Here is a 102,161-nt window from a genome sequence, read left to right on the forward strand (position 1 = left end):
GATTGACGACCGGTTCGTCCATGATCAGGACCTTCGGCTGACGGACCACGGCCCGGGCCAGGGCGATCGTCTGGCGTTGCAGAGCCGAAAGATCGCCGGGCACGGCATCGAGGATGTCGCGCAGTCCGATCTTCGCGGTCACGGACTCGACGCGCTCACGGATCTCCTCGGCGGGGAGGCCATCGACGCGCAGGGCGAAGCCGAGGTTGTCGCGCACGCTCATATGCGGATAGAGGGCGTAGCTTTCAAGGGCAAGGGTGACATCGCGATCGTTGACCGCGGCATGGGTGACATCGTTGCCGTCGATGAGGATCGTGCCCGACTTGGGGGCCTCGAGACCGTGGAGCATTCGCAGGATGGTCGACTTGCCGGAACCGGACGGGCCGTAGAGGACGACGAACTCGCCGTCGTCGATGAAGAGATTGAACGGATGCACTGAAGCGGACACGGTGTTCTCGTAGGCATGACTGAGGCCATTCAACGACACTGTTGACATGTTTCCTCCTAAAGTCTTCGTGAGCAGCCGGTCGTCTGTGACCTGGCGGGGATGCTCAGTTATGTTCATCCTAAGCCGTTGAATGCGCTCGGTGACAGTCTATTCGACAAAGCGTAGAGTGATTCTCAGCACTGTGCCAGCGCACGCCCGCACGCCTGGGCGGACGCTGTGCGAGAAACTGCGGATCATGCGATTGTTCAACACATCGTCGCACGCTGACCTTGACATCAGCATCGGGAGCGGAGTCGACACCGGCCCAAGCTGCTCGACCCCCGTGCTGCCCGCCCCTGAGCAGGCTGACCCCGATAGACTTCCCGGTATGAAGGTCAAGCTAGACGATGTCGCCGCCCGGGCGGGTGTGTCCCTGGCGACCGTCTCCCGCGTTCTCGGCAGGCGTGGTGCGGTGGCCGATGAGACTCGGATCAGAGTGCTCGATGCGATGGAATCGCTGGGCTACTCTCGTTCCACCCTCCTACATGAGACGCCGAGGCGGCTGGTCGCTGTCAGCGCGCCTGGAAACCCCGAATACTGGCAGGTCCAAGTCTGCACTCGCGTGGCCGCTGCACTGCAGGAACACGGTCTGCTCATCACCCGACCGTCCGTCGAAACCGAGACCAGCCCGCTTGAGGTCGCCGTCGACGCCGGTGCCGTTGCCCTGGTGACTCCGACCCTGACGAGTCTGCACACGGATATTCCGTGCATCCGCGTCGACGAACAGTCGGCGGTGGACTCCGACGATGCCAGCGGAGACATCATCGCCGCCCGCCTCGACCTCGGAGGGGGGATGACGACGGCCTTCGAGCACCTTCAGGCCATCGGTCACCGGCGCATCGGTCTGATCTGCAATGACAGCGGCGAGCTGGCGGTGCAGCTGATCAGACGCTTCCGCGCGGAGCACCCTGCACGCAATTTCGGGGTCAGGCTCGATGACTGGATCTCGCAGGTCCCGAAGTCCTTCTCCGGCGGTTCGCGTGCCGCACTCGACCTCAAAGATGCGACCTGCACCGCGGTGATCGTGCAATCGGCCCTGCAGCTGCACGGAGCTCTGCACGGTCTGCGCAACCGGCACCTGCAAGTCCCGCGTGACATGTCGATCGTGGGCTTCGGAGACTCACCGACGATGAAGTTCACCGGCCCACCGGCCACTGTGCTCGGCATCGACGTCGAGGGACTCTCAAAGGCACTCGTGGCTGCGACTCTGTCGACGCTGAAGATCTCCGGCGAGGAGCTCCAATCGGTTCCGCCGGTGTTCCGTCCCCGGCTCTTGGCCCGTGCCTCGACGACGGCGGCGAGACAATGAGCCCGACAGCTGACTCGAGTTCGGGTCCCGGCACGCCGACTGCACCTGAGCCCGGTGAACACAAACATGTCGGTCTCGGCGCCATCGCAGGTGCGGCTGGGGTATCGAAGGCGACGGCGTCGCGGGCTCTGCGCGACCCCGAATCGGTGTCTCCGGGCTCACTGGCCAAGGTCAGGCGGGCGCTGGCGATCCTCGGCGTGGACTCGGGCAGCCGAAACACACCCTCCAGGCAGATGGTGGCCCTGGTGCGGCCAGCCGTGCCGGCAGGCAACGTCGATCCCTATACGCGTCTGTTCGACCTTCTGACCAGCAAGATCTTTGCTCAGGGGATCGCGGCAGTGCACGTGGAGGCGGCCGCTTACCGGGCCGATGCCCTGGCCGAGTCGCTGCTCGGCTCTGAGGGAGGCGAGCCTCATGTTCAGGGCGCGATCGTCCTCGGCGGGGGAGCGGCCGGCGAGCTCGCCGCAAAGCTGGCCGAACGCAATCTGCCGCAGATCAGGGTCTCCAACGCCCGGCACTCCGACGGGATCGCACGCATTGTCCTCGATGCCACTGACGGCATCGCGACAGCGGTCCAGCACCTCGTGCATCTGGGGCATCGTCGCATCGGGCTGGCCGTGCTCCGCGACTCTGCCGCGGCCGGTCGCATCGCCGGGTTCCGCAAGTCCATGGCCCGGGTCCTTCACATACCCGCCACCCGTGATCAGGCGCCCGTGGTCGAAGCCGCGGGAGGCACCATGGCTGGGGTCGCCGCGGCCGAAGAGCTGCTCCACCTGCAGTGTTCGGCCGTCATCGCCTGTGCGCCGTCGCTGTCGTTCGGCATTCTCGAGGCCGCCGCCCGCGCTCGCCTCGACGTGCCGCGGGATCTCTCCCTGCTCACGGTCGGTGACATGCCCGATGCCGATGTGATCGCCCCGCCCCTGTCTCAGGTCAGCTACGACTGGGAGGCGATCGCCGTGTCCGCGCTGGGCGAGGTGAGGACGATGATGGCCAATCCCGCCGAGGCGGTGGCCATCGATTATTCGGTGACCCCGGATCTCGTCCTGCGGGCCAGTGCGGTCCCGCCGCAGCGACGCTGACGCAGCTGACCCAGCGGAGCCGAGGGTGCACGCGGCCCCAGCGATGCTGACTCAGCCTCCGCGGAGGCGCCTCAGGGGCGGGGCTGGTGTGCGCGGCGTTCGTTCACGATTCGGGTGAGGAGTTCGGCGACCGCGTTGGGGTCCGTGATCCGCCAGGGTGCGCGGGTCGGGGCCGGTCCGACCTTGATGCTCAGGCTCGTGCTCAGATCTTCGAGTTCGGCGAAGGCATCTTCGTCGGTGACATCGTCGCCGAGGTAGAGGACGGCTGTCGGTGATCCGACGGCGATGAGGGCCCGCAGGCCGTCGCCCTTCGTTGCCGTCTTGACCGCGAGTTCGGTGATGTCGTGGCCTTCGATGACCCGGATTCCGGGGTATTCGGTCTGTACAGCGATGACATGAGCATGCAGAGCGGACGCGAACTCCGCGTCGAGGCCGCGCGTATGCACAGTGCGAGAGAAAGGTTTGTATTCGACCCTGACCTCGGTGTCGGTGTCGGTGTCGGTGTCGGTGTCGGGGGCTGAGCCTGAGCCCGATGACAGGTCGAGTTCGAAGGATTCGATGTGGGCGTCTATCGCCGTGAGCATCTGCTGTTCCTCGGCGCTCACCTCGGGCTGCGTCACCGTCACCTCAGGTGATTGTGAGCCCAGGTCCACCTCGGCGCCGTGCGAACCGACCAGCCACACGTTAGGGGGTGGGTCGACCAGACGGCGCAGAGTTGCGACGTCGCGCCCGGAGACCAGGGCCACGCGAGTCGCGGGCAGGAGGCTGAGGGCGATGATCGCCTGTGCTGACTCCGGGAGCATCCGGGACAACTCGGGATTGTCCTGCAGCGGAGCGAGCACGCCGTCGAAGTCGAGGGCGATGAGGACCGACTCCGCCTTAGTGGCCTGTTCGAGGTCGAGGGCAGCTGCGGACGTGTAGCCGGGAGTCGAGCGTGGTGTCGGCACCACCTCAGATGACGGCGCCTGTTCAGGTTCGGTCCGCCCAGGCGGATTCTGCTCTGGGTGGGACTGTCCTGGACGGGTCTGGGAAGGCGGCATGGCATCCGGATCCGATGTCACTGACGATCCTCGTCGACGGTGGAGGTGATGCGATCGGACGCCGTTGTCGGCCGCTCGGGGAGGGCTGCGGGACGGTCGGGGATGATCGCCTCGGGGTTCTTATGGATGGCCTCGAGCTCGGCGAGGAACTTCTTCGACCAGATGCTCACCGTGTCCGTGGAGATCTTCTTGCGCATCTGCTTCATTCGTCGGGCCCGGGTCTTCTCATCCATCTGCACAGCGTCGAGGATGCCGGCCTTGAGATTGCCGATGTCGTGCGGATTGACCATCACTGCCGCCTTGAGCTGATCGGCGGCCCCGGTGAACTCGGAGAGCACGAGGGCACCGTCATCTCTTCTGCGGCAGGCCACGTACTCCTTGGCCACCAGGTTCATGCCATCACGCAAAGCGGTCACGAGCATGACGTCGGCGGCGAGGAAGAACGCGGTCATCTCATCGCGGGGGTAGGAATGGTGAAGGTAGTGCACGGCGATGGATCCGACTTCGGCCTGCTCGCCGTTGATCCGCCCGACGGCCAGTTCCACGTCGTGGCGGATGATCTTGTACTGCTCCAGGCGCTCCCTCGACGGGGTCGCGATCTGGATCAGGACGACATCCTCGACGTCGAGCTTCCCTTCGGCCAACAGCTCCCCGAAGGCCTTGAGGCGGTGCCGGATGCCCTTCGTGTAGTCCATCCGGTCCACACCGAGCATGACGACCTTCGGGTTGCCGATCTCTTCGCGGATCTGACGCGCGCGCTCGATGATCTGAGGATCACGCGCCAGCTCCTCAAGGTAGGGGGTGTCGATGGAGATGGGGAACGCTTCGGCCCGCACAGTGTGCGCCGACAGCAGCTCACCGTCGGGGACGGCGACCGTTGACCCCTTCGTCGTGAAGTTGAGGCGCCCGCGCACCGCACGTCGGAAGTTCGCGGCATCGGCCGGTCGCTGGAATCCGATGAGATCCGCGCCGAGGAGTCCGCGCAGAATCTCGTCGCGCCATGGCAGCTGGGCGAAGAGTTCGAACGGTGGGAACGGGATGTGATTGAAGAACCCGATCGCCAGGTCCGGTCGCATCCGGCGCACCAGCTGCGGGACCAACTGAAGCTGATAGTCATGGACCCAGACGGTGGCACCCTTGGCAGCCACCTCGGCGACCTTGGCCGCGAAGCGCTCATTGACCTGCACATACGAGTCCCACCAGGTGCGGTGGAACTCGGGCGGGACGATCACATCGTGGTAGAGGGGCCACAGAGTTGCGTTGGAGAATCCTTCATAATATCTGAGGACATCCTCACTGGTTAGGGTGACGGGAACCAGATGCATCCCGTCGATCGTGAAGGGGTCGAAATCGACGTCGGGAACCCCGGTCCAGCCGATCCATGCACCTTCTTGAGCCTTCATCACCGGCGCCACCGCAGTGACCAAACCCCCAGGTGAGGTACGCCATCCTTGGCTTTCCTCGGCAGGGTCCCGGTCCACGGGCAGACGGTTGGCAACGACAACGAAATCGCTGTCACCATACGTGGATGGGGTGGTCGTTTCGGCAGAGTTGACGGTGTTCATCTGCGCCTCCTCCTGAGTCGGTCCTTGGAACGAACTGTACTCGCTCGACTACGCTTGGCAGGGTGATGGGTCAGGATCTGGGAGGCTACCGCCTCATCGAGGAGCTCGGTGCGGGCGGTATGGGTGTTGTCTATCTCGGTGTCGACGGCGGAAACAACCCTGTCGCCGTGAAGGTTCTGCACCCGCACATCGCCAATGACGAGACCGCCCGAAAACGTCTCGGGCGCGAGGTCAGGACCCTGCGAAGGATCAAACATCCCCGAATCGCCGAGGTGCTCGACGCCGAACTCGAATCCGCACAGCCCTTCATCATCACCGAGTTCGTCGACGGCCAGACCCTGTCCGATGACGTGCGAGAGAATGGCCCCTTCGCCGAAGACGAACTCGTCCATTTCGGCCACGCTCTCCTCGACGCCCTCAACGCGGTCCACGAATCCGGTGTCATCCACCGTGACCTCAAACCCGCGAACGTCATGATCATGGACGGCGAACCGATGGTCATCGACTTCGGCATCGCCCAGGTCGCCGACGAGGTGCGGGTGACCGCGACCGGCCTCGTGATGGGTACACCCGGATACCTGTCTCCGGAGATCGCCGACGGCAAGACCTCGAGCGAGAAGACCGACTGGTGGGGATGGGCCGCGACCATGGCCTACGCCGCCACCGGCCGCAACCCCTACGGCTCCGGTCCTCTCGAAGCGGTGCTGGGGCGCGTGGCCATGGGTAAGTTCGACCTGGAGAACGCTCCCCGCAACTTCGTTCCCCTGATCGCAGCCTGCCTCGACCCGAAACCCGAGCGCAGGCCGAGTGGCCAGATGATCCTCGACGCTCTCGTCGACATCGAGTCCGGGCGTGCGCCGCAGCTGGGCTCCGGACCGGCCGCAGGCAGCTGGAACCAGGCCTCGCCGACCGGGACCGCGCGGATGCCCGCGGTCGACGGCAACGGGTCAGGCTACGGTGGGCCCGCGGCCCTCGGTGCTGCTGCAGGCGGTGCCGCGGCCTATGAAGGAGCCGGTGGTTATGGCGGAGCTGGCGGATACGATGTCTCGGGCTATGGCGCGACCGGACACGGATCGCCGCGCGGTGGCGCCCCAGGCTCGGCGCTGAACCCGAACGCTTCCACCCCCGGAGCTGCAGGCCCCGGTGGGACGAATCCGCAAGCATACCCACGGCAGGGCTTCTCCCCGCACGGCCAGATGCCAGGCAGGCAGGGAAGCCCGGCCGTGACGAACCGGGGCACCGCACCACCTGTGCGCAATCCCAACGGAAGCATCCAATCAGGTCCGGGCTCAGCGATGGCCGGGACCAACCTCGGCGGGTCAGGATATGGAGTTGCCGGACCTCCAGCCGGACGGGGTGGATCTCTGGCCGGTCCGGGCACCGCCCGACCCGATCACAATGGCACCGGAGTCCCACAGGGGCAGCCAGGCCAACTGCGCCAGCCCGGTCAACAGGGGCAGCCAGGTCAACCCGACTACGGGTGGGGGCCGATGACCTACCGGACGATCCGGACCGGAGGATGGGTGGTCTTCGCCCTCATCCTGTTGGCCATCACGATCATGCCGCTGGGTCCCCTGCTCGTCACATTCTTCGTGTTCCTGTGGTCGATACTGGCGCGAACCGGCACCCGATTGGACCGCAAGGCACAGAAGCATCGGTTCGAACGCGGAACGAACGGCCGCGGATTCCTGCGTTCGCTCGCCTCGGCGCCGGGTGCGATCTTGGCCTCGGTGTTGACCTCGATCACAACACTCATCCTGCCGGCCATCGCGGGGGTCGCAATGCTCGTGCTCACCCGACTCGACATTGCCGAAATCGTGCCCAGCGGATACTCCGAACAGTGGTCGGTGTGGGCGGCCGGTGCTGCCGGTGGCCTCGTGCTGTGGCTGGGGCCCGGCGCGGGCAGTCTGCGACACGGGTCGCGGCTTATGGTCTCCGGGGTGACCCGTAACCGGCTGGGCAGGCTGATCGCACTGTCGGCGATCGCGCTCCTCATCATCGTTGCGATCATGGTCATCCAGTCGGACGCCGGCATGACCTGGTGGCCCCTGTCGACCAACCCATTCACCTATCTGCCGGGCCCGGTCTAGGAAGTTGCCGTGTCCGGCGCAGGCAGCTGACCGAACCCGGTGCCGGCGTCCGCGGGACCCGGCGCAGGCATCTGCTGGAGCCGGTGTCGGTGATCCTTGAATTTCACTGGGAGTCGGGGCACTACCCGTTTGGGTAAGGTGGGACGGTCGGGACACGTATATCGACCCGATTCCCCACGGTCCGAGGCTGGGCCGACGTCAGACAATCGCAACGTGAGGAACCATGGCGAAGAACAACTCCGGTGACAAGTCCGGTGACAATCGGCGGAACCAGGCCCGTGAGAACGCGCGCCGGATCGCGGAGGCTCAGAACAAGAAGGAGAGGACTGCCAAGACCATCCTCTATGTGGGGATCGGCGTTGTGGTGGTCGTCGTGGCCGCGATCGTCGGTGTTCTCATCTTCCAGCAGAGCAAGCCGGGGATCACGCCAGCCAACGTCGTCGCCGGCGGTGTCAGCATGGCCAAGGACGGCGAAGTGGTGCAGCCGAAGCAGATGCCCAAGGGCGAAGAGTCGGATCTGCCGAGCCCTGCCGACGCGGGCGTCAAGAAAGATGCCGCCACAGTGACCGTCTACCTCGACTTCCAGTGCCCCGGATGCAAGGCGTTCGAGGACGCCAACGCGCCGACGCTGGAGAAGCTCGCAGACGAAGGCTCGATCGTACTCGAATACAAACCGGTATCGATCCTCGACCGCATGTCCACCGGCAACGAGTACTCGACTAGATCTGCCAACCTGGCGGCCTGCGTCATCGACTCCCAGCCCGAAACCATCAGGGAATTCTTCCCCGCGATGTATGCTCAGCAGCCCGAAGAACAGGGCAACGGCCGCACCGATGAGCAGCTGCTCAAGGTCGCCGAGGATGCTGGTGTCGACACGTCGAAGAAGCTCAAGTCCGATCCCGAGCAGACCGTCAAGAGCTGCGTCACGGACCAGACGTTCAAGGACTACGTCAAGAAGACCTCCTCGGAGGCTCTGGACAACGGCGTGGAAGCCACTCCGTGGGTGCTCATCAACGGCAAGCACACCGACAAGACCAGCGATCCGCAGGCTCTGACCTTGGAGATCCTCAAGGCCACCGGCGAGATCAAGGGCTGACCGACTTCACGAGCAGCGGTCGACCAGCGCCGAGGTGGTGGTCGACCGCTGCGCGATCGTGGCGTCCGTCCACCATCCGTTTTGTCGCGGCGAAGGTGAATGGACTACTATCGTGTAGGCGCAGACGGCATCGTTTCGCCGCCACGCCTCCCTAGCTCAGTTGGTAGAGCACCGCTCTTGTAAAGCGAAGGTCATCGGTTCGAGTCCGATGGGGGGCTCCACTTGACCGGGTCAGACAGTAAACTGTCTGGCCCGGTTCTTTTGCGCCATCTTGCGGGCCAGGGTGCGGCAGACACTGTCAGAGCCGGCGTCGAAGCATCGTCGCGAGGAATTGTGGCAGATCCGCTACACAGTGTGCTGTGATCGTCACCTGCTTCCGGGGTCGCCGACTATAGAGTCTTTCCTTGTCAGGGCCAATGAGTCGTCAATCGCACAGCTCATGCAGCGCCCATCATTTCGAAAGGGACACCGATGAACCGCACCGGACGACACTCAGCCCGATTCCTCACCCAGTCTTCAGCCCTGGCCATTGCCGCCGTACTGGCATTGTCGGCCTGTGGCACTGACGACTCGGCCGTGGATGAAGCCCCCAGCGATGCAGCGCCCGGTCAAGGGCAGGAAGAAGCTCTCGAAGCAGGAGAGGAAGCAGAGCAGACGCCGGAGGAGACAGCGGAATCGGACAGCGCTGAGGATGCCAGCGACAAGGCTGAGGGCGCTGAGGTCAAGGTTGGTGCGGAGTTCACCGATAAGGAGACCGGAGACGTTGTCACCGTCGTGTCTGCGGTCCGCGACAACCCCACTGAGTACTACGAAGCGACCGACAACCCAGATGGGGAAATGGTCTATATCGAAGTGAAGGTCGTGCCGGGGAAGAGCTATGGCGGCACCATCAGCGCTGCGGACTTCTACCTCGACAGTGCAGGCGAAGAGGCCAACTACGCGTCGAGCGCGAAAGACGAACTCGAAGAGGCAGGTTATGAGTACTTCGACCGCGCGCCACGCCGCGATGGAGACCACACGGGCTACATTCCGATCTACGTGAGTGAAACAGCTGACGAGCTCAAGGGGTCCTACATTCGTCCAGAGGCCAAGGTGCTCGGAGAGGACAAGAAGATACCGGAATTCACATCCGAGTTCGGAGTCCCCGCCTCCTAGGCTGTGAGACCGCGAGCGGTTCTAACCGTCGACACCGCGTTTGAACACGAGCATGAGTGAGCGCATGCTCAGGACGAAGCCGCCGAACAGCAGGACGAAGCCGAAGAACGCGTAGAGGTGGATGCCCTCGGTGAGCAGGGGCCCCTCTTCGCTGGTGATGAGCATGATCGATCCGAGCACGGCGGCTCCGGCCAGGACAGCGACGATGAGCTGTTGGAACAGGCTGGTGAGGAACCGCCTATCGGAGGTGTTTTCGAGCACTCGCATGTTCATCGAGAAGCGCCCCTGCTCAAGGTCCTCGGTGATCTTGTTGATCCGCCGAGGCATGCGGTCGATCATCGGCAGGATCTGCATAGCACGTCGCTGCAACTCCTCGGTGATCTTCGTGGACTTCAGCTTGCTGCGCATGAGCCGGTTGCCCTCGTCGCGGGCGACGGCGACGACGTCGAAGCTCGGATCAATGACGAGGAGCGCACCCTCGACGGATGCCAGGGCCCGGAAGGCCGCGCTGATCGGGGCCGGGACGGAGAACCGGTGGGCCAGGACCAGGTTGAACAGATCGTCGAAGAGCTTCTGCCCGTTATAGGAGTGATTCCCGCCGCCGTAGCGGGTGAGCAGCTCACCGACCGCACGTTCCACGGCCCGATCATCGAGGCTCTCCGGTCGCCCAAGCAGTTCGATGAGGGAGTCCGTGGCTCCGGCGCTGTCGTTCTGGTCGATGGAGTAGAGCATGAGTCCCAGGGTCGTCTGCGTTCCGGGGTCGAGTCGGCCGACCGCACCGAAGTCCAGCAGCCCCAGGCCGCCGTCGGGCATGATGAAGATGTTGCCGGAGTGCAGGTCCGCGTGGAAGACGCCATCGGTGATGATCTGTTCGAGTGTCGCGCCGAGAAGTGTGGTGGCTAGGGCCTTGCGCTCCTTGTCTGACAGCTCGGCGAGGAGCTTGCCCGCCGAGGACACCGGGCGCCCCGGGAGTTTGTCCATGATGAGGAGGCGTTCGCTCGAGAGCTCCGGATAGCCGTGGGGCACTGTTACGGAGAACTTGCCTGAGCGTCTCAGGGTGTCCTCGATGGTGCGCATATTGCCGAGTTCGATCCGATAGTCCAGCTCCTCCTCAAGAGAAGCGGCGAACCCCTTGGCCAGATTCTCGATACCCAAGTCCTGGCCCCACACTGTTGTCTTGTTCAGCCAGCTGGCCAGACGCAGGATGATGTCGAGGTCCTGATTGACCTGGGTGAGAGCCTTCGGCCGCTGAACCTTGACGATGACATCGGTGCCGTCGAGGAGGGTGGCCTCATGGACCTGTGCCACGGAGGCCGCGGCCAGCGGTGTTGCGTCGATGCGGGAGAACACTTCGTTCAGAGGCCTGCCCATGCGCTCGACGATCGCCGGTTCGATGACCGACCATGATTCGGGGGAGACCTGCGATTGCAGCATCTCCAGCTCGTGGACGTAGGCGGGCGGCAGCACATCGCGACGCGTCGAGAGCATCTGGCCGAGCTTGACGAAGGTGACACCAGCCTCGGACAGTGAGTTCTTCAGTGCGCGGGCCGTCTTCGCCTCACGTCCCGGGGCCGCACCGCGACCGAAGCCGCGGATCTGTGAACCCAGGCCGTGACGGACGGCGATGGAGACGACCTCGGCGTAGCGTCGACCGCGTCGCCTGCGTGCCTTCCACCCGAAGAACAGGGACTGCGGGCCGGGCACCGATCCTGTCGGGAAGGCGGCCTCGATGACGACGAGAGCGCCGACTCCCAGCGCGAAGATCCACCCGGTGGCCAGGAGCAGGAGCATGAGTGCGACCCCTGGGGCCACATCTAGCCCACCCGGGTTCTGTCCCGTTCCGGCGCGGTAGAGGTACTGCACGGTCAGCGCCATGACGGCGCTCATCACCAGGCCCACTCCGATGGTCCGCGGCCACCCTGTCGGGACGCCGACGACGCGTCGCACAACGGTCGCAGCCAGCCAGGATTGGAGGAAGAGGAACAGCAGGGCGGCAATGCTCAGCAGCACGAAGGCTCCGAAATCAAGGGCGGCCATGTCCACCCCTCCTTCCAAGTGTCCAAATGTTCCCAGTGCCTGGGACCGTTCATCACCAGCCTAAACGGTGTGCTCGTGTTCGAAGGGCACAGATCGGTAGGCGCAGATCGGCGTGGCCGCGATCAACGGCGACGTCGGCTGGGCAGGCCGATCTTCTGGGACCAGATGAGCGCCCACACCGCACCGAGTACGGCGAAGAGTCCCGGGAAGAGGATCCCGACCCGCAGCGAGGTGACGGTGATGACTAAGGAGATGAGGGTCGGGCCCGCCAGTTTGCCGCCGTTGGAGAAGATCGCCCAGATCCCTAAGAAGCGGGCGCGTCCGATCGCCGGTGACAGGTCTGCGCCGATCGTCATGTTCACACCAGCTCCCAGCCCGTTGCCCAATGCCATGACCGAGGCCGCAGTGATCATTCCGATCAGGTCCGGACGCAGCACCATGACGATGAAGCCGGAGCCGAAGATCGTCAGGCAGGCCACCAGCGTCGTCGTCCGGCCAAGGTGATCCTTGATGTAGGCACCAAGGAACATGAAGCCCAGCTCGAGTCCGGCACCGAAGGCGATGAGCAGGGAGATCGAGGATTCGTGCATCCCGATCTCAACACCCCAGAGCTGAATCACCACGGGCTGAGCCGACCGGGCCACGGTGAGGGCGATGATCGAGATCCCGATGAGGACCACGGCCTTCCACCTCACCTCCAGCGGAGGACGAGGGGGCTTGCGTGCGCTCGGTCGGGCCGCCTCGGCGAGGGTGGGATCCGTCGACGCAACAGCCGTCGCACCGGAACCGGCAGTCGCCCCGGAACGAGCAGCCCCGCGGTCCGAGTAGCCGGGGATGTGGGCGATGGGCAGGGCCATGACGAGCATGGCGGCCATGGACGCGGCACCGGCGAAGACGAAGACCGACCACAGCGGGAAGACGAGCATGAGGCCGGCGCCGACGATGGGTCCGATGAGGTTGCCCACCCGCTGCGTGCCGCCCAGCGCGGTCATCGCCTTGGCCAGGTCCTTCGCCGGCATCACCTCGGCGACGACGGCCTGCCTGGCCAGGTTCCACACATCGGCGACCGGGGCGAAGAGCATGAGCGCGATCGTGTAGACGATCAGGGAGGCCGAGGAATCCCAGATGAATGCCGCGACGATGCCGGCGAGGACGATGATCGCTGTGATCGTGGCCACGAGCATCGCCCGGAAATCGCCGAGGCGGTCGATGAGGATTCCCGCTGGCACCGTTGCCACCAGAGATACCGCACCCATGATGCCGACGACGGCGGCAGCATACGAGGAAGTCGACCCCAGGTCGAGCGCGCCGAGGACCACGATCGGAAGAATCGAGCCCAAACCCACGGCGAAGAGGAGTGAGGGCGCGAGGATCGGCCACAGGATCGGTTTGAGCACCTGACCAGTCTAGACGTGTGAGATGGCAGGGGTGGTTGCTGTCCGGCGTCTACACTGTCCCCAGCGAAAGTCCTCGGCCTCGTCCCGACTACGCTCCCAATCCCGCCCAACTCAGCCCCTATGCGAAAGTGATCGACATGACCAGTGCGGCGGCGCTTCCGTCCAGATTCCGTCTCGTCCCGATGCGGCCCCGTGACCCCGGTGAAGAAGGCCGTGCAGCGAGTTCGCTCGAACTCTTCTTCGACCTCGTGTTCGTTATCGCGGTGTCCATCGCCGCGTCTCACCTGCATGACACGGTCACGGCCGGCCACCTCGGCGAGGGCCTGGCTAAGTATCTGATGATCTTCTTCGCGATCTGGTGGGCGTGGATGAATTTCACGTGGTTCGCGACCTCGTTCGACACCGACGACTGGCTCTACCGGGTGATGACGATCGTGCAGATGGGCGGCGTGCTCATTCTGGCGGCCGGCATCGGGCCGGTCTTCGCCGACGAGAACTTCCTCATCCTGATCATCGGCTACATCCTCATGCGAGTGGTCATGATTGCGCAGTGGCTGCGGGCTTCACTGCATGCGGGTCGTGCCCGTCGCGCGACCGTTATCTACGCGTGCGGAATCGGCATCGTGCAGGTGCTGTGGGTGGCCTGGATGATCATCGACGATCGCATGATGTCGACGCTGGTCTTTCTCATTCTCGTCCTCGCTGAGGTGGCCATCCCCGTCATCGCGGAAGCGCGGGGAACGACGTCCTGGCATCCGGAGCACATCACCGAACGCTATGGCTGCTTCACGATCATCGTCCTCGGCGAATCCATGCTGGCCTCGGCGAACGCGGTCTTCGGGGCCTTCGAGGACAGTGAGGACATCGTTTCACTGGTGTCTCTGGGCGTGCTCAGCCTCATCGTCACCGCGGCCATGTGGTGGATCTACTTCTGGCCGCCTCACCACCGGGCCATCGGCGGTCTCGGCGGTTCGGCTACGGCCACTACGCCATCTTTGCCGCTGCAGGAGCATTCTCCGCTGGCGTCGGCATCGAGGTCGACTCGCAGTTGGGCAACAGTGCCATCGATCCGGACCTCGCCACCTTCATGGTGTCTGTGCCGATCGCGGTCTTCGTCCTCGGCGTGTGGATGCTGGCGATCAGGCCCAGCGCCGGTGGGGTCGTGAATGCGATCGTGCCGATCTGTGCGGTCCTCGTGCTGTGCGATCCGCTCATCCCGATCCCGACGTTCCTCACGACCTTCTTCATGGTCATCATCGTCATCACGCTTGTTGTGGCGTCGCCCAAGGGGGACAAATCATCCACCGGCGCCGAGGTGAGGGCGTGAGTCCGGGAGTCTGAGCTCAGTACGGGAAACCAATGAAGTGCTTCATGTCGTGAGCCTTCGCGTCATCGACTCTGCGGGCGATCTCGTCGGCGCGGGCTGCTGTGGCGCTCGCCGTTCCAGCCGAGGGGTGGAGGGCATGCCTGCGGCCGAGGTTGATCAGCCACGCGCCGAGGCGGACCAGAGCGCGGTCGATTCCGTGGATGGGGTCATCGGAGACTTGTGACTGCGACTGCGTCTGGACCTGTGCGGGAGTCGGGTCGTCAAGGAAGATCTCGCGGGTGATGGTCGTCGTGCGTTCGACGATCCTGCCGGGCCCTCGCTGGAAGTCCGGTGGTCGGATCGGGGTGATGAGGGTGCTCATGATGGTGTTTCCTCTCCATCGGTCAAGGGGAAGGCGTTGAACTGGATCTGCACGGGACGGGATCCGGGATCGTTGCGGCCGCGGTACTTGTCGATGACCGTTGCGACCATGCGGTAGAACTCGTCGGTGATCTCCTTCAGCTGATCGGGCGTCAGACGCACATTGCTCGTGTGCACCTGCGAGACGTCAGCCCATTCGTCGCTCAGCTGATCATCCGTGGTGAGGACTTCGACGAAGTCCTCAAGCGTGCGGGTGCCGTTTCGAGCCCATTCGCGCAGAATGAAGCCAGCCGAGGCGCTCGCCGCCGGGTCTTCCTTCGACGATCGGCGCTGGATGTCGATGGCGCCAGGGGAGCGTTCCCACCACTTCTCGCGTCCGCCGGAGGAACTTTCGACCTGGCGGATCAGGTTGTGGCGGGCGAGCTGACGCAGGTGATAGCTGGTCGATCCCGTCGATTCGCCGAGCCTTTGTGCCAGACTCGTCGCGGTCTGCTTGCCGTGTTTCGTCAGTGCCTCATAGATCTCCACGCGCAGCGGATGGGCGAGCCCCTTGAGTGCTGCGGTTCCCAGGGTCCGAGGATTTGCTCCGGTGTTGATCTCGTTGCTCATAATGCAAAGATACACTTGCAAAGAAAGCTTTGCAAGGAAAAGTTTGCATGAATTTCTCATTCGATGCACGGGCGGAGGTGGCACCCTGGTCATATGAGTCTTCGACATGTCATTCCGCCCTACCTGCTCGATGCGATCGCCGAACGCGGAGGCGAGAAATTCCCTCGAGCCGCCCGTGCCGCACGCAGTTGTCAGGTTTCCGACGAGTCGTGTCGCAGCCTGCGCGCCGAGGGGCTGCGCTATACGCCGGTGGCCAAGCTCGGTGAGGGAGCGCAGGGCTCCCAGGGTACGATGCACTCTCAGGTCATCGGTGCCGGCGCTGGAGTCAACCGACTCGTCCACGACGCGCAGGGCACCGAGACCCTGCCCGGAGTCCTCGTTCGCAGCGAGGGGGAGGGGGCGGTGTCCGACGAGGCAGTCAATGAGGCCTATGACGGGCTCGGAGCCTCCTATTCCCTCTTCGCTGAGGCCTTTGAGCGCAACTCACTCGACGGCAAGGGGATGCCCCTCATCGCCAGCGTCCACTACGGCCAGGACTACGACAATGCCTTCTTCGACGGACGCCTCATGGTCTTCGGCGACGGCGACGACGAGGTCTTCACCGGGTTTACCGGGTCGCTGTCGATCATCGGCCACGAACTCAGCCACGGCGTCATCAGCCACACCGCCGACCTCGAATACCGCGGGCAGCCCGGCGCGCTCAACGAGCACTGCGCCGATGTGTTCGGGGCGTTGACCGAACAACACGATTCCGGGCAGAACGCCGAGGATGCCACCTGGCTCATCGGTGCCGGCATCTTCACCCCCGAGGTCACCGGTAAGGCACTGCGTTCGATGCTCGAGCCCGGCACGGCCTACGACGACGATGTCCTCGGAAGGGATCCGCAGCCTGATCACATGGACCGTTACGTCACCACGGAGTCCGACAACGGCGGAGTCCACCTCAATTCCGGCATCCCCAACCGCGCCTTTGCGCTCGCCGCCACTGCCCTCGGTGGTCCAGCCTGGGAGACCGTGGGGCAGGTGTGGTTCGCAGTGTTGACCGGTCCCGATATCACCACCCGCACCGATTTCGCGGGCTTCGCAGCCCTGACCATCGCCGAGGCGGTTGCGGCCTTCGGCGAGGGTTCCGATGTTCACGACGCGCTCGTCCAAAGCTGGGGCGCGGTCGGGGTCACGCGGGGCGCGAATCGAGGAAACGTGGGGAGCAGCTGGTGAACGAGGACGGCTTGAGCGGCAGCAGCCAGCGTGGTGGTGATGGCGGGTACGGTCACCTCCTCGTCGAACGCAGCGGTGGAATCGGTGGACTCCTGCTCGTGTGGGATCTCGATATCGACTCAAGCGAGCACCGGGACCGGATCGGACCGCAGGTGGCAGAACTTCCGTGGCAGGGTGACTCGAGCTCACAGTCGGCGGCTGCGGGCGCGGAAGCCGGGTCCGGGGCGAGTCCTTCTAGTCAGGCCGACCGGTATGTCTATGCGATCGAAAGTCGCTTCGGCCTGGTGCGCTTCGGCGAGGCCGAGATGCCGGGGGAGTTCAAGAGCCTCGTCGAGCAGGTGCGCGAGATCGCCGCTCCCGAACGGCGCCGGCCCGGAGCAGATTGATGTTGCAGGTTAAGTCCGTTCGGACGAATAATGCAATAAGATGATCGTCATGACTCATGATGACTCCACTGCTGCCAAGAACGAACGGGATCTTGAAGAGGGGATCCATACGGACCTGCGGTCGACGATGACCTACAGCTCCTACCTCAGCCTCGACCGCCTGCTGAGCTCCCAGCACCCCGTAAGCGAACCTGTCCACCACGACGAGCTGCTGTTCATCATTCAGCACCAGACCACGGAGCTGTGGTTCAAGCTCGTCATCCACGAACTCCTCGATGCCCGCAGGCTCATTGCCAACGATCAGCTGCAGTCGGCGCTGAAGCGCATCGCACGGGTCAAACACATTCAGAAGACCCTGACGGAGCAGTGGTCGGTTCTCGCGACTCTGACGCCGAGCGAATACGTCGGCTTCCGCGATGAACTCGGCCAATCGTCGGGTTTCCAGTCCTGGCAGTACCGGGCCGTGGAATTCCTCCTCGGCAACAAGAACGCCGGCATGCTCCAGGTCTTCGATGGTGAGCCCGAGGCCCGGGCGCAGCTCGAGACATATCTGCACGAGCCGAGCGTCTACGACGAGTTCCTGCGTGCACTCGCCCGCCGCGGTCTCCCGGTTCCGCAGCGGCTGCTCGACCGAGACGTGTCCGTGGCGCACACCTTCGACGAAGAGCTCCTCGATACCTTCCGGATCATCTACGAGAATCCGCAGGACTACTGGTTGGAATATGAGAGCTGTGAAGAGCTCGTGGACCTGGAGGAGAACTTCCAGTTCTGGCGCTACCGACACATGCGCACGGTGCTGCGGATCATCGGAATGAAGCGAGGCACCGGGGGATCGAGCGGTGTCGGGTTCCTGCAGAAGGCCCTCGACCTCACTTTCTTCCCCGAGCTCTTCGACATCCGCACCGGTATCGAGAACGGCCCCGGGACCGCGAATGGATCAGGAGCCGCGAATGGCTGTCCGGGGCTCTGAGTCCGATCGTCGTTCTCGATCACACTCCCGGCAACCCCACTTCTCTGCTGCGGACCTTCGTCGGACTCCACCTGCGTGACCTGGGCGGGTGGATCCGGGTTGGTGCTCTGCTTGAGCTCCTCGCCACCGCAGAGGTCTCGAACTCCTCTGTCCGCAGTGCCGTGTCGAGGCTCAAGGGCAAGGGCCTGCTCCTTCCCGAGAAGCGGGGAACCGTGGCCGGCTATCGTTTGGACCCTGCCGCCGTGACTGACCTGGAGCGCGGCGATCGGCGCATCTTCACCTACCGCGGTCAGAGAGATGACGAACCCTGGTGCCTCGTGTCCTACTCCCTGCCCGAGGTGGATCGGCCCAAACGAGTTCAGCTGCGCCGAGAACTCACCGGCCTGGGCTTCGGAGCGGTCACCGACGGGCTGTGGATCGCGCCCGGACATCTGCAACCTGAGGCTGAGGACGCCCTGGAGACCCTCGGCGTCCGAGAACGAGCGACGATCTTCATCACGCAGACACCGCTGACGGCCGAACCCTTCGCCCAAGCGGCCGCTAAATGGTGGGAACTGGACACCTTGGCCGCTCGACACGAAGAATTCCTCGACCGCTACGACCGCTACGACCGCTACGACCGCTACGACGGCTACGACGGCTACGACGGCTACGACGGCTACGACGGCTCAGCACGGCAGTCGGCCTGCGGACCTTGGGAGGCGTTCGTCCTGTGGCTGCGCTGCGTCGATGACTGGAAGACGATCCCCTATGTCGATCCGGGCCTTCCGCCCAGCGCCCTACCCGCAGACTGGCCCGGCATGCGAAGCGTTGCACTCTTCGGACGTCTGCGTGCCGCGTACTCAGAACCTGCACGCGCTCACGTCAGGAATGTCGCCGCCGGCACCTGATGCGCACAGACCAGCTCAGCCCAACAGCGTCTCGACAACCAGCGGGAAGTAAGACGATTCGGGGTCGACGAGGTCCGCATGATCGGCGCCCTCGGCAACGGTGACGCGCGCCGGGAACGTCCGTGAGAATTTGATGTCAACCGTCTCATCCAGGTCCCCGTGGACGATGAGCAGATCCGCCCGAGAGGGAATGAGCAGCACCCGTGAGCGCGGGTCCTCACGCAGATACGGTGCCAGATCCGTCTCCGGCGGCGCACCCATGTAGTCGAGCACCGCGCCGTCACCCAAGCCGTGCGCAACCTCCCGGAACAGATCGGTGATCGGTGCCAGGGGCCGCAGCCGGAATTCGGGGCCGTCTTCGTTCAGATGGCTCGCCCAGGCCAGCACCAGGCAGCCACCGGCGGAGTGGCCGGTCACGACGAGATTGCTCCGTGCCGCAGCGTTCACGCCCCACTCCTTCAGCGAGCCGCAGGCGAAGGAAATGGCGGCGGTGACGTCGTTAAGACAGTTGGGCTGCCCACCCGAGCGCCGGTATTCGATGAGCACGCACAGCACACCCGCCTCGGCGAGGGCAACGGCCATGGGCCGGGCATGGGCGAGATCGGTGCGCTCACGGAAGTATCCTCCGTGGATGAGGATCACCGTCGCCGAGGCGGTGCTCGGGTTGCCGTGGACCTCAAGGAACTGATCGGGCTCGGGTCCGTAGTCATGCCGGTTGGCGGTCCGCTTCGAACCCAGCTCGGCACCGGCTGCACCGAGAGCTGCGAAGCGTTCGTCCTGACTCATTCGGGTTTGCGCACGGGCGTCAGATCGGGAAGCTTCGCGTCGAGCTGGTCTCCAGAGGACTGACCGCGCAGGCGTCGACCCACCCAGGGGGCGAAGTGCTCACGAGCCCATTTCGACTCCTCGCTGACTGCGCTCCGGATCGGACGCGTCGGTCTCGCCGGCATCGCAAACCCTGTCACGGGCAGGGAGTGTCCGCTTTCCAGGGTGGCCAATGCCTGCTCGGCGACGAGGTCGTGGCCCTCGGGGGAGAGATGGATCCGGTCATCGGCCCAATTGTCGCCCGCGTAGAGCGGGCGCAGACCCCAGACGTCTATCATGTGGCAGCCGTGACGCTGCGCAATCGACCACAGGTGGGAGTTGTAGATACCCACGCGTGGACGCACCGCGCGGATCAGAGGTGAGCTGATCTCCGTGTCGAAGCCGTTGCACATGAGCACCTCGATGCCGGCTTCGCGGAAGGCGACGACGGCGCGTTCGAACTGATCGGCCAGATCATCGATATCGGCCGTCGGGCGCAGACAGTCGTTGCCGCCGGCGCAGAAGCTGACCAAGTCGGGTTTGAGATCGAGGGCCATGGGCACCTGCTCATCGATGATCCGATCGAGGAGTCGGCCGCGAATGGCAAGGTTGGCGTAGGTGAGCTCGGGGCTGCCGATAGGGGAGTCGACGAGTTTGCCGGCAAGACGATCAGCCCAACCCAAGTACCGGTTCTCTTGGTTGGGATCATGGTCCATCAGCCCTTCACTGAACGAATCGCCGATCGCGACATATGACGTGATGGTCTCGAGCATCGGTGTCCCTCTCTCATTGATTCTCTGACTCCGAACTATACTGAACCGGCCTCGTCGAGCTCAGGTGGGACCGCAGCAGATGTGGGCGGCCCTGCGTCGTGACCAGTGCTGATCGCCTGGCGTAGACTCGCATCGAGACGGATCTCGTCCTTGAAGGTCACTGCAAGAGGAGCACAATGTATCGTTCGGTTCCGGTTCCCGAGATCACCGATTTCGCTATCACCAATGCTCGGATTCTGCCCATCGCAGATGCCGACGGCAGACGTGTCGAACCGATCGAATCCGGTACGATCCTGGTCTCGAACGGCACGATCACCTCGGTGGCATCCGGCAACGATACAGCACAGAATCTGCCCACCGGAACGAAGATCATTGATGCTGAGGGACGCTGGGTGCTGCCCGGATTCATCGAAGCCCACGGCCACCTCGGCGTTCATGAAGATGGCGAAGGCTGGTCCGGTGACGACACGAACGAGATGACGAATCCCAACGGTGCCGGCGTGCGTGCCCTCGACGGCATCGACCCGAGCGACCTCGGCTTCAAGGACGCGCTGCGTGGAGGTGTCACCTCGGCGCTCATCAAGCCCGGATCTGGCAATCCGATCGGCGGACGCACCGCCTTCGTCAAAACCTGGGGGCGGATCGTCGACGAGATGCTCGTGACGCAGGACCTGTCCGTGAAGTCCGCACTGGGAGAGAACCCGAAGCGCGTCTACGGCGAGAAGAACGTCACCCCCTCCACACGCATGGGCACCGCGAAGATCTTCCGCGATGCCTTCGTCGATGCACAGAACTACCAGGCGAAACGGGCCCACGCCGAAGCCGAAGGCACACCCTTCGAACGTGACCTCGTGAAAGAGACCCTGGCGGATGTCCTCGACGGCAAGCTCGCCTTCGACCAGCACTGCCACCGCGCCGATGACATCGCCACAGCCATCCGCCTGTCCGAGGAGTTCGGCTACCGCCTTGTCATCAACCATGGCACCGAGGGCCACAAGATCGCTGACTACATTGCCGATAAGGGCATCGACGTCATCCTCGGGCCCCTCATGACCAGCCGGTCGAAGGTCGAGCTGCGCGACCGCACCCTGGCGACCGCGGGTGCACTGGCCAAGGCCGGGGTGCGCATCGCCCTGACCACCGACCACCCCGTCATCCCGATCAACTTCCTCATCCACGAAGCCTCCCTGGCAGTCAAGGAAGGCCTCGACCCTGTCATCGCGCTTGAGGCGCTGACCATCAACCCGGCCGCGATCTTCGGACTCGATGACCGTGTGGGCTCACTCGCCCCGGGCCGCGATGCCGACCTCGTCATCTGGTCCGGTGACCCACTGGACCTGAACTCCCGCGCCGATCAGGTGTTCGTATCCGGCCGCAAGGTCTTTGAATTCGACGCCGCAGCCGGTACTGCCGATGTGGCGGACCCATTCGGCCCGACTCTCATCAGTGAGCCGTGACGGACGACAACACAGAAGAAGCACCCACCGCCGAGGTACCGGTCGACGCCCAGTCGTCGTCCGGACCTGAGCATGGCTCGAACAAGCCAGAAGCCGGATCCGCGGCGCTGCAGGAACTGCTCGAACTCTCCCGTCAGCAGCGGCTCGAAGAGCTGCGTGAAGCACCGACAGGGGCGCTGCCGTCCGAGGGCCTCAGCCCCGCGGGCCCGAAGTCACCGAAGACGACGACGGCCAAGTCGAAGCCGAAGGCCGACCATAAGGGTGCCTCTCAGCGGGTTGCTCAGCGCGTAGCCAGACGCACCGTGGGCCGGCTCGTCTCGGGCACCTCGGTCAACACCCAGCCGGTGCCGATCGTCACGGCGCTCAAAGGCAGTCCGTACAAGGCGCCGGTGCAGGCCAGCGAACCTGGTGAGGAAGAGGCCAGGATGGTCCTCGACCTCGCGGCCGACATCGCTGCGATCATGATGCGCGCCGGCGCGGGCACCTCCGATATCGAGGTCTCCGTCATCGCGGCCTGTGCCGCGTTCGGGCTCACGACCGCCCAGGTGGACCTGACCTCGAACACTCTGACCGTGCACTATTCGACCTCCGATGGCCGTCTCATGACCGTCATGCGCGTCAATCGGGGCGAGTCCATCCACTTCGCGAAACTGGGTTCCGTGCACAAGCTCGTCACCGATCTGGTTGCAGGGAACCTGGGATTCAACGAGGCCAGGAGCCGTCTGGATGCCATCAGGTTCCAGCGTCGGCCCTATCAGGAATGGGTCGTCACCGGCGCCTGGGGAATGATGGTCGGCAGTCTCGTCGTGCTGTTGGGCGGTGGACCGATCGCCGCGGGCCTCGGAATCATCATGTCGATCATGATCAGTCAGGTCGGCAGACTCATCGGCCGCACCGCGTTGCCCAGCTTCTTCATCACCGCACTGCAGGCGGCGATCGCGACACTGGTGGCGATGGTGGCCGGTAACTTCGGCATCATCCAATCACCCCAATTTCTGGTCGCCGCCGGCATCGTCCTGCTCCTGCCCACACAATCCCTGTATTCCTCGGTTCAAGATGCCCTGACGAACTTCCCGCTCACCGCGGCCGGGCGCATGGTGGGCGTGGTCCTGACCCTGGCCGGCATTGTCTCGGGGCTGGCCTTGGGGGTTGTCACCGGCGAGGCGATCGGGCTCGACCCGATCGAAGTTCTGGTGCCGAAGACGAATGTCCACGTCATCTCAGCGATCGTGTCGATGGTGGCCGCGGCTGTCGTAGCCATGGCCGGCGTCATCGCCATGCAGTCGACGAGGCGGTTCATCCTCCCCGCCGCATTCGTCGGTCTCGCCTCCTACATCACGATGACGGCGCTGACGATCATCGCCATCGACAACGTTCTGGCCAGCCTGCTGGCCTCGACCGTGACAGGCTTCCTGGCGCGGCCGCTGTCGCTGCGCTTGGGTGCGCCCGCCATCGTGCTCATGATTCCCGCGATCTACACGCTGCTGCAGGGTCTCTCGATCTTCACCGCCGTCTATCAGATCGTCGCCGAATCGGCGACGACTTCCTTCGCGGTGGGACTGTCCGTGCTGTTCACTGCGATCCTGGCCAATGCGGCACTGGCCGTCGGCGCTGTGCTCGGCAGCTACCTGGCCCGGCCGCTGAAGAACCTCAAGGCAGATGCCGTAGAGAAGAAAGCCGAATCCGCGCGCTCGAACGAATCGACGATTGCCTTGGACACGGTCGAACCCCGCGACTGAGGCATCAGTTCTGGGGCGGGAGGCTCCAGTCGATGGGCGTCAGGCCCTTCTGTTCGAGCAGTTCGTTCGTGCGGGAGAACGGCCGGGATCCGAAGAAGCCTCTGCTGGCTGACAGCGGTGAGGGGTGTGCGGATTCGATGATCGCGACCTCGGCGCGACCTGCTTGCAGCATCGGGGCCAGACTCCTCGCGTCTCGACCCCAGAGAATCGCAACGACCGGCTGATCTCGGTCGACCAGTGCGGCAATCGCCTGTTCGGTGATGGCCTCCCAGCCGCGCTTGCGATGGGAGGCGGCTTCGCCCGGAGCGACGGTGAGCACCCTGTTGAGCAGCATGACTCCCTGCCTCGACCAGGCCTGCAGATCGCCATGGGAGGCTGGAGCGATGCCCAAGTCGGTGTTGAGTTCTTTGAAGATGTTCGTCAGAGACCGGGGGAGCGGACGCACCTCGGGATCGACGGCGAAGGACAAACCGATCGCATGTCCCGGGGTCGGATACGGATCCTGACCGACGATGAGCACCTTCACCTCGGCGAGGGGATCAGCAAAGGCACGGAACACCTTGTCTCCGCTGGGCAGATAACTGCGCCCGGCGGCGACCTCTTCCCGTAGGAAATCGCCCATGGCGTGGATCCGATCGGCCTGGCCGGACAGCGCCTCGGCCCAATCGGGGGACATGATCTTCGTCAGTTCAGCGGTGGACGTCATGGCCGCGATTCTACCGACGAGCGGTGCTTACCACGATCGATGCTTACCACGATCGATGGGCAGTGGCCGCCACGATCGATGGTTGGTGGCTGCCACGATGAGTGGTCGGTCAGGTGCCGATGTGCACATAACGCAGATGAGGTGTGCATCATCGCCTACCGTCCCGACGTTCTGTTCGGACGGGGGCAGGCGATATGCTCGATCAAAGGAGTTCATCGCAGAACTGAGTAGGTGAAAGGATCACAATGTCGCAATTTCCCGAGGCCACGAACTGGAAGATGTTCATCGGCGGAGAATGGGTCGAAGCTGCCGACGGTGACAGGAAAGACGTCATCACCCCCATTGATCGCAACGTTGTGATCGCCACTGTGGCCAATGGCAAGGAAGAAGATGCCGATCGGGCCGTCAAAGCCGCCCGAAAAGCATTCCCCGAATGGGCTGCGCTGCCGTTCAAGGAACGCCAGAAGATGCTCATCCGCTGCGCGGACGCACTGGACGCCGCCTCCGAGGAACTGGCCCAGCTGACCGCGATCGACACCGGCAACGCCATCCGTACCCAAGCGCGACCGGAGACGGTCATCCTGGCCGACCTGTTCCGCTACATGGGCGGAGTCGCCGGTGAGGTAAAGGGCAACACGCTGCCAGCCGGAGACGGACAGCTGCAGTACACGAAGCGTGTGCCGCTGGGCGTCGTCGCGGGAATCCTGCCGTGGAACTCACCGCTGATGATCGCCGCCTTCAAGACCCCGGCCGCGCTGGCCGCCGGCAACACGATCGTCCTCAAATGCGCCGAAGATGCACCGCTGACGATTCTGAAGATGGCCGAACTGCTCGCTGACATCCTTCCAGCGGGCGTCCTCAACGTCGTCACCGGCAAGGGTTCGGTCATCGGCGAGGCCCTCAACGTCCACCCCGACGTCGACAAGGTCTCGTTCACCGGCTCGACGAACGTCGGCCGTCACGTCGCTGAACTGGCAGGCGGCCGCCTCGCCCATTCTTCGATGGAACTCGGCGGCAAGAGCCCGAACATCGTCTTCCCCGACTCCAACGACGACGATACCCTCCAACAGGTGCTGCTCTCGACCCGTTTCGCACGCCAAGGCCAGTCCTGCACGATGGGCTCACGCCTGTTCCTGCACGAGGACATCTACGACGACTTCTTGTCCAAGCTCGTCAATGCTGTATCGAAGATGAAGGTCGGAGACCCTCGCAACGAAGACTCCGACATCGGCTGCATCATCAACGAGAAGCAGTTCAACCAGGTGTCTGACTACATCGAGATGGGCAAGTCGATGGACGGCGTTGAGATCGCCTACGACGGAACTGACTCACTCGAAGTCGGCGAACCCGGTTTCTACCACGCACCCGTCATCTTCTCCAAGGCCAAGAACGAATGGCAGACCAGCCAGGAAGAGATCTTCGGCCCCGTCCTCTCGGTCATTCCATGGAAGGACGTCGACGAGGTCATCGACATGGCCAACGACAGCGAATTCGGCCTCGCCGCGTTCGTCTTCACGAAGAACGTCGATGCCGCACTGACCATGGCCAACCGGATCGAATCCGGCTGGGTCCAGGTCAACCAGGGCGGCGGCCAGCTGGCCGGACAGTCCTACGGTGGGATGAAGACCTCCGGCTTCGGTCGTGAGGCCTCGCTCGAGGGCATGCTCGAAGGCTTTACCCAGATCAAGCAGGTCAACATCCGCATCCGCTGATCAGATCAGATTTGACAGGTGGTCCGCTGAGGACCGCCAGTCGGCACAGCTGACCCACTCTGCGATGGGTGGCTCACCCATTGGGGGAGAGCCACCTTCAGCAGAGTGGGTCAACTGGTTTCCTGCCGGAGTCGGGGGTCGGAGTTGCCAGTTGGGCCACGGATCGGAGTTGCCAGTTGGGCCGCGGATCGGTGCCGTCGGCCGGAGCCACGATCGACAACACCGGCAGTGGCTTTGTGTCGTGTTGTTAGAAGCGAGGAGCCTTGTCGGAAGAGGCAAGACGGCGCGCCGGGAATTTCAGTCCTGTCCTCCGGGCGATAATATAGAGGCAACGATTCTTTTCGAAGGAGCACAACCCCTATGCCGCAGAACCCAGGCACCCCCGAACTGAGCGAGCTCGAGGTGTCCGTTTTGGAGTTCGAGCGGCGGTGGTGGAAATACGGTGGAGCCAAGGACCATGCGATTCGCGAACGGTTCGACATGTCTGCCACCAGCTACTTCCAGATCCTCAATTCCCTGCTCGACAACCCTGCCGCCCTTGCCAGTGACCCGATGCTGGTCAAACGCTTGCGTCGCATCCGCACCACGCGCCAGAGTGAGCGTGCACAAGCCCGCGTCTCGAGGTAGACATGACTGACGAATTCGACGAGATCGAAACAGGCCGGCGCAGCGGAGCCCATCGACTGGACTCCTCAGCGCAGTCGAATGTCGGTGCTATCGCACTGGTCATCATCCTCGCCCTTGTTGCCGTTCTGCTGGTCGTTGCGGCCATCAACATCATCACTTCGTCGATGAAGGACCCCGAGTCAAACGTCGGCGAATCCGGATCCGATAAGACCGCCTCGGCGAGTCCATCGCCAAGCGAGAGCGAAGTCAGCGTCGCCGATTCCTCATTGAAGGTCGATGTCCTCAACGGTTCCGGAGTCTCCGGAGTCGCGAAGAAGTTCTCCGAGGCAGTGGAGGAGAAGGGGTGGGGCATTGGCCAGGTCGGCAACTACTCGACCGGTTTGAACGTGTCCACGGTCTACTATTCGGACGAAGCGAACAAGGCTCAGGCGAAGATGGTCGCCGATGCGCTCGGCATCGAGGCCACGGAAGCGTCGACGGACTTCGATGCTGACATCACCGTCGTCATCTGCTCGGACATCGCTGAGCGCGGGCCCGAACCCAGCAAGAGCGGTTCGGGCGAAGGCGGCTCGGACGAGGACGGCGAAGAATCCGGCACAGCCGGTGTCACCGACAACAACTGATGCGGTCAGGCAACAGCTGAAGTGGTGGGGCCGGAATCAGCTCTCCTTGATAGCCGAGCGCTTTTCGCACGGCTTCGCGCCGGCCGTCGAAGCGCGGATTCGCGCGGAAGTGAACTCTTCCACGGCAGCTGTATAACGAATCGATAACAGTGTTGAGTGCTCGGGGGACCTGTCCGCCCCTGGGGTAGAGTTGCATCAGCTAGGCAAGCACTGCCCTTGTGTTCTATTCGTACTTCACCGAGATCATTCTCTAGAGGTCAATGAGAGAAATCGCGGGGTCGGTTGAGTTTTACTAGCTTCCGTTGTCCGCAGCGCGGCCAGACCGGTCGCAATGGGGTGACGGAATGTCAATGACACTGCACTGTATGGAGAAGTAATGGCACAAGGTACCGTCAAATGGTTCAACGCCGAAAAGGGCTATGGATTCATCACCCTGGAAGGTAACAACCAGGACGTGTTCGTTCACTGGAGCGCAATCCAGATGGACGGCTACCGCGCTCTCGAAGAGGGCCAGCAGGTTGAGTTCGAAGTTGGAGAAGGACAAAAGGGTCCTCAGGCGGAATCCGTCACCCTCCTCTGAGACTCACGTACGTAAAGTCTTTTGATCCGCTTCGGCGGGATCACGGCCAAGGCCCGAATCCCTCCGAGTGGGGAAAGCGTCAAGCAGGCAACTGCTTGGCGCTTTTCAGTTGTCTGGGGCCGATTGAGGCCCGTATGAGTCAGCGCCCGGGTTGATGCCGAGAGCTCGGGGCAACGGCGAGCATTGTCTCTACCGTCTGAGTCGGATTGAGTTGGTTTGCAACCAACTCAATCCGACTCAGAGTGTGCAATTGCCAGCGGACGAAGGCGCAAACAGAAGGCGCCTCTGCGGACGACCGCTCCTCTGCGGACGACCACTTCACGGACGCCCACCACACGCCCCGGCGGTTTCGCGCTGAGCCGAAACCGCGCCGGTACAGGGATCGGGGGCGGTGAGCCACCTCGGCGAGTCCCTCAATATTTGCACTCGCATGGGGAGAGTGCTAAATCTAGTAGTGGTGAAAACCATGGGTTTCTCATCAGTCGTCTCGAGAGCGTTGTCCATATGTGGAATGGAACATGCGGGCATACTCTCTGCCGTCGCGGGCGTTGACGACTGCGCTGGATTCCCACTCCACTCCATCAGGGAGGATCTAAGCCACTATGGCAAAGATGATTGCATTCGACGAAGAAGCTCGTCGGGGACTCGAAGCGGGTCTCAACCAGCTTGCTGACGCGGTCAAGGTAACCCTTGGACCACGCGGCCGCAATGTCGTGCTCGAAAAGCAGTGGGGCGCACCCACCATCACAAACGATGGTGTCTCCATTGCCAAGGAGATCGAACTCGAGGATCCCTACGAGAAGATCGGCGCTGAGCTCGTCAAGGAAGTCGCCAAGAAGACTGACGACGTTGCAGGCGACGGCACCACCACCGCTACCGTTCTGGCTCAGGCTCTCGTTCGCGAAGGCCTGCGCAACGTGGCAGCCGGTGCTGATCCGCTCAGCCTCAAGCGTGGCATCGAGAAGGCTGTTGAAGCCGTCACCGGTGTCCTGCTCGAGAACGCCATCGACATCGAGACCAAGGAACAGATCGCCGCTACCGCCGGTATCTCCGCTGGAGATCCTGCTATCGGTGAACTGATCGCCGAGGCCATCGACAAGGTCGGCAAGGAAGGCGTCGTCACCGTCGAGGAGTCCAACACATTCGGACTCGAGCTCGAACTGACCGAGGGTATGCGCTTCGACAAGGGCTACATCTCCGGTTACTTCGTGACCGACACTGATCGCCAGGAAGCTGTCCTTGAGGATCCTTACATCCTCATCGTCAACTCCAAGATCTCGAACGTGAAGGATCTGCTGCCCGTCCTCGAGAAGGTTCAGCAGTCCAACAAGCCGCTGTTCATCATCGCCGAAGACGTTGAGGGCGAAGCTCTCGCGGTTCTCGTGCTGAACAAGATCCGTGGCACCTTCAAGTCCGTGGCCGTCAAGGCTCCTGGCTTCGGAGACCGCCGCAAGGCTCAGCTGGCCGACATCGCCATCCTCACCGGAGGTCAGGTCGTGTCCGAGGAAGTCGGGCTCAAGCTCGACAACGTGACAACCGAACTGCTGGGCACCGCCCGCAAGGTCGTCATCACCAAGGACGAGACCACCATCGTCGAAGGTGCCGGAGACGCCGAGGAGATTGCAGGCCGGGTCGCACAGATCCGTGCCGAGATCGAGAACTCGGATTCGGACTACGACCGTGAGAAGCTGCAGGAACGTCTGGCCAAACTGGCCGGCGGTGTTGCAGTCATCAAGGCCGGTGCTGCGACCGAGGTCGAGCTCAAGGAAACCAAGCACCGCATCGAAGATGCAGTGCGCAACGCCAAGGCTGCTGTAGAAGAGGGAATCGTCGCCGGTGGCGGCGTCTCGCTCATCCAGGCGGGCAAGACCGCCTTCGCCAACCTCTCACTCGAGGGTGACGAAGCAACCGGTGCCAACATCGTCAAGGTTGCCATCGAAGCTCCGCTGAAGCAGATCGCCACCAACGCCGGCCTCGAAGCCGGTGTGGTTGCCGATAAGGTCGCCAACCTCGAAGCCGGATTCGGCCTCAACGCCGCAACCGGTGAGTACGAGGACCTGTTGGCCGCTGGCATCAACGACCCGGTCAAGGTGACCCGCTCTGCCCTGCAGAACGCCGCCTCGATCGCCGGTCTGTTCCTGACCACCGAGTCGGTTGTCGCCGACAAGCCTGAGAAGGCTGCACCAGGTGCTGACGCAGCTGCTGCCGGTATGGACGGAATGGGCGGCATGGGCTTCTGATCAGCCCTTTTCGCTCGAAGAGCCGTGCCGGTGCCCGAAAGGGTGCCGGCACGGTTCTTTTATGTCCAGCGTCCTTCCCGTAGCCTGAGTGCCATGACATTCACCGGCACAGAGTCCTGCGCGAACAGTCCCAAGAACATGTTCGTGGCCCGGTTCGAAGAGAACCTGTTCATAGGCGATGAGTCGGCCCTCGCCGAGGTGGTCGCCGAGGACTGCGTACTCCAGATCGTCGGCAGCGGGGGAGTCGAGACCAGCACCGGCCGTGACGAGGTCGTCGCAGCACTGCTGGGTCTCTGCGCCTCGAACCCAGTGGCCGGTCATCTGGAGGCGGCCATCACTCACGGCAAGGCTGGTGCTGCCTGGGGGCAGTGGGAGTATTCGAGTGATGGGGAGGACATCGGCTACTTCTCGGATACGTTCTGGTTCCGAAACAACAAGGCAGAGGAATTCGCTCAGATTCGGACCTTCCGGCTCTGACGGCTCTGACGGTTCGTTCCTCGCGAATGGTTACGACCGAAGCGATTCGGTTCTGTCAGTCCCAGGGGTTTCTGCGTCGACGTCGGCGTTCATCCCGACGCCTGCGCATTTCATCGCGCGTCGACTCATGCCCCGGTGAAAATGGGGGAGCCAATGGGTGCGGAGGCTGCAATCCGTTGCCGAATGTGTCTCCGAAGTCCTCATCCTCGTCCTCCAAGCCCGTCTTATGCGCCTCAAGTTCACGTTTGGCCTCAGCATCACCCAAGTGAGCTCGAGCCCGCTTGGTCAGCTCGCGCTTGCGTTTGCGGATGAGGCTCTGCTTGTTGGAGATCTGCGAGATCGCGCCGAAGAGCATCGGAAGAATGACGAAGATCGGCCAGAAGAAGATCAGCCTCCCCTGGGCGAATGAGGTGGCGGCCCAGATCGCCAGCGTCACGCCTGCAGGTCCCGCGAACATTCCAAGGAGCGCGGCCCGCACACGGTCCTTGTAATATTTCTGTGCGGCCGCATCGATCTGTTCGGGAGTGATCGGGACACGATCAGCGTTCAACCGGGCCAGAGCTTGGGCACGAGCGGAATCGTCGAGTTCCCCCGGGTCGAGCTCGCCAGCCTCGGCGATGATGAGATCCTGCACGAGATCGGGGACCTCTCCCAAGGTCTTCATGTGATTGGCAGCCTCGCTGCGCTCATCGAACTCCTCTGCATCGATCTGGCCCAAGGCATACGCCTCGGACAGCACATCGGTCACGACAGCGCGATCGGCATCGGAGGCGCGCACCTGCCCATGCGCACGCGGATCCGCGCTGAATCGTGACCACAGAGGGGAACTGTTCATGACTCTTACTGTAACCCCGCCCGGATGAGCGGTCTGAACTAGACTTGAGCAAATGGAACCCGTCGTCGTGCTCATCTTGTTCGCGGTGTTCGTGGGCGCAGTTTCGCAGCGGGTGACCGGAATGGGATTCGGCCTGGTCAGCGGCCCATTCCTCGTGCTTCTGCTCGACCCGTTCTCCGGTGTGGTGCTCGTCAACATCTGCGGCATCGTGGCCAGCGGTACCGTCTTCGCCCGCACCTGGCGAGAGGCCGATTGGGGAGCCTTCTGGAAGCTGACGCTGGGGACCGTCATCGGCACGATTCCCGGAGCTCTCCTGGCCGCGGCACTCCCGGCGCCACCACTGCAGATACTCATCGGCGCGCTCATTATCGCCTCCCTCATCAGCTCCATGGTCATCGGTCGGACAGGCAAGACGATGCCCGCGAACTTCGGCACTAAATTCACCACCGGTCTCCTCTCCGGCACGATGTCGGCGGCTGCGGGAACGGGCGGTCCTGCCGTCAGCGCCTATGCCGTCCTGACCAGGTGGGATCAGCGGACATTCGCCGCAACCCTGCAGCCGTTCCTCGTCGTCGGGACAACCTCGGCGGTCATCTTCAAAGCCGTATTCGACGAGAGTGCATGGCCGCAGCTGGCGGCACCCGTGTGGATCGGGATCGCTGCGGTCCTCATCGCCGGACTTGTCAGCGGAGACTGGCTGTCGAAGAAGGTCGAAGCCTCGACCGCTCGGATTGCCATGATCATCCTCGCTCTCGGCGGAGGAACCGCAACCCTCGTCAAGGGGCTGAGCCACCTGAGCTGAAAGCAGTCCTGACTCATCGTGAAGTGGTTGCCGGATCCTGCCGCGAATGAGCTGAACTCTTCATCGGAGAGTGGTGTCGGACCTTGAGAACTGAGCCGACACAAGGGTTCGGTTCAGTCGCTTGTCAGATTCGTCCGGCATACTAAATGGTGACTCATTCTGCTGGGAGGCATAGATCGTGGGACCAGTATTCCTGATAGTACTCGTGGTGCTCGGCACCATTTTCTTCGTCAGTTACCGCAAGGAAAAACAACGTAAGAAGGAACTCGCAGCCTCCGAGCTCCAGCAGGTGACGAAGACCGCCGGAGAAGACGTGACGTCCTTTGGCGAAGAAGTCGCCGAACTGGATGTCCTCACCGCTGGAGTCGAACTCGACACCGGTGGCTCGCAGGATTACAAACAGGCACTTGACTCCTATGACGTTGCGAAGGAGACGCTCGACAATGTCGCCGAACCCTCCGATATCCGCAGTGTCACCGAGGCTCTCGAAGACGGCCGCTATGCCGCCAAGTGCGTGCGCGCTCGTGTCGACGGCAAGCCGCTGCCCGTGCGCCGTCCTCCATGCTTCTTCAACCCGCAGCACGGACCCTCGTCCGAAGACATCGACTGGGCGCCAGCCGGTGGTCAGTTGCGACCCGTCCCTGTCTGCGCTGCCGACGCCGAGCGCGTCGCGGTGGGTGCGGATCCTGCGGTGCGCAAGGTCGTGACCGCTGACGGACACACTCGCCGCGCCTACTGGGAAGCAGGTCCTGCCTACGCCGAATACAACCGCGGATACTTCAACTCCTACGCAGGTTCCGGGCTTCTGCCCGGTGTGCTGATGGGGTCGATGATGTTCGGCGGTATGGGCGGCGGTGGCTGGGATGGCGACGGCGGCGGTGACATGGCTGGCGGTGACGCCGGAGGTGGCGATGCTGGTGGTGACGGCGGCGGATTCTTCGGCGGAGATGGCGGCGATGGCGGAGGTCTCTTCGGAGGCGACGGATTCGATCTGGGAGACATATTCTGATGGAGACAATTGAGATCCGCGGCGAGTCGATCAAACTTGGTCAGCTGCTCAAACTCCATGGCGTCGCCGAACATGGCGCGATGGCCAAGGACATGATCGCCGACGGCGAAGTCGTGGTCAATGGTGAGGTCGAAACTCGCCGAGGTGCCACAATTCGGCCCGGAGACACTGTCGAAGCTCTGGGTGAGGTCATCGAGGTCGCGACCGAATAGGACTCACGAACCAGCGTCGCATCGGTCGCTGAACCGCTGCAGGCAACACAGCTGAACTGATACGAACTGATACAGACAGACATTGCAGAAGGGACGTCCCCGCGGGGACGTCCCTTCTTCGTATCAGGTTTCTTGGGCGCTCAGCGCTCAGCGCTCAACGCTCAACGCTCAGTGTTCTTCGTTCGACTGGGGGGAGTCATTGAGCCCCGGTGCATCCCACAGCGCCGACCACCGTGAAGTGTCATCCTCGAACGGCAGTTCGTTGGCCAGCACACCGCGCACCTGAATCTCAAGAGGATTGTCTCGCTGCTTGGCACCCGACTGTGCGAACGGATAGAACGTGCCGCGTTTGTACTGGTAGACCAGTGCCAGGCGGCGCCCATCCGGGTTGGCAAAGTAGACGGTCGAGCACAGCAGCATGGTATCGAAGCCCTGGCTGACCAGGGCCGAATTCACAGCGTGCAGATTAGTCACGAGATTGACCACCTCGGCGTCGGTGTCGGAGACGACCTGCCAGGTGTATCCGAAGCCATCGTTGCGCTGTGACACGTTCGCGGCCGGGTCGGAGCTGATGAGGGCAATGCTCTCGGACTCAGCGGACTGGAACGCCGCGCCCTCGACTTGTCGGAACGCCACTGCTCCGACACCGGTGGGCTTGAAGCCTGTTGCAGCTTCGAGCGTCAGCGCGGCTGGAGGAAGTGCGAAGAGGTCGTCGAGGTTGGCCCGTTTCGGTTTGGAACGGCCCAACAGCGCGTCGAAGAAACCCATGAAACTCCTAGTGGATGTCGGTCGGTGCGATTGCGGTCAGCTCAGTGATCGTCACTGCTGCTGTGAAAGCTGCCCGGAGATCCTCGCCAGTTGTGCCAGCCGCTTGTCCAGCGAGGGGTGAGTGGAGAAGAGCTGTCCGAGGGCTGCCTTGCCGCTGACTGCGGGAATGAGAGCCAGGTGGTTGGCCGAGGCTGAAGAACGTAGGTCCTTCTCCGGGATCTTGCTCATGTCCCCGCTGAGCTTCGTCAGTGCCGAAGCCAGCGTCGAGGGCGCGCCGGTGAGGATGGCTGCTGCCCTGTCTGCGGCAAGCTCGCGGTAGCGCGAGAGGCTGCGGATGAGGAGGAACGAGAGACCGTAGACGACGGCCCCGACGAGGAGGAACACCAGCTGGATGGGAACACCGCCGTTGTTGTTGTTCGACCGTCCGAAGCTCATGTAGTAGCCGGCGCGCATCATCAGTGCGGCCAGGACTCCGGTGACCCCGGCGACGGTCATGACAGTGACATCACGGTGGGCGACGTGGGAGAGTTCGTGCGCCAGCACGACCTCGACCTCATCACGGTCGAGTTTTTCAAGCAGTCCGCGAGTCACACACACGACCGATCGTTCCGGCGAACGGCCGGTGGCGAAGGCGTTGGGTATTGCCGAGTTCGAGACCGCGACGCGAGGCTTGGTCGAATCGGCGAGCTGGCAGAGCCGGTCGACCATCGTGTGCAGTTCGGAGGCCTCTTCGGGGGAGACCTCCCGTGCTCCCATGGCCTTCATCGCGATCTTGTCGGAGAAGTACCATTGGAAGAAGAACGCGCCCGCGCTGATGAGCACAGCGAAGATGACCCCGGGGATACTCTGTCCGAAGATCCACCAGATGGCCAGAATGAGGACCACATAGATGAGTCCGTTGAGGAAGATCGTCCACCCCATGCGCATGGTGAGCCCGTTGTCCTTGACGAAGCGATTCTTCATCGTGGTTCCTCTCTGGGTCTGGCAGTTCCGGCCCACAGCCTTGGGTGAAGGCAATGGGCCGGAGCCTTCGATATCAAGATGTGTTGGTCAAGCAGTGCGGATCAGGCTGTGCGGATCACGCTGGATCCGGGATGAAGCCTTCACCGGTGAGGAGCTCCGTGATCTCCTGCAGGGTCGCATCGACGAACGGTATAACGGCCTCACTCGAACCCAGGTAGTCGTTGTCGACAGCCTTGCCGTTTGTGACGACATAGTCGTGGAGGGCGTGCAGAGCGTTCCTGGCGGCTTCTTCATTGCCGACGTTGACGGCGTCTTCGACCTGGTTGTCGTATTTCTGCATCAGGTTCTGGTCGACGTCGGCGACATCGTACTGGCCCTCGCCCATGATGCGGATAATCATTGCTGCTCCTCGCCTTCAAGCGACTGCTGCTGCTTGTTCGACGAGGCTGGCAGCGAATCACGCATCCGGTTGAGTTCCATCTCGACATCGTTTTCGCTGGAGAGCGCATCGAGCTGTGAACTGATGTCATCCTTCGAAGACCCGGTGACATCTTCGAGTGCGCCCGAAGCGATCAGTTCGTCGACGGCACCAGCCCGTGCCTGGAGCGAAGCCGTCTTGTCCTCGGCGCGCTGGACGGCGAGGCCGACGTCACCAAGCTCTTCGGAGATGCCTGAGAAGGCTTCGCCGATCTTCGACTGTGCCTCCGCCGCGTTGTATGTGGCCTTGATCGTTTCCTTCCGCGTGCGGAAGGCGTCGACCTTGGCCTGCAGCCGCTGTGATGCCAGTGTCAGCTTCTGCTCTTCGCCCTGGAGGCCCTCGTGCTGTCCCTGCAGATCGGTGATCTGCTGGTCAAGACCGGACTTCCGGGTCAGTGCCTCACGAGCGAGGTCCTCGCGGCCCATCTCCATGGCCTTCTGGGCCTGACCGCTGAGCTTGGACTGCTGCTGTTCGAGCTGAGTGATCTGCAGTTCGAGGCGCTTGCGGCTGGTGGCGACATCGGCAACACCGCGGCGTACCTTCTGCAGCAGCTCAAGCTGCTTCTGATATGAATAATCGAGGGTTTCATTGGGGTTCTCGGCTTTGTCCAGTGCCTTGTTAGCCTTGGCGCCAAAGATCGCCGCGATCCTTTGGAAGATGCTCATCCGTAGTCGACTCCTGCATTGGTCTTGACCCGACGCTACAGACCGATCGTCTCCGTACCTGGAGAAACCCTGTCAGCACCGCCGCGAACTATCGCTATCAGCCTACTAACAAAGGCTGACAATTTGCCAGACGTGGACACAGAACTCGAACAGATAATCGAGGCGAGAATCGGCGACGACAGCATGCCGTGGCATGCTGTCGGGGGCTTGGCGCTCAGGGGGCGAAGAGCCGGGAATTCGCGGCTTCGACCTCAGAGTACTGAGCGGCCGCTGTGTTGAGCGCCCCGTGGATCGAGGTCAGCGATTCGAACAGCTGTTTCTGTGCGCCCTCCCACTCATTGATGACTGTCTGGAAGTTCTGTGCAGCGCTTCCCTTCCAACACTCCTGCAAGGTGAGAAGATTCCTCAGCATCGTGTTGGACTCCGCAACAAGTGTGCGCGCGGTTCCTGCTGTGGAAGCGGCTGCAGATGAGACGCGTTCGGCGTCGACTTCGAAACTCATGACTTCTCCTGACGGTGGGCACCGGAACTCGGTACGAGGGACCGGGACTCTCATCAGCATCACCGCTCGCTCGCGCTGGAAGAAGCCCAGAGAAAGAGGGTGTGGATAGCGCTTGGCTGTCCACACCCTCAACGCACATGAGTCAGATCGCCATCCACAGCGATCTGCACTCAAGTGGTGCTACTTCAGTACCAGCGTTGTCTTCAACGTCTGTTCCTGTCCGCCGCGGATCACCGTGAAATCGACGGGAGAGTTCGTCGGCTGTGCGCGGACGAGCGCACGCAGCGCAATCGCGTTGTTGACTTTTGTCCCGGACACGGACACGATGTCGTCGCCGTCTTTGAAGCCTGCCTTCGCTGCTGGTGATCCGGACTGCACCGACTGCACCTTGGCGCTGCCGCGAGTGGTGCCGCCGCTGTTGATCTGTCCGTCCGTGAGCGTGATCCCGAGGAACGGGTGCAGCGCCTTGCCGTTGGCGATGAGCTGGTCGGCGATCATCACAGCCTGTGAAGAGGGGATGGCGAACCCGATGCCGATCGATCCCGACTGGCCGTCCTCACCTGCCTGGCTCAATGAGGCGGCAGCGGAGTTGACGCCGATGAAGTTGCCATCGCCGTCCACGAGCGGGCCGCCGGAGTTGCCGGGGTTGATCGCCGCATCCGTCTGGATGGCGTTCGTGATCGTCATCTCCTTCTCCTGCGAAGTCGCGTCCTCGCCGATGTTCTCCGTCGACACAGGACGGTCGAGGGCTGAGACGATGCCGGTGGTGACCGAGTCAGCGAGGCCGAGGGGGTTGCCCAATGCCATCACCGGGTCTCCGACCTTCATCTTCTTCGAGTCGCCGACGGGCAGAGGATCGACGTCCTTGGGAACCTGGTCGAGTTTGATGACCGCGATATCGGTCGACGGATCGCGCCCGACGATTTTGGCCTTCATCGTCTCACCGCTCTTCATCGTCACCGCGATCTCACCGGAGGGCGTGTCTGCCGGGGCCACCACGTGGTTGTTCGTGATGACGTGCCCCTGGTCGTCGTAGAGCGAGCCCGAACCCAGAGCCTGGACCTTGCCATCGGTGCCGACCTGAATCGACACGACACTCTGGGACGTCTGCTTCGCGACCTCGGTCCAGTCCGGGGTTTCAATCGTCTGACCGGCGACCTTGCGCGGTTCATCCCCTCCGAGGGCACTGACCGCGTAGCTCCCGCCGAAGGCAGCACCTCCGCCCAGCAGGGCGGCGATCAACGCGATGGCGATGGTCGCACCCCAGCCCGGTCCCCGCTTCTCTCGCCGAGGTGGTGCTTCGCTTCCGTACGGCCCGGGGCCTCCCGGTCCTCCTGGGCCTCCTGGCGCGCCGGGCCCACCCGGACCCCCTGGCCCGGACTGGAATCCCGCGGAACCGGAAGCGGGGTACCCGCCCTGGTTCGGCTGATTGCCGTAATGACCGTGGGCATTTGCGCCTGTGCCGGCAGCGGCGCCTGCACCCGCTCCCGCAGCGACTCCGACTCCTGCACCAAGTGCAGGCTGTCCGGCACCCTGAGAATACGGAGTGCCGTATGGGGCATTGGCATCAGTGGGGGAGTTGGGGCCGGCCTGCGCTGGTCCGTTGGGTGTGGTGGCTCTGGCATAGGGGTAGCCGTTGTGACTGCTGGTGCCATTGTCTGGGCTGCGGTCAAAGCGCTGGCTGCTGCCGTAGTTCTGGCTCGGTCCCTGGCCTGGCTGTCCGGGCTGGCCGGTCTGGCCTCTCGAACCATCAACAGGGGGCTGAGCGCGAGTCGGCTGTCCCTGCGGGGGATTCTGATCCTGGTTGTGATCGAACCTCTGGCCCTGCCTGGGGTCCTGTCCTTGCCATGGAGCCTGGCCTTGACCAGCATTGCCGCCTTGGCCCTGGTCCTGCTCCGGGCTGTCCGGACCGTTCTGCCTGTTCTGGCTGTTCGGGCCGGTCGGTCGGGCCGAGGGCGCGACGGGTGGGCTGACGCGGGCCGGGCCGTTCGAACCGTTGGCGCTGTTCGACCCGTTCGGGAAGGTGCGTGGGATCTCTGCCGAACGGCGGGACCCGTCTGTGGGTCTTTGAGGTCCTGCAGTCGAGTTGCGGGGGACGTCTGAGGAGTCGCGTGAGCCATCTGCATCTGTGGGGAACGTGCGGTGGTCCTGATCCCCGTGCCGTCCCCGGTTGTTGGAGTTGTAGCCCTGATTGTTAGGGTCGTTGCTGCTCATCGCTCGTCCTTTCGTGCGTCCGGAGCGCTGTCTTCAGTTTCTGAGATGGGCAGATCGATGCGGAACGTTGCACCGCCGCCCGGTGTCTGGTGCACTGTGATCGAGCCGTGGTGGTTCTCCACGATCGCTTTGACGATGGAGAGTCCGAGGCCGGACCCGCCGGTGTCGCGAGTCCTGGAGACGTCGAGGCGGTAGAACCGTTCGAAGATCCGAGGAACGACCTCGGGGTCGATCCCGTCGCCGTGGTCGCGCACCTCGATCCTGACTCGCCCGTTGGGGAAACCGCGCAGCGATTCGTCGACGGTGATGGACCCCGCTGCTGTCATGTCCGGCACGATGCCGGTCGGTGTCTGAGCGTCGCTCTGATCATTGCCGGTGGAGTCGCCTCGGCGGAAGATGCGTACACCGCCGGTGACGAATCCGCGCTCGCGGGACTTGTCCTTCGCCGCTGACTTGTTCGCGTTCGCCACCACCTTGTTCGAACCGGTCTTGGTGCCGGTACCTTGGCCATTTGCAGACTCTGCTGAGTCCGCAGCAGCCTCGGTGCTGCCTCCGACAACGCCGACGGCGAATTCGATGGCCGTGTGCTCTGGCGTGTGTCGGACAGCGTTGCCGGCGAGGTTGATGATGACCTGACGGATCTTCGACTCCGATCCGCGGATCATCGGCACAGGCTGCGCGTCCTCTCCATCGAGTCCGATGAAGCTGATGTCGCGGTCGGGAGCCTGGGCAGCCGCGTCGGCGGCGGCGTCGCGGGCGATTCGATGGAGGTCGATGGGCCCGATCTCGGCAGGTCGCTGTTCATCGAGACGGGCGAGGACGACGAGGTCGTCGACGAGTACGCCCATCCGCTTGGCTTCGGACTCCATGCGTTCCATGGCGTTGCCGATGTCATCTGACTTCGTAATCGCACCCTGCCGATAGAGCTCGGCATAGCCGCGAATGGTGACCAACGGTGTGCGCAGCTCGTGCGAGGCGTCGGAGACGAACTGGCGGATGCGCTTCTCCGATCGCGTCTGTCCGTCGAAGGAATCCTCGATGCGGCCCAACATCGTGTTCAGCGCACCCGAGAGGCGGCCGAGCTCGGTGTTGCGAGGGAACGTCGGCACCCTCTGACTCAGGTCACCGGCTGCGATCCGTGAAGCAGTCTTCTCAATGTCACGCAGCGGCCGGAACGTGTTGTTGATCGCCCAGTATCCGACGCCTGCGACCAAGGCCAGAGCCAACAGTCCGATGCCGATCATCGTGTTGCGGGCACGTTCGTTGATGTTGTCGATTTCGCGATCGAAGGGCACCGCGATCGAGACGAGCACATCGGTGTTCTGGACCTTCATCGCTCGCGCTCGCCACTTCGAGTTGGTCCCCGTGACGGTGAATGGTTCACCGCCGCGTGAGTAGACCTGGGACTCGTTGATCCTCGGCAGGATCGGGCGGTTGCCCGACTCCGGAGCCACAGGGTCGCTGATCGGTTTGCCGCTCGTGTCATAGAACTGAACGTAGAATCCCTCGGGCATCAGGCTCTTGAGCTCATCCCACGAGCTCGAATCGATCGTGGTGGGAGTCTCGGTCGAAGAATCCGACCCGTGGCTGTCCTTACCCGAATCCGGTGTCTGATGCTTACTCGACTGTGTCGCTTGCAGCTGGGCAGGCTGGAACACATCCTGATAGGCCTGCTTCGCAAGGGTCTCCGAGGCATTGATGAGTCTCTCATCGGTGCGCTCGACGAGGCTGTCGCGGAGATTTTCGAGCACCCAAGCACTCGTTCCGGAGAGAACGAGCAGCATGAGCAACATCATGATGGCCAGCAGCTTGGTGGTCAGCGACCATTCTTCCCAGAAGCCGGGGCGGGTGGGACGGGATTCTTTTGCCACGTGATTAATCTAGCGCCTGAGCTTGTCCGACTACTTGGATTCCGGTGTGCGCAGCATGTAGCCCACACCGCGCTTGGTCTGAATCATCGGTGTCCACTCCATCTCCACAGGGTGTCCTGCGGCGTCTGTCTCGGGCGTAACATCGATCTTGCGTCGCAGGTAGGAGATGTAGGACTCGACGATTCCGGTGTCGCCGCCGAAGTCGTATTCCCAGACATGGTCGAGGATCTGAGACTTCGAGAGCACCCGATTGGTGTTGAGCATGAGGTAGCGCAGCAGCTTGAACTCGGTGGGGGAGAGATCGATGAGGATTCCCGAGCGACGCACCTCATGAGTGTCGTCATCGAGTTCGAGATCGCCGGCCATGATGACGGCGTTCTCTTCGTCTTCGAGGCTGCGGGTCCGACGCAGCACGGCGCGGATGCGGGCGACGACCTCTTCGAGGCTGAAGGGCTTCGTGACATAGTCGTCGCCGCCGACGGTGAGGCCGGTGATCTTGTCCGAAGTGTCATCACGGGCGGTGAGGAACACGACAGGAGCATTCATGCCGATCTGGCGCAGGCGACGGGTGACTGTGAAGCCGTCCATGTCCGGCAGCATCACGTCGAGGACGAGGAGATCAGGGTTGGTCTGCTCGGCCAGACGAAGAGCTTCAGCACCATTGGCGGCCGAGACGACGTCGAAGCCGGCGAAGCGCAGACTGGTCGAGAGGAGTTCGCGGATATTGGGCTCATCGTCGACAACGAGGAGTGTGGCTTCGATGTCGGTATCGTTTGCTGTAGTCATGCATCCAGTCTGAATATCAATTCTGAGAGTCGCTTGACAGTTACCTGAATGCGATTGTGAGCCAGGTCACTGAAAAACTCTCGGGAAAGTCCTGTGAGCCCCGAAGCGCCGCATGCGCTCTCAGGAATGGTGTGACGAATTGAGCAATATTTGCGCTCGCGCACAGCCTGCACACAGAGAAGGCAGGCTCGACCTCACGAGCCTGCCTGGCGGGCCCGGAAGGCGGCCACGTGCGTGCGGTTGGCGCAGTTGCCGGTGTCGCAGAAGCGCTTCGAGCGGTTGCGGCTGAAGTCGGCCAGATAGGCTCCGCAGTCTTCCGCCGCACAGCGTCCCAGTCGGTCTAGGTCCCCGCTGCGGATGAGGTCGATGAGTACAAGGGCGACGTCGGCCGCCACGCGATCGGCAAGACTCGCCGCCTGCCCCACTGCGTGCAGGTGCCAATCCCAGCTTCCATGCTTGACCAGCTGTGGCAGCGCGCCGGTCTCGCGGAGCGTGATATTCACCTCATTGACGACGCCTTCTTCGCCCGCTTCGACCTCAGCATCGGTCTGGGCATCGATGCTCGAGTCGAGCACGACGGCAAATCGTTCACGCAGCTCACGAGTCTCCTCGACGTCGGGCTTCGTGGCCTGGAAGGGGCCGGAGAAGTCGTGTCGGGCAGCGAATCCGTGGAGTCCGGCAGTCGTCGTCAGCTCATCTCCCGCCTCGGCGATGGTGCCGGAGGTGTTGAGGAGATCGACGAGCATGGTGAGATTCGAGCGAATGTCGTAGGCGAAAGTCATTGTGAATGACATTCTGCCACACCATGTAAGGGTCAAAGTGTATTTGACTCATTTCATGGTGGTGGGAAATACTGGTCAAGGCGGACAACGCTGTCGCATCATCACGCGCCGCATCGCACATATCGGCCGCGAGCAGCATCGTGACTGCACTGCACCACATGTACGTCCGCAGTTCACATCCACTCATCACAACCACCTCGGCGAGGGAAAGAGTCCTACGTCGAGTCCGCGCGCATCTCAGGAGGTCAAGAATGAATCGCACCGTCGTCATGGGGTTTCTGCTGACTCTGGCCTCCGCGTTCTTCTTCGCGGTCTCAGGCCCGATCGCGAAGACGATGTATGCGATCGGGTGGACTCCTGGCTCCGTCGTCCTCATTCGCCTCGCGGGCTCGGCCATTCTGCTGCTCATCCCCAGCCTCATCGCTCTGCGTGGACGTTGGGATGAGGTGCGCCGGCACTGGAAGACCGTGCTCACTTACGGGCTGGTGTCGATGGCAGGTGTGCAGGGCTTCTACTTCGTCGCCGTCGAGCACCTCACCGTCGCTGTTGCGCTGTTGCTGGAGATGACGGCACCGATGCTCATCGTGTTCTGGATCTGGGCACGTACCCGGGCCCGTCCCGCGACCGTGACCTTCATCGGGGTGGTGATCTCGATGTTCGGGCTGGTGCTTGTCCTCAACCTCCGCGACTCCGACATCAGCATCTTCGGCGTCATCATGGCACTTGCCGCGGCAGTCTGCCTGGCCAGTTACTTCCTGGTCTCGGCGAAGGACTCCATCAATGTTCCACCGGTCGCGCTGACCGGCTTGGGCATGGGCGTGGGCGCATTGGCCATGTCCATCATCGTGTTCTCGGGAGTTATGCCTGCCGGCATCGTCACCGCCGACGTCGACTTCGGCGGATACGCGGTTTCCTGGATCCTGCCCATGGCGATGATCGTCGTCTTCACAGTGGGCGCCTACATCACGGGCATCCTGGGACTGCGCTACATCGGGGCCACGGTCGGCTCCTTCGTCAACCTCATCGAGGTTCCATTCTCCGTCATCGTGGCTTGGCTGATCCTGTTTGAGATGCCAGCGCCCATCCAACTCTTCGGCGGTGTGTTCATCGTCGGCGGCGTCGGCTTCATCAAATGGGGCGAGGCGCGCCTGGCCCGCCGAGTGGCCTCCCGCGAGGTCATCGTCCGGGCCGAGGAGCTCGCTGCGGTCTGAGGCTGACCTCCATTACGAGTGGGCGTAGGCGAGGAGGCGCACTTGTGGGCGCACTCGATGACGCACGCTCAAGTATGCGCATGAGGGTGAGCGGCCCGGGGTTGCTTTAGGCGACTTCGCTTTCGGGCTTCAGTATTCCAGCGCGACAAGTCACGATGATCCCGGCCAGTAGAATCAGCAGACTCCCGCCCGCTTGCCACCATCCGTTCCACCACCCGCTGATGCTGTCTCCGCGAATGGGGGATTCGTCTGCCTATCGGCCACCGTCCGGGCGCCGAGCAACGTTTAGTGGGATTGACCAGCGCCCGGAAGATGGTTGAGCGGTGTGGCAGCCTTCGCTAAACCTCCCTGACGTCACTAATTGCGCCCGGCGCCGGGGCGGTTTAGTGACGTCGGAGTGGTTTAGCGGCGTGGTCCCCTCAGCGGACCTCGATGTCGTAGCTGTAGCCCTGCTCGGTGAGAAAGCGGCGACGCTGGGCCGCGAAGTGCTCGTCGACTGTGTCGGCGGCGACGACGGTATAGAACGTCGCGGAGCCCGAATCTTCCTTCGGTCGCAGGATCCGACCCAGTCGCTGAGCTTCCTCCTGCCGGGAGCCGAAGGCACCGGAGACCTGGATTGCCACCGAGGCGGCCGGCAGGTCGACGGAGAAGTTCGCGACCTTCGACACCACGAGCACAGGGATCTGTCCCGAACGGAATTCGCGGAAGAGTTCCTGGCGCTGCGATTCCGGAGTCTGCCCGGTCAGCACGGGGGCGTCGAGGCCGGCCCCGATCTCCTCGAGCTGATCGAGGTACTGCCCGATGACGAGGATCTGTGCATTGGGATGGTCGGCGACGAGCTCGCGCACGATCGGCAGCTTCGCATCCGAGGTGGCCGCGAGCCGGTACCGATCCTCACCGTCGGCACGTGCATAGGCCGTGCGTGTCCCGCCGTCGAGACGGACCCGAATCTCATGACAGGACGCGGTGGCGATGTAGCCCATGCGTTCGAGTTCCTTCCACGGAACCTCGTACTGCTTGGGGCCGATGAGGGAGAACACCTCATCCTCACGTCCGTCCTCGCGCACCAGTGTGGCGGTGAGACCGAGGCGTCGCCGGGCCTGCAGGCTCGCGGTGAGACGGAAGATCGGTGCGGGCAGGAGGTGGACCTCGTCATAGATGACCAGCCCCCAGTCCTTGGCGTCGAGGAGCTCCAGGTGCAGGTAGGAGCCTTTGCGGCGGGTCGTCAGCACCTGATAGGTGGCGATGGTGATCGGTCGGATCTCCTTCGTCGACCCCGAGTACTCACCGACCTCATCCTCGGTCAGCGAGGTGCGGGCGAGGATCTCGTCCTTCCACTGCCGGGCGGCCACCGAGTTCGTCACAAGGATCAGCGTCGTCGTCTGCACCCGCGACATCGTGGCCACGCCGACGATGGTCTTGCCGGCACCGCAGGGCAGAACCACGACACCGGACTCACCGCTGAGGGAATGGTCGATCGCTTCCTTCTGATAGTCACGCAGATGCCACTGACCACCATGGGCGTCATCGGACAAGGCGATCTCGTGGGCCTCGCCGTCGACATAACCGGCATGGTCGGAGACAGGATGGCCCAGTTGCAGCAGCGCATGCTTGAGCTCACCGCGTTCCGAAGGATGGACGAGGACGGATTCGGCGTCGAGGGATTTGCCGAACTTGCCCACCAGGTCCGGCTGCTCGATGAGAGAGGCGAGCAGCTCGGTGTCCGTTGAGGTCAGGGTCAGTCCATGGATCGGATTCTCGATGAGGGTGAGGACTCCGAACCGGTCCATGATGTCGACGATGTCGACGAGCAGCTCATGGGGCACCGGGTATTTCGCGAACTCGAGGAGGACGTCGACGACGGACTCCGCATCATGTCCGCTGGCGCGGGCGTTCCACAGCCCCAAGGGGGTGATCGTGTACGTGTGAATGTACTCCGGCGTCCGCGAGAGCTGAGCGAACGGCGCGATCGCCACGGCCGCCTCGACGGCCAGGGTGTGCCCCGATTCCAGCAGCACAGTCCGGTCGGACTGCACGATCAACGGACCGTTCATGTAAGTTCCTGCTTCTTTCCACGCCGAGGTGACTTCCGAGGGCCTAACGTCTGTGGCCTCAGGATTGTTCCTCCACCCCGTCGGACCTACCGGACCCGTCAGACCGGTCGCTGGACTCGTCGCCGACCACATCGACGCTGACGATGCGTGCGATCGACAGAGACGCCTCGGCGCCGGTGGTCTTCACCTTGCCGCGCACACGTCCACCGTTGACGGTGGCCGGGAGCATTTCGATGACGCGTTCCTTCCCATGCGAGTCGGCGAGCGTGATCGTGACCTGCTGACTGGCCGCGGCGGCCTCCCGGAGGCGATCCATGTGTCCCAGCGGCTCATCCGTGCTCGTGGCCGGTGCCGCGCGAGCTCCGGGGGAGCGGAGGATGCGGATGTAATCATCAAGGTGGGCATCGTCGACCCGTGCACGTTTGCGCAGGTGCACCTCGGGATCGGCCTGGGTGATGACCTTGCGTTTGCGCACCGGCCCGGACGGCGAGTGCAGCATGGCATGGTGCTCGGCGGACTCGAGCAGATGCATGGTGCGTTCTGGGCCCAGCTGCCCGACCGCCACTGTCGGTGCCAGACGTTCCAGACCGGCCGGCAGCATGGCCTGGTCGGAGAGGATGACGTCGAGGTCGACGGGATCGTCGACGACGAGGACGGCACGGGCTCCGGCAACCTGGACGCGGCGCAGTTTCGACGCCGTGTTCTCGACGAGGAAGTTCAGTGTCGAGGGCAGGGGCTCGGCGCTGATCTCGGCGAGCTGGGCCAAGGCATCCTCGGCATTGATGCCGGTCTGCATGCTCGCTTCGATCGTGTCGGCATCGATGCGGTACACGGTTCCCTGCCCGCGCGCTTCGACGACGGCGAACTTACGCAGAATGTGGTGGACACGGGGTTCGATGGGCCCGGTCGCCACGGCCGTGAGATCTGACTGGATGAGCACGGTCTCGACCTCATCGACGAGCCCGAGGCGGACCGCGTCGACGACGTCGCTGGGCACGTCGAGGCCCTCGAGGCTGAAGTTCACCGGTGCGATCGAGGGATCCTGGGCGGCCTGGTTACTCATCGCAGACCGAAGGCCCGCTGCGAGGAGAACACCGAACCTGCTGGGCCCGAAATGCTCGGAATTCTGCAGCGGGGTCGTCGCCAGGCCGAAGGCACCAGCGGTGTGCAGGATCGCCTCTGTCATCGCGAATTCGTGGGCTGGGATGAGTGGACGCCTGTCCAGCACTTGCGCGTGGATCCACTCGGCCGATCGTGAGGACCCCTGACCGATGTCGGCGAGGATCTCCAGGATGGTGAAGCGCAGCAGCGGCATCGTCGGCTGCGACTGGCTGAAGCCCTTGAACAGGGACTTCTTCGGCGAGGCGAGGACGGTGAGGCGTTCGTTGGCGCTGGCCCCAGCCGCCAACTGGGTGACGTCGAGGGTTTCGCGCAGCCACGAGGTCATGAGTGCAGCCCACAGTTCTGCCCTGTCGCCTTCGAGGACATCGGCCGCGTCGTCGCTGGCCGTCCACTGCGGATCCAGTGGGTCATCGAGCACGCCGATGAGGTTCAGTGACTTCGCTGCCAGGAGCAGTGTGATCGTCTGCTCGAGGCTCAGATCGATGGTCTTCCCGATCCGGGTGACGTCTCGTTTGGAGATGCCGCCGCTGGTCAGGCGCGAGATCGGCGAGCTCGCCAGCTCATCGACGAGACCGCGCAGGGAGGAGATGACCTCCGCCACGGCGGCTCGTTCGCTGTTGTGGATGAGTGCCGTCGGGATCGTCTCGGTGCTCGAGTCGATCCCGGACGTGTCCGCCTGCCACGGATGTGCCCGGGCGGATTCGGCCGCCGAGGTGGGCAGAAGTGTGATGGCCTCCGACTGGATCCGCCAGGTGGACTCAGACGGCGATGCCGCCTCGGTGGGGGAGGACGAGGGCCAGGCCAGGCCCAGGTCGCGCAGTCGGGGGAGGACCACCTCGGCGAGGGCAGCGTCGATATGACGATTCTCACCCACGTTGATGTCGGCCGTGGTGCGTGCGGCCTTGGCCAAGTCGATGAAGACGTCGAGCTGTGCCGAAGTCAGCGCTTCGATGCCCCGGGAGACGCCGATGCGCGAGGAAGCGGCCGCGGCCAGCGAAGGAATCGTCGGGGACTCGGGTTGGAGGAGATCGCGACGAGTCCGGACGAAGGACTCGAAGTCGGTATCGGAACTGTGGGACAGCCACTGGCTGAAGGTCATTGACATCGCTGTTCAGTTTAGCCCGAGGGTTACAATAGATGGGCAGAAGAGCTTCTCGGATCTCGGAAAGGACGAGCATTGTCAGCCAAACGTGTCGACACCACCATCGTCGTCGTAGCCGTTGCCGCCGCCCTTGTCGGTGCGCTGGCGCTGATCGGTGTGCTGGGTCAGGCCTGGATGGGCTACGCGCCCTCGCACCTGCTGACATACCTGCCGATGATCCTCCTCCCGATCGCATTCGCCTTGGTCGCGGTGACCCTGGTCAGAGCAGCACTGAGACGCAGACAGACAGAGGTGGGCCAGAGCTGAAACTCGGCCGCTGGTGCTGTCAGCGACACAGTCACTTGGGCTGAGTTGATCGCCTCTCCGCGGGACGATCGCGCAGACAGCGTCGGGCACCCACCTCCACAGACGGCCTTGAGCCGAGGTTGGCCGCAGTCCACGCCCGCATCCGGGCGATCCGGGCAGCCGAGAGTGACAGCGCAGCGCTTCAGCAGATATTCGATCGCTGAGTTCGACTGATGAGAAGATGCGCGAGCACACTGCCGGATCGGATTCGGGAACAGCGCAGAGCCAGGGCCGCGCTGTCGCAGTCAGACGAAACTGCTGGTGACCGAAGCGATCGTGGCCGATCCTGAGGCCAGGCACCGCCGAGCACTTCCACCACTGAGCTTCACCACGTACGAGCACCACCCATTACGAGCTACACCAACTACGAGCATCACCAGGAAAGGACATCATGCCAACCGGACGCGTGAAATGGTTCGACGTCGATAAGGGCTTCGGCTTCGTCACCGCCGAGGACGGCTCTCAGGCCTTCCTCCACTCCTCAGTTCTGCCCGAGGGCGCCGAGGTCACCAAGGGCACCCGCCTCGACTACGATGTGGTCGATTCCCGTCGCGGAGCCCAGGTCCTCAAGGCCCGCCTGCTCTCCGGCCCCGCCAAGGTTGCGAAGGTCCGCAGGCGTCCGGCCGAAGACATGGCAGTTATGGTTGAAGATGTCATCAAAGTACTCGATGACCTCAACAACGGACTGCAGCACGGCCGCTACCCCGACTCTTCCCACGGGAACAAGGTAGCCTCACTGTTGCGGGCAATTGCCGACGATTTGGAGTCCTGATGTCATCACTCTTCAGTGATTGGATGGCCGGCCGGAGTGCCGAGCCGACGAACGACCCTGCGCCCGCTCAGGCGGCGTCGGCTGCGAAGACCCCAAACAATGCGGAGACCGCAGCGGTTGCTGAGACCGCTGCTCCGGCCCAGACTGAGGCGGCAGGGATCGCTGCACCGGCACAGGCTGAGGCTGCTGCGCCGGCGAAGCCGGCCAAGGCCCCGCGGGCGAGTTCGGAGAAGATCGTTCTGGACACACAACTGGCCGCAGCCATCGACACGGCACGTTCCGCCATCGCCGAGGTGGCCGGTAGTTCCGTGATCGGTGACCACCTGGGCACTCTGGCTGAGGGTACCCGCCTGGTCACCCACTATTTCGCGTGCACCGATCCGATCTATCGCGGTTGGCGCTGGGTCGCCGTCCTCGCCCGTGCTCCTCGGGCCAAGAAGGTCACGGTCTGCGAGACGGCCCTTCTGCCTGGCCCCGATTCCCTCGTCGCACCCGAATGGGTCCCCTGGGACCAGCGGGTCGAGCCCGGCGATCTGACCCCTCGCGACACTCTGCCGAAGGTGGAGGACGATCCGAACCTGCAGCAGGGCTTCGAACAGCTCGAAGAGACCTCGGACGGTAATCTGGACGAGATCCCGAATTTTGAGTTCGGACTCGGCCGCCGCCGGGTCCTCTCACCTGAAGGGATCTCAGCTGCCGCGACCAGGTGGGCCGAGTCGGAGACCGGCGGGGAATCCGATTTCGCTGCAAAAGCCTCGGCGCACTGTTCCAGCTGCGGGTACTTCCTGCCGATCGCGGGATCACTGAGACAGAAGTTCGGGGTCTGTGCGAACGGGTGGTCACCGGCCGACGGTAAGGTCGTCGCGCTCGACTTCGGTTGCGGAGCCCACTCTGAGACCGACGTCAGTCGGCAGAGCAACGAGCCTGCCGAAGCCGTCGTCGATGACTACTCCGCCGGCGAACTCGAGTTCCAGGAGGGCTGAGACACTCGATGGCGCACACGTTCCGGTCACTGGCAGAGCCGAACTACCGACATTGGTTCGCTGGTGCCCTGATCTCGAACACCGGAACGTGGATGCAGAGGACGGCCCAGGACTGGATCGTCCTCACCTACCTGACACACAACAACGCCTCGGCCCTGGGCATCACAATGGCGCTGCAGATGGGCCCGCAGCTCATCATGTTCCCCTTTGCCGGAGCGATTGCCGACAGGTTCTCCAAACGCAGGTTGCTCATGGTCACCCAGACCCTGCTGGGCACTGTGGGGCTGCTGCTGTTCGTCCTCGTCATCACCGACACCATTCAGCTCTGGCACGTCTACATGACGGCCTTGGCTCTGGGCATCCTGGCCACCCTCGACAATCCCTCCCGACAGGCCTTCGTCTCTGAGCTCGTCGGTGAGAAACTGCTTCCCAATGCCGTGAGTCTCAACTCCGCATCATTCAACGGTGCACGCATGATCGGTCCCGCCGTCGCCGGAGTCCTCACAGCAGTCATTGGTGCCGGACCGGTGTTCCTCATCAGCGGGCTCGGGTTCGCTGCGACCCTGACTGTGCTCATCCGTTTGGATCAGACCCGGCTGCATCCCACGAGGCGCCGTGGCACCGGCGGGATTCTGGGCGGGTTCAGGTACCTGAGACAACGCCCCGATGTGACGATCGTGCTGATCGTCCTCTTCATCGTCGCGACCTTCGGATTCAACTTCAACATCTATACGGCCACCATGGCCAAGATCGAATTCGACAAGGACGCCTCCGGCTTCGGCCTGCTCAACTCCGTCATGGCGATCGGATCCGTCACTGGGGCACTTGCCTCGGCGAAACGAGAGAAGCCGAGGCTGCGGTTCATCTTCGGAGCTGCAGGAGGCTTCGGCCTCGCGGTGGGAACCGCCTCCCTGATACCCAACTACTATGTCTTCGCGGCGTCGCTGATATTCGTCGGCTTCGCATCGCTGACGATGATGACCTCAGCCAACGCCTATGTGCAGACGACGACTCCGCCGCACTATCGCGGTCGGGTGATGGCCATCTACGCCGCCGTCGTCATGGGTGGCACGCCTATCGGTGCCCCGCTGGCCGGCTGGGTCGCTGACCTGTACGGGCCTCGGATGGCGATGGGTGTCGGAGCCGCCTCGGGCATCATCGCCTTCGCCGTCGGGCTGGTGTGGATGATCGTGGCGAAGAACCTGCGACTGCATTATGACCCCAAGTCTCGGATCCGTCTCCACGTCAGCTACCTCGGTCGCCCCTGAGATCCGGGGTGGCGGTATTGGTCTCTGAACTCTCCCTGAGCCACTCGCGGATCTGCATCGCCTAAGATCGGGGACGCTCGTATGTAACTGAGCGGCTAGGGAACTAGGCAACAAACAACTGAGCAGCACAGCAACAGATCGGACAGACAGTGAACGCGGACATTCTCACCTCGGTGCTGGTCGGGTTGGCTATCCTGGTCGGCTGCCTCGGCATCATCCTTCCCGTCCTGCCGGGATCCATCCTCATCGCCATCGGCGTGCTGGTGTGGGCGATCGTCATCGGGGGACCGATGGCCTGGATCATCTTCGCCGTCGTCGCAGTGTTCGTCGCCGGCGGGATGAGCGCTTCCCTGGTGCTCACGGGCAGAAAACTCAAGGAGATGGCCGTCCCCAACCGGTCCGTGCTGTTGGCCGGTGTCCTCGGCATCATCGGATTCTTCGTGATTCCCGTCGTGGGACTGCCGATCGGCTTCATCGCCGGGCTCTACCTCGCCGAACACACCCGGCTTCACGATGCCAAGGAAGCGTGGGCCTCCAGCTGGGGATCACTCAAGGCGATCGGCATCGGCACCGCCATCGAGTTCGTGCTCGCCTTGCTGGCCGCCATCACCTTCGGAATCGGAAACCTCATCCACTTCCTCGGCTGAGGACACTCAGACGCGTGCCGCACCGCGCCACGCACCGGTGCTCGCAAGTCCTCCAGTTAGCTGCTTTGCCGACAGGCAGTTGAGCACCCCGCACCGTCCGTGCCGAAGACAACCCGGGCAACAGGTCGTTTCGGTGCTGACGGTGCGGGGTGCTCGATGTACTGGCTCAGAACGTCGTTAGCCGACAATGTCGTTAGCCCAGAAGGTCGCTGGCCCAGAGCCTCGCCGGCCGAGAAGACTCCTCGGCCGGCGTCAGTGACGCGACTTCAGGCCAGGGCGTCGATGACGAAGTCGATGCTGGCCAGCAGCGCCTTGACGTCCTCGGGATCGACAGAGACGAACGTAGCGATGCGCAGCTGGTTGCGGCCCAGCTTGCGGTAGGGCTCGACGTCGACGATGCCGTTGTTGCGCAGCACCGAGGCGACGAGGGCCGCGTCGACCGAATCGTCGAAGTCGATGGTGGTCACGACCGACGAGCGATCCTCAGGGTTCTCAACGTAGGGATGAGCCACCTCGGCGGCATGGGCCCAGTCGTAGACGTAACCGGAGGTCTCACGGGTCCGGGCAGTAGCCCACTCGAGACCACCATTGCCGTTGATCCATTCGATCTGCTCGGCCAGGAGCACCAAGGTCGCCACCGCAGGAGTGTTGTAGGTCTGGTCCTTACGCGAATTCTCGATCGCGGTCACGAGATCCAACGACGCGGGAATCCAGCGGCCGGAGTCCTTGATCTCCTGCGCGCGGGCGATGGCCTTGGGCGACATGATCGCCACCCATAGGCCGCCGTCGGAGCCCATGTTCTTCTGCGGTGCGAAGTAGTAGACGTCGGTCGCGGTGATCTCGACGGGCAGGCCGCCGGCACCGGATGTGGCGTCGATGACGACGAGCGCGTCATTGTCGATGCCTTCGGGGCGGGCGATCGTGGTGGCGACGCCGGTTGAGGTTTCGTTGTGCGGCCAGGCATAGACATCGGCCGCGACATCCGAATTTCCGGTCGCCTCGGCGAGGGACGCGGGGGAGGGGACGGCCGATGTGCCCGGTTCGGCCTTGACGATGAGGGAATCCTGCAGGTGAGGGGCCTCATCGGTGGCCTTCGCGAACTTCTGGCCGAACTCGCCGAAGGTGGCGTGTGCGGCCCGCTCGCGCACGAGTCCGAAGGTGGCGACGTCCCAGAAAGCGGTGGATCCGCCGTTGCCCAGGACAACCTCGTAGCCGGAGGGCAGGTTGAAGAGTTCGGCCAGGCCGGTGCGGATGCGACCGACCAGCTTCTTCACGGGTGCTTGGCGGTGGCTGGTGCCCAGCACATCGGTGGCGGAGGAGTTAAGCGCCTCGATCTGGGCTTTGCGGATGCGGGCCGGACCGGCTCCGAATCGTCCGTCGGCGGGCAGGAGTTCGTCTGGGATCGTTATATTCGTGGCAGTCACGCTCGACATTCTACGGCGCACCCATGTGTGATCGACGACCGGCATCGTCATGTTGAGACTTGTCACGCTCGGATCGAGTCGTGTTGGGCGGTCACGCGGGTGTGACTTGTGGGTTCATGGCCTGACGAGTGGCACCGGCTCGCCGTAGAGTGAAGGTATGAGTGAGCCAGTCGACCGATTGCCGCAGACCCGGAAGTCCTACGAGTCCCCGACCTTCGACCATCCGGAGGTCTCGCCGCTCGCGCTGTTTCGACAGTGGTACGACGAGGCCGCGGAGCATGTCCGCGAACCGAACGCGATGACGGTCTCCACCCTCGACGAATGGGGTCCGTCCTCGCGGATCGTCCTGCTCAAAGGCATCGACGAGTCCGGGTTCATGTTCTTCACCGACTACGACTCCGCCAAGGGGCGTCAGCTGCGTGCCGATCCCCGAGTGGCCGTGAACTTCCCCTGGCAGGACATGGAACGTCAGGTCAGGATCCGGGGCCTCGCCGAGGTGGCCGCCACCGAGGACTCGGACGCGTACTTCGCTGTCCGTCCCCATGGATCCCAGATCGCGGCCAGTGTCTCGAAGCAGTCCCAGATCGTCGGCAGCCGCGAACAGATGCAGGCAGAATACGATGCTGCCGTTGCAGAGTACGCGGACAAGGATGTGCCCCGGCCTGAGCATTGGGGCGGGTTCCGAGTTCGTGTCTTCGAGATCGAGTTCTGGCAGGGACAGAAGAACCGCTTCCACGACCGCTGGGCATTCCGACGTGCCGATGGCAGCCACGAACCTGCCGATCTGTCGCAGGCGACCGAGTGGAACCCTGTTCGTCTTTACCCATGATCTGAACGGCCCCTGGGCTGGTACACCTTGGAGAAATATTCGGTTCACTGCCAGTGTTGAGCGGGACAGGCAAAGGTATGATCGATGGGCCGACCGGGGAGTTCGCCGAGCATGAGCCGACGGGCAACAGACGTCGACGTCGCTTGAAGGCACGAGATCGGCTGTACGCGAGATAGGATTGATGCTGAGAACGCCTGAAATGGTCGAATGGGCCTGAAGACGAAGAGTGGAGTGGCTGGTCTTAAGTGAACGACCTCATTGATACAACTGAGATGTACCTCAAGTCGATCATCGAGCTTGAGGAGCAGTCGATCGTGCCGCTGCGCGCCCGGATCGCCGAACGTTTGGATCACTCCGGTCCCACCGTTTCACAGACCGTGGCGAGAATGGAGCGCGACGGACTTCTGCATGTGAGCAACGACCGTCACCTGGAGCTGACAGCCGAGGGTCGTCGGATCGCCACCGAAGTGATGCGCAAACACCGTCTGGCCGAACGGCTCCTCGCCGATGTCGTCGGACTCGAATGGGAACTCGTCCACGACGAAGCATGCCGCTGGGAGCATGTGATGAGCGAGCAGGTCGAACGCAAACTCATCGCTCTGCTTCCAGAGACGGCCTCAGGCCCGTACGGCAACCCGATCCCCGGTCTCGACGTGATCGGCGGAAAGCTGGCGCCAGGCACCGAGGTTGTCGATCTGGCGACCGCTGTGGCTCGCGACGGGGCGAAGGAGCTGCGGATCGCTTGGCTGGCAGAACCCCTGCAAGTCGACATCCACCTCCTGCAGCAGTTCCAGGTCGCTGGTGTCCTGCCCGACAGTGATGTCGAGATCTCACGCAACGGCGAGTACATCACGGTTCAGGTCCCCGGGGCACAGGACGTGCTCGATCTGCCATTGGACACAGCCTCACACGTGTTCGCCTATAAGAAGTAAAAGAAGTAAAAGAAGTAAGCCTTCAAGGAATAGTCCTGCTCTGACGGGCGGGGCGTCTTTGAGGAGCGAGTCGCATCTGCATGATCTCTGCGAAGACAGTCCCGTCACCACCGAAGACAGTCCGGTCACGACCGAAGGTCTCGAACAGGATCGATTTGTTATAAACCGTTTGGTGGGCACGGCCCAGGGAGTGGAATTTCACCCCCTGGGCCGTGTCGTATTACGAGCAAATGTTACGAATATTTCCATCCCTATAGGGGGTCTGACCTGGAGTGTTATGGAAAACCTCAGGGATGACCTCCGTGGTTCGTGACAGAAACGTGACAATCGGTGACCGATTGGTTACAGTTGTGGAGGTCGTTCACGAAAGTGACGACTTTGCATCGAGAGCCGAACGCCACGCTCGATGCAAAATCTCTGAGGACCGAGAGTGGCGGTTGGGATTCTTCCAATAGGTGACGAGAGGGAAACGTGGCAATTAAGCAGCATGGCCGCCGCGCCGCTGAAGCCAAGGTCAAGACCCCATTGACCGAACTGACCGAAATCCTGAATGCCAACTCCGCCGTCTTCGGACGCCGTGCAGCCGTTGTTGCTGCCAGCGGTGGCCTGCTCACCGCAGCAGTCCTTCCAGCAGCAGGACAGGGAGCCGACGACAACGTCGCAGTCTCCGCCGAGTCAGAAGCTCACACGCAGGTTGAATACCAGAACCAGACGGCCACCGTCAATGCTGCTGACGAGTCCAAGGACAAGGACAAGAAGCAGGATTCCTCCTTCAACGCCGACGTCCAGACCGTCACCGCCAAGGCTGCTCCGAAACCAGCGCCTAAGCCAAAACCCGTTGAGGCCGCCGAAGACACTTCAGGCGACTCATCCGATTCCGCAACAGCCGGTTCCTCAGATTCCGGTGACAAGAGCAAAGACTCCGGCTCCGATGATGCCGGCTCGATCGACGGCTCCAAGGCCGAGCAGGTCATGGGCTGGGCAGCCAAAGGCGTCGGAACCCCATACGTCTACGGTGGAACCTCGCAGAGCGGCTGGGACTGCTCCGGTTACACCGCCTGGGTCTACAGCAAGGTCGGTGTGAACCTGCCTCGCAGCTCAGGTGCACAGAAGGCTGCCGGCAAGGTCGTCTCGCAGTCTGAAGCCAAGCCCGGTGACCTCATCTGGCACCCCGGCCACGTCGGCATCTACGCCGGTGGCGGACAGATGTACGATGCCGGTTCCCCAGGTTCAGGCACCTCGAAGCGCAGCTACAGCTGGATGGGCAACGTCACCTTCATCCGCGTTCTCTGATTTAGTTCACACCAAAACTCCCCGCCTGACTCGACGGTCCTCGAATCAGGCGGGGAGTTTTTGCGTCTCTTGCTTGTCTGAAGTTCCCATCTCCTGTTTTGCGGTGCTCCCCTTCGCAGATTGGGTGGACGTTCCTTCCCGGAGGGCAGGAAGCGGTGTCCACCGCCCGCTCAGGTGAACGGCGAGGAAAGAATCCGTGACGCGAGCGATATGAATTCGGTCACAGGGGAGGGTTGGCGTTAGTCTTATAAAGATTGAGTTGGCGTAAGTGATGGGAAATCAGATGGGCCACAGTCGCATAGGACGAATATCCGCTCCAGTTACTGGCGCGGAGTACATATCTGTGTCTGTCCCTTCTTTCAAGGCGTTGTGCTGCGGCACGGCGCCTTTTGCGTTTCCCGGGTCCGTGTCGATCGACCGGGTCCGCACTCACATGAAGATGAGGGGCGGGATATGAAGACTCTCGTGCTGAATGCCGGATATGAACCACTGTCGATCGTTCCGTTCACCAGGGCAGTGGTCCTAGTGCTCACGGGGAAGGCGACGGTCCTGGCCGCTGAGGATGTTCCGGTGAGATCTGAGCACCTGAACCTCGACCAGCCATCGGTCATTCTGCTCACCCGCTATGTCAGGCCGCCCCACAACCGCCGGGTCTCGCTCTCTCGGCGGGGCGTGCTGCGCCGGGATAACCACCGTTGCGCGTACTGCGCGAAGCCTGCGACGACGGTCGATCATGTCGTTCCGCGTTCACGCGGTGGGGTCAACAGTTGGGAGAACCTCGTTGCCTGCTGCCGTGAGTGCAACAACCGCAAGGGAAACAGGACGCTGGCCGAGATCGGGTGGAAGCTCAGCTTCCAGCCCAGGGAGCCGCGGACCGGGCAGTTCTGGATGCGCGGGGTTGAGAAACCGGTCGAACAATGGCGCCCATTTCTGGAACTCTCCCAGGCTGCCTGAAGCGACACCCTTCCAGGCCACCGGAGCAATGTCCGCACTATGGCCCATTTCCGATAACGATGTGACATAGGCGGAGGCCTTGCCCTGATTCTGATTTAGGGTGGACACGAGAGTAGTTCGCTTCAAGATGAGGAGCTTGCGATGAACGAGCAAGACCGAACCCCGAACGCCGATGCAGCACCTGCGGGGGAGCCTGACGCTGTTGTCGTCGGCATCGACGGTTCGCCACCCAGCCGCAATGCTCTGGCGTGGGCAATCCAGGAAGCGAGGTCGCTGAGCAAGCCGATCCGTCTGGTCGGGGCCTACACGATCCCCAGCGTGGCTGCAGCCGCGATCGACGTCTCCTACGTTCCGATCGATGACACGTCGATCCGGGCGGCAGTGACGAATACCCTCAAAGAAGCCGCCGCCGAGGTGAAGGCGGCCGGCGTGCCGGTCGAAGCCGTGATCGAAATCGGCGACGCCGCCGGTGTCCTCATCGACGAATCGAAGTCGGGAAGCCTGGCCGTTGTCGGTTCCCGCGGTCGAGGCGGATTCGCTGGGCGTCTGCTCGGCACTGTGTCCAGCGCCCTCCCGGCTCACTCCGCGTGCCCAACTGTCGTCGTGCCCGCCTCGTGGCAGTCTGATGTGGAGAAGACCGCGCACCCCACATCCTCACGACCGATCCGACAGGACGGCATCGTCGTCGAAGAGCCTGACCCCAATGTTGAAGCCATCGAAGGGCTGCGCTTCGACGGCAAGGTCGTCGTCGGTGTCGATTCCCTCGGCGCAGAGTCTCCGGCATTGTGGAAGGCAGCTCGACTGGCCGTGCGCCGAGGGTCGCCGTTGCACATCGTTGCCGTCATCACGACGACCGTGATCGGCCCCGAATGGCTGCCAAGCACCGCCGACCTCGAGCGGCTTGTCAACGAAGGCGCCGATAAGCTCGTCGTGGCCAAACAGCACCTGCAGGCCGAGTTCCCGAACCTCGATGTCACCTGGACTCTGTTCGACGGCCAGCCCGCCGAGGTGCTCGTCCGTGCCTCTGACACCGCCGAGGTGCTTGTCATCGGTTCTCGTGGCCGTGGAGGCTTCGCAGGGTTGCTTCTCGGTTCGACCTCGCAGTCTGTGCTCCCGTACTCACAGTGCCCGACCATGGTCGTTCGTGTCACTCGCGACCACAACAAGCGTCGACACGACGGGGATACTCCCGAACCAGGGCTGTGACGTGGGTGGCGGCGTCGGATCAGCGATACTTGCTCAAGTCGGTCTGTGGATGTCGCGTAGGTCGGTTCGGGACCGTCCGTTGAGCTGCTAGTCGGCGACGGCCTCGATGACGACATTGTCAGCTGAACGACCGGAGGCGCGCTGCAGACAGGTGAGGATGACGAGGCGGCCAGGTTCATCGGCCCACACGCGATCATCTCCGGAGATGTCCGTCTTGGACACAGTGTAGGAGTCGGTCACCGTGTAGTCGCGGTCTTGGAGAGTGACCGACTCGCCCGTTTCGACAGCCGCCGTGCCTGCATCGACATCGATGAGTGTGTTCCCTGGCAGCTCGGCACCTTGCACGGAGTGAATGGCAACGTAGGTGGTGCCGCGTTCGGGGTGGTCAGGGGTGCCGTGATTGCGCACCACATAGCCGTTGTGAAGCCCCGGGGGATTGATCGCGCCATTGACTTCGGTCATGGATTCCAGCCCGGTATCCAGACCCACCGACGGGACCTGGAAGTCTCCGTCGAGGGCTTCGATCTGCATATCCTCTACCTCGGCCTCGTCTGGGGGCTCTTCCAGCTGGATCCGAGCGTCGTCCTCGACGGTGCTCTGTTCATCAGAGAGTCCCTGGACGAGCATCCATGCCCCTGCGCAGATAAGTGCGATGATGACGACAGTGACCGGGAAGGACCACCAGCTGCGCAGTATGCGTGGCGTCATGCTTTCCTTTCATATGCCGGTGGCGGCCACTGCAGCAGTGACCGCCACCGAGTCATGACCTAATCCTCGAGTCTTGACTGATTCCTCGAATCATGACTGAAACTTCAGCCCCTCGTCGTGCGACGGCGCAGTGCACCAATGATGAGCGCACCCGCAGCGGTCAACAGTCCGATGCCGCCGACAAGGTTCCAATTGGGACCACCGTCGGCCGAATCAACGTAGGCCCCCGTCTTCACGACTGGATGATCGTCTGGCTTCTCAGCCTCGGGGATGGTGATTGCCACGGTCTCCGAGGGCACACCGTACTCATGTGAGAAGGCCTCGTTTGAACCGGAGGCAGGAGCCGAGGCCACGAATGTCACCGACTTCTCCTTGCCGGGTTCCACGAAGTCAGCATCGAGTGCGAGCTTCTCGGTCTCGAAGTCGGCGGTGCCGTCTTCACCGCAAGTGACGTCGGGAGTGAAGGTCTCGAGCAGTTCAGCGTCCTCGGGGACGGACTTGGACTGAGCGATGGTGCCGTCTTCGGCATACACATCGACCTTGGCATCGTCGATGGTTTCGCCCGGTGCACAGTGGTCCAGGCGAACCTTGTCAGTGACCGTGGCTGGAAGGTCGGTGATTTCGTTGACCGAGACCTGCGAAGACACCTCCGGCGTGTAGAGGCCCTGGTAGGAATCGGATGCCTCGGCCGTAGTCTCCTGACCCTCAATGACACCCTGCAGGCTTGTGCGATCATAATCATCGGCGTCGAAGTCTTTGGGATCCCACTGGGTCACTGAACCGGTGGGCAGGCCCGAGAACGTCACGGACACAGATGCGTCGGGGACGTCGTCGGCGAAGTCGAGGGGCACCTCGACCGGTTCTTCCCCGGAGGTGATGTCCGTGGTTTCAGCCTCGGCACCGTCGACAGAGAGCTCACCCTCAAATCCGGGAACCTCGACACCTTCGGAGTTGACCAGCGAGACGGTTGCCGTCGACGAGTCCGCATCGATGCTGACTTCGGCTTCGTAGGTGCCGTTGCCCGCATACTTTGCGGCTTCGTCACCCATGAGTGCCGAGAGGTCGTAGGCATCGGGAAGCACATCATCGGAGAACTTCTCAGCGCCGATGTCCTTGAGATTCTGAGAGTCCTCGTTCCACCCGATTCCATCGGTGACTTCTTCGAGACTGCGGTCGTCGAGAATATCACGGTGGTCGATTTCCTCAGAGCTGTGCACATGCTCGCTGATGGCCATGTCATGGGCCATCTGACTGGCCTGGTCGCTGCGGGGTTCGTCCCATTTGGCGAGGATATAGGCCAGCTCTGGAGCCTCGACGGAGGATTTGCCACCCTCGTCGTAGCCGTTGCCCATGGGTTGGGTCAGGCCTCGATCGATGCACCAGACCCGATTGCCGGAGAGAACGCCGGACGAGGGGATATAGGCCCCGTACATGGTGGCGTTGTCGATGCCGCCCTGGTTGTCCGTCTCAGGGTTGGTGGTGACTCCGGTGAAATCCGGTTCTCCCTCGTACGCGCTGAGCTGGGGACCGAGTTCAGGTGCAGCCGTTGCTGGTGAGGCAAGGAGAGTGCTCCCGGCGATCAATGCAATCGTTGTGCCGACTACGGGCAGTCGTCTGCGGAGGTGCCGCATATTGTGGTTCCTTCCTGGGTGCGTTCCGTGGTGTCGGCCGTCGACTCCACGAACGTAGATACAGAGGAGATGCCCTCTCTCGCTCCCACCAGGTCAGTATAGGGAAAACAAGGATAGTTGTCTCATTTTGCGGCAAGGGAGTATGCTTCAGGGTTCAGCTGTGGGCGTCTTACCAGTGAAAATACCGTCGGGCGCGGCTCGTTGTCCTGGGAAGAGGCTCGATGAGAGTGAGGTCAATCGTGCGAACAGACCTCAAAGGTGAGGGGGCGGGGGAGTCGAAAAGGAACTGGCGAGCGGGGGTTGCAAGCCGGTATTCACCATTGCGCTGGGTGATTCCGTTGCGCCTGAATGGGCTCTGGTCAATGTCTGCTGTGGCGCCCCCGGGCAGATTCGAACTGCCGGCACCCGCTTTAGGAGAGCGGTGCTCTATCCCCTGAGCTACGGGGGCGGTGTGGTCTTCTTCAGCCACGACCACCCAGTGTAGCGTAGAAGAAACCTAGATGTTTCACGGTGTGCCAGCACCTATTATGTGAAGTTTCTCGTTAGGGTCGAATTGTGCCAGATTCCGTTGTTGACGATCAGTTCCCAGAACTCGACGATGTCTACGTCGAGTGGAAACAGCAGGCTGCCCACCTGGGTGGTCGCGACACCATGCTCCATTTCCGGGATTCGCGTGATGGCAGCATTGATCTTTCCGGAGCTCACCCGTCTGGTCTAGCCCAGCTTCTGGCCGGTCGGGCCACCCGGCTCTCCAGCCTGGTCCGCGACCATGAGGTCCTCGCCGACGCACGCCGTCGTGCGAAATCGATCCGGTCGAAGGCAGAGCAGCTCGACAATGAACGCGGAATTCAGGCTGCGCACTTGGCGATCGGCTTCGCCTCGTGGACGGAAAAAGACTCCAAGTACAAGTTCAACGCCCCCGTCGTGATGCGCCATGTCACGCTTGTTCCCCGCGGCTCCCGCGTCGAGGACTTCGAGATCGTGCTGGGCGACGGGATCATGATCAACCCTGCCCTGGTCCAGCACCTGTCCGAGGTCTATGACCTCGATGTTCCCGTCGACGAATGGGTCGACGCGACAGGCGGACCGCACGGCTTCGATCCGGGGCCAGCTCTCGACCGTCTCCGCGACCTCGCACAGTCGGTGCCCGGATTGCGCATCAACCATCGCTTCGTCGTATCAACGTTCGCGAACATTGCGAGCCCATTCACCACTGACTACCTGCCCACACAGCACCCGATCCTCAGAGCTCTCGCCGGAGACGAAGACGTCCGGCGTGTGCTCGGCGGCCCTTCCTACTCTCCGGCTCCGCGGCAGCCCGCGCGCCAGGAAGACGCATCTGGTGCCGATGGGCAGGTTTCTGATAAGCAGGCTGCCGACGAACTGAACAGCTCTGAGCTGAACGCCGATGTTGACGGCGACGAGTTCTCTCAGCCGACGGTGCCGATCACCGACGGCTCACTGCCCGGGGACTCCAAGCCCCTGCCCGACGACTCCGCAGAAGAGACCTCAGTAGGCGGTGCTGCCAGCGATAGCAGCGCGCAGTCGGATCAGAACACCGACGACGCTGCCACCATCGGCAAAGAGAAGACCACGTCGGGTGCCGCTGACGGCAAGGAATCAGACTCCGTAACGTCAGACACCACATCGTCAGCGGCAGAGGCTGACGCTCCTGCCTCCAAGGCCCCAGAATTTCAGAGTTCAGAGTCCGCAGCGGACACGGACAGCTCCGCAGACCCGGAAGCTGTCGACTCCGACGAAGACGATGTCGTTCCTGCCGCGCTCAAGGAACCCGTCACCCCTCTCCCTGATCGCAAACCTCAGGAAGAGTTCCTCGTCATCGATGTTGACGGTGACCAGCAGGCCGTCGTCGACGCGACCGTGTCAGGGCAATCCGTCGTCGTCGACACCCCTCCCGGCACTGGTGCCACCCAGGTCGCCGTCGCTGTGGCCACAACCCTGGCCCACACAGGCAAGAGCGTGCTTTTCCTGGCACAGACCGCTGACGCGCTCGACGACTTCTCCTCCCGCCTCGGCGAGGTTGGACTCTCGGAATTCGCAGTCGACACTCGCCAGGGCACCGGCGGGATTCGGGACCAGCTCGTCGGTCTCATCGGTTCGGCTGAAAAGGCTGAACGGCCCGACCTGACCGGGCTGCTCAACGAACTCAACGAACAGCGCGAGATTCTGAACGAACATGTCTCCTCACTGCACCGTCGGCGTGAACCCTGGGACGTTTCCGTCTACGAGACGATGCAGCACCTGGCGGAGCTGACCTCCGGCGACGATTCTCCGCAGACACCTGTGCGATTCGGTGAAGATCTCCTCGAATCCAGCGACGACCGTCGCGAGGCACTGCGTGGAAAGCTCAGCGAGCTGGCCTCGTTGGGAGCCTTCACCCTCGACGTAGAGGACACCGTCTGGTTCGGAGCGGACCTCAAATCCGTCGAAGAGGCCGAGGCCGCACGAACCGTCGCCGAACGTCTTGGTCGAACCATCCCTGATCTGGTCAAGGCCGTCGAACCGGTCCTGTCCAAAGCCAAGCTGAACCCCCGCCGCAACCTCAACGACTGGTCGCGTGCGATCAAGGTGCTGCTACGGGTGCGCACGACCCTCGACAACTTCGCCCCTGACATCTACGACCACCGACTCGACGATCTCATTGCCGCGACGGGAACCGCAGAATACCGTTCCGAGGTCGGCGTTGAGATGGGCATGCTTCAGCGCAAGCGCCAGAAGAAGTCTGCAAACGAGTTCCTGCGTCCCGGCGCCAATGTCACGGACCTGCACTCGTCGCTGATCGATGTCCGGTCCCAGCGCATCGTGCTCCAGGACCTCGCCGGTCATGACGGTCGTCCGCAGATCCCACGCGGTGTCCTCGAAGCTGATGAGATCTTGCAAGAGGTTGAGGCCGACATTGCCAAGATCGCACCTATTCTCGAGACCACCCCCGATGGCGGCGAACTGGGCTCAATGCTCATCGAAGAGCTGCAGGCACGGACCGAAGCCATGGGACGTGACTCGGAGAACCTCGCCGAACTACCCGAGCGCTCTCGTATTCAGCGCGAGCTGACTGACGAGGGCCTGTCTGATCTGCTCACCGATCTGCGTCGTCGCAAGGTCGACACCACGCTCGTAGGACCGGAGTTCGACCTGGCCTACTGGGCATCGGTCCTGCAGCGGATGGCCAGCGAGGATCCACAGGTGGGCCGTCACGATGGTGCCGCACTGCACCAAGTGGCCGAAGGCTTCGCCGAAAACGACCGTGCCTTCGTCGCTGCCGGCGCAGGTCGACTGCGATACAACCATGCGCAGGCTTGGAAGCGTGGCATCGACAACGACCCGATCTCCGCCGGAGTCATCAAGCAGGAACTGCTCTCCCCGCACACCTCTGTGCAGACCATGTCCACGCGTGCTCCCGAGCTGCTGACGACCCTTGCCCCGGTCTGGATGGCCAGTCCGTACACGGTGCCGGAACTGTTCTCGGCTCTGCCGCTCTTCGACGCTGTCGTCATCGCCGATGCGGGCCGTCTTTCGGTCCCTGACGTGGTTCCAGCCATCACCCGTGCCAGGCAGGTCGTCTCGCTTGGAGATTCCCGACTGCTCGGTCCACGACCTTTCTCGATCGCCGTCGATCGTTGGGGAATGGATGATGGGAATCATCCGAGCTCAGTCCAGGAGCACCTCGGCGAGTTCCTGCCTCGAATGGAACTGTCGAACTCCTACCGCCAGTCACCGGTCGGGCTCATCGATCTGGCGAATCGGCACTTCTACGATTCGACGATCACGACGATGCCGACCGCACACACCGGCGAAGGCACCGGACTCGAGTTCTCCTACGTGGCAGACGGCAGAGGCCCGACGGACATCGGCACGGGTCGTGTCGAGAGTCCTGACGCTGAGGTCAAACGGGTCGTCGAACTCGTACTCAGGCACGCACGAAACCGTTCGCGGGAGTCCTTGGCCGTCGTTGCACTCACCGCGCATCACGCTCAGCGCGTCGCCACTGCGATCGGACGGGCGATGAAGGATCTGCCCTATGTTGCAGCATTCTTCAACGATTCGAGCAAGGAACCCTTCGTGGTCACCGATGCCGAACGTGTGCAGGGGATGTCCCGCGATGCCGTGATCTTCACCTTCGGTTTCGGCCGGACCGTCCACGGTCGAGTCATCCACGACTTCGGCGCGCTGTCCGGTCCCGACGGGGAGCGGATCCTCGCGGCCACAATGACACGGGCGCGCAAACGACTCACCGTGGTCTCGAGCATCGAATCCGATGACTTCGACACGAACAAGCTCTCCGGGGGAGCGGTCCTGCTCCCACGCCTGCTCGACGAAGTGGCCACCGGTGGTGTCCGACAGCCGGGCCCACACGGTGAGATCTACGATCCGCTCTTCAACGACATCGCCGATCGTCTGCTGCAGCTCGGCGTCGTCGCTCACGAACATTACAACGGCATCGATCTGGCCGTGGCGAACTCGACCGAGGACGAGCATGGAATGATCATCGCCGTCGCCGGAGACGGACCCGAATACGCTTCGGTGCGCAGCCTGCGCCAGCGTGACCGCGTCGTGCCCGAACAGTTGGCTCGTCGCGGGTGGAAGTTCATGCGCATGTGGTCCACCGATGCCTTCGTCGATCCTCAGTCAGAGACCGAGAAGATCTTCGATGCGTGGAAGTCCACGGTCGAGAAGATGAGCCCGCAGGCCGTCCTCAACGCGGCTCGTGCCGCCTCGGTCGTCGTCGGCCGCACCGGCAGCCGGCCCAAGCTGGTGCCGGGGCTGCCCATGCACAAATACTCGGACTCGGGTCTTGACGCAATGATCGACTGGGTTCAGTCCGATGCTGTCGTGCGCGGGGATGGCGAGATCAAGGATCTGCTCCGCACGGCACTGGCCCAGAAGGGCAGCTCCGGTCGCGGAGACTCCCAGCTGCAGGCGGCCGTGGACCGTTATCGTCAACGGCATGCACAGGCCAAACGCGTCACCGGCGCCGAGGTTCTGGTTCCCGAAGCAGATCAGCACAGCCCCATGGAGGACGAGGTCGTACCCACGTTCGACACGGGAAAGATCAGGGCTGACGAGCTGCGTCAGGCGGGTCTGATCGAGACCGCGAGCAATGACCAGGTGCCCAGCTCGGATGAACCGGAGACACCTGACGCGGCACGGGCGGACCAGGCCGGAACGTCCGAGCCCACCAGGGTTGTGCAGGATACGGTTTCCGCTGAGCAGGAAACGGCCTCAGGTGAGCAGGAGACAGTCGCCAGCGAGCAGGAGGCCGCGACGAAACGCCCGAGCGCGGCCGATGTCGAGCCCCGCACGGATCCACTGCACAGCGATGAGTGAAGACAGCCTCGGCGAACAACCGCCCGAGGGCGAGCACGCACATGACCCAGAACCCGCTGAAGGTGCAGCCGGTCAGGTGCCTGCTGAAGAGCATGAGACGGACCAGCAGAAGAAGGCGCGTCTGGACACGGCACTGCGGAAGTACCGGGCCACGCTGCGCAATGAGGCAGAGACCGGCAAAGGAGGCTTCAGCGCGGACTACTACAGATCGCAGAAGCCCCCGCACTGGTGACCGGTACTCAATGACTCGTCAGTTGTAGAGGTAGTGAGCGACTGAACCGAACGCTCACCAACAGAGCTGAACGCTTACCGACTAGGCCGAACGCCCACCGACTGAACCCGAGCGATACCGGTTGAGCTTGAGAACGACGAAGGCCCGCTTCCCCAAAGTGGAAACGGGCCTTTGCCGCACTCGCGCTAATCAGTGGCGTGGGGGCTCCGTCGGTTCGGTGTCGTCGAATGGACCGGCCGTGCTGGCTGGACCTTCGGCAGGACCACCAGCGGTGGTGGCCGCCTGTGTCCGGAGGATTTCGCGGATATCGCCGAGCAGATCCTCGGTGGTCGGAGGAACTTCTTCCTCCGGGGCTCCGCGCTTGCGCAGCTCGTTGAGCTTGTTCATCGGGACGATGATGATGAAGTAGACGACGGCGGCGACGATCAGGAAGTTGATCGCGGCCGTGAGCACAGCGCCCAGATCAATTGTCGTCTCTTCGACGCCCGCCTTAACCCTGAAGGCCAGTGCCGGCCCTTCTGCGCCACCGACGGCGGCGATCAGCGGGTTGATGACCTTATCGGAGAAAGCCGTAACGATCCCTGTGAAGGCGCCGCCGATGATGACTGCGGTTGCGAGTTCGACGACATTCCCCTGGAGAATGAAGTCTCTGAAACCTTTAAGCATTAGAGGCACCCTTTCGGCGTATATGAAAACAATAATGCGGAGTGAACCACTTCTATTACGATGACATGATACACACGGGTAACTCGTCTACACGCGGTAGACATGCGATCTTTCTGCCACGAAGAAATCCCGGTTCGCCGGGTCTGAGTCGCGTGGTGAAGACCGCCGCTGAGTCAGCATGCAGCCCACGTGAGGGCCGCGCGGCGTGGTTGGTGATCCAGCGCTGATTCAGCGGGGCAGGATTGCGAAGCTGATCGGCATCCCTGCGAATTCTGCGATCCGTTCAGCATCGCTCGATGACAATATCACCGAGACAAGCTGCCCTGATTCAGCAGAAATGCCGTCACTCTGGTCGACCAATCGGGCTATTGTCACTTCCTTCACCACTACGTCAGAACCCCCATCGGGGAGTGAGCTGAACAGGCGGATTCGCTGCCCCGGCTCCAGGAGCGCTGCCGAAGAGTCATCGGCCAAGCGCACGGGCATGAGGAGATCGGTACTGTCCTCTGGCAACGCCTGCTGGTCGAGGACCGCCGACTGAGTCACGGGTGACCCCTTGGACAAGCCTGCAGAGGTGCGCTTGTGATCGGCGTCCGAGATCGAAGTGAAGGCCTTGTCAGGGACGAGCCGCGTCGGAAATTCGACAACGGTCAGGTCCTGCGAGCGCAGCTCAGACCCCGGAGGCAGATTCCTGTTGGCGACGACGACGGCGGTTCCGCCCTGATCCGGGGTGAGGATCCAGACGACGAGCGCACATGCACACGCGAAGCAGACGGCGGCGACGACCCGCTGTGGTTTGATCCGTGAGGACCTCGACCACGTCGAGACTCGGTCTTTGATGCGGCGCATGATTCCCATGCCTATGAGCGTGCTGGTGCTCAGAGGCTGGGATCAAGGGAACAGACAAGGCCTGTGGACAGCTGATCTGTGTCCACAGGCGAAACGCACATGAGTGGGCGGTCAATCCACACGACCTCCGGCGAGACCGGAGGCGACCTGGACGGTGGAATCAGTTGGCGGAAGCGCTGCTGGCCGCCGGGGCACTCTTGGCCGGTGAGCTGGACGTCGACGAGGACGAATCCGATGAGCTCGACGATTCCTTTGCCGAACTGGATGAGCCTGATGAGTCCGAAGAGCTGGACGAACTCGACGAATCGGAATTCGAGGAAGAGGAGACTGTGCTCGAATTGCTCGCGCGGGAGTCAGTGGCGTAGAAGCCGGAACCCTTGAAGCTGATCCCCACCGTGCCGAAGACCTTCTTCAGGCGTCCCTGGCACTCGGGGCAGATCGTGAGCGAGTCATCGCTGAAGTCTTGGTGAATATCAAAAGCATGACCACAGCTCTTGCAGGCGTAGGCGTAAACGGGCATTCGAGACCTTTCTTCGACGAGAAGATTATAGTCCACCGCGCTCACCCGCGAGTAACGCATGGGGTGAGGAGCCCAAGCGACCGGAATCTTGTCCACAGGCTCGTACACGCAAGTGGGCATCTGCGGCCCACACTCCAGCGTCTGCGGACCCCCACACCTGCGTCTCGGTTCAGTCGAAGGAGTGGACGCCATGATCGGTCACGGCACTGGTGATCTGCAGGTCCCAGGCTTCAACGGCAAGTCCGGGCAGACCGAGCTCGGTCGAGAAGCAGACCCCGAAGACCCAGCCCATGCGGTCTTCCCTCTCCATAGGCACCTCGCCGTGCGGGCCGAACGTGCGGTCATAGAAACCGCCGCCATTTCCCAAACGTGCGCCCTCGGGGCCGAACCCGAGGGCGGGGACGAACATAATGTCGGGGGCCACCTCGGCGAGGAGGTCAACGGCGGACAACGCGGGTGAGGGTTCACGAATTCCCCATTTCCCACGAGGCTCGAGGGTTGCCATGGATTCGGTGACAGCACCGAACATGAGTGGCTGACCGACGGTGGTGACAACGGGAAGGTAGACGGTTCCGCCATGGGCGAGGAACCGGTCGACAACCGGATCCATATCGGGTTCGCCGGCCAATGCGGCATAGGCGAGCATCGAACGTCCGTTGAGATCCAGATCTGGCCACAGGCTCTCGACCAGTGCCCAGGCGGACTCGGCCACCGAGGGCTCAGCCTCAACGCCTCGCGACTCGGGGGCCGTCGCGGCCCGAGCGGCGCGTTCGTAACGTATGCGTGCACGCAATTGCGCCTTTGAAGTTTCTGCATCCACGCCCATAAGCCTAATCGGAATCACTTCCAGTGGTTAAGATGAACGACATGAGTGATGAAACGCAGCGCACAGTGCGCAAGGCCGTGATCCCCGTGGCCGGTCTGGGCACCCGCTTCCTCCCCGCCACCAAGGCAACTCCCAAGGAGATGCTGCCCGTCGTTGACAAACCGGCCATCCAATACGTCGTCGAAGAAGCCGCCGATGCCGGGCTCCAGGACCTCCTCATGATCACCGGGCGCAACAAGCGACCCCTGGAGGACCACTTCGACCGTGTCGACGGGCTTGAAGCCGCACTGGCGAAGAAAGGCGATGACAAGAAGCTCGCCGCGGTTCGTCACGCCTCCGAGCTTGCCGACATCCACTATGTGCGCCAAGGTGATCCGAAGGGCCTGGGCCACGCGGTGCTCAAGGGCCGCCAGCATGTGGGCCAGGAGCCGTTCGCGGTTCTGCTCGGTGATGACCTCATCGACGAACGCAGCCCGATTCTGCCGAAGATGATCGAGGTTGCGGAGAAGACCGGCGGCAGCGTCGTCGCGCTCATGGAAGTCCCGCCCGAGGCGATCCACCTCTACGGCTGCGCAGCCGTCGAGCCCACCTCCGATGACGAGGTCGTCAAAGTCACCGGTCTGGTCGAGAAGCCAGAACAGGGTGAAGCCCCATCGAATCTGGCCATCATCGGCCGTTATGTCCTCGCGCCGGAGATCTTCGACGTCCTGGAGACCACCGAACCGGGCCGGGGCAACGAAATCCAGCTCACCGACGCCCTCCAGGTCCTCGCTGAACAGGATGGCGGCAATGGGGTCTACGGAGTCGTGTTCAAGGGCGCCCGCTATGACACGGGTGACAAGCTCGATTACCTCAAAGCTGTCGTGCAGATCGCCAGCGCCCGCGAGGATCTGGGCGCTGACCTCAACAGCTGGCTCAAGGAATACGTGGCAACGCTTCCCTGATCGCCCGTGGCAATGCCCCAGCCGTTGGCATCACCGCACCAGATGACATTCCTGATTGAGCACTCGAGAGCGGAGGCCGCCCTTTGTGGCCAGTCATACTGACTGATCAGCAGTCCGACATCGTGCTGCGTCCGCTGCACCGGCACGACGAGAGCCAGTGGCGAGAGGTGCGTCGGTACAACCAGGATTGGCTCCGCCCCTGGGACGCGACGCTGCCGATTCCCGGCCAGCAGCTCCCGGGCTTTCGGGCCATGGTCCGCATGTATGACAAGCAGGCAAAGCGGGGGCAGTCGGTGCCGCTGGCGATCGAGGTCGGCGGTGAATTCCGAGGTCAGCTCACCGTTTCGAGCATCAGCTGGGGGTCCATCCTCAGCGGACAGATCGGCTATTGGATCGATTCGCGAGTCGCCGGCCGCGGCATCACTCCCATCGCTGTCGCCATGGCCGCCGACCACTGCCTCTTCGCGCTGGGGCTGCACCGCATCGAGATCAACATCCGGCCCGAGAACACTGCCAGCCTGCGCGTGGTCGAGAAGCTGGGTCTGCGGGATGAGGGGCTGCGCGAGAAGTACATGCACATCGACGGCAGATGGTGTGACCATCGCACTTTCGCCCTGGTCGCCGAGGAGGTTCCGCAGGGAATCCTCGCCGCCTACCGTCACAGCCTGAGAAAGATGTGAACTTAGCACCTGTTTGACCGACACACCACAGCCCTTCACGTCGTTGCTGATCCGGGCGCTCTAGGGTTGCAGTTGTGGACACCAGCATCATCGTCGTTATCGCCATCATCGTGGTCTTCGTCGTTGTTGTGCCCACAATGATCCGCAAATCAGCGACGGAGCTCTCCCGCGTCGAGATCGACACAGTCCCGGCAGAGGCACAGGTCATCGCCGCTGACCCTCAGATACCGGGCCACGATCACTCCGAACGGGCGAGAGTCTTCCACTCCTCAGCCACCATCGAACCGACCGTCCCGCGCCCCGACGTCGCCCCGATGGCCAGCGCCCCGACGCTCAGCCTCTCAGCGCGGACACCGGAGTTCGCCGTCATCGACGGGCATGCCGACACGAGTTCGACCGCGGACACGAATTCCACCATCGCCGAGGCGGATGAGCAGCACCAGCGCAGCTCCCTTCCCGTGGCCGTTGGTGAATCCCACTCCACTTATCTCGACAGCCTCAGTCACAGTGCACATGAGGCAGCCACCTCGGCGAGGACCGACAACATTCGGCTGGTGCACCCGGCAGTCCAGGCCGTGTTCAACCAGTCGCAGTCAGGCTCGAACGGCCACGGTTCGAACGGCCAGGGCTCGTCGAACGGCCGAGGTTCGGCAAGCACCAGCCACCTCGGCGAGCATTCCGGGACGATTCCGATCCGGCCGGGACAGGCTCATCCGCGATCGCGGCACAGCCGATCCGGTGAAGCCATCACCGCAGACACAGCAAAGACAAACAGGCGAGGTACACAGATTCCCAATCCGACTTTCGGAGCCGATGAGGACCATTCGATGACTGAGAAAGCAACGACACTGCGCGAGTCGATGAAATCACTGGGTGCGATGACGCGAGGATTCGCACTGGTATTCCTCGCCTCTGCCTTGGGCGTATTTGTAACAGGCGTGCTCGCGATGTTCTCGGTCGTCCATATCGCTCTGACCGGAGTGTTCCTCGGACTCGCGATCGTCTCCCTGGCCATCGTGCGCACACTCAACCTGCGCAAACGCGAGATCAAGGCTCGTCTCCGTGATCTCGACGCTCGGGCTGCGAAGGGTGCGAACACTGCATCGAAGACCACGACTGCAAAGACCACGAGCACCGCACCGACACCCGCCGCTTCGACGGCCACGGGTGCGAAGACTGCGGCTGCGAAGACAAGCGAGACACGTTCGGCAGGATCGACGAAGGCAGCCCGGGCGCGTGCCGTCATGCAGCGCAACGTGAGCGCAAAGCACATCAAGGGAGAAGCCGACACCGGCGAGATTCCGCTCGTGCGCATCCGCAACGAAGCTGCAGAGGGACACACCACTCGCCAGGTGCTGCTCACCGGACCGATCCCCATCGTTGAAGAAGCGGCGTCCGAGGACTCGCAATCACACGCTGCAGCCACGGACTCGGCTGAGACAGATCGCGTGGAGAATGACACCGCGGCCGAATCGACTCCGGGTGTGGACTCGGCCGCAGAAGTCGAGACGGCACCACAGGCCGAGGCTGAGACCGAGAATGTCGCTGCACCGGAAGAAGACGTCGTGGCGACCGCCTCGACTGTCGACACCGTCAAGGTCAATGATCCGTTCATGCAGCGACTGCAGGCACGTGGTGCCTGGTCACCGACACCACTGCCGGTGCCCAGCTATGTAGATGCCCCACAGGTCGAGCACCCGGTCTCTGAGTCGAAGGCGGCCGATGCCTCGTCTTATGAAACTCAGGCTCGCAGCCGTGAGGACATCGCGGCTCAGTTCGCCGCTGAACTCGGCTACCGCCCCGAACTCAGCGACTCCGCCCGTGACGACAGCCCCCTGGAACACGGTCGTAATGCGATTCGAACCAACAAAGCACCCGAGATGGGCGCCATCGACGACGTTCTGGCCCGCCGCCGCGCCTGACGTTTCAAGCTTGCAAGCTTGCAAGCTTTCAAGCTTCAAACCTCAAGGCGTCAAGCCTTCAGGACTGCGTCGCCGGCGATTCGGTTCAGTCGGTGCCGAAGACGAACCAGCAGATAGAGTCGCGTCGTCGCTGATCTAACAGGACCAGCTGGCGGACCTGGTTGGGCAGCTGGGATCTCTGCCAGTCGCGCTCAGTGCGTGCGGCCGCAGCGACCTCGGGGTGTGCACTGCGGGCGGCTTTGATGGCGTAGGCCGCTGCACCAAGATCGTGTTCGGCCACGTGAGCGACGCAGGCAGCCTGCCCGGCCGCATAGGCCGCGAACCTAGCTGCGCCCCGTAACGGACGGGCCGCACCCATGGCATGGCCCCCGGCGGCACGCGCCTGCATCATCGGCATGGTCCCTTCCGCCCAGGCACGTGCGGCAGTCACAGCATCACGTACTCGCATGTCCTCGGGAACCTGGACTTCGAAGAGGTGCAGGACGTGCTCGGCACAGTCTGCCGCCCATAGCGCCAGCAGTCGGTGATCGTCATCGCGCAGCGTTCCACCGTGCCTAATCGTCACCATCGACGGGTCGCGAACCTCAGGCAGAATCATGGCTGCTCGGTTGCCGCAGTCGGCTGCACGCGAAGCCGTGCATTTGGCTGGCAATCTATGCTCATGGTGCCCGATTGTAGCTGCGAAGCTCTCAACGCCGGTCCCAGCAGACTTCCACACGCAGAAGATGCGTATGCCATGCACTCATGCACGGCATACGCATCTTCTGTTGGTCTGTGGCGACGAGCCTGATGAGCAGGTTCAGGGCGAAATCAGGCGCGGGGCAGAGCCACGTACTTGACCTCGAGGAACTCTTCGATGCCCACGCTTCCGCCTTCGCGACCGAGTCCGGACTTCTTCACGCCACCGAAGGGTGCTGCGGGGTTGGAGACCAGGCCGGTGTTGAGGCCGACCATTCCGACCTGCATCTTGTCGGCCAGGTTCAGTGCACGCTCGACGTTCTCGCTGAACAGGTAGCCGGCCAGACCGAATTCGGTCTCATTGGCCAAGGCGATGCCCTCGTCGTCTGTGTCGAAGGTGACGATGGGGGCGACAGGTCCGAAGATCTCGGTGGTCCGGATCTCGGAGTCAAGAGGCACATCGGTAATGACGGTCGGATTGTAGAAGAAGCCCTTGCCTTCGATCGTTGACCCGCCGGTGAGGACCTTCGCACCCTTGGACACGGCGTCATCGACGAGGGCAGCGACCTTGTCCAGGGAGTCCTGATCGACCAGCGGCCCCACCTCTGTGCCCTCATCTAGACCGTTGCCGACCTTCATCGAGCCGATGCGCTCGGTCAGCTTCGCCGAGAACTCCTCAGCAACGGAGGAGTGGACGAACAGACGGTTCGCCGAGGTGCAGGCCTCACCGCCGTTGCGCATCTTCGCCTGGACCGCGCCGGTGACGGCCTTGTCGATGTCGGCGTCCTCGCAGACGACGAATGGAGCATTGCCGCCGAGCTCCATCGACGTCTTCATGACATTGTCGGCGGCCTGCTTGAGCAGGCCCACGCCAACCTCGGTGGATCCGGTGAAGGTCACCTTGCGGGCAATCCCGGACTCCATCCACGGGGTGACCACGCGGCGAGCGGATTCGGAGGTGACGACGTTGAGGACGCCATCGGGCAGACCGGCCTCGATGAGCACGTCGACGAGCATCAGAGAGGTCAGCGGGGTCAGCTTCGCTGGCTTGAAGACCATTGTGCAGCCGGCGGCGATGGCCGGGCCGATCTTGCGGGTGCCCATGGCCAGTGGGAAGTTCCACGGGGTGATGAGGATGCAGGGCCCGACCGGCTCACGGGAGACCATGACGCGGGTCTTGCCATCGGTGGACTGCGTGTATTCGCCGCCGACGCGCACGGCTTCCTCGGAGAACCAGCGGAAGAATTCGGCCCCATAGGTGACCTCGCCCTTGGACTCGGCGAAGGGCTTGCCCATCTCGGCGGTCATGACTGCTGCAATGTCATCGGAGCGTTCGATGAGAAGTTCGAAGGCACGGCGGAGGATCTCGGCGCGTTCGCGTGGCGGGGTAGCGGCCCATGATTCTTGGGTGTCACCGGCGACCTTGATGGCTTCCTCGGCATCGGCTGCAGACCCGTCGGCGACCGTGGTGATGAAGTCACCAGTTGCGGGGTTCATGACGTCAACCGTCTTTCCACCCTCGGCATCGCGCCACTGGCCATTGATGAATAGTCCGGTGTTGAGCTTGTCGATGATCGGCGTGATGTCCACGACTGATCCTTCCTTGGTTGTCGATAAGGCATAACTGCAGGTGGCCGATAGGCACGAAAGCGAGCAGTAGTGAACAGTGTAGTGGCGATATTCGATGCATGTAATACGAATTTCGTTGTCTGAAGCTAGCTGGACTGCGAGCTTCGAGGCATTGCCGATAGGCAAGCATGGACGAGAGCACTCGTCGCGACGAGTAGTCGGTTGTGCAAGGTGATGCCCCGAACCACCTCGATACAGATCTGGTCCCTGCTCAGGTCATCAGTGATCGGGGTGGTGTTCCTGCTGGCGGCCTCGGTCAGAGCCTGGATGTGGCGCATGATTGTGTCTCGTCCGACGGGATAGCCTGAGGTGCTCAACTCCTCGAGCACGCCTGCCATCGATGCCACTGCGGTCGGTGAGATGTCCGGCCAGCCCAGTTCCTGCAGAACGTCACGGATATCGTTCTCGATAGTTTTCGGTGCCGGTGCCGGTGCCGGTGCCGGTTCCGCTGCTGCCGTTGCCGTTGCAGGTTCAGGCTCGGAATGCGAGGATGAGCCGGCTGCGGACTTCGGGACATTGCTCGCCTCCAGTGCAAGTCTCTGGCAGATGCCCATCAGCTCGATGTTCTCCAGGGACTCGTCATCGATGGCCCGAGTCAGTGTGGCGATGGAGTCAATCGGCGAGCCGAGTTCTCGTCGCAGCCAGGTGATGAGCCCGAGGCGGTCGAGGTGAGCCTGGGAGTAATCCGCCGTGGTCGCATTGCGTTTGTGGCCAGGGCGCAGGATTCCGACGTGGATGTAGTACTTGATGCTGGCGGTCGAGACTCCGGATTCCTGGGCCAAGGCGCTGAGCTTCATTCGGGTCTCCAATCGGCTGAGATGGCAGTGCGGATGGCAACGTGAATAGCAGCTGACTTGGATAGCATTTCCTGTTCTGCTATCTTCGTTGCCGCAATTGGTTAGTGGAACTATCTTAGGTCTATGACAACGATGTTCATAGCAATCCACGCTCTGGCTGCCTCTGGTGTAGTGCTCCTGGCCCCGGTTCAGATCATCCGGCGGACCAAGGACCGCAGGCACAGGTGGATCGGGCGGTCATGGGTCATCCTCATGTATCTCGTGTGCGTGAGCGGCATGTTCATCTACACCCTCAGCGGTAGCTTCACGGTCTTCCATGCACTCGCGATCTTCACCTTCGGCACCACAACCGTCGGAGTCATTGCAATCCGGCGTGGAAACATCCGCAGGCACATCGCGATGATGGTCGGATCATGGCTCGGCGCGCTGACGGCGGGCACCTTCGCCGCGATCATTCCGGGCAGGGAGATACCGCAGCTGGCGATTGTCGATCCGACTCTGCTGTGGGGCGCCGTCGCGGCAATCGTCATCGCCGCCACGGTCTGGGTCGGCTACGTTCTCAAATTCGTGCCGACTCAGGCACGCAGCTCGTCGAACTCCGGATTCTTGCGGAAGAATTCCATGACATAAGAACACGTGGTGCGGAACTTCAGGTCCGCCTCGGCGCTGGTCTCGAGGGCGAAACGCACCAGGTGAGCGGCAAGGCCGCGACCACCAAAGGCGGGGGACACCTCGGTGTGGGTGAACGTGCGCACGGTGGACTCTGAGGTGTCGTCCGGGCTGGCCTCGCGGTCGACGTAGTCGACGTGACCGATGCGCTTGCCGTCATGGCTCACTGTGAAGCGAGAAGCCGCTGAGTCCTGGGCGAAGGTGTAGGTCTCGTCCGAGATCTCGAGGTCCATGAACGCTCCTTAGAGGCGAAGGTGTCGGTCGGTTCCAGGCCGACACGTAGCTGAGTCAATTCTGCTACATGAAACTATAGTTGTGTTCGCCGCCTAGCGACTAACCTGTTGAGCAACCCGTTCTTTCGGCCGTTCCTGTCGACGGTCAGACATCCTCAAGGAGCCGACCCATGCCCTCATACGCACCCGCCACCATGGTCGATGCTCACATGCTGATCCTGCACGAATCAGGTTTCGAGGTCAGCGAACTCGGCCTCGACGACATCGACGACTATGTTGAGCTCGTCGCTTCCGCCTACCGGGGTGAGCCCTCGAAGCGGGGGTGGACGACGGAGGCGGATCTGCTCAGCGGTCAGCGACTCGATGCCGACATGGCCCGCGAGATGCTCGCAGAGACCGATTCGTCGATGATATTGGTCCGGTCCGCCGAAGGGCATGCTGTCGGCAGCGTCTACCTGCGCGAACCCGTCGACGGGATCGCCTACCTCGGTGTGCTGGCGGTCTCTCCGCTCGGACAGGGCCAGGGTGTGGGCTCGGCACTGATGAACCTCGCCGAGGCGTGGGCGGTCGAACGCTGGAACGCTCACTCGCTGAAAATGAGCGTCATCAACAAGCGCGCCGAACTCATCGCCTACTATGAGCGCCGCGGCTACGAGCGCACGGGAGAGATCGAGCCCTTCCCCTACGGCGACGATCGATTCGGTGTGCCCCTGGTCGATGACCTCGAGTTCGTCGTACTGGTCAAACCGCTGGATTGAGTTCCGGCAGCGGGTCGAACCGAATGAAGTGACACAGACGCACATGGTGCCCAGCGATTTTCGCTGGGCACCATGTGCGTCTTGGAGGCGGGCGTCCCAATGGGTCCGGACGCCAGATGCCTCAGAAGAACATGGCAGGGATGACGAGACCGCCGACGAGCACGATGGGCCCGATGATGACCATCGACATGCCGAACTTCACGAGAATGCGCGTCAGTCGCGCCTTATGATCCTGTGGAGCCGTGGCCACGACCGTGGCACCCAGCGTCGAGAACGGCGAGACGTCGACGACGGCCGAGCACACGCCCAGCGCCGCAATCAGTGCCCAGCCGGGTACTCCGCCAGCGGCGATGAGGGGCAGCGCGAGAGGCACGAGCGCGGCGAGGATGCCGGTCGTGGACGCGAACGCGGACACCAGTCCGCCGACCACGCAGAGAACGAAGGCAGCGATGAGCGGCGATCCGATCGCCTCGGCGCCCTCACCCAGGAGATCGACGGCGCCCATGTTCTGCAGCACTCCGACGAAAGTAATGATGCCGCCCACGAGCAGGACGGTCGACCAGTCGATCTTGGGCAGCGCGGCCTTGCCGGTCTTAGGATCGGCGAGCGAAAGAATCGCACCGAACAGAAAGCACAGCAGGCCGATGTCGGGCTCCTTGCCGAATGCTGCCAGAGCGACGACCGAGCCGATGAGTCCGACCATGAGGACCACGGTGAGCATCTGCACGAATGTGAAGGGGCCCGACTCGGCGCTCGCCGAGGTGCTTGAAGAGTCGAAGAGCGCTTCGTCCTCTTCATCCTCACCGAAGGCCACCTTGGTCGCCGAGGCCGATCCACGGGAGATCGTGGAACCGGCACCTTCGCCGGTGGTTCCGAACCCGTTCGTCTCGCTGACGTAGGAACCGGAGTGCGCGGTACCAGCCGCGGCCATGGCGGACTTGCGTCCGAAGAGTGTGCGACCGTACATGAAGTAGGCGACGACGAGCATGACGAGATAGACGACGACGGCGATGCCGAAGAGCAGGAACGGCGACAGGTCGATTCCCGCATCATGGGCGGTGCTGTACGTGACGATGCCGTAGAGGCTGGTCGGAGCGAACCCGCCGGCACCGATGGCGAAGCAGATCGCCAAGCCCATCAGCGCATAGTCGACCCCGTACTTGCGGGCCACCTGCATGCCCACCGGCATCATCACGAGACCGGCAAGAGGCGCCCCCATGGAGGCAATGCCGGCTGTGATGATGAAGAAGACGATGGGGAGGAGGACGGCAGAGGACCCGACCTTCTCCAGCGCCCAGTCGATGATCTTGTCGACGGTCCCGTTCTCCTGCGCAATGGCGAAGAAGTAGGTGACCCCGGCCAGCAGGATCATGATCGAGAGCGGGAACTCCGCGATGATGTCATCGACATTCATATCCGCCAGGAACAGACCGGTGCCGGCTGCGCCGACGAGCATGAGTATGCCGATCTGCACACCGCGGATCGCGCCGATTGCGAACAGGGCGATGAAGATCAACAATGCAATGATTTGAAGGAGCATGATTTCCCCATTTAGGCTGGAATTTCGCTGAACGAAACTGGATGGCTCGCTGAGCGACATTACCAGTTCGGCAAGGACAGTAGCGGTAATCGCAGCCCGAATGGTCGGTAATTCCCAAATAACGGCACGTGAGTGTGCCCAGCTGAGATCAGCCCATGACGTTTCCGCTTGTCCCTGCCGGAGACCGCAGCCGCGAGAAGGTACCCAGGTTCAGCTCCCCGCCCGTGTATCCGAGTGAGATCTGGAGGGGATCACGGTCGTGGTCATGACCGTGCTCGACGGCGTCGATGAGTTCCGCCATGAGCTCGCCGACCATCGGCGCATTCTTGAATTGGTTGCCGCTGGTGCCGACCGCCTGATAGAAGCCATTTGCCTCGGAGCGGTCGTAGATCGGAGTCCAGTCGGTAGAGGCATCGTAGACGCCGACGACTCCTCGGGCCCGGTTCGGGATCGTGATGTCGTTGAAGCGTTTGGCCGCTCGCAGCGCCTGCGACTCGAACTGTTCGGGACGAACGCTCATCGATACGGTGTCAGGGTCCTCGACCCATTCCAGCTCATCGCATTCGGGTTCTGTGCCTCCGATGAGCAGCTGGCCGCCCACCTCGGCGCGCATATAGGTGCCGATACCGGCATCGAGCACGGCCGGGATGCGGGAGCCATCGGCGCGGATGACGGTCGATTCCGCCGGCAGAGTGTGGACCTCCTGGCGTAGGGGAGTCAGCGAGATTCCGTGGTCGGATCCGACCCCGGCGAGCTCGTTGAGTCGGGCTGACCAGGGTCCGGCCGCGTTGACCACGACGTCGGCATCGAGGACTCGGCCATCGGCGAGGTTGATCGACCAGGTGGAATCGGCGTGGTGGAGGCCGATGACCTCGGTGTTGTAGAGGAACCGGGCGCCATGTCGTTTGGCGGCGCGGGCGAAGTTCTCCGTGGCCAGGACCGGGTCAGAGATATACCCGCCGTCGGGTGTGTACAGTGCTGTGGCGGGCTCGACACTGTCGTCGAGGAAGGCTGGATCTTCCGGGCGCGTCGGTGGAAAGTGGTTCGAGGGGTCGACACCGGGCAGCTCCCGGGCAAGATCGGCTGCGTCCCACTCGGCATAGGGGATCTCGAGGGCCTCGAAGTCTGTGCGGACTGTGGCCGGGATCAGCCCGGGTATGTCGAAGACGGCCATGCCGGTGCGCATGAAGTCCGCGACCGGTTCCGATTCCGGTGCCTGAACATGGTCCCGCAGGTTCTCCCACAGGTGCTTGGACTCCCAGGCCAGGGCGATGGAGTCCCGCAGGGAATAGGTGAAGCGAACGATCGCACTGGTCGCCCCCGTCGAACCCTGCGCCGGTCCCGCCTTCTTGTCGACGACGGTGACGAAGTATCCACGTTTGGCCAAGGAAAACGCGATGGACGCTCCCATCACGCCGCTGCCGACGACTATCGCGTTCGCACTCATTGCCGCATCCTTCTCGACTGGATCATGGTTCGACTTCGCCATCATCGTAGCCAGGACGGGCAGCCTGCAGAAGGTGCTTCCAGCATGTGTGCGCTCAGGAGCTCAGATCAGGACCAAGGTGAGAGCCTCAGACCAGTACCGCGCTCATTACCTCAGGTCAGGAGGACGGCGCCGCCGAGGCTGATCACCGCGACGATGAGAGTCGTCACCGCGGCTAGGCCGATCGGACCTGCGCCGAGGTTGCGCAGTGAACGCCACTGGACTCCGCGCCCCAGGGCGAACATCGCCATGGCCAGGCACACGGTCTGGATCCAGCCCAGGCCGGAGACCGCAACGTCAGGCAGCAGGCCGAAGGTGCGCAGGCCCGCCATGAGGAGGAATCCGAGAACGAAGAGGGGAATGATGGGCGGGCGCTTCGCCGCAGGTGCAGCGGGCAGGCCACCCGAAGGCGACTGGGCATCCGAGGATGACTCAGCGTCCGACGAGGACTGCGAGGCCACCTCGGCGGGGGAAGTCACCAGAGCCCGCTCCCGGCTCTCGTTGCGGCGCATCACCAAGCTGAACACGGCGACGGTCGGGGCGAGCATGATGACGCGGGAGAGCTTGACGAGGACGGCGACTTGCAGAGCCGCGGGGCCGATGATGCCGCCGATCGCGACGACCTGCGCGACCTCGTGGGTGGACGCCCCGCCCCACATGCCGGCGGTGTCCTGGGCCAGACCGAAGGCGGCGCTCAGCGAGGGGATCACAGCGATCATCAGGGTGCCGAAGAGGACCACGAGACCGATCGCCGCGGCCACGTCCTCCTTCTTCGCCTTCAGCGTCGACTCGACCCCGGCGACCGCGGCGGCCCCGCAGATGCCGAACCCGCAGCCGATGAGCAGCGCAAGACTCGAATCGACGCGGAACGGACGTGCCAGCAGCAGTCCGGAGATGATGCCGACGGCGACGACGACCGCGGCGAGCACGAGGACCAGCCAGCCGAGGTCAAGGATGTCGCCGAGGACGACCTGTGCGCCGAGGGCGACGATGCCCAGACGCAGGAGGGGCTTGGCCGCGAAGGCGAGGCCGGGTTGGAAGGTCTGCGGCAGTTCGGGGAGGACGTTGCCGACGATGATCCCCAGGACGATGGCGACGAGGAGCGGGGAGAGAATGGGGGCCACCATTGAGATGGGCCACGCGATCGCGGTGGCGACTGCGGCGACTCCCAAGCCTGGGAGGAGGCTGACAATGCGTTTCATAAGTTCAGTCTGTCAAGCACTCAGAGGTTTCGGTAGCCGGCATTGTTCGACCGACCCATATGGCGCTGATATGGCAGTATTGGGGCATGCAGGATCTCAGCAGAATGCAGGACTGGCCCGAGCTCCCGGCGCTGGGGCTGCTGGTGACTCTGAGCGCGAGCGCCCAGTCCATTGGGCAGGCCGCCGAGGCGATGGGCCTTGCGCAGCCGAATGCCTCACGCAGCCTGCGCCACCTGGAAAGAGATCTCAAGGTGCCGCTGCTCGTGCGCTCGCCGCAGGGCACCCAGCTCACCGCCGAAGGTCATGCCGTGGCCCAATGGGCCTCGAAGGTCATCGATGCCTATGCCGATCTCAACGCCGGCACCCGCGCCATCCAGGATGCGCGGGCTGGCACTGTTCGGGTCTCCGCCTCGCTGACCGTGGCCGAATACCTTCTGCCCCGCTATCTGACGACGTTCACTTCCTCCCATCCCGATATCGACGTGGGACTGGCGGTCGAGAACTCGGCCGCGGTCATCGCTGCCGTCCGTGAGCAGCGTTGCGACCTCGGCCTCATCGAGTCTGTGTCCCTGCCCAAGGATTTCCCCGCCGAGGTGGTCGGCCATGACCGTCTTATGATCGCCGCCGCACCCGCCTTCGCCGATGCGTGGACGGCCCCGATCGCCGCTGAGGCGTTGGCCGAGGTTCCGCTGCTGGTCAGAGAGGTCGGTTCGGGAACACGGGAGGTCCTTGACTCCGCATTGGCTCGCTTCGGTGGGGCACGTGTGGCGGGCGAGTACGGGTCGAACTCGGCGCTGAAGATCGCAGCTGCCACCGGTGTCGCACCCGTTGTGCTCTCCGAGCTGGCTCTGCGCGATGACTTCCGGGCCCGACGCCTGGTGCCGCTGCCGGTGCAGTCCGGGGTCGCCCTCGACCGTGAACTGCACGCGGTGTGGTCGCCTAGGCGCCGACTCTCAACAGGAGCCAGGGCACTGCTGGAGCACATGGTGCGTGTACGCGGCTGAGGCATCAGCGGTGTGACTGAGGCCTCCGAATGACCGCTGAGGCGTCAGTCACACCACTGAGACGTCAGTGCGGAGTGGTCGGCACGCGACATATATTGGGACGATGACCTCTCCAGATTCGTCCCACGCACCAGAGACCGTCCTCGTCGAGGCGGGTCGTCCTCAACGCTCGACCGGGTCGTCGGTGAACCCTCCCATCGAACTGTCCTCGACCTTCGTCGGCAGCGGTGAGATCGATCAGTCCGCCTATGTCTACGGTCGGTTCTCGACCCCGGCGTGGACTCCGTTCGAGGAGGCATTAGCTGAACTCGAACATGCTGCGTTGCCCGGACTGGTCTTCGGCTCGGGGCTGGCCGCGATCGCCGCTGCCCTCAGCCTGGTCCCGCGCGAGGGCACTCTGCTCATGCCCCGGCACTGCTACCAGGGGTCGCTGGAGTCCGCGGGCGAAGTCGCCGAGCGCAGCGGATTCACGCTCGTCACCGTCGACATCGCCGACACCGCGGCCGTCGTGACGGCACTCGACGAGGTTGCTGCCGCCTCGGCGGTGCTGTGGATCGAATCTCCGACCAACCCGATGCTCGAAGTCGCAGACACACCCGCACTCATCTCCGCTGCGCGCGAGCGCGGCATCCTGACCATCGTGGACAACACCTTTTCGACCCCGCTGCTGCAGACGCCGCTCGATCTGGGTGCGGACGTCGTCGTCCACTCGGTCACCAAATACCTCGCCGGACACTCGGATGTCGTCCTCGGTGCAGCGCTGACCAGCAACGAAGAGCTGCACCAGCGACTTCATCGCGAACGCTCACTGCGCGGGGCAATCGCCGGGCCCTTCGAGGTCTGGTTGGCGCTGCGTGGTCTGCGCACCTTGTCGGTGCGCATGGAGCGCGCCCAGGCCAATGCCGCGGTGATCGCGAAGCGTCTGAGCTCGCACCCCAGCGTCGTCGAAACCCGCTACCCGGGTCTGCCCGAGGACCCCGGGCATGAGCGTGCGGCGGCACAGATGTCGGGATTCGGTGCGATCGTTGCCTTCTGCACCCAGACGCCGGAACAGGCCACAGCCGTCGCCGAGGCGGTCCGGGTGTGGACTCCTGCCACGTCCCTGGGCGGAGTGGAGTCCCTCATCGAACGTCGTCGGCGCAATGCCTCGGAGCCGGAATCGGTTCCCGATGGGCTGCTGCGTCTGAGCGTGGGCATCGAGCACGTCGATGATCTGTGGAGCGACCTCGACGCGGCCCTGCGCACGGCTCACAGCGCTTGATGGCTGCTCCCTTCGTTCTCGACCGTCCAGGACTTCAGGACCTGGATGAGGTCTTCGAAATCCACAGCGACCCCCGTGTCTGGACGCATTTTCCCAGCGGTCGGATGGTCAGGCGGGCGGAAGCCGAGGCGTATCTGTTAGCTTGCATCGCTGATTGGGAGATCGACGGGCTCGGTGCGTGGATTGTGCGCGAATCGGAGGATGGCCCGGTGCTGGGGACCTGCGGCTGCGGCGTGAGGCGCAGACCCATGGCCGATGAGTGGGATCCCGATCGGATCGAAGCCTATTGGAACCTCGGCTACCGCTTCCGCCCCGAAGTTCAGGGCCGCGGCTACGCCAGCGAGGTCTCACGCCTGGCCGTTGCTCGGGCCCAGGAGCTCAAGCCGGAACTGCCGGTCATCGCCTACCTGCTCGAACATAATGCGGCCTCACGGAGAGTCGCGGAGAAGGTGGGTCTGACCTTGCGGCATCGAGCACCTGATGCCGGTAACCCCGATCCGCGGGCTATGCGACTGGTCTTCGCCGACCGGGATCTGACGGGGAGTCAGCTGGCGGCCGCGCTGATCTGAGCACGCCACTGGGCTGACTGGACTGCCTGGACGGGCCGTACACCTGAACGGGCCGCTGGGTCCGGACAAGCGCCTCGGCGAGGGTGGAGATCTCCGGGTGACGAAGCGGCACAACCAGCGTACGGTGGGCCTCGAGCCAATTTTCTACGGTACGTAGAATTTGATCGAGGAGAGGGCGCGCATGCATGAGCACCAGATGAGCGGGACGATGTGGCATCCGACGCTCCCGCCGACGCTGTCACGGGTCACCGAATGGCACCCGCAGCCGATCCCCATCATCGTCATCCTCGCGACGCTCGGCCTGCTGGCGTATCTCATCTGTGTTTGGCTGCTCCATCGGCGAGGAGTGCCCTGGCCGATCTCGCGAACCATCTGGTGGACCTTGGGTATCGCCACCGTGATCCTCGTCGATGGCACAGCATTGAATGGCTATGGCATGGCGCTGTTCAGCATGCACATGATTCAGCACATGATTCTGTCGATGCTCAGTCCCATCCTGTTGGTCCTGGGTGCGCCGATCACACTGATGCTGCGTGTCCTGCCGGCCGGATCGGGGCGATGGAATGCGCGTCGAGTGATCCTCGCAATCGTCCACAGTCCTCCTCTGCGCGTACTGACCAACCCGGTCGTGACAACCGTGTTGTTCCTGATGAGCTTGTACGGTCTGTATTTCACCCCCGTCTTCGACTGGTTGATGTCGACGATGTGGGGACACAACCTGATGTTCATCCACTTCGTGGCCATCGGGATGCTCTACTTCTGGAACATCTTCGGTATCGATCCCTCACCGCGAACGAGCAGTAAGCGCCAGGTTCGCATCGATCCCACCGTCGTGCAGGTCTTCGAGATTGTGGCCACCATCCCGTTCCACGCATTCTTCGGGATTGTCGTGATGATGTCGACGACATTGCTCACGAGCTTCTACAAAATGCCGATGTGGGGCATCGATCCGTTGAAGGACCAGTTCCTCGGAGGCGGCATCGCGTGGGCGTTCACGGAGATTCCGACGTTGATCATGCTCGGCGTGCTGGTGTTCAAGTGGCAGAGATCTGATGCGCGACTAAGTCGTCGTCTCGACCGCCAAGCTGCCAGGGACGGTGACGCCCAGCTGCGGAATTACAACGCCTATTTGGCTTCGCTGTCTGAGGCAGACCAGCACAGCCGGCACCGCAGAGTGTGACCACCATGAACTGGCAGGACCACAGTGGCCCGGGGTGCAACGTGGCCCGTGGCACGGCGTGAGACCCGTGGTGCGGTGACCGCGAGCGCAGGGTGGCCCGTGGCACGGCGGCAAGTGCGCTGCTTGACGGGAAAGCGCGCCTGCTCGCTTCCAAGAGTACTTCCGAGCGGTGTGACCCAGATCAACTTAACGTACGTTAAAGTTGGATGAGAGATCAGACATCCAACGCCAACATAGAGGAGTCGCTTTGACCTCGAGTGTTCTCACCGACCTGAACGATGGGGTCGTCACTGTCACGATCAATCGCCCCGAAAGTCTCAACGCGCTGACCGAGGAGGCTATGGAGGGCATCGGGGACGCCGTCGCTGCGGCAGCCACCACAGCCCGTGTGCTCATCATCACCGGCAATGACCGGTCCTTCAGTTCAGGTGCCGATCTGCAGGGGTCTGTGCAGGGCGGAGGGCTTGGCCTCGACCGGGCCAACTCCATCATCCGATCGATCATCGATCTGCCGATACCGACCATCGCCGCGGTCTCCGGTCCCGCAGCCGGCATCGGCTGCTCCCTGGCTCTGGCCTGCGACTACACCGTGATGAGCGAAGAGTCGTACCTGATGTTGGCCTTCACTAAGATCGGGCTCATGCCCGATGGAGGGGCGACGGCACTCGTCGCAGCCTCGGCGGGTCGGCATCGAGCCATGAAGATGGCGCTGACGGCACAGAAGGTCTGGGCCAAGGAAGCACTCGATTGGGGCCTGTCCAGCGAGGTCACGCTCGCGGGCGAGCACCTGAGCCGGGCACAGGAGATCGCAGCACAATGGGCTCAGGGCGCACCCCTCGCTTTCGCCGCTTCGAAGGGAGCCATCAACGCGGCGACGCTGACTGAACTCGACGATGCATTCGACCAGGAGCTCACGGGTCAGACAGCGTTGCGGGCCAGTAATGACTTTGCCGAAGGGGTCGCGGCCTTCATCGAAAAGCGCGGACCGAACTTCACCGGCGAATAGCCGGACTGTCGCATCGGACGGGCCCGACTCGGCAAACAGGGCGGGCCCGCACCTCGGCGTCCGTTAGTTTCTAATTGGTAACGTTGCGGTGCAAATTGTGAACCGCATCACCTGCCGGGATATTCTGACGATGAAAACGACCCAGGCGTCAACGTGTTCCGACTGCACACCATGACGCGAACCGTGCAGCTTCGACAACTGCGCAAGCTCTGGGTCCCACCACGATCGCGACACCCCGGTACGACCACCATGATCAAAGGAGTCTCATGCTTACAGGCATTCCATCCACACTCGGAGACAGCTACCAGCTCAACACCACCACCCTGATCCGGCATGCCGCGACCTTCTTCGGCGAATCAGAGGTCGTCTATCGTCGGTCTGACGGGTCCTGGGGTCGCTCGAACTACGCCGACGAATACAAGCGGATGGCTCAGCTCGCCCATGGTCTGGGCGAGCTTGGAGTGGGCGCAGGCTCCATGGTCGGCGTCATCGACTGGAACTCTCGCCGCCACCTCGAGCTGTACTTCTCGGTCCCCGGCGTGGCCGCAACCATGCTCCAGCTCAACCTGCGTCTGGCTCCCGAGGACCTCGCCTACGTGGTCAGCCACTCGAAGTCCGACTGGATCTTCGTCGACGAGTCACTCCTCCACGTCGCCGAGTCGCTCGCACCGAAGCTCGACGTCAAGGGGTGGGTCATCATGACCGACAAGCCCGCCTCGGAGATCGAGACTTCCTTAGAGAACGTCGTCTTCTACGAAGATCTCATCGCCGACAAGCCGGAGACCTATGAATGGCCTGTTGTCGACGAGAAGACAGCGGCCTATGCCGGCTACACGACCGGAACTACAGGTCGACCCAAGGGTGTCTACTATTCCCACCGCTCGATCTACCTGCACACGATGGGCGGACTGGCCGCACTCAATGCGACCTTCGACGATTGCGTCATGCCTATCACCCCGATGTTCCACGTGCTCTCCTGGGGCTTCCCGCAGAACGCGGTGGCTGCTGGCGCAAAGCTCGTCCTGCCAGGTAAATTCGCCGTCGAAGAGTTCGGCGCCATCGGCCAGGCCTTCATTGAAGAGAAGGTGACGCTGGCCAACGGCGCTCCCGCGATCTTCACGCCGATGCTGGCGATGATGAAGAATATGCCGACCCCGCCCGACCTCAGCGGCGTCCGCCTGGTCTCGGGATCCTCCGAGCCGCCGCTGTCGATGATGCGCGGTTTCAAGGAGATCACCGGCGCCGAGGTGATCCACGGATACGGTGCCACCGAAACCACTCCGCTGGCGACCACGAACTGGCGCATCAAGTCCGGCATGAATCTCAGTGATGAGGAGAAATGGGACCTCAAACGCTACCAGGGCCTGCCGATCATTGGCGTCGATCTCAAGATCGTCGACCCGACCGGCCAGGAGATGCCTCGCGATGGGAAGTCCGTAGGCGAGATCGTCATGCGCGGTCCCTGGATCACGGAGTCCTACTTCCAGCTGCCCGACAACGCGGACCGGTTCATCGACGGCTGGTGGCGTTCGGGTGACGTCGGTGTCATCGATGCCTACGGCTACCTCAAGATCACCGACCGCCTCAAGGACGTCATCAAGTCCGGCGGCGAGTGGATCTCCTCGATCGATATGGAGAACGCGATCCTCGACAGCCCCAACGTCAAGGAAGCAGCCGTCATCGGAGTCCCTGATGAGAAGTGGGATGAGCGGCCGATTGCCTATGTCGTTGCCAATGACGGCGCCGAGGTGACCCGCGAGTCCATCATCGAAACTCTCAGTGAGCGCTTCGCCAAGTGGCAGATGCCAGATGAGGTCAACGTCGTCGAGGAGATGCCGCGCACCTCGGTGGGGAAGCTCGACAAGAAGCTGCTCCGCAAGAACTGGGAAGAGAAGTAGGCCCAGCAGCCTAGTCTGGTCTGCGCAGGTCTGCGCACAGTGGGCCTGGGCAGGCCTGCGCACAGTGGGCCTGGGCAGACCGCGGCCGGCTGAGCCGCCTGGCCCGGGCCGGCTCGCGGAGGTCGTGGCCGGCTCTCCCCTGTAGCTCAGGTGCTGTGCTGCTCCCCTTCCTCGAAACGCGGGTGCTCAACTGAAACTCGGTTGAGCACCCTCTGTGTCAGGCTGTTATGTGACAGTTATTGGATCAAGTCAGCGTCCTGGGTAAAGGTGGCGGGCCAGTTTCTCAGCGCGCGGCCCGTGTCTCATCCACGCTCCTGCATTTCACTCGCACTTGTATTTAGCATGCAAGCAGTAACGCATGAGCTATCTAGGTGCCGATAGATGGTGTTTCATTGTGTTTGATGGCGACTGAGGGCATAATGATGGAATGTTCCGGGTGCTGACAACCAAACAACTGTTCGAGCTCGACATGCCGCGACAGCATTTGGCTGAGGCTATCGGCTGTTGTCTGTACAAGGTGCGACGGGGTTACTTCGTCCTGAGGGGCCGATGTGATCAAGAGCATCATGCTGTGCTCGAGCCATTTTCATCTGAGCCCGGGGTCACGTTCCCGACATTTCACGGAGACATCAGAGACGAGATCGAGCGGCTGCGGCTGCAGATATCGACTCGACGTGGAAGCCTGCTGCCTGGCGATGTCTTCTCTCATGTGTCTGCGGCGCTCCTTCACGGTCTTGATCCGGTTATCACTGGGACGAAGAAAGTAGAGGTATCCAGGAACACAGTCACTCGGAACTATCCTGGCATGTTCGTGTACTCGCGAAAGCTTGAAGTTTCTGATGTCGCTGAGGGTCTCAGCTATCCGATCACCACTTTGACCCGCACGCTCGCAGACGTCGCTCTCGATCACAGTCTTGAAGTCTCGGTTCCCCTGATTTCACAGTCGATGAGAGATCGCGGGGTGAGCGCCGATGATATTCGCCGGTATCTGAAGAACGGGAGGCGTGGCCTGCGGCGGGCGCACGTGGCGTTGGAACTCTCAGGCGCTGCCTACGAAGCGCCGTCCGAGTCATTTTGTGCAGTCAAGTTCCACAGACACGGGATCACCGGGATGGTTCCCCAGGTTGATGTTCGGTCCGCCACGGGTAAGCTCATTGGGCGCAATGACTTCCAACACGATACGGTTCCAGTCGTGGTTGAGGTCCACGGAGTGGGGAAGTACTATCTCCACCCTGACGGTCCCGATGAAGCTGCAAAACAGAACCATCAGCGCAACATGAATCTTCTCAATGCCGGATACCAAGTCTTCAATCTGACATTCGGTGACCTATTCCGCCCAGGAAACTTCACCGCGATCAAAAACTGCATCGACTCATTGATGATCAAGCATCAGCGGCGGACTTTGGCTCAACGAGTCGGCTAGAACCTCCGCTCAAGCGAGGGGGCCAATGCGGGCCAAGCCAGTCGAGATCTGATGCAACGCTGCACCGCAACACGGTGCCTCTCCCCAATACCGGTTGTGCACATAGATGTCTCAGAGCGACACCCGTTTCTCGGGGAAGCAGCCGGGTGCCCGAGGCGTTTTTCGGTAAGTCGGGCGAGTGTCAGCGCGGTACCCGAGTTTCGGGGTGCGTGCGGCGGCTCAGCGAAGCTGCTTTGCTGCGGCTGGTGCACGGGCGGTCCTCCGCCGTTGTCGGGTAATTGAACGCCGCGCCAGACCCTACCCGCGCGGCTCAGGGCTGGGGGCGCAGGTGCCGGCTCAGGGCTGGGGCGCAGGTGCAGGCTCAGAATTGGTGAGGCAGGTGCAGGCTCAGGGCTGGGCGGGATGAGCTGAAGGCTGGTGAGGCGAGGGCAGGCGCCGCTCAGGGATGGTGGAGCAGGTAGGTTCCGCCCTTGAGGCAGGTGTCGAGGGCCCAGCCGTCGGCGACGAGAGCTGTCAGCGAATCGCGCAGGGCTTCCCGCCAGCGCGAAGCAAGTTCAGCGTCTTGGCCGCGCAGCGTCTCGATGTCGGAGGGGAAGTCGAGGGAGACCAGTGAAGCTTCCTTGGGCACTTCAGCCACCACAGGTTCGCCGCTATCGTCACTGCGCAGGCACTCGAAGGCGTCGTCCGCCTCGGCGAGGGTGGCCCGGGCAGGCTTGTCCAGCGGCCAGGATACGACCATGCGGTCACTGGCTTGACCGGCGTTGACGCCGTCGCGCATCTGCCCGTAGAAGTCCTCAAGGTATTCGACCATTCCAACGCCCAGACGCTGGAAGTTGAAGTAGGCGTTGCGTGCCACCAGCGGATCGAAGGTCCAGGTCATCTCCGTGATGCCGAGGTTGAGACACCACAGGCGCTGATGCAGCTTCATCGCCGAGCCCGCGCCGCGGCCGATGACCTGATGCCGCACACCGGCGATATGCGAATGCATCACGGTTCCCAGCGGTTGGCCGAAGAAGCCGATCGTCACCCCGATCATCTCGTCGGGCTCGTCGAGGCTGTAGGCGGCAGAGACATAGTTGCCCGCATGGGCGAAGGCCACGATGAGCCCGGGTTCGAGGACATTGGTGCCCGTCTCGTCGACGCTCCACACTTCGTCGAGCAGCAGGGCGGCTTCGGCAGCCTCGGCGGCGGTGTGGATCTCACGCACCTCGATCCGCGCGGCGTCTGCTGCTGCCGCGTATTCGTCCTCGGCCAGGGCAATGATCTCCGAGTCCACTGTTGTCAATCCTTCGCGCGGTGTCATGGTGACATTGTGCCACCGAACTCGGCTTCTGAATGTACTGCAACGTCGATATCTGAGGCATCGGTGCTGGTGCAGACGGGTGGAGACCGAGAGCAGCAGGCAGGTATAACCTGAAGCCATGAGCTTCAGTGTTGCTGTCATCGGGGCCGGAACAATCGGCCGTTCCTTCGCTTGGCTGTTCGCCCGATCCGGTTATCCGGTGCGGGTCTTCGACCCCAGGCCAGACCTCGCCGAGGTGGTCACCGAGTTGCAGGCCGACGTCAGTGCCGACGCTGCCGCCGAGAATATGCTCGCCTCCGAAGTCGGGTCCGTCAGCCTCGCCGAATCCGTCGAGGCAGCCGTGGCCGAGGCCTCGTTCGTGCAGGAATCGGGGCCCGAGAATCCGCAGGCCAAGCCGCAGCTGTTCGCCCAGATCGCTGCTGCCGCCCCGGACGACGCGGTCTTCGCGACCTCCTCGTCGACCATCCCCGCATCGTTGATCGCACGGCACTTACCGGCGGAAGCCGCGGCCCGGGTCATCGTCGGGCATCCGTTCAACCCGCCTCATCTCATGCCGCTCGTCGAGGTGGTCCCGGCACCGGCGACCAGTCCGGACACCGTTGAACGGACCCTCGAGTTCTACCGCAGCTGCGGACGTGAACCCGTGGCTCTGAACCGGGAAGTTCGCGGCTTCGTCGGCAACCGGCTGCAGAACGCGCTGATGAAGGAGGCGATCTCACTGGTGGAGAACGGTGTCATCTCAGCACCTGACCTGGATGCGGTGATGAAGAATTCTCTGGGCTTGCGCTGGTCCGCGGTGGGGCAGTTCGAGGCGATGCACCTCGGAGGGGGAGATGCAGGGATCCGCGGTTTCATGGACCACATCGGCACATCATTCGCTGAAATCGGCGAGCTTCCACTCGACCTCAGCGATGACGGGATGGCCGATGTCTATGCACAGGTCGAAGAAGCCTATGGCCAGACGCCGAGCCGAGCCGCCGCCGAGGCGAGGGACCGAGCTCAGCGCTCCGTGCTCGAGGCACGTCGCCAGAGTGGCACGCAGTCACAAGAGGAGTGAGACGCGCTCACTGAAGCGAGGTGGCAGTGAGGTGCCGCTACTCTCCGGAGTGAGACGGCTGGCTACACCGCGGCTTGGTAGAAGTAGGTGGTGCGTTCGGCGATGAGGCCCTCGGTGTCGAAGAGGAAGAAGTCGGCGAAGCCCACGGAGGTCTGCGTGCCGTCCTTGAGACGGCCGGTGAAGACGCCGCGGCTGGAAGCGCGGTCGCCGTCGACGAGGATCTCAGCCAGCGAATGCGCGCCCGACTCGATGACGCGCTCACCGTGGTAGAAGTCGGTGATCTGCGTTCCGATCATGGTCGGGTATCCGGGCCGATCGTAGTGACCTTCGGCCGCGAAGAGGGCTGAGGTGGCACCCGCATCTCCGGCGTCGACGGTGGAGTAGTAGCGCTTCACGAGTTCAGTCACACTGTCCATGGCAACACAGTAACAGCGATCACATTCGAGTTTGAGCTCAAGGGGTGGGATGGGGAATTGCCGCCGAGGTGATTGGGCCATAGCGTGGGAGATGAATCCATTCGTCGTCTGGTGCCTGATCGTCGGTTCCGGGCCGTTGGATTGAGGTCAATAACCCCCGCAGAAATGAGGCTCGACATGTCCACCATGTATCGCGTGACCAACCCGGCAACCGGAGAGGTCGCCGAAGAGTTCGCCACCGCCACCGACTCAGAGATCCTGGCCGCCCTTGACCGGTCCGCGACGACCTTCACCGAATGGAGTCAGACCAGCGTGGCCGATCGCGCTGCGATCCTCGTTCGAGTCTCCGAAATCTACGCGGAGCGGGCTGAAGAGCTGGCGCAGGTCATCCAGCTGGAAATGGGCAAGGCCGTCCCCGAAGGCAAGGGCGAGGTCGGACTGAGCTCCGCAATCTACCGCTACTTCGCCGACAATGCCGAAGCTTTCATGGCCGATGAGCCCCTGCGCGGACCCGAAGACGGAACCGCGATGATCCGCCGCAAGCCGGTCGGGTCACTGCTGGGAATCATGCCCTGGAACTTCCCCTACTACCAGGTCGCACGCTTCGCAGCGCCCAACTTGGCGTTGGGCAACACGATCCTGCTCAAACATGCTCCGCAGTGTCCCCGCTCGGCTCAGATCATGGAAGAGATCTTCATCGAAGCAGGTCTTCCCGAGGGCGCCTACATCAACATCTACGCCAGCAACGAGCAGGTCGCGGATCTCATCCTCCCTGACCCACGCAACCATGGAGTGTCCCTGACCGGGTCCGAACGTGCTGGTGCTGCTGTGGCCGCCGAAGCCGGTAAGAACCTCAAGAAGGTCGTCCTCGAGCTTGGTGGATCCGATCCCTACATCCTCCTCGACACTCCTGATGTGGCGAAGAGCGCGAACATCTTCTTCAAGACCCGCATGGGCAACACCGGTCAGGCCTGCAACTCGCCCAAGCGCATGATCGTCATGGATGATGTCTACGACGAGTTCCTGACTTCGATCACCGAGGCGGCCAAGAAGTTCACGCCCGAGCAGCCCGGTGATGAAGGCTCCCGCCTGTCCCCGCTGTCATCGACCGCGGCCGCCGATCGCTTCATCGAGCAGGTTCAGGACACGGTCAAGGACGGCGCCACTCTGCTCGCCGGCGGCAGACGCTACGACGGTGGCGGCGCCTATGTCGAACCCGTCGTCCTCGCCGATGTGGAGAAGGGCATGCGCGGCTACTATGAAGAGCTCTTCGGTCCCGCCGTCATCGTCTACAAGGTCAGCAGTGAGGAAGAGGCTGTCGAAATGGCCAATGACACCCCGTTCGGCCTCGGTGCGGCTGTATTCTCCACAGACCTGGAGCGGGCAGAGCGCGTCGGTTCCCAGATCGACTCCGGCATGGTCTTCCTCAACGCCCCCGAAGGCAGCCGTGAGTACCTGCCCTTCGGTGGTGTGAAGCGTTCCGGCGTCGGCCGTGAGCTGGGGCCATTGGCCATGGACGAGTTCGTCAACAAGCAGTTGGTGTTCACGAAGAACTGAGACTGAGCTCTCGACGCACCGCGTCGGCAGAGTCGTCTTTCTGCTCTCAGGGCGTTGACCGCACAAGCAGTCAACGCCCTGATTGTATGCTGAGGTCATACTCAGTCTTTTCTCAGTAGGAGGATCTCATGCCGGCATCGAAGCCGTCGACACAGGTCAACGCAGCGGCCTCAAAAGGATTCATGCGTCCGATCAACCGCTTCCTCGAACAGTGGATTCCGTCAGCGCTGACGTTCGCCATCGTTCTCACGCTCATCGTCGCCGTCCTGGCGTTCATCCTCACCGGAGCCAGCCCGGTCGAGGTCGTCACCGGCTGGGGTGAGGGACTGGCAGGACTCCTCGAGTTCATGACCCAGATGTGTCTCATCCTGCTGCTGGGCCACATCCTGGCGAACACCGGTCCCGTCCAGAAGCTGCTGACATGGCTGGCCAGGGTCCCCGGCAGCCCGGCCTTCGCCTATGTCTTCGTCTTCCTCGTGGCAGCGATCGCCAGCCTCATCACGTGGGGCCTCGGCCTCGTCGTCGGTGCACTGCTGGCGCGAGAGATAGCCGTCCAGGCGCGCAGCCGCGGCATCAAGGTCCATTTCCCGCTGCTCGTGGCCGCCGGCTACTCCGGCTTCGTTGTCTGGCACATGGGCTACTCCGGTTCGGGCCCGCTGACAGCCGCGACACCCGATTCCTTCTTGGCAGAATCCCTGGGCGGTGAGGTCGTCCCCGTCAGCGAGACCATCTTCTCCACATGGAATCTGCTCGCCATCCTCGGCGTCATTGTGGTCTGTGGTGCCCTCTTCTTTCTCATCGCGCCGAAGAAGGGCGCACCCGTCTACGAGCTGCCCGAGGCGATCACCTCGGAATCCAGATCGACCATCGACGAGGAGGTCGTGACTCCGGCCGACCGCATCGACGCCTCGCGGATCCTCACCCTCGTCGTCGGTCTGGCACTCGTGATCTACCTGATCATCCACTTCGCCCAGGGCGGGGGACTGACGCTGGACATCGTCAACTGGTCCTTCCTTGCGCTCATCTTCCTGCTCGTGAAGAACCCCTTCGAACTCATCCACCTGACGAAGGAAGCCGCCTCGAACGTCGGTGAGATCCTGCTCCAGTTCCCCCTCTACGCAGGAATTCTGGGCATCATGTCCGGCACCGGCCTTATCGCAGTGTTCTCCGACGCCCTCGTTTCGATCGCGAACCCGTCGACCTTCGGCGTCCTCGCGCTGCTCTCAGCCGGCCTCGTCAACTTCTTCGTCCCGTCGGGCGGCGGGCAGTTCGCCGTCCAGGGACCGATCATGCTCGACGCAGCCAATCAGCTGGGAGTCGATCCCTCGATTGCGATCATGGCGGTCTCCTACGGCGATCAGTGGACGAACATGCTGCAGCCCTTCTGGGCTCTGCCGGTCCTGGCCATCGCGGGACTGAAGATGCGTGACATCCTCGGCTACACCTCGGTGACCTTCCTCGGTTCCGGTGTGGTCATGGCTCTGGCTCTATTCCTCGTCTCTTTGTGAGGTGAGGCTAGGGCGATAGGACGTGAGCGAAGAGGTGCGAATAGTGATGTGATTGAGGCGGTCCGGCGTAGGGCTGGTGCCAAGGTCCCCGGCGAAGTCGCTGTCAGCCCCCTATCCGGTTACCGACGGTTACGATATGGTAGCCTACATGGTTGGCTGTCACCGGTGATTCCGGTGCGCCGAAACACGGAAATCGATGTGGGCGAGGTATCGTCCGCTGAAGGAGTGAGCAGATGACGGCCACAGTGGACAAGTCCGAAGAGAGGCCGAAGACGGGGGTGAAGGCCGTGCTGCCTCCGGTGAATAAGCCGGTTTTCATCGCGGCCGCCCTTGGCACCCTGGCCATCACTCTCTGGGCTTTCTTCGCCCCGACGAACGCCGAGGCTGTGCTCGGCGCCGTGGTCGGTTGGACCTCTGACTGGTTCGGCTGGTTCTACGTCCTCCTCGTCGCCGCTGTCCTCGTCTTCGTCATCTACTTGGCGGCCTCGAAGTACGGCAATACGAAACTCGGCCCCGAGCATTCGAAGCCCGAATACGGGCTGCTGGCGTGGGCCTCGATGCTCTTTGCCGCCGGCATCAGTACCGACCTGATGTTCTTCGCCGTCGCCGAACCGGTCACCCAGTATCTGGCACCGCCGAGCACACAGCCGGAATCCGTTGACGCGGCGCGCGAAGCTACAGTGTGGACCCTGTTCCACTACGGCATCAGCGGTTGGGGTCTCTACGCCCTCATGGGCATCGCCCTGGCCTACTTCGCGTACCGGATGAACATGCCACTGGCGATTCGGTCGGCACTTGCTCCGATCTTCGGCAAACGTGTCGAAGGAGCTCTCGGCGACACCGTCGACATTGCTGCACTGTTGGGCACCGTCTTCGGTGTGGCCACCTCGTTGGGCATCGGCGTGGTCATGGTCAATGTCGGTCTCAACACCGTCTTCGGCATCCCGATCGGTGTGGGCTCGCAGGTCGGCATCGTCGTCGTCGGTGTCGCAGTGGCCACACTCTCGGCAGTGTCAGGCGTGGACAAGGGAATTAAGTTCCTCTCGATCCTCAACGTCTTCCTCGCAGTGGCTCTGAGCCTCTGGGTCCTCATCGCAGGTAACACCCAGTTCCTGCTCAACGCGTTGGTCCTCAACGTCTTCGACTTCATCAGAATGTTCCCGAACATGGCGGGTCAGACATTCGCCTTCGAAGACACCGGAACATGGATGACGGATTGGACTCTGTTCTTCTGGGCCTGGTGGATCGCCTTCGCCTCATTCGTCGGGCTCTTCCTTGCACGAATCTCGCGCGGACGTACGATCCGCCAGTTCGTCCTCGGTACCCTGACGATTCCGTTCATCTACATCTTCATGTGGATCTCGATCTATGGAAACTCTGCTCTCGACTTGATCCGCAATGGTGATAAGGAGTTCGGTGAGAAGACGATGCTCAACCCCGAAGGTGGGTTCTATGAGCTGCTCTCGAACTACCCGGGATTCTTCGTCATCGCCGCGCTCGCAACGATCACGGCGCTGCTGTTCTACGTCACCACAGCTGACTCCGCGTCACTCGTCATGGCAAATCTCTCCTCACGTCTGCCGACGCCGCAGGACGACGGTCGTCCGGGACTGCGCATCTTCTGGGCTCTGGCCACCGGTGCGCTGACGATCGCCATGCTCATCGTCGGCGGAGTGGGTGCACTGCAGAATGCAACGGTCGTCATGGGCCTGCCCTTCGCGTTCGTCGTCATCCTCGTCATGATCGGCCTCTACAAGGCATTGCGGGTAGAAGCCCATCGTGTCGACAGCGCCGACCAGAGCCTGCCGGGATCTCTTGCCCGACGTTCTCGCTCGGGCGACAAACATGAGCCCTGGCAGCGTCAGTTGGGTCGTGTCCTGTCCTTCCCCAGCGGCAGCAAGACACGCGCGTTCGAACGCGAAGTCCTGACACCCACCTTGGAAGAGGTTGCGGCGGAGATGGCCGAACGTGGTATCACGGCCCGTTGCGGACGCGTCGACTCAGAAGGACAGTTCGTCGACGACGGCGAACTCATCCAGCTCGAAGTCGACGGTGAGGGGCGGTATCCGTTCCGCTACCAGATCTGGCCTCACAAGGTCAGTGTGCCCTCGTTCGGTGGGCGCGTCCCGCGTGGCACGGAGGACTACTACCGGATGGAGGTCTATCTCGATGGCGGAACCGGACAGGGCTACGACATCATGGGCTATTCGAAGGAACAGATCATCGATGACGTCCTCGACAAGTACGGTCGCCACGTGGAGTTCCTGCAGCTGCAGGAGAACATCCTCAACCACGACGATTGATCTAGATCGACGACTGACTTTGACCCTCGTCTGACGCAGGCGTTCGTCTGACGTCCGTATGAAACAGGCGACTGTTTCGCTGAGCCCGGTGCTTGCCTGACCACAGGCAGGTGCCGGGCTCAACGCCGTCTGAGGCCCTCCAGACAGGCCCGCAGGGTGCGAGTGACGGAGATTGCGGTGAGGCCGCTGGTTGCCGGGTTCTCCGGGCTCGGGGTCGACGAGATGGAGAACGCGAAGTCTCCTGCTTCTCCCGTCGCAGTGATCTCATGATGGGAATCCTTCTGGCGGGGATCCGCACGGATCTCCACACACGTCCGGCGCAGTGCCGTCTCCATGAGTTCGTCGTCGGCGTCCGCATCAAATCCGAGCCCCCGTGTTGCCCAGGCAAGCGCCACGGTGATGTTGACGTTGGCGGGGAACTTCACAATCGCCTCGGCGGGGGAGCCGGTGAAGATCGTCGACGGCCCATCTTCGGGGGTCAGTTCCGTCAGCCGGCGAACTTCCTCGGCAGGCATCCAGGATTGGATCAGGCCGCCAGGAGCCTTCGACGTCGTGATGGAGACCGTCTCCAGGGCCTGCGCCTGGGCGGCTGCTTCGAGGACGTCGAGCCCACCGATCGCCCCGTTCGTCACATGCAGGTCACCCGGCCCGGCCAGCAGTGAGCGCCTGGTCGGCCGATCGGCAAGGGCACCGACACTGGTGAGGACGAACGGAATGCCGGCATCCACCACGGCCGGACCATAAGTTTCAGCGGCTGGAACACCTGCACATTCGACCACAGCAGCGGGAGCGAGATCAGCCCAGCGCGGATCCTCGGGATTCTCAACCTGAATCAGATCGGCGCCCAGATCACGATGCTCGGCGTGCTTGTCGAGGTTCCGGACCAGGGCGGTCAGCCTCAGACGTCCGCTCGAGATCTCGGGGCTCAGCAGGCGCGAGACGTGTCGTCCGATCGCCCCGAACCCGATCATCGCCACCGTTGTCACTTCCGCCTCTGGTCTCATGAGATCAGGGTACACATCGCCATGGACATGCACTGTCAGTGCCTCGGGGTACCGTAAAGGTGTGGATGGGCGAGGCGAGGAAGGAGTATCGATGACAGAGGCGACTGCCGGCGATGGGCCAACCGCTGACGATGCAGTGGTCGGCGACGATGGGATCGCCCGAACGCCGTGGGCCTACGGCAATCCGCTGCTGCTTGACTATTACGACACCGAATGGGGCATGCCCGTCCGTGACGAGTCCGGGATGTTCGAGAGACTGAGCCTCGAAGGCTTCCAAGCTGGATTGTCGTGGCTGACGATCCTGAAGAAGCGCGACCGCTTCCGCGAGGTATTCAGACACTTCGACGCCGAGGCGGTGGCGAAGTTCGGCGAGTCCGAGATCGAAGCCCTGCTCGACGATCCCGGAATCATCCGACACCGCGGCAAGATCGAAGCTTGCATCGGCAATGCCAAGGCAACATTGGCGATGCGCGATGACGGTGGCCTCGGCGATTTCATCTGGAGCTTCCAGCCTGAGACCACGCCGCGTCCCCACAGTCTGAGGGATGTGCCCACAACGAGCCCCGAGTCCCTGGCGCTGTCGAAAGCCCTGAAGAAGAAGGGATTCCGGTTCGTGGGGCCGACCACCATGTACGCGCTCATGGAAGCGATCGGTATGGTTGACACGCACGTCCTCGGATCCCATCGCCGAGGTGCGTCCGGAATCTGGAACGACTGACGAAGCCGATGAAAGGCTGGAATGAACGATATCCGAGTCAGTGCACTCGTCCTGCTGCACCCGTACGAACCGTTTCTGCTCATGGTGCGCAAGGAGGGGACATCGTCGTTCATGCTTCCTGGTGGCAAGCCTGAAGTCGGTGAGAGTGCCGAGGCGACGATCATCAGGGAGATCAGCGAGGAGCTCGGCCTCGTCCTGGAGGCCGACCACCTCTTCCCGCTGGGCACCTTCGCCGCAGATGCCGCCAATGAAGCTGATCATCAGGTGATCGGGGACGTGTTCTGCTACGAAGGCCTGCCCGCTGAACTCAACGTCGATTGCATCAACCACCAGGCCGAAATCGCGGAGGCCGCGTGGTTTCCCTACGACCCGATGCCGGCAGACACTTCTGAACGGCAGTTCGCTCCGCTGACTCGTCTGCAGGTCGTTCCCGCTCTTGCAGAACGAGGCCTGCTCACACGGTGAGGATATCGTGGTGAAGCTCAGACACCTCGGCGTTGGAACGCCAATTCGAGGACGAACAGGTGGACGGCATGTCCCAGCACCAGGCCGGATATGAGGAAGCCGAGGACGATGCTGAAGACACCGAAGTCCGTATAGGGTGGAGGGTCAACGTATCCGGGGGACTGCAAGAGCGTGGAAGCGACCAGGATCGACCCCACCAGTATCGCGATCAGACCACTCGTCGACAGTTTTCCCGCCGCGGCGAGAGCCAGCAGCAATGCTGTCAGGAGGACGACCAGCAACGCCATCAGGTCGTAGCCGGGTCCAAGCCGAGCTACCTCCTGCCATAGGTTTCCATAGTTGATCGAGCTGCCAGATTCCGATTCGTAGTAGGGGAAGAATGTCAGTGAGATGACCAGCAGGCACAGCGGTCCGTAGAAGCGAGCGTAGAGAGCATTGGTTCGCGTGATCCGTGAGTTGAGGAGTTCGATTCGGATCATCTGCTCTGGAAGAGTCATGCGTTGTCTGTCCTTACTGTCGGTCATCGGTCGCCGATTTCTGGGTCCTTCGTGCCACGACTCCTGTCGCCGCTGAGGTGAAGATGAGGGTGAGTAAGCTCAGGCCGACGCCGACGACCGAGAGGCCCGGACTCGGCGAGACTTGAAGTCCGTTTCTGGCGAAAGGTCCGATGCTTCCCATCCGGGTCGTGGCTCCGCCGGTGCCAGCACCGGTATCGGCGCCGCTGGCGGGGATGACGGGCAGGACCGAGAACGATTCACTCAGGTGCTCCTCGTCCATGCTCTGCTCCGACGTGACCTCCGCCTGGTAGCCGCCCGCATAGGTGTTGATCGGTCTGCCAGGTGAACCGCCTATTGCAAACGCGACGGTTCCATCTGCGCGAGCTCGTCTTCGGTCGTGGATGGCTTCGACTCCCGGCGGTGTGGAGACGATGTCGAGTTGGACCTCCTCACCTGGCAGGAAACCTGTGGCCGTGATGGTCACGGCGTCGTTGTCGGTGATGAAATCGGTGGTGGCAACGGCCCGCGGACGAATGTCGACGACCGTCGGCACACCGTCTGCGTATTCGTCTGCCACGGCGGGGCCAGGCAGCAAAGTGGTTCCCAGAATGCAGGCGGCGGCTGTCACAGCCAAGGGTGTCCGCCATCTCGATGCGCGCATAAGTATTCTCCAAACGAATGTTGAATGCGAATGTTTATGTGTCATTGGGTGCTGTTTGAATTCGTCCGCGGGCAGTGAAACGGATCATCGCCTCGGGAATAGAGAACTGTGGTGACAATCGACCATAATGTCTTCGCGGAATAGTCGCGGTGCTGATTGAGCTATTGCTGAGAAAACTGGCTCTTCGCAAACGAGAGTGTAGGCCGATGAATTTCAAACAAGGCGAGTCGCTA

General features: G+C 62.9%; 92 protein-coding genes, 2 tRNA genes and 2 pseudogenes (1 of these 96 only partly in view). 54 read left to right on the forward strand and 42 right to left on the reverse strand.

Annotated elements, in window-relative coordinates:
• On the reverse strand, positions 1-496 hold the 5' portion of the coding sequence (locus tag INT40_RS10770) for an ABC transporter ATP-binding protein (protein ID WP_226831157.1). The gene continues 212 nt to the left of window position 1, outside the view; only the first 496 of its 708 coding nucleotides appear in the window; the start codon lies at positions 494-496; its stop codon lies off the left edge, out of view.
• Between the two features lie 319 nt (positions 497-815).
• Here INT40_RS10770 and INT40_RS10775 point away from each other — a divergent pair, with 319 nt between their 5' ends.
• On the forward strand, positions 816-1,796 hold the full coding sequence (locus INT40_RS10775) for a LacI family DNA-binding transcriptional regulator (RefSeq protein WP_193096066.1): 981 nt from the start codon (positions 816-818) through the stop codon (positions 1,794-1,796).
• On the forward strand, positions 1,793-2,875 hold the full coding sequence (locus tag INT40_RS10780; RefSeq protein WP_193096067.1) for a LacI family DNA-binding transcriptional regulator: 1,083 nt from the start codon (positions 1,793-1,795) through the stop codon (positions 2,873-2,875). The genes INT40_RS10775 and INT40_RS10780 overlap by 4 nt, the downstream gene beginning before the upstream one ends.
• 71 nt (positions 2,876-2,946) lie before the next feature.
• On the opposite strand, the gene INT40_RS10785 is transcribed toward INT40_RS10780, so the two are convergent.
• Entirely contained in the window at positions 2,947-3,936 is a 990-nt protein-coding gene (locus tag INT40_RS10785) for a trehalose-phosphatase (protein WP_193096068.1), read from the reverse strand.
• A complete protein-coding gene (locus tag INT40_RS10790; protein WP_101574368.1) occupies positions 3,933-5,480 on the reverse strand; it encodes an alpha,alpha-trehalose-phosphate synthase (UDP-forming) in 1,548 nt (515 codons plus the stop codon). The genes INT40_RS10785 and INT40_RS10790 overlap by 4 nt, the downstream gene beginning before the upstream one ends.
• 65 nt (positions 5,481-5,545) lie before the next feature.
• On the opposite strand from INT40_RS10790, the gene INT40_RS10795 reads away from it, so the two are divergent.
• The 4 genes from INT40_RS10795 to INT40_RS10810 all read left to right on the forward strand — a co-directional run bounded on the left by INT40_RS10795 (position 5,546) and on the right by INT40_RS10810 (position 9,821).
• Positions 5,546-7,570 carry a serine/threonine-protein kinase gene (locus tag INT40_RS10795; protein ID WP_193096069.1) on the forward strand — a complete coding sequence of 675 codons (2,025 nt, stop codon included), beginning with the start codon at positions 5,546-5,548 and terminating at the stop codon, positions 7,568-7,570.
• A 223-nt stretch (positions 7,571-7,793) separates the two neighbouring features.
• The gene (locus tag INT40_RS10800) at positions 7,794-8,666 is read left to right on the forward strand and encodes a DsbA family protein (protein ID WP_193096070.1); all 873 of its coding nucleotides are present in this window, start codon (positions 7,794-7,796) and stop codon (positions 8,664-8,666) included.
• A gap of 145 nt (positions 8,667-8,811) precedes the next feature.
• Positions 8,812-8,887: transfer RNA gene (locus INT40_RS10805), tRNA-Thr, on the forward strand.
• A gap of 250 nt (positions 8,888-9,137) precedes the next feature.
• Positions 9,138-9,821, forward strand: a complete 684-nt coding sequence (locus tag INT40_RS10810) for a hypothetical protein (RefSeq protein WP_193096071.1) — start codon at positions 9,138-9,140, stop codon at positions 9,819-9,821.
• Between the two features lie 21 nt (positions 9,822-9,842).
• On the opposite strand, the gene INT40_RS10815 is transcribed toward INT40_RS10810, so the two are convergent.
• The gene (locus INT40_RS10815; RefSeq protein ID WP_226831159.1) at positions 9,843-11,858 is read right to left on the reverse strand and encodes an ABC1 kinase family protein; all 2,016 of its coding nucleotides are present in this window, start codon (positions 11,856-11,858) and stop codon (positions 9,843-9,845) included.
• Positions 11,859-11,980: 122 nt separating this feature from the next.
• Positions 11,981-13,255: an MFS transporter gene (locus INT40_RS10820; protein WP_193071236.1), complete on the reverse strand. Its 1,275-nt coding sequence runs from the start codon at positions 13,253-13,255 to the stop codon at positions 11,981-11,983.
• A gap of 182 nt (positions 13,256-13,437) precedes the next feature.
• On the opposite strand from INT40_RS10820, the pseudogene INT40_RS10825 reads away from it, so the two are divergent.
• Positions 13,438-14,582, forward strand: a pseudogene (locus INT40_RS10825) (low temperature requirement protein A).
• Positions 14,583-14,598: 16 nt separating this feature from the next.
• Here INT40_RS10825 and INT40_RS10830 read toward each other — a convergent pair.
• Entirely contained in the window at positions 14,599-14,943 is a 345-nt protein-coding gene (locus INT40_RS10830) for a hypothetical protein (RefSeq protein WP_193071237.1), read from the reverse strand.
• Entirely contained in the window at positions 14,940-15,551 is a 612-nt protein-coding gene (locus INT40_RS10835) for an ArsR/SmtB family transcription factor (protein WP_193071238.1), read from the reverse strand. The genes INT40_RS10830 and INT40_RS10835 overlap by 4 nt, the downstream gene beginning before the upstream one ends.
• Positions 15,552-15,644: 93 nt before the next feature.
• Here INT40_RS10835 and INT40_RS10840 point away from each other — a divergent pair, with 93 nt between their 5' ends.
• From INT40_RS10840 to INT40_RS10855, 4 genes are read left to right on the forward strand one after another with little or no spacing between them, the layout of a single operon-like run.
• Positions 15,645-16,769 (forward strand): M4 family metallopeptidase, encoded by a 1,125-nt coding sequence (locus INT40_RS10840; RefSeq protein WP_193071239.1) that lies wholly within the window; start codon positions 15,645-15,647, stop codon positions 16,767-16,769.
• Positions 16,766-17,155: a hypothetical protein gene (locus INT40_RS10845; protein WP_193071240.1), complete on the forward strand. Its 390-nt coding sequence runs from the start codon at positions 16,766-16,768 to the stop codon at positions 17,153-17,155. The genes INT40_RS10840 and INT40_RS10845 overlap by 4 nt, the downstream gene beginning before the upstream one ends.
• A gap of 49 nt (positions 17,156-17,204) precedes the next feature.
• Positions 17,205-18,125, forward strand: coding sequence for a tryptophan 2,3-dioxygenase (locus tag INT40_RS10850; protein ID WP_101574383.1), 921 nt, complete (start codon positions 17,205-17,207; stop codon positions 18,123-18,125).
• Between the two features lie 47 nt (positions 18,126-18,172).
• Positions 18,173-19,015 (forward strand): PaaX family transcriptional regulator C-terminal domain-containing protein, encoded by an 843-nt coding sequence (locus tag INT40_RS10855; RefSeq protein ID WP_226831184.1) that lies wholly within the window; start codon positions 18,173-18,175, stop codon positions 19,013-19,015.
• Positions 19,016-19,030: 15 nt separating this feature from the next.
• Here INT40_RS10855 and INT40_RS10860 read toward each other — a convergent pair whose 3' ends face one another.
• Positions 19,031-19,801: an alpha/beta hydrolase gene (locus tag INT40_RS10860; RefSeq protein WP_193071242.1), complete on the reverse strand. Its 771-nt coding sequence runs from the start codon at positions 19,799-19,801 to the stop codon at positions 19,031-19,033.
• On the reverse strand, positions 19,798-20,592 hold the full coding sequence (locus INT40_RS10865) for an SGNH/GDSL hydrolase family protein (protein ID WP_193071243.1): 795 nt from the start codon (positions 20,590-20,592) through the stop codon (positions 19,798-19,800). Before INT40_RS10865 ends, INT40_RS10860 begins: the two co-directional genes overlap by 4 nt.
• A gap of 176 nt (positions 20,593-20,768) precedes the next feature.
• On the opposite strand from INT40_RS10865, the gene INT40_RS10870 reads away from it, so the two are divergent.
• Positions 20,769-22,049 carry an amidohydrolase gene (locus tag INT40_RS10870; RefSeq protein ID WP_101574294.1) on the forward strand — a complete coding sequence of 427 codons (1,281 nt, stop codon included), beginning with the start codon at positions 20,769-20,771 and terminating at the stop codon, positions 22,047-22,049.
• On the forward strand, positions 22,046-23,788 hold the full coding sequence (locus tag INT40_RS10875) for a threonine/serine ThrE exporter family protein (protein ID WP_193096072.1): 1,743 nt from the start codon (positions 22,046-22,048) through the stop codon (positions 23,786-23,788). The genes INT40_RS10870 and INT40_RS10875 overlap by 4 nt, the downstream gene beginning before the upstream one ends.
• A gap of 4 nt (positions 23,789-23,792) precedes the next feature.
• Here INT40_RS10875 and INT40_RS10880 read toward each other — a convergent pair whose 3' ends face one another.
• Complete coding sequence (locus INT40_RS10880; RefSeq protein ID WP_193071245.1) at positions 23,793-24,494, reverse strand: uracil-DNA glycosylase; 702 nt, start codon at positions 24,492-24,494, stop codon at positions 23,793-23,795.
• Between the two features lie 245 nt (positions 24,495-24,739).
• Between INT40_RS10880 and INT40_RS10885 the strand changes: the two genes are divergently transcribed.
• From INT40_RS10885 to INT40_RS10910, 6 genes are all read left to right on the forward strand, one after another.
• Entirely contained in the window at positions 24,740-26,206 is a 1,467-nt protein-coding gene (locus INT40_RS10885; RefSeq protein ID WP_101574291.1) for an aldehyde dehydrogenase family protein, read from the forward strand.
• Positions 26,207-26,566: 360 nt separating this feature from the next.
• Positions 26,567-26,833, forward strand: a complete 267-nt coding sequence (locus INT40_RS10890; RefSeq protein WP_101574290.1) for a DUF3263 domain-containing protein — start codon at positions 26,567-26,569, stop codon at positions 26,831-26,833.
• Between the two features lie 2 nt (positions 26,834-26,835).
• Positions 26,836-27,456 (forward strand): LytR C-terminal domain-containing protein, encoded by a 621-nt coding sequence (locus INT40_RS10895; RefSeq protein ID WP_101574289.1) that lies wholly within the window; start codon positions 26,836-26,838, stop codon positions 27,454-27,456.
• 376 nt (positions 27,457-27,832) lie between these two features.
• Positions 27,833-28,036 carry a cold-shock protein gene (locus INT40_RS10900; protein WP_009881874.1) on the forward strand — a complete coding sequence of 68 codons (204 nt, stop codon included), beginning with the start codon at positions 27,833-27,835 and terminating at the stop codon, positions 28,034-28,036.
• Between the two features lie 602 nt (positions 28,037-28,638).
• Positions 28,639-30,276 carry a chaperonin GroEL gene (gene groL, locus INT40_RS10905; RefSeq protein ID WP_193071246.1) on the forward strand — a complete coding sequence of 546 codons (1,638 nt, stop codon included), beginning with the start codon at positions 28,639-28,641 and terminating at the stop codon, positions 30,274-30,276.
• Between the two features lie 93 nt (positions 30,277-30,369).
• Positions 30,370-30,753, forward strand: coding sequence for a hypothetical protein (locus tag INT40_RS10910; RefSeq protein WP_193071247.1), 384 nt, complete (start codon positions 30,370-30,372; stop codon positions 30,751-30,753).
• Between the two features lie 55 nt (positions 30,754-30,808).
• Here INT40_RS10910 and INT40_RS10915 read toward each other — a convergent pair whose 3' ends face one another.
• Complete coding sequence (locus tag INT40_RS10915) at positions 30,809-31,588, reverse strand: DUF1707 domain-containing protein (protein ID WP_101574588.1); 780 nt, start codon at positions 31,586-31,588, stop codon at positions 30,809-30,811.
• Positions 31,589-31,640: 52 nt separating this feature from the next.
• On the opposite strand from INT40_RS10915, the gene INT40_RS10920 reads away from it, so the two are divergent.
• From INT40_RS10920 to INT40_RS10930, 3 genes are all read left to right on the forward strand, one after another.
• Entirely contained in the window at positions 31,641-32,390 is a 750-nt protein-coding gene (locus INT40_RS10920; protein ID WP_101574587.1) for a sulfite exporter TauE/SafE family protein, read from the forward strand.
• Between the two features lie 208 nt (positions 32,391-32,598).
• On the forward strand, positions 32,599-33,399 hold the full coding sequence (locus tag INT40_RS10925) for a hypothetical protein (RefSeq protein WP_319020859.1): 801 nt from the start codon (positions 32,599-32,601) through the stop codon (positions 33,397-33,399).
• Positions 33,399-33,611, forward strand: coding sequence for an RNA-binding S4 domain-containing protein (locus tag INT40_RS10930; RefSeq protein ID WP_101574585.1), 213 nt, complete (start codon positions 33,399-33,401; stop codon positions 33,609-33,611). Before INT40_RS10925 ends, INT40_RS10930 begins: the two co-directional genes overlap by 1 nt.
• 168 nt (positions 33,612-33,779) lie before the next feature.
• Here the strand turns inward: INT40_RS10930 and pspAB are convergent, their stop codons facing one another.
• From pspAB to INT40_RS10975, 9 genes are all read right to left on the reverse strand, one after another.
• A complete protein-coding gene (gene pspAB, locus INT40_RS10935) occupies positions 33,780-34,379 on the reverse strand; it encodes a PspA-associated protein PspAB (protein WP_101574584.1) in 600 nt (199 codons plus the stop codon).
• Between the two features lie 51 nt (positions 34,380-34,430).
• On the reverse strand, positions 34,431-35,342 hold the full coding sequence (gene htpX / locus INT40_RS10940) for a zinc metalloprotease HtpX (protein ID WP_101574583.1): 912 nt from the start codon (positions 35,340-35,342) through the stop codon (positions 34,431-34,433).
• A gap of 115 nt (positions 35,343-35,457) precedes the next feature.
• The gene (pspAA, locus tag INT40_RS10945; protein ID WP_193071249.1) at positions 35,458-35,742 is read right to left on the reverse strand and encodes a PspA-associated protein PspAA; all 285 of its coding nucleotides are present in this window, start codon (positions 35,740-35,742) and stop codon (positions 35,458-35,460) included.
• Positions 35,739-36,485 carry a PspA/IM30 family protein gene (locus INT40_RS10950; RefSeq protein WP_101574581.1) on the reverse strand — a complete coding sequence of 249 codons (747 nt, stop codon included), beginning with the start codon at positions 36,483-36,485 and terminating at the stop codon, positions 35,739-35,741. The genes pspAA and INT40_RS10950 overlap by 4 nt, the downstream gene beginning before the upstream one ends.
• A 214-nt stretch (positions 36,486-36,699) precedes the next feature.
• Complete coding sequence (locus INT40_RS10955; RefSeq protein ID WP_101574580.1) at positions 36,700-36,987, reverse strand: WXG100 family type VII secretion target; 288 nt, start codon at positions 36,985-36,987, stop codon at positions 36,700-36,702.
• Between the two features lie 180 nt (positions 36,988-37,167).
• Positions 37,168-39,201 carry a trypsin-like peptidase domain-containing protein gene (locus INT40_RS10960; RefSeq protein ID WP_193071250.1) on the reverse strand — a complete coding sequence of 678 codons (2,034 nt, stop codon included), beginning with the start codon at positions 39,199-39,201 and terminating at the stop codon, positions 37,168-37,170.
• The gene (locus INT40_RS10965) at positions 39,198-41,072 is read right to left on the reverse strand and encodes a sensor histidine kinase (RefSeq protein ID WP_193071251.1); all 1,875 of its coding nucleotides are present in this window, start codon (positions 41,070-41,072) and stop codon (positions 39,198-39,200) included. Before INT40_RS10965 ends, INT40_RS10960 begins: the two co-directional genes overlap by 4 nt.
• Before the next feature lie 30 nt (positions 41,073-41,102).
• Entirely contained in the window at positions 41,103-41,858 is a 756-nt protein-coding gene (locus INT40_RS10970; protein ID WP_009881891.1) for a response regulator transcription factor, read from the reverse strand.
• A gap of 194 nt (positions 41,859-42,052) precedes the next feature.
• Entirely contained in the window at positions 42,053-42,652 is a 600-nt protein-coding gene (locus INT40_RS10975; RefSeq protein WP_226831161.1) for a CGNR zinc finger domain-containing protein, read from the reverse strand.
• A gap of 239 nt (positions 42,653-42,891) precedes the next feature.
• Between INT40_RS10975 and INT40_RS10980 the strand changes: the two genes are divergently transcribed.
• The gene (locus tag INT40_RS10980) at positions 42,892-43,851 is read left to right on the forward strand and encodes an EamA family transporter (RefSeq protein WP_226831163.1); all 960 of its coding nucleotides are present in this window, start codon (positions 42,892-42,894) and stop codon (positions 43,849-43,851) included.
• Between the two features lie 419 nt (positions 43,852-44,270).
• Here the strand turns inward: INT40_RS10980 and INT40_RS10985 are convergent, their stop codons facing one another.
• Entirely contained in the window at positions 44,271-45,905 is a 1,635-nt protein-coding gene (locus INT40_RS10985) for a DNA repair helicase XPB (RefSeq protein ID WP_101574577.1), read from the reverse strand.
• Positions 45,906-45,963: 58 nt separating this feature from the next.
• The gene (locus INT40_RS10990) at positions 45,964-48,132 is read right to left on the reverse strand and encodes a helicase-associated domain-containing protein (RefSeq protein WP_226831165.1); all 2,169 of its coding nucleotides are present in this window, start codon (positions 48,130-48,132) and stop codon (positions 45,964-45,966) included.
• A 72-nt stretch (positions 48,133-48,204) separates the two neighbouring features.
• Between INT40_RS10990 and INT40_RS10995 the strand changes: the two genes are divergently transcribed.
• From INT40_RS10995 to INT40_RS11015, 5 genes are all read left to right on the forward strand, one after another.
• Positions 48,205-48,435, forward strand: coding sequence for a hypothetical protein (locus INT40_RS10995; protein WP_101574576.1), 231 nt, complete (start codon positions 48,205-48,207; stop codon positions 48,433-48,435).
• A gap of 430 nt (positions 48,436-48,865) precedes the next feature.
• Complete coding sequence (locus INT40_RS11000) at positions 48,866-49,246, forward strand: cold-shock protein (protein ID WP_101574575.1); 381 nt, start codon at positions 48,866-48,868, stop codon at positions 49,244-49,246.
• Positions 49,246-50,229, forward strand: a complete 984-nt coding sequence (locus INT40_RS11005; RefSeq protein ID WP_193071252.1) for a DUF3027 domain-containing protein — start codon at positions 49,246-49,248, stop codon at positions 50,227-50,229. The genes INT40_RS11000 and INT40_RS11005 overlap by 1 nt, the downstream gene beginning before the upstream one ends.
• Positions 50,230-50,237: 8 nt before the next feature.
• Complete coding sequence (locus INT40_RS11010) at positions 50,238-51,497, forward strand: MFS transporter (RefSeq protein WP_193071253.1); 1,260 nt, start codon at positions 50,238-50,240, stop codon at positions 51,495-51,497.
• Positions 51,498-51,646: 149 nt separating this feature from the next.
• Complete coding sequence (locus INT40_RS11015) at positions 51,647-52,144, forward strand: DUF456 domain-containing protein (protein WP_101574572.1); 498 nt, start codon at positions 51,647-51,649, stop codon at positions 52,142-52,144.
• A 266-nt stretch (positions 52,145-52,410) separates the two neighbouring features.
• Here INT40_RS11015 and serC read toward each other — a convergent pair whose 3' ends face one another.
• Positions 52,411-53,568, reverse strand: a complete 1,158-nt coding sequence (gene serC / locus INT40_RS11020) for a phosphoserine transaminase (RefSeq protein WP_193071254.1) — start codon at positions 53,566-53,568, stop codon at positions 52,411-52,413.
• Positions 53,569-53,725: 157 nt separating this feature from the next.
• Between serC and pdxH the strand changes: the two genes are divergently transcribed.
• The 5 genes from pdxH to INT40_RS11045 all read left to right on the forward strand — a co-directional run bounded on the left by pdxH (position 53,726) and on the right by INT40_RS11045 (position 58,782).
• Positions 53,726-54,397, forward strand: coding sequence for a pyridoxamine 5'-phosphate oxidase (gene pdxH, locus INT40_RS11025; RefSeq protein ID WP_193071255.1), 672 nt, complete (start codon positions 53,726-53,728; stop codon positions 54,395-54,397).
• A gap of 245 nt (positions 54,398-54,642) precedes the next feature.
• Positions 54,643-55,329 (forward strand): metal-dependent transcriptional regulator, encoded by a 687-nt coding sequence (locus tag INT40_RS11030; RefSeq protein ID WP_101574570.1) that lies wholly within the window; start codon positions 54,643-54,645, stop codon positions 55,327-55,329.
• A gap of 471 nt (positions 55,330-55,800) precedes the next feature.
• A complete protein-coding gene (locus tag INT40_RS11035) occupies positions 55,801-56,622 on the forward strand; it encodes a C40 family peptidase (protein ID WP_101574569.1) in 822 nt (273 codons plus the stop codon).
• Between the two features lie 453 nt (positions 56,623-57,075).
• Positions 57,076-57,576 (forward strand): HNH endonuclease, encoded by a 501-nt coding sequence (locus INT40_RS11040; protein WP_101574568.1) that lies wholly within the window; start codon positions 57,076-57,078, stop codon positions 57,574-57,576.
• Positions 57,577-57,717: 141 nt separating this feature from the next.
• Complete coding sequence (locus tag INT40_RS11045; RefSeq protein WP_101574567.1) at positions 57,718-58,782, forward strand: universal stress protein; 1,065 nt, start codon at positions 57,718-57,720, stop codon at positions 58,780-58,782.
• An 87-nt stretch (positions 58,783-58,869) separates the two neighbouring features.
• On the opposite strand, the gene INT40_RS11050 is transcribed toward INT40_RS11045, so the two are convergent.
• The 3 genes from INT40_RS11050 to INT40_RS11060 all read right to left on the reverse strand — a co-directional run bounded on the left by INT40_RS11050 (position 58,870) and on the right by INT40_RS11060 (position 61,569).
• Entirely contained in the window at positions 58,870-59,490 is a 621-nt protein-coding gene (locus INT40_RS11050) for a class F sortase (RefSeq protein WP_193071256.1), read from the reverse strand.
• Positions 59,491-59,594: 104 nt separating this feature from the next.
• Positions 59,595-61,121, reverse strand: a complete 1,527-nt coding sequence (locus INT40_RS11055) for a hypothetical protein (protein WP_193071257.1) — start codon at positions 61,119-61,121, stop codon at positions 59,595-59,597.
• 372 nt (positions 61,122-61,493) lie between these two features.
• Positions 61,494-61,569 (reverse strand) — tRNA-Arg (locus INT40_RS11060).
• A 107-nt stretch (positions 61,570-61,676) separates the two neighbouring features.
• Between INT40_RS11060 and INT40_RS11065 the strand changes: the two genes are divergently transcribed.
• Entirely contained in the window at positions 61,677-66,467 is a 4,791-nt protein-coding gene (locus tag INT40_RS11065) for a DUF4011 domain-containing protein (RefSeq protein ID WP_193071258.1), read from the forward strand.
• Positions 66,460-66,699 (forward strand): hypothetical protein, encoded by a 240-nt coding sequence (locus INT40_RS11070; protein WP_101574563.1) that lies wholly within the window; start codon positions 66,460-66,462, stop codon positions 66,697-66,699. The genes INT40_RS11065 and INT40_RS11070 overlap by 8 nt, the downstream gene beginning before the upstream one ends.
• Before the next feature lie 189 nt (positions 66,700-66,888).
• Here the strand turns inward: INT40_RS11070 and mscL are convergent, their stop codons facing one another.
• Both mscL and INT40_RS11080 read right to left on the reverse strand, forming a co-directional pair.
• Entirely contained in the window at positions 66,889-67,365 is a 477-nt protein-coding gene (gene mscL / locus INT40_RS11075; RefSeq protein ID WP_193071259.1) for a large conductance mechanosensitive channel protein MscL, read from the reverse strand.
• A gap of 228 nt (positions 67,366-67,593) precedes the next feature.
• The gene (locus INT40_RS11080) at positions 67,594-68,223 is read right to left on the reverse strand and encodes an SAF domain-containing protein (RefSeq protein ID WP_193071260.1); all 630 of its coding nucleotides are present in this window, start codon (positions 68,221-68,223) and stop codon (positions 67,594-67,596) included.
• A 155-nt stretch (positions 68,224-68,378) separates the two neighbouring features.
• Between INT40_RS11080 and INT40_RS21355 the strand changes: the two genes are divergently transcribed.
• The gene (locus INT40_RS21355) at positions 68,379-68,579 is read left to right on the forward strand and encodes a hypothetical protein (protein WP_413463158.1); all 201 of its coding nucleotides are present in this window, start codon (positions 68,379-68,381) and stop codon (positions 68,577-68,579) included.
• Positions 68,580-68,593: 14 nt separating this feature from the next.
• On the opposite strand, the pseudogene INT40_RS21360 reads toward INT40_RS21355, so the two are convergent.
• Both INT40_RS21360 and INT40_RS11090 read right to left on the reverse strand, forming a co-directional pair.
• Positions 68,594-68,926: pseudogene (locus tag INT40_RS21360) on the reverse strand (FmdB family zinc ribbon protein); the annotation flags it as partial.
• On the reverse strand, positions 68,904-69,560 hold the full coding sequence (locus INT40_RS11090; RefSeq protein WP_193096073.1) for a 5-formyltetrahydrofolate cyclo-ligase: 657 nt from the start codon (positions 69,558-69,560) through the stop codon (positions 68,904-68,906). The pseudogene INT40_RS21360 and the gene INT40_RS11090, both read right to left, overlap by 23 nt.
• A gap of 41 nt (positions 69,561-69,601) precedes the next feature.
• Here INT40_RS11090 and galU point away from each other — a divergent pair, with 41 nt between their 5' ends.
• The 3 genes from galU (at position 69,602) to INT40_RS11105 (ending at position 73,106) form a co-directional block, all read left to right on the forward strand.
• Positions 69,602-70,504 (forward strand): UTP--glucose-1-phosphate uridylyltransferase GalU, encoded by a 903-nt coding sequence (galU, locus tag INT40_RS11095; RefSeq protein WP_193071263.1) that lies wholly within the window; start codon positions 69,602-69,604, stop codon positions 70,502-70,504.
• An 83-nt stretch (positions 70,505-70,587) separates the two neighbouring features.
• Positions 70,588-71,184, forward strand: coding sequence for a GNAT family N-acetyltransferase (locus tag INT40_RS11100; protein WP_101574557.1), 597 nt, complete (start codon positions 70,588-70,590; stop codon positions 71,182-71,184).
• A 74-nt stretch (positions 71,185-71,258) separates the two neighbouring features.
• The gene (locus INT40_RS11105) at positions 71,259-73,106 is read left to right on the forward strand and encodes a hypothetical protein (protein WP_193096074.1); all 1,848 of its coding nucleotides are present in this window, start codon (positions 71,259-71,261) and stop codon (positions 73,104-73,106) included.
• An 85-nt stretch (positions 73,107-73,191) separates the two neighbouring features.
• Here INT40_RS11105 and INT40_RS11110 read toward each other — a convergent pair whose 3' ends face one another.
• The 3 genes from INT40_RS11110 to INT40_RS11120 form a co-directional block, all read right to left on the reverse strand.
• Entirely contained in the window at positions 73,192-73,704 is a 513-nt protein-coding gene (locus INT40_RS11110) for a putative immunity protein (RefSeq protein ID WP_193071291.1), read from the reverse strand.
• Between the two features lie 212 nt (positions 73,705-73,916).
• Positions 73,917-75,374, reverse strand: a complete 1,458-nt coding sequence (locus INT40_RS11115) for an NAD-dependent succinate-semialdehyde dehydrogenase (RefSeq protein ID WP_193071265.1) — start codon at positions 75,372-75,374, stop codon at positions 73,917-73,919.
• 125 nt (positions 75,375-75,499) lie between these two features.
• Entirely contained in the window at positions 75,500-76,210 is a 711-nt protein-coding gene (locus tag INT40_RS11120) for a MerR family transcriptional regulator (RefSeq protein ID WP_193071266.1), read from the reverse strand.
• Positions 76,211-76,333: 123 nt separating this feature from the next.
• Here INT40_RS11120 and INT40_RS11125 point away from each other — a divergent pair, with 123 nt between their 5' ends.
• Positions 76,334-76,840 (forward strand): DUF2306 domain-containing protein, encoded by a 507-nt coding sequence (locus INT40_RS11125; protein ID WP_193071267.1) that lies wholly within the window; start codon positions 76,334-76,336, stop codon positions 76,838-76,840.
• Here INT40_RS11125 and INT40_RS11130 read toward each other — a convergent pair.
• On the reverse strand, positions 76,786-77,112 hold the full coding sequence (locus INT40_RS11130) for a GNAT family N-acetyltransferase (protein WP_101574548.1): 327 nt from the start codon (positions 77,110-77,112) through the stop codon (positions 76,786-76,788). The genes INT40_RS11125 and INT40_RS11130 overlap by 55 nt on opposite strands.
• A gap of 170 nt (positions 77,113-77,282) precedes the next feature.
• On the opposite strand from INT40_RS11130, the gene INT40_RS11135 reads away from it, so the two are divergent.
• Positions 77,283-77,870, forward strand: a complete 588-nt coding sequence (locus INT40_RS11135) for a GNAT family N-acetyltransferase (RefSeq protein WP_193071268.1) — start codon at positions 77,283-77,285, stop codon at positions 77,868-77,870.
• Between the two features lie 121 nt (positions 77,871-77,991).
• On the opposite strand, the gene INT40_RS11140 is transcribed toward INT40_RS11135, so the two are convergent.
• The 3 genes from INT40_RS11140 to INT40_RS11150 form a co-directional block, all read right to left on the reverse strand.
• Positions 77,992-79,410: an SLC13 family permease gene (locus INT40_RS11140; RefSeq protein WP_193071269.1), complete on the reverse strand. Its 1,419-nt coding sequence runs from the start codon at positions 79,408-79,410 to the stop codon at positions 77,992-77,994.
• 148 nt (positions 79,411-79,558) lie between these two features.
• Positions 79,559-80,857, reverse strand: coding sequence for an NAD(P)/FAD-dependent oxidoreductase (locus INT40_RS11145; protein ID WP_193096075.1), 1,299 nt, complete (start codon positions 80,855-80,857; stop codon positions 79,559-79,561).
• Between the two features lie 152 nt (positions 80,858-81,009).
• Complete coding sequence (locus tag INT40_RS11150) at positions 81,010-82,098, reverse strand: YeiH family protein (RefSeq protein WP_101574545.1); 1,089 nt, start codon at positions 82,096-82,098, stop codon at positions 81,010-81,012.
• 86 nt (positions 82,099-82,184) lie between these two features.
• On the opposite strand from INT40_RS11150, the gene INT40_RS11155 reads away from it, so the two are divergent.
• The 7 genes from INT40_RS11155 (at position 82,185) to INT40_RS11185 (ending at position 90,439) form a co-directional block, all read left to right on the forward strand.
• On the forward strand, positions 82,185-83,102 hold the full coding sequence (locus tag INT40_RS11155; protein WP_193071271.1) for a LysR substrate-binding domain-containing protein: 918 nt from the start codon (positions 82,185-82,187) through the stop codon (positions 83,100-83,102).
• A 103-nt stretch (positions 83,103-83,205) separates the two neighbouring features.
• Positions 83,206-84,363 carry a trans-sulfuration enzyme family protein gene (locus INT40_RS11160; RefSeq protein ID WP_193096076.1) on the forward strand — a complete coding sequence of 386 codons (1,158 nt, stop codon included), beginning with the start codon at positions 83,206-83,208 and terminating at the stop codon, positions 84,361-84,363.
• Positions 84,363-84,932, forward strand: coding sequence for a GNAT family N-acetyltransferase (locus tag INT40_RS11165; RefSeq protein WP_193096077.1), 570 nt, complete (start codon positions 84,363-84,365; stop codon positions 84,930-84,932). Before INT40_RS11160 ends, INT40_RS11165 begins: the two co-directional genes overlap by 1 nt.
• Positions 84,933-85,113: 181 nt before the next feature.
• Positions 85,114-86,112, forward strand: a complete 999-nt coding sequence (locus INT40_RS11170) for a cytochrome c oxidase assembly protein (RefSeq protein ID WP_226831166.1) — start codon at positions 85,114-85,116, stop codon at positions 86,110-86,112.
• A gap of 247 nt (positions 86,113-86,359) precedes the next feature.
• Positions 86,360-87,118: an enoyl-CoA hydratase gene (locus INT40_RS11175; protein ID WP_101574541.1), complete on the forward strand. Its 759-nt coding sequence runs from the start codon at positions 86,360-86,362 to the stop codon at positions 87,116-87,118.
• Positions 87,119-87,384: 266 nt separating this feature from the next.
• Positions 87,385-89,016 carry a long-chain-fatty-acid--CoA ligase gene (locus INT40_RS11180; RefSeq protein WP_193071274.1) on the forward strand — a complete coding sequence of 544 codons (1,632 nt, stop codon included), beginning with the start codon at positions 87,385-87,387 and terminating at the stop codon, positions 89,014-89,016.
• A gap of 427 nt (positions 89,017-89,443) precedes the next feature.
• On the forward strand, positions 89,444-90,439 hold the full coding sequence (locus tag INT40_RS11185) for a hypothetical protein (RefSeq protein ID WP_193078526.1): 996 nt from the start codon (positions 89,444-89,446) through the stop codon (positions 90,437-90,439).
• Positions 90,440-90,878: 439 nt separating this feature from the next.
• Here INT40_RS11185 and INT40_RS11190 read toward each other — a convergent pair whose 3' ends face one another.
• Complete coding sequence (locus INT40_RS11190; RefSeq protein WP_193073212.1) at positions 90,879-91,742, reverse strand: hypothetical protein; 864 nt, start codon at positions 91,740-91,742, stop codon at positions 90,879-90,881.
• 118 nt (positions 91,743-91,860) lie between these two features.
• Between INT40_RS11190 and INT40_RS11195 the strand changes: the two genes are divergently transcribed.
• Complete coding sequence (locus INT40_RS11195; protein WP_193073210.1) at positions 91,861-92,799, forward strand: 3-hydroxyacyl-CoA dehydrogenase NAD-binding domain-containing protein; 939 nt, start codon at positions 91,861-91,863, stop codon at positions 92,797-92,799.
• A 62-nt stretch (positions 92,800-92,861) separates the two neighbouring features.
• Here the strand turns inward: INT40_RS11195 and INT40_RS11200 are convergent, their stop codons facing one another.
• A complete protein-coding gene (locus INT40_RS11200) occupies positions 92,862-93,215 on the reverse strand; it encodes a nuclear transport factor 2 family protein (RefSeq protein WP_101573588.1) in 354 nt (117 codons plus the stop codon).
• A gap of 177 nt (positions 93,216-93,392) precedes the next feature.
• Here INT40_RS11200 and INT40_RS11205 point away from each other — a divergent pair, with 177 nt between their 5' ends.
• From INT40_RS11205 to betT, 3 genes are all read left to right on the forward strand, one after another.
• Complete coding sequence (locus tag INT40_RS11205; protein WP_193073209.1) at positions 93,393-94,772, forward strand: NAD-dependent succinate-semialdehyde dehydrogenase; 1,380 nt, start codon at positions 93,393-93,395, stop codon at positions 94,770-94,772.
• Between the two features lie 128 nt (positions 94,773-94,900).
• On the forward strand, positions 94,901-96,280 hold the full coding sequence (locus INT40_RS11210; protein ID WP_193073208.1) for a short-chain fatty acid transporter: 1,380 nt from the start codon (positions 94,901-94,903) through the stop codon (positions 96,278-96,280).
• 233 nt (positions 96,281-96,513) lie between these two features.
• Complete coding sequence (betT, locus tag INT40_RS11215) at positions 96,514-98,583, forward strand: choline BCCT transporter BetT (protein ID WP_101573594.1); 2,070 nt, start codon at positions 96,514-96,516, stop codon at positions 98,581-98,583.
• A gap of 119 nt (positions 98,584-98,702) precedes the next feature.
• On the opposite strand, the gene INT40_RS11220 is transcribed toward betT, so the two are convergent.
• A complete protein-coding gene (locus tag INT40_RS11220; protein WP_193073206.1) occupies positions 98,703-99,587 on the reverse strand; it encodes an aspartate dehydrogenase domain-containing protein in 885 nt (294 codons plus the stop codon).
• A gap of 91 nt (positions 99,588-99,678) precedes the next feature.
• Between INT40_RS11220 and INT40_RS11225 the strand changes: the two genes are divergently transcribed.
• Together INT40_RS11225 and INT40_RS11230 are read left to right on the forward strand one after the other, a co-directional pair.
• Positions 99,679-100,305, forward strand: a complete 627-nt coding sequence (locus INT40_RS11225) for a DNA-3-methyladenine glycosylase I (RefSeq protein ID WP_193073205.1) — start codon at positions 99,679-99,681, stop codon at positions 100,303-100,305.
• A gap of 21 nt (positions 100,306-100,326) precedes the next feature.
• A complete protein-coding gene (locus tag INT40_RS11230; RefSeq protein ID WP_101573600.1) occupies positions 100,327-100,770 on the forward strand; it encodes an NUDIX hydrolase in 444 nt (147 codons plus the stop codon).
• 17 nt (positions 100,771-100,787) lie between these two features.
• Here the strand turns inward: INT40_RS11230 and INT40_RS11235 are convergent, their stop codons facing one another.
• Complete coding sequence (locus tag INT40_RS11235; RefSeq protein ID WP_193073204.1) at positions 100,788-101,267, reverse strand: hypothetical protein; 480 nt, start codon at positions 101,265-101,267, stop codon at positions 100,788-100,790.
• 13 nt (positions 101,268-101,280) lie between these two features.
• Positions 101,281-101,928 (reverse strand): hypothetical protein, encoded by a 648-nt coding sequence (locus tag INT40_RS11240; RefSeq protein ID WP_193073202.1) that lies wholly within the window; start codon positions 101,926-101,928, stop codon positions 101,281-101,283.
• Positions 101,929-102,161 lie beyond the last annotated feature (233 nt).

The organism is Brevibacterium sp. FME17 (genome assembly GCF_014897515.1).
Classification (GTDB): Bacteria; Actinomycetota; Actinomycetes; order Actinomycetales; family Brevibacteriaceae; genus Brevibacterium.

Bases quoted from the DNA above. Each gene is read 5' to 3' on its own strand.
- INT40_RS11225 (WP_193073205.1), top strand. From the start codon at position 99,679: ATGACAGAGGCGACTGCCGGCGATGGGCCAACCGCTGACGATGCAGTG.
- INT40_RS10850 (WP_101574383.1), top strand. From the start codon at position 17,205: ATGACTCATGATGACTCCACTGCTGCCAAGAACGAACGGGATCTTGAA.
- INT40_RS11205 (WP_193073209.1), top strand. From the start codon at position 93,393: ATGTCCACCATGTATCGCGTGACCAACCCGGCAACCGGAGAGGTCGCC.
- INT40_RS10880 (WP_193071245.1), bottom strand. From the start codon at position 24,494: ATGACGTCCACCGCTGAACTGACGAAGATCATGTCCCCCGATTGGGCC.
- INT40_RS11000 (WP_101574575.1), top strand. From the start codon at position 48,866: ATGCCAACCGGACGCGTGAAATGGTTCGACGTCGATAAGGGCTTCGGC.
- INT40_RS11005 (WP_193071252.1), top strand. From the start codon at position 49,246: ATGTCATCACTCTTCAGTGATTGGATGGCCGGCCGGAGTGCCGAGCCG.
- INT40_RS10790 (WP_101574368.1), bottom strand. From the start codon at position 5,480: ATGAACACCGTCAACTCTGCCGAAACGACCACCCCATCCACGTATGGT.
- pdxH (WP_193071255.1), top strand. From the start codon at position 53,726: ATGAGTGAGCCAGTCGACCGATTGCCGCAGACCCGGAAGTCCTACGAG.
- INT40_RS11145 (WP_193096075.1), bottom strand. From the start codon at position 80,857: ATGAGTGCGAACGCGATAGTCGTCGGCAGCGGCGTGATGGGAGCGTCC.
- INT40_RS10795 (WP_193096069.1), top strand. From the start codon at position 5,546: ATGGGTCAGGATCTGGGAGGCTACCGCCTCATCGAGGAGCTCGGTGCG.
- INT40_RS10915 (WP_101574588.1), bottom strand. From the start codon at position 31,588: ATGAACAGTTCCCCTCTGTGGTCACGATTCAGCGCGGATCCGCGTGCG.
- INT40_RS11140 (WP_193071269.1), bottom strand. From the start codon at position 79,410: ATGCTCCTTCAAATCATTGCATTGTTGATCTTCATCGCCCTGTTCGCA.
- INT40_RS10985 (WP_101574577.1), bottom strand. From the start codon at position 45,905: ATGAACGGTCCGTTGATCGTGCAGTCCGACCGGACTGTGCTGCTGGAA.
- INT40_RS11120 (WP_193071266.1), bottom strand. From the start codon at position 76,210: ATGAAGCTCAGCGCCTTGGCCCAGGAATCCGGAGTCTCGACCGCCAGC.
- INT40_RS10775 (WP_193096066.1), top strand. From the start codon at position 816: ATGAAGGTCAAGCTAGACGATGTCGCCGCCCGGGCGGGTGTGTCCCTG.
- INT40_RS11150 (WP_101574545.1), bottom strand. From the start codon at position 82,098: ATGAAACGCATTGTCAGCCTCCTCCCAGGCTTGGGAGTCGCCGCAGTC.
- INT40_RS10900 (WP_009881874.1), top strand. From the start codon at position 27,833: ATGGCACAAGGTACCGTCAAATGGTTCAACGCCGAAAAGGGCTATGGA.
- INT40_RS10830 (WP_193071237.1), bottom strand. From the start codon at position 14,943: ATGAGCACCCTCATCACCCCGATCCGACCACCGGACTTCCAGCGAGGG.
- INT40_RS11200 (WP_101573588.1), bottom strand. From the start codon at position 93,215: ATGGACAGTGTGACTGAACTCGTGAAGCGCTACTACTCCACCGTCGAC.
- INT40_RS11235 (WP_193073204.1), bottom strand. From the start codon at position 101,267: ATGACTCTTCCAGAGCAGATGATCCGAATCGAACTCCTCAACTCACGG.
- pspAA (WP_193071249.1), bottom strand. From the start codon at position 35,742: ATGATTATCCGCATCATGGGCGAGGGCCAGTACGATGTCGCCGACGTC.
- INT40_RS10810 (WP_193096071.1), top strand. From the start codon at position 9,138: ATGAACCGCACCGGACGACACTCAGCCCGATTCCTCACCCAGTCTTCA.
- INT40_RS10835 (WP_193071238.1), bottom strand. From the start codon at position 15,551: ATGAGCAACGAGATCAACACCGGAGCAAATCCTCGGACCCTGGGAACC.
- INT40_RS11185 (WP_193078526.1), top strand. From the start codon at position 89,444: ATGTTCCGGGTGCTGACAACCAAACAACTGTTCGAGCTCGACATGCCG.
- INT40_RS11125 (WP_193071267.1), top strand. From the start codon at position 76,334: ATGACAACGATGTTCATAGCAATCCACGCTCTGGCTGCCTCTGGTGTA.
- INT40_RS11070 (WP_101574563.1), top strand. From the start codon at position 66,460: ATGAGTGAAGACAGCCTCGGCGAACAACCGCCCGAGGGCGAGCACGCA.
- INT40_RS11040 (WP_101574568.1), top strand. From the start codon at position 57,076: ATGAAGACTCTCGTGCTGAATGCCGGATATGAACCACTGTCGATCGTT.
- INT40_RS10970 (WP_009881891.1), bottom strand. From the start codon at position 41,858: ATGACTACAGCAAACGATACCGACATCGAAGCCACACTCCTCGTTGTC.
- INT40_RS11240 (WP_193073202.1), bottom strand. From the start codon at position 101,928: ATGCGCGCATCGAGATGGCGGACACCCTTGGCTGTGACAGCCGCCGCC.
- INT40_RS10980 (WP_226831163.1), top strand. From the start codon at position 42,892: ATGAATCGCACCGTCGTCATGGGGTTTCTGCTGACTCTGGCCTCCGCG.
- INT40_RS11210 (WP_193073208.1), top strand. From the start codon at position 94,901: ATGCCGGCATCGAAGCCGTCGACACAGGTCAACGCAGCGGCCTCAAAA.
- INT40_RS11230 (WP_101573600.1), top strand. From the start codon at position 100,327: ATGAACGATATCCGAGTCAGTGCACTCGTCCTGCTGCACCCGTACGAA.
- INT40_RS10955 (WP_101574580.1), bottom strand. From the start codon at position 36,987: ATGAGTTTCGAAGTCGACGCCGAACGCGTCTCATCTGCAGCCGCTTCC.
- INT40_RS10865 (WP_193071243.1), bottom strand. From the start codon at position 20,592: ATGCTCGAGACCATCACGTCATATGTCGCGATCGGCGATTCGTTCAGT.
- INT40_RS11010 (WP_193071253.1), top strand. From the start codon at position 50,238: ATGGCGCACACGTTCCGGTCACTGGCAGAGCCGAACTACCGACATTGG.
- INT40_RS10975 (WP_226831161.1), bottom strand. From the start codon at position 42,652: ATGTCATTCACAATGACTTTCGCCTACGACATTCGCTCGAATCTCACC.
- INT40_RS11050 (WP_193071256.1), bottom strand. From the start codon at position 59,490: ATGACGCCACGCATACTGCGCAGCTGGTGGTCCTTCCCGGTCACTGTC.
- INT40_RS10840 (WP_193071239.1), top strand. From the start codon at position 15,645: ATGAGTCTTCGACATGTCATTCCGCCCTACCTGCTCGATGCGATCGCC.
- INT40_RS10895 (WP_101574289.1), top strand. From the start codon at position 26,836: ATGACTGACGAATTCGACGAGATCGAAACAGGCCGGCGCAGCGGAGCC.
- INT40_RS10990 (WP_226831165.1), bottom strand. From the start codon at position 48,132: ATGTCAATGACCTTCAGCCAGTGGCTGTCCCACAGTTCCGATACCGAC.
- INT40_RS10950 (WP_101574581.1), bottom strand. From the start codon at position 36,485: ATGAGCATCTTCCAAAGGATCGCGGCGATCTTTGGCGCCAAGGCTAAC.
- INT40_RS11090 (WP_193096073.1), bottom strand. From the start codon at position 69,560: ATGGGCGTGGATGCAGAAACTTCAAAGGCGCAATTGCGTGCACGCATA.
- galU (WP_193071263.1), top strand. From the start codon at position 69,602: ATGAGTGATGAAACGCAGCGCACAGTGCGCAAGGCCGTGATCCCCGTG.
- INT40_RS10960 (WP_193071250.1), bottom strand. From the start codon at position 39,201: ATGAGCAGCAACGACCCTAACAATCAGGGCTACAACTCCAACAACCGG.
- INT40_RS10910 (WP_193071247.1), top strand. From the start codon at position 30,370: ATGACATTCACCGGCACAGAGTCCTGCGCGAACAGTCCCAAGAACATG.
- htpX (WP_101574583.1), bottom strand. From the start codon at position 35,342: ATGAAGAATCGCTTCGTCAAGGACAACGGGCTCACCATGCGCATGGGG.
- INT40_RS10930 (WP_101574585.1), top strand. From the start codon at position 33,399: ATGGAGACAATTGAGATCCGCGGCGAGTCGATCAAACTTGGTCAGCTG.
- INT40_RS10870 (WP_101574294.1), top strand. From the start codon at position 20,769: ATGTATCGTTCGGTTCCGGTTCCCGAGATCACCGATTTCGCTATCACC.
- INT40_RS10890 (WP_101574290.1), top strand. From the start codon at position 26,567: ATGCCGCAGAACCCAGGCACCCCCGAACTGAGCGAGCTCGAGGTGTCC.
- pspAB (WP_101574584.1), bottom strand. From the start codon at position 34,379: ATGGGTTTCTTCGACGCGCTGTTGGGCCGTTCCAAACCGAAACGGGCC.
- INT40_RS11155 (WP_193071271.1), top strand. From the start codon at position 82,185: ATGCAGGATCTCAGCAGAATGCAGGACTGGCCCGAGCTCCCGGCGCTG.
- INT40_RS11195 (WP_193073210.1), top strand. From the start codon at position 91,861: ATGAGCTTCAGTGTTGCTGTCATCGGGGCCGGAACAATCGGCCGTTCC.
- groL (WP_193071246.1), top strand. From the start codon at position 28,639: ATGGCAAAGATGATTGCATTCGACGAAGAAGCTCGTCGGGGACTCGAA.
- INT40_RS11055 (WP_193071257.1), bottom strand. From the start codon at position 61,121: ATGCGGCACCTCCGCAGACGACTGCCCGTAGTCGGCACAACGATTGCA.
- INT40_RS11080 (WP_193071260.1), bottom strand. From the start codon at position 68,223: ATGGGAATCATGCGCCGCATCAAAGACCGAGTCTCGACGTGGTCGAGG.
- INT40_RS11180 (WP_193071274.1), top strand. From the start codon at position 87,385: ATGCTTACAGGCATTCCATCCACACTCGGAGACAGCTACCAGCTCAAC.
- INT40_RS11220 (WP_193073206.1), bottom strand. From the start codon at position 99,587: ATGAGACCAGAGGCGGAAGTGACAACGGTGGCGATGATCGGGTTCGGG.
- mscL (WP_193071259.1), bottom strand. From the start codon at position 67,365: ATGCTTAAAGGTTTCAGAGACTTCATTCTCCAGGGGAATGTCGTCGAA.
- INT40_RS10815 (WP_226831159.1), bottom strand. From the start codon at position 11,858: ATGGCCGCCCTTGATTTCGGAGCCTTCGTGCTGCTGAGCATTGCCGCC.
- INT40_RS10780 (WP_193096067.1), top strand. From the start codon at position 1,793: ATGAGCCCGACAGCTGACTCGAGTTCGGGTCCCGGCACGCCGACTGCA.
- INT40_RS11130 (WP_101574548.1), bottom strand. From the start codon at position 77,112: ATGGACCTCGAGATCTCGGACGAGACCTACACCTTCGCCCAGGACTCA.
- INT40_RS10860 (WP_193071242.1), bottom strand. From the start codon at position 19,801: ATGAGTCAGGACGAACGCTTCGCAGCTCTCGGTGCAGCCGGTGCCGAG.
- INT40_RS10885 (WP_101574291.1), top strand. From the start codon at position 24,740: ATGTCGCAATTTCCCGAGGCCACGAACTGGAAGATGTTCATCGGCGGA.
- INT40_RS11165 (WP_193096077.1), top strand. From the start codon at position 84,363: ATGGCTGCTCCCTTCGTTCTCGACCGTCCAGGACTTCAGGACCTGGAT.
- INT40_RS10920 (WP_101574587.1), top strand. From the start codon at position 31,641: ATGGAACCCGTCGTCGTGCTCATCTTGTTCGCGGTGTTCGTGGGCGCA.
- INT40_RS10800 (WP_193096070.1), top strand. From the start codon at position 7,794: ATGGCGAAGAACAACTCCGGTGACAAGTCCGGTGACAATCGGCGGAAC.
- INT40_RS11135 (WP_193071268.1), top strand. From the start codon at position 77,283: ATGCCCTCATACGCACCCGCCACCATGGTCGATGCTCACATGCTGATC.
- INT40_RS11170 (WP_226831166.1), top strand. From the start codon at position 85,114: ATGCATGAGCACCAGATGAGCGGGACGATGTGGCATCCGACGCTCCCG.
- INT40_RS11190 (WP_193073212.1), bottom strand. From the start codon at position 91,742: ATGACACCGCGCGAAGGATTGACAACAGTGGACTCGGAGATCATTGCC.
- betT (WP_101573594.1), top strand. From the start codon at position 96,514: ATGACGGCCACAGTGGACAAGTCCGAAGAGAGGCCGAAGACGGGGGTG.
- INT40_RS11045 (WP_101574567.1), top strand. From the start codon at position 57,718: ATGAACGAGCAAGACCGAACCCCGAACGCCGATGCAGCACCTGCGGGG.
- INT40_RS11160 (WP_193096076.1), top strand. From the start codon at position 83,206: ATGACCTCTCCAGATTCGTCCCACGCACCAGAGACCGTCCTCGTCGAG.
- INT40_RS11110 (WP_193071291.1), bottom strand. From the start codon at position 73,704: ATGATTCTGCCTGAGGTTCGCGACCCGTCGATGGTGACGATTAGGCAC.